Annotated in this window: 103 protein-coding genes, 1 tRNA gene, 2 pseudogenes and 1 riboswitch (1 of these 107 cut by a window edge); of the genes and pseudogenes, 49 read left to right on the top strand and 57 right to left on the bottom strand. The window is 68.9% G+C overall.

Annotated elements, in window-relative coordinates:
• Positions 1-496 precede the first annotated feature (496 nt).
• The 3 genes from AC3ERS_RS15620 (at position 497) to AC3ERS_RS15630 (ending at position 2,739) form a co-directional block, all read left to right on the top strand.
• Positions 497-946 (top strand): Rv0361 family membrane protein, encoded by a 450-nt coding sequence (locus tag AC3ERS_RS15620; RefSeq protein WP_431968014.1) that lies wholly within the window; start codon positions 497-499, stop codon positions 944-946.
• Positions 947-981: 35 nt separating this feature from the next.
• Positions 982-1,096: riboswitch (SAM riboswitch) on the top strand.
• 15 nt (positions 1,097-1,111) lie between these two features.
• Positions 1,112-1,528, top strand: coding sequence for a rhodanese-like domain-containing protein (locus AC3ERS_RS15625; RefSeq protein WP_431968016.1), 417 nt, complete (start codon positions 1,112-1,114; stop codon positions 1,526-1,528).
• The gene (locus tag AC3ERS_RS15630; RefSeq protein ID WP_431968018.1) at positions 1,525-2,739 is read left to right on the top strand and encodes an O-succinylhomoserine sulfhydrylase; all 1,215 of its coding nucleotides are present in this window, start codon (positions 1,525-1,527) and stop codon (positions 2,737-2,739) included. Before AC3ERS_RS15625 ends, AC3ERS_RS15630 begins: the two co-directional genes overlap by 4 nt.
• Positions 2,740-2,763: 24 nt before the next feature.
• On the opposite strand, the gene AC3ERS_RS15635 is transcribed toward AC3ERS_RS15630, so the two are convergent.
• Together AC3ERS_RS15635 and AC3ERS_RS15640 are read right to left on the bottom strand one after the other, a co-directional pair.
• Complete coding sequence (locus AC3ERS_RS15635; protein ID WP_431968020.1) at positions 2,764-3,738, bottom strand: hypothetical protein; 975 nt, start codon at positions 3,736-3,738, stop codon at positions 2,764-2,766.
• A gap of 170 nt (positions 3,739-3,908) precedes the next feature.
• The gene (locus tag AC3ERS_RS15640) at positions 3,909-4,391 is read right to left on the bottom strand and encodes a DUF456 domain-containing protein (protein ID WP_431968022.1); all 483 of its coding nucleotides are present in this window, start codon (positions 4,389-4,391) and stop codon (positions 3,909-3,911) included.
• 158 nt (positions 4,392-4,549) lie between these two features.
• Here AC3ERS_RS15640 and AC3ERS_RS15645 point away from each other — a divergent pair, with 158 nt between their 5' ends.
• Positions 4,550-5,650, top strand: a complete 1,101-nt coding sequence (locus AC3ERS_RS15645) for a CaiB/BaiF CoA transferase family protein (RefSeq protein ID WP_431968024.1) — start codon at positions 4,550-4,552, stop codon at positions 5,648-5,650.
• A gap of 70 nt (positions 5,651-5,720) precedes the next feature.
• Here the strand turns inward: AC3ERS_RS15645 and yczR are convergent, their stop codons facing one another.
• Positions 5,721-7,217, bottom strand: coding sequence for a MocR-like transcription factor YczR (gene yczR, locus AC3ERS_RS15650; protein ID WP_431968026.1), 1,497 nt, complete (start codon positions 7,215-7,217; stop codon positions 5,721-5,723).
• 62 nt (positions 7,218-7,279) lie between these two features.
• On the opposite strand from yczR, the gene AC3ERS_RS15655 reads away from it, so the two are divergent.
• The 4 genes from AC3ERS_RS15655 to AC3ERS_RS15670 all read left to right on the top strand — a co-directional run bounded on the left by AC3ERS_RS15655 (position 7,280) and on the right by AC3ERS_RS15670 (position 10,044).
• Entirely contained in the window at positions 7,280-7,585 is a 306-nt protein-coding gene (locus AC3ERS_RS15655) for a hypothetical protein (protein WP_431968028.1), read from the top strand.
• A gap of 48 nt (positions 7,586-7,633) precedes the next feature.
• Positions 7,634-8,191, top strand: a complete 558-nt coding sequence (locus AC3ERS_RS15660) for a methylated-DNA--[protein]-cysteine S-methyltransferase (RefSeq protein WP_431968030.1) — start codon at positions 7,634-7,636, stop codon at positions 8,189-8,191.
• A gap of 189 nt (positions 8,192-8,380) precedes the next feature.
• Positions 8,381-9,205, top strand: a complete 825-nt coding sequence (locus AC3ERS_RS15665; protein WP_431968032.1) for an alpha/beta fold hydrolase — start codon at positions 8,381-8,383, stop codon at positions 9,203-9,205.
• A 197-nt stretch (positions 9,206-9,402) separates the two neighbouring features.
• Positions 9,403-10,044 (top strand): DUF998 domain-containing protein, encoded by a 642-nt coding sequence (locus tag AC3ERS_RS15670; RefSeq protein ID WP_431968034.1) that lies wholly within the window; start codon positions 9,403-9,405, stop codon positions 10,042-10,044.
• Between the two features lie 61 nt (positions 10,045-10,105).
• On the opposite strand, the gene AC3ERS_RS15675 is transcribed toward AC3ERS_RS15670, so the two are convergent.
• The 3 genes from AC3ERS_RS15675 to AC3ERS_RS15685 form a co-directional block, all read right to left on the bottom strand.
• Positions 10,106-10,381, bottom strand: coding sequence for a hypothetical protein (locus AC3ERS_RS15675; protein ID WP_431968036.1), 276 nt, complete (start codon positions 10,379-10,381; stop codon positions 10,106-10,108).
• 165 nt (positions 10,382-10,546) lie between these two features.
• The gene (locus tag AC3ERS_RS15680) at positions 10,547-13,147 is read right to left on the bottom strand and encodes a helix-turn-helix transcriptional regulator (RefSeq protein WP_431968038.1); all 2,601 of its coding nucleotides are present in this window, start codon (positions 13,145-13,147) and stop codon (positions 10,547-10,549) included.
• A gap of 91 nt (positions 13,148-13,238) precedes the next feature.
• A complete protein-coding gene (locus AC3ERS_RS15685; RefSeq protein WP_431968040.1) occupies positions 13,239-14,528 on the bottom strand; it encodes an adenylosuccinate synthase in 1,290 nt (429 codons plus the stop codon).
• A 272-nt stretch (positions 14,529-14,800) separates the two neighbouring features.
• Here AC3ERS_RS15685 and AC3ERS_RS15690 point away from each other — a divergent pair, with 272 nt between their 5' ends.
• Both AC3ERS_RS15690 and AC3ERS_RS15695 read left to right on the top strand, forming a co-directional pair.
• The gene (locus tag AC3ERS_RS15690; RefSeq protein WP_431968042.1) at positions 14,801-15,460 is read left to right on the top strand and encodes a hypothetical protein; all 660 of its coding nucleotides are present in this window, start codon (positions 14,801-14,803) and stop codon (positions 15,458-15,460) included.
• Positions 15,457-16,242, top strand: a complete 786-nt coding sequence (locus AC3ERS_RS15695; protein ID WP_431968044.1) for a site-2 protease family protein — start codon at positions 15,457-15,459, stop codon at positions 16,240-16,242. The genes AC3ERS_RS15690 and AC3ERS_RS15695 overlap by 4 nt, the downstream gene beginning before the upstream one ends.
• 290 nt (positions 16,243-16,532) lie before the next feature.
• On the opposite strand, the gene AC3ERS_RS15700 is transcribed toward AC3ERS_RS15695, so the two are convergent.
• Together AC3ERS_RS15700 and AC3ERS_RS15705 are read right to left on the bottom strand one after the other, a co-directional pair.
• Positions 16,533-17,681, bottom strand: coding sequence for an FUSC family protein (locus AC3ERS_RS15700; protein WP_431968046.1), 1,149 nt, complete (start codon positions 17,679-17,681; stop codon positions 16,533-16,535).
• 7 nt (positions 17,682-17,688) lie between these two features.
• Entirely contained in the window at positions 17,689-18,138 is a 450-nt protein-coding gene (locus AC3ERS_RS15705; RefSeq protein WP_431968048.1) for a DUF3151 domain-containing protein, read from the bottom strand.
• Between the two features lie 166 nt (positions 18,139-18,304).
• Between AC3ERS_RS15705 and AC3ERS_RS15710 the strand changes: the two genes are divergently transcribed.
• Complete coding sequence (locus tag AC3ERS_RS15710) at positions 18,305-21,340, top strand: Rv0361 family membrane protein (protein ID WP_431968050.1); 3,036 nt, start codon at positions 18,305-18,307, stop codon at positions 21,338-21,340.
• Positions 21,341-21,438: 98 nt separating this feature from the next.
• Positions 21,439-22,476 (top strand): fused (3R)-hydroxyacyl-ACP dehydratase subunits HadA/HadB, encoded by a 1,038-nt coding sequence (locus AC3ERS_RS15715; RefSeq protein WP_431968052.1) that lies wholly within the window; start codon positions 21,439-21,441, stop codon positions 22,474-22,476.
• 3 nt (positions 22,477-22,479) lie between these two features.
• On the opposite strand, the gene AC3ERS_RS15720 is transcribed toward AC3ERS_RS15715, so the two are convergent.
• Positions 22,480-23,955, bottom strand: coding sequence for a glycoside hydrolase family 183 protein (locus AC3ERS_RS15720; RefSeq protein WP_431968543.1), 1,476 nt, complete (start codon positions 23,953-23,955; stop codon positions 22,480-22,482).
• Between the two features lie 160 nt (positions 23,956-24,115).
• Between AC3ERS_RS15720 and AC3ERS_RS15725 the strand changes: the two genes are divergently transcribed.
• The gene (locus AC3ERS_RS15725) at positions 24,116-24,436 is read left to right on the top strand and encodes an excalibur calcium-binding domain-containing protein (protein WP_431968054.1); all 321 of its coding nucleotides are present in this window, start codon (positions 24,116-24,118) and stop codon (positions 24,434-24,436) included.
• Positions 24,437-24,448: 12 nt separating this feature from the next.
• On the opposite strand, the gene AC3ERS_RS15730 is transcribed toward AC3ERS_RS15725, so the two are convergent.
• Positions 24,449-25,567 (bottom strand): BTAD domain-containing putative transcriptional regulator, encoded by a 1,119-nt coding sequence (locus tag AC3ERS_RS15730; protein ID WP_431968056.1) that lies wholly within the window; start codon positions 25,565-25,567, stop codon positions 24,449-24,451.
• Between the two features lie 27 nt (positions 25,568-25,594).
• Positions 25,595-26,629, bottom strand: coding sequence for a class II fructose-bisphosphate aldolase (gene fbaA / locus AC3ERS_RS15735; protein WP_431968058.1), 1,035 nt, complete (start codon positions 26,627-26,629; stop codon positions 25,595-25,597).
• A gap of 415 nt (positions 26,630-27,044) precedes the next feature.
• On the opposite strand from fbaA, the gene AC3ERS_RS15740 reads away from it, so the two are divergent.
• Together AC3ERS_RS15740 and AC3ERS_RS15745 are read left to right on the top strand one after the other, a co-directional pair.
• Complete coding sequence (locus AC3ERS_RS15740; RefSeq protein ID WP_431968545.1) at positions 27,045-27,701, top strand: DedA family protein; 657 nt, start codon at positions 27,045-27,047, stop codon at positions 27,699-27,701.
• Positions 27,702-27,706: 5 nt separating this feature from the next.
• Positions 27,707-28,411, top strand: coding sequence for a DedA family protein (locus AC3ERS_RS15745; RefSeq protein WP_431968060.1), 705 nt, complete (start codon positions 27,707-27,709; stop codon positions 28,409-28,411).
• Positions 28,412-28,472: 61 nt separating this feature from the next.
• On the opposite strand, the gene AC3ERS_RS15750 is transcribed toward AC3ERS_RS15745, so the two are convergent.
• From AC3ERS_RS15750 to AC3ERS_RS15760, 3 genes are all read right to left on the bottom strand, one after another.
• Positions 28,473-29,561, bottom strand: coding sequence for a glycoside hydrolase family 76 protein (locus AC3ERS_RS15750; protein ID WP_431968062.1), 1,089 nt, complete (start codon positions 29,559-29,561; stop codon positions 28,473-28,475).
• A 156-nt stretch (positions 29,562-29,717) separates the two neighbouring features.
• Positions 29,718-30,416, bottom strand: coding sequence for a TrmH family RNA methyltransferase (locus AC3ERS_RS15755; protein ID WP_431968064.1), 699 nt, complete (start codon positions 30,414-30,416; stop codon positions 29,718-29,720).
• Positions 30,417-30,507: 91 nt separating this feature from the next.
• A complete protein-coding gene (locus tag AC3ERS_RS15760) occupies positions 30,508-30,840 on the bottom strand; it encodes a DUF4190 domain-containing protein (protein ID WP_431968066.1) in 333 nt (110 codons plus the stop codon).
• A gap of 156 nt (positions 30,841-30,996) precedes the next feature.
• On the opposite strand from AC3ERS_RS15760, the gene AC3ERS_RS15765 reads away from it, so the two are divergent.
• Together AC3ERS_RS15765 and AC3ERS_RS15770 are read left to right on the top strand one after the other, a co-directional pair.
• Entirely contained in the window at positions 30,997-32,370 is a 1,374-nt protein-coding gene (locus AC3ERS_RS15765) for a sensor histidine kinase (protein ID WP_431968068.1), read from the top strand.
• Positions 32,367-33,020, top strand: a complete 654-nt coding sequence (locus AC3ERS_RS15770) for a LuxR C-terminal-related transcriptional regulator (protein WP_431968070.1) — start codon at positions 32,367-32,369, stop codon at positions 33,018-33,020. Before AC3ERS_RS15765 ends, AC3ERS_RS15770 begins: the two co-directional genes overlap by 4 nt.
• A gap of 13 nt (positions 33,021-33,033) precedes the next feature.
• Here AC3ERS_RS15770 and AC3ERS_RS15775 read toward each other — a convergent pair whose 3' ends face one another.
• A complete protein-coding gene (locus AC3ERS_RS15775) occupies positions 33,034-33,468 on the bottom strand; it encodes a nuclear transport factor 2 family protein (protein WP_431968072.1) in 435 nt (144 codons plus the stop codon).
• A gap of 349 nt (positions 33,469-33,817) precedes the next feature.
• Here AC3ERS_RS15775 and AC3ERS_RS15780 point away from each other — a divergent pair, with 349 nt between their 5' ends.
• Positions 33,818-34,264, top strand: a complete 447-nt coding sequence (locus AC3ERS_RS15780) for a DUF3592 domain-containing protein (RefSeq protein ID WP_431968074.1) — start codon at positions 33,818-33,820, stop codon at positions 34,262-34,264.
• Positions 34,265-34,361: 97 nt separating this feature from the next.
• On the opposite strand, the gene AC3ERS_RS15785 is transcribed toward AC3ERS_RS15780, so the two are convergent.
• The 11 genes from AC3ERS_RS15785 to clpB all read right to left on the bottom strand — a co-directional run bounded on the left by AC3ERS_RS15785 (position 34,362) and on the right by clpB (position 45,717).
• The gene (locus AC3ERS_RS15785) at positions 34,362-35,129 is read right to left on the bottom strand and encodes an ESX secretion-associated protein EspG (RefSeq protein ID WP_431968076.1); all 768 of its coding nucleotides are present in this window, start codon (positions 35,127-35,129) and stop codon (positions 34,362-34,364) included.
• Between the two features lie 22 nt (positions 35,130-35,151).
• Positions 35,152-36,477 (bottom strand): hypothetical protein, encoded by a 1,326-nt coding sequence (locus tag AC3ERS_RS15790; RefSeq protein WP_431968078.1) that lies wholly within the window; start codon positions 36,475-36,477, stop codon positions 35,152-35,154.
• The gene (locus AC3ERS_RS15795) at positions 36,478-36,864 is read right to left on the bottom strand and encodes a hypothetical protein (RefSeq protein WP_431968080.1); all 387 of its coding nucleotides are present in this window, start codon (positions 36,862-36,864) and stop codon (positions 36,478-36,480) included. It lies immediately after the preceding gene.
• Positions 36,865-36,886: 22 nt separating this feature from the next.
• Positions 36,887-37,450: a DUF3558 domain-containing protein gene (locus tag AC3ERS_RS15800; protein ID WP_431968082.1), complete on the bottom strand. Its 564-nt coding sequence runs from the start codon at positions 37,448-37,450 to the stop codon at positions 36,887-36,889.
• Between the two features lie 170 nt (positions 37,451-37,620).
• Positions 37,621-38,361, bottom strand: coding sequence for a lysoplasmalogenase (locus AC3ERS_RS15805; protein ID WP_431968084.1), 741 nt, complete (start codon positions 38,359-38,361; stop codon positions 37,621-37,623).
• A 1-nt stretch (position 38,362) separates the two neighbouring features.
• Positions 38,363-39,421, bottom strand: coding sequence for a beta-ketoacyl-ACP synthase 3 (locus AC3ERS_RS15810; protein ID WP_431968086.1), 1,059 nt, complete (start codon positions 39,419-39,421; stop codon positions 38,363-38,365).
• A 51-nt stretch (positions 39,422-39,472) separates the two neighbouring features.
• Entirely contained in the window at positions 39,473-40,042 is a 570-nt protein-coding gene (pyrE, locus tag AC3ERS_RS15815; RefSeq protein ID WP_431968088.1) for an orotate phosphoribosyltransferase, read from the bottom strand.
• Positions 40,043-40,044: 2 nt separating this feature from the next.
• On the bottom strand, positions 40,045-40,857 hold the full coding sequence (locus AC3ERS_RS15820) for an SDR family NAD(P)-dependent oxidoreductase (RefSeq protein WP_431968090.1): 813 nt from the start codon (positions 40,855-40,857) through the stop codon (positions 40,045-40,047).
• A 24-nt stretch (positions 40,858-40,881) separates the two neighbouring features.
• Positions 40,882-41,922 carry a type III secretion system chaperone family protein gene (locus AC3ERS_RS15825; protein WP_431968092.1) on the bottom strand — a complete coding sequence of 347 codons (1,041 nt, stop codon included), beginning with the start codon at positions 41,920-41,922 and terminating at the stop codon, positions 40,882-40,884.
• Between the two features lie 98 nt (positions 41,923-42,020).
• The gene (locus AC3ERS_RS15830) at positions 42,021-42,812 is read right to left on the bottom strand and encodes a DUF5666 domain-containing protein (RefSeq protein ID WP_431968094.1); all 792 of its coding nucleotides are present in this window, start codon (positions 42,810-42,812) and stop codon (positions 42,021-42,023) included.
• A 349-nt stretch (positions 42,813-43,161) separates the two neighbouring features.
• Positions 43,162-45,717, bottom strand: coding sequence for an ATP-dependent chaperone ClpB (gene clpB, locus AC3ERS_RS15835; protein ID WP_431968096.1), 2,556 nt, complete (start codon positions 45,715-45,717; stop codon positions 43,162-43,164).
• 289 nt (positions 45,718-46,006) lie between these two features.
• On the opposite strand from clpB, the gene AC3ERS_RS15840 reads away from it, so the two are divergent.
• From AC3ERS_RS15840 to AC3ERS_RS15850, 3 genes are all read left to right on the top strand, one after another.
• Entirely contained in the window at positions 46,007-46,942 is a 936-nt protein-coding gene (locus AC3ERS_RS15840) for an NADP-dependent oxidoreductase (RefSeq protein ID WP_431968098.1), read from the top strand.
• Between the two features lie 480 nt (positions 46,943-47,422).
• A complete protein-coding gene (locus tag AC3ERS_RS15845; protein WP_431968100.1) occupies positions 47,423-48,580 on the top strand; it encodes an FAD-binding oxidoreductase in 1,158 nt (385 codons plus the stop codon).
• 49 nt (positions 48,581-48,629) lie between these two features.
• Entirely contained in the window at positions 48,630-49,406 is a 777-nt protein-coding gene (locus tag AC3ERS_RS15850) for an FAD-binding oxidoreductase (RefSeq protein WP_431968102.1), read from the top strand.
• A gap of 99 nt (positions 49,407-49,505) precedes the next feature.
• Here AC3ERS_RS15850 and AC3ERS_RS15855 read toward each other — a convergent pair whose 3' ends face one another.
• The 5 genes from AC3ERS_RS15855 to dnaK all read right to left on the bottom strand — a co-directional run bounded on the left by AC3ERS_RS15855 (position 49,506) and on the right by dnaK (position 55,343).
• The gene (locus AC3ERS_RS15855; protein WP_431968104.1) at positions 49,506-50,675 is read right to left on the bottom strand and encodes a globin domain-containing protein; all 1,170 of its coding nucleotides are present in this window, start codon (positions 50,673-50,675) and stop codon (positions 49,506-49,508) included.
• 581 nt (positions 50,676-51,256) lie between these two features.
• Positions 51,257-51,655, bottom strand: a complete 399-nt coding sequence (locus AC3ERS_RS15860) for a heat shock protein transcriptional repressor HspR (RefSeq protein WP_431968106.1) — start codon at positions 51,653-51,655, stop codon at positions 51,257-51,259.
• Positions 51,655-52,812: a molecular chaperone DnaJ gene (gene dnaJ / locus AC3ERS_RS15865; RefSeq protein ID WP_431968108.1), complete on the bottom strand. Its 1,158-nt coding sequence runs from the start codon at positions 52,810-52,812 to the stop codon at positions 51,655-51,657. The genes AC3ERS_RS15860 and dnaJ overlap by 1 nt, the downstream gene beginning before the upstream one ends.
• Positions 52,813-52,836: 24 nt before the next feature.
• Positions 52,837-53,499: a nucleotide exchange factor GrpE gene (gene grpE, locus AC3ERS_RS15870; RefSeq protein WP_431968110.1), complete on the bottom strand. Its 663-nt coding sequence runs from the start codon at positions 53,497-53,499 to the stop codon at positions 52,837-52,839.
• On the bottom strand, positions 53,496-55,343 hold the full coding sequence (dnaK, locus tag AC3ERS_RS15875) for a molecular chaperone DnaK (RefSeq protein ID WP_431968112.1): 1,848 nt from the start codon (positions 55,341-55,343) through the stop codon (positions 53,496-53,498). The genes grpE and dnaK overlap by 4 nt, the downstream gene beginning before the upstream one ends.
• Positions 55,344-55,476: 133 nt before the next feature.
• Here dnaK and AC3ERS_RS15880 point away from each other — a divergent pair, with 133 nt between their 5' ends.
• The 3 genes from AC3ERS_RS15880 to AC3ERS_RS15890 all read left to right on the top strand — a co-directional run bounded on the left by AC3ERS_RS15880 (position 55,477) and on the right by AC3ERS_RS15890 (position 56,674).
• The gene (locus tag AC3ERS_RS15880; RefSeq protein ID WP_431968114.1) at positions 55,477-55,857 is read left to right on the top strand and encodes an SDR family oxidoreductase; all 381 of its coding nucleotides are present in this window, start codon (positions 55,477-55,479) and stop codon (positions 55,855-55,857) included.
• 7 nt (positions 55,858-55,864) lie between these two features.
• On the top strand, positions 55,865-56,119 hold the full coding sequence (locus AC3ERS_RS15885; RefSeq protein ID WP_431968116.1) for a hypothetical protein: 255 nt from the start codon (positions 55,865-55,867) through the stop codon (positions 56,117-56,119).
• A 408-nt stretch (positions 56,120-56,527) separates the two neighbouring features.
• On the top strand, positions 56,528-56,674 hold the full coding sequence (locus AC3ERS_RS15890; protein ID WP_431968118.1) for a hypothetical protein: 147 nt from the start codon (positions 56,528-56,530) through the stop codon (positions 56,672-56,674).
• Between the two features lie 16 nt (positions 56,675-56,690).
• On the opposite strand, the gene AC3ERS_RS15895 is transcribed toward AC3ERS_RS15890, so the two are convergent.
• A complete protein-coding gene (locus tag AC3ERS_RS15895) occupies positions 56,691-57,518 on the bottom strand; it encodes a class I SAM-dependent methyltransferase (protein WP_431968120.1) in 828 nt (275 codons plus the stop codon).
• Between the two features lie 130 nt (positions 57,519-57,648).
• Between AC3ERS_RS15895 and AC3ERS_RS15900 the strand changes: the two genes are divergently transcribed.
• Together AC3ERS_RS15900 and AC3ERS_RS15905 are read left to right on the top strand one after the other, a co-directional pair.
• Positions 57,649-58,806, top strand: coding sequence for a zinc-binding dehydrogenase (locus AC3ERS_RS15900; protein WP_431968122.1), 1,158 nt, complete (start codon positions 57,649-57,651; stop codon positions 58,804-58,806).
• A gap of 170 nt (positions 58,807-58,976) precedes the next feature.
• Positions 58,977-59,612 carry an HhH-GDP family DNA glycosylase gene (locus AC3ERS_RS15905; RefSeq protein WP_431968124.1) on the top strand — a complete coding sequence of 212 codons (636 nt, stop codon included), beginning with the start codon at positions 58,977-58,979 and terminating at the stop codon, positions 59,610-59,612.
• A gap of 123 nt (positions 59,613-59,735) precedes the next feature.
• On the opposite strand, the gene AC3ERS_RS15910 is transcribed toward AC3ERS_RS15905, so the two are convergent.
• The 3 genes and pseudogenes from AC3ERS_RS15910 to AC3ERS_RS15920 all read right to left on the bottom strand — a co-directional run bounded on the left by AC3ERS_RS15910 (position 59,736) and on the right by AC3ERS_RS15920 (position 68,007).
• Positions 59,736-61,310: a dynamin family protein gene (locus AC3ERS_RS15910; RefSeq protein WP_431968126.1), complete on the bottom strand. Its 1,575-nt coding sequence runs from the start codon at positions 61,308-61,310 to the stop codon at positions 59,736-59,738.
• Positions 61,311-61,401: 91 nt separating this feature from the next.
• Positions 61,402-63,193 (bottom strand): annotated as a pseudogene (locus AC3ERS_RS15915) (dynamin family protein).
• Positions 63,194-63,210: 17 nt separating this feature from the next.
• Positions 63,211-68,007, bottom strand: a complete 4,797-nt coding sequence (locus AC3ERS_RS15920) for an IniB N-terminal domain-containing protein (protein WP_431968128.1) — start codon at positions 68,005-68,007, stop codon at positions 63,211-63,213.
• Between the two features lie 301 nt (positions 68,008-68,308).
• Here AC3ERS_RS15920 and AC3ERS_RS15925 point away from each other — a divergent pair, with 301 nt between their 5' ends.
• The 6 genes from AC3ERS_RS15925 (at position 68,309) to AC3ERS_RS15950 (ending at position 77,733) form a co-directional block, all read left to right on the top strand.
• Positions 68,309-70,120, top strand: a complete 1,812-nt coding sequence (locus tag AC3ERS_RS15925; RefSeq protein WP_431968130.1) for an Hsp70 family protein — start codon at positions 68,309-68,311, stop codon at positions 70,118-70,120.
• Positions 70,113-72,665, top strand: a complete 2,553-nt coding sequence (locus tag AC3ERS_RS15930; protein ID WP_431968132.1) for a LuxR C-terminal-related transcriptional regulator — start codon at positions 70,113-70,115, stop codon at positions 72,663-72,665. The genes AC3ERS_RS15925 and AC3ERS_RS15930 overlap by 8 nt, the downstream gene beginning before the upstream one ends.
• A 41-nt stretch (positions 72,666-72,706) precedes the next feature.
• Positions 72,707-73,816, top strand: coding sequence for a hypothetical protein (locus tag AC3ERS_RS15935; protein ID WP_431968134.1), 1,110 nt, complete (start codon positions 72,707-72,709; stop codon positions 73,814-73,816).
• Between the two features lie 165 nt (positions 73,817-73,981).
• Complete coding sequence (locus AC3ERS_RS15940) at positions 73,982-75,337, top strand: S1 family peptidase (protein ID WP_431968136.1); 1,356 nt, start codon at positions 73,982-73,984, stop codon at positions 75,335-75,337.
• Between the two features lie 88 nt (positions 75,338-75,425).
• A complete protein-coding gene (locus AC3ERS_RS15945; RefSeq protein ID WP_488186846.1) occupies positions 75,426-76,733 on the top strand; it encodes a S1 family peptidase in 1,308 nt (435 codons plus the stop codon).
• A gap of 82 nt (positions 76,734-76,815) precedes the next feature.
• Positions 76,816-77,733, top strand: a complete 918-nt coding sequence (locus AC3ERS_RS15950; protein WP_431968140.1) for an NRDE family protein — start codon at positions 76,816-76,818, stop codon at positions 77,731-77,733.
• 93 nt (positions 77,734-77,826) lie between these two features.
• Here AC3ERS_RS15950 and AC3ERS_RS15955 read toward each other — a convergent pair whose 3' ends face one another.
• Entirely contained in the window at positions 77,827-78,498 is a 672-nt protein-coding gene (locus AC3ERS_RS15955) for a DUF8020 domain-containing protein (protein ID WP_431968142.1), read from the bottom strand.
• A 521-nt stretch (positions 78,499-79,019) separates the two neighbouring features.
• Between AC3ERS_RS15955 and AC3ERS_RS15960 the strand changes: the two genes are divergently transcribed.
• From AC3ERS_RS15960 to AC3ERS_RS15970, 3 genes are all read left to right on the top strand, one after another.
• Positions 79,020-82,271 (top strand): (Fe-S)-binding protein, encoded by a 3,252-nt coding sequence (locus AC3ERS_RS15960; RefSeq protein ID WP_431968144.1) that lies wholly within the window; start codon positions 79,020-79,022, stop codon positions 82,269-82,271.
• Between the two features lie 126 nt (positions 82,272-82,397).
• On the top strand, positions 82,398-82,919 hold the full coding sequence (locus AC3ERS_RS15965) for an excisionase family DNA-binding protein (protein WP_431968146.1): 522 nt from the start codon (positions 82,398-82,400) through the stop codon (positions 82,917-82,919).
• The gene (locus AC3ERS_RS15970) at positions 82,919-83,488 is read left to right on the top strand and encodes a PIN domain-containing protein (protein ID WP_431968148.1); all 570 of its coding nucleotides are present in this window, start codon (positions 82,919-82,921) and stop codon (positions 83,486-83,488) included. The genes AC3ERS_RS15965 and AC3ERS_RS15970 overlap by 1 nt, the downstream gene beginning before the upstream one ends.
• A gap of 13 nt (positions 83,489-83,501) precedes the next feature.
• Here AC3ERS_RS15970 and AC3ERS_RS15975 read toward each other — a convergent pair whose 3' ends face one another.
• The 5 genes from AC3ERS_RS15975 to AC3ERS_RS15995 all read right to left on the bottom strand — a co-directional run bounded on the left by AC3ERS_RS15975 (position 83,502) and on the right by AC3ERS_RS15995 (position 87,725).
• Positions 83,502-84,650, bottom strand: coding sequence for an acyl-CoA dehydrogenase family protein (locus AC3ERS_RS15975; RefSeq protein WP_431968150.1), 1,149 nt, complete (start codon positions 84,648-84,650; stop codon positions 83,502-83,504).
• Positions 84,650-85,879: an acyl-CoA dehydrogenase family protein gene (locus tag AC3ERS_RS15980; protein WP_431968152.1), complete on the bottom strand. Its 1,230-nt coding sequence runs from the start codon at positions 85,877-85,879 to the stop codon at positions 84,650-84,652. The genes AC3ERS_RS15975 and AC3ERS_RS15980 overlap by 1 nt, the downstream gene beginning before the upstream one ends.
• A 518-nt stretch (positions 85,880-86,397) precedes the next feature.
• On the bottom strand, positions 86,398-86,805 hold the full coding sequence (locus tag AC3ERS_RS15985; RefSeq protein ID WP_431968154.1) for a type II toxin-antitoxin system VapC family toxin: 408 nt from the start codon (positions 86,803-86,805) through the stop codon (positions 86,398-86,400).
• Complete coding sequence (locus AC3ERS_RS15990) at positions 86,802-87,059, bottom strand: hypothetical protein (protein ID WP_431968156.1); 258 nt, start codon at positions 87,057-87,059, stop codon at positions 86,802-86,804. The genes AC3ERS_RS15985 and AC3ERS_RS15990 overlap by 4 nt, the downstream gene beginning before the upstream one ends.
• Positions 87,060-87,188: 129 nt before the next feature.
• Positions 87,189-87,725 carry a YdcF family protein gene (locus AC3ERS_RS15995; protein ID WP_431968158.1) on the bottom strand — a complete coding sequence of 179 codons (537 nt, stop codon included), beginning with the start codon at positions 87,723-87,725 and terminating at the stop codon, positions 87,189-87,191.
• 141 nt (positions 87,726-87,866) lie between these two features.
• On the opposite strand from AC3ERS_RS15995, the gene AC3ERS_RS16000 reads away from it, so the two are divergent.
• Both AC3ERS_RS16000 and AC3ERS_RS16005 read left to right on the top strand, forming a co-directional pair.
• Complete coding sequence (locus tag AC3ERS_RS16000; protein WP_431968160.1) at positions 87,867-89,189, top strand: UDP-glucose dehydrogenase family protein; 1,323 nt, start codon at positions 87,867-87,869, stop codon at positions 89,187-89,189.
• Positions 89,190-89,335: 146 nt separating this feature from the next.
• A complete protein-coding gene (locus AC3ERS_RS16005; protein WP_488186847.1) occupies positions 89,336-90,763 on the top strand; it encodes a DUF7159 family protein in 1,428 nt (475 codons plus the stop codon).
• A 207-nt stretch (positions 90,764-90,970) separates the two neighbouring features.
• Here the strand turns inward: AC3ERS_RS16005 and AC3ERS_RS16010 are convergent, their stop codons facing one another.
• The 3 genes from AC3ERS_RS16010 to AC3ERS_RS16020 all read right to left on the bottom strand — a co-directional run bounded on the left by AC3ERS_RS16010 (position 90,971) and on the right by AC3ERS_RS16020 (position 95,447).
• A complete protein-coding gene (locus AC3ERS_RS16010) occupies positions 90,971-92,248 on the bottom strand; it encodes a YibE/F family protein (RefSeq protein WP_431968164.1) in 1,278 nt (425 codons plus the stop codon).
• A gap of 570 nt (positions 92,249-92,818) precedes the next feature.
• Positions 92,819-94,066: a pyridoxal phosphate-dependent aminotransferase gene (locus AC3ERS_RS16015; protein WP_431968166.1), complete on the bottom strand. Its 1,248-nt coding sequence runs from the start codon at positions 94,064-94,066 to the stop codon at positions 92,819-92,821.
• A gap of 43 nt (positions 94,067-94,109) precedes the next feature.
• Entirely contained in the window at positions 94,110-95,447 is a 1,338-nt protein-coding gene (locus AC3ERS_RS16020) for a helix-turn-helix domain-containing protein (RefSeq protein ID WP_488186266.1), read from the bottom strand.
• A gap of 277 nt (positions 95,448-95,724) precedes the next feature.
• Here AC3ERS_RS16020 and AC3ERS_RS16025 point away from each other — a divergent pair, with 277 nt between their 5' ends.
• A complete protein-coding gene (locus AC3ERS_RS16025) occupies positions 95,725-96,174 on the top strand; it encodes a hypothetical protein (protein WP_431968170.1) in 450 nt (149 codons plus the stop codon).
• A 115-nt stretch (positions 96,175-96,289) separates the two neighbouring features.
• Here AC3ERS_RS16025 and dcd read toward each other — a convergent pair whose 3' ends face one another.
• Positions 96,290-96,889 (bottom strand): dCTP deaminase, encoded by a 600-nt coding sequence (dcd, locus tag AC3ERS_RS16030; RefSeq protein ID WP_431968172.1) that lies wholly within the window; start codon positions 96,887-96,889, stop codon positions 96,290-96,292.
• Between the two features lie 120 nt (positions 96,890-97,009).
• On the opposite strand from dcd, the gene AC3ERS_RS16035 reads away from it, so the two are divergent.
• The gene (locus AC3ERS_RS16035; RefSeq protein WP_431968174.1) at positions 97,010-97,738 is read left to right on the top strand and encodes a phosphatase PAP2 family protein; all 729 of its coding nucleotides are present in this window, start codon (positions 97,010-97,012) and stop codon (positions 97,736-97,738) included.
• Positions 97,684-98,187, top strand: a complete 504-nt coding sequence (locus AC3ERS_RS16040; protein WP_431968176.1) for an SRPBCC family protein — start codon at positions 97,684-97,686, stop codon at positions 98,185-98,187. The genes AC3ERS_RS16035 and AC3ERS_RS16040 overlap by 55 nt, the downstream gene beginning before the upstream one ends.
• Positions 98,188-98,199: 12 nt before the next feature.
• Here the strand turns inward: AC3ERS_RS16040 and AC3ERS_RS16045 are convergent, their stop codons facing one another.
• On the bottom strand, positions 98,200-98,871 hold the full coding sequence (locus AC3ERS_RS16045) for a TetR/AcrR family transcriptional regulator C-terminal domain-containing protein (protein WP_431968178.1): 672 nt from the start codon (positions 98,869-98,871) through the stop codon (positions 98,200-98,202).
• Positions 98,872-98,940: 69 nt separating this feature from the next.
• Here AC3ERS_RS16045 and AC3ERS_RS16050 point away from each other — a divergent pair, with 69 nt between their 5' ends.
• Together AC3ERS_RS16050 and AC3ERS_RS16055 are read left to right on the top strand one after the other, a co-directional pair.
• The gene (locus AC3ERS_RS16050; RefSeq protein WP_431968180.1) at positions 98,941-100,425 is read left to right on the top strand and encodes an FAD-dependent monooxygenase; all 1,485 of its coding nucleotides are present in this window, start codon (positions 98,941-98,943) and stop codon (positions 100,423-100,425) included.
• A gap of 126 nt (positions 100,426-100,551) precedes the next feature.
• A tRNA-Gly gene (locus AC3ERS_RS16055) sits at positions 100,552-100,622 on the top strand.
• Positions 100,623-101,186: 564 nt separating this feature from the next.
• Here the strand turns inward: AC3ERS_RS16055 and AC3ERS_RS16060 are convergent.
• The 3 genes from AC3ERS_RS16060 to AC3ERS_RS16070 are packed head-to-tail and all read right to left on the bottom strand — an operon-like array spanning position 101,187 to position 102,857.
• The gene (locus tag AC3ERS_RS16060) at positions 101,187-102,026 is read right to left on the bottom strand and encodes a helix-turn-helix domain-containing protein (protein ID WP_431968182.1); all 840 of its coding nucleotides are present in this window, start codon (positions 102,024-102,026) and stop codon (positions 101,187-101,189) included.
• Complete coding sequence (locus AC3ERS_RS16065; protein WP_431968184.1) at positions 102,023-102,547, bottom strand: DUF6879 family protein; 525 nt, start codon at positions 102,545-102,547, stop codon at positions 102,023-102,025. Before AC3ERS_RS16065 ends, AC3ERS_RS16060 begins: the two co-directional genes overlap by 4 nt.
• Positions 102,525-102,857, bottom strand: a complete 333-nt coding sequence (locus tag AC3ERS_RS16070) for a hypothetical protein (RefSeq protein ID WP_431968186.1) — start codon at positions 102,855-102,857, stop codon at positions 102,525-102,527. The genes AC3ERS_RS16065 and AC3ERS_RS16070 overlap by 23 nt, the downstream gene beginning before the upstream one ends.
• 257 nt (positions 102,858-103,114) lie before the next feature.
• On the opposite strand from AC3ERS_RS16070, the gene AC3ERS_RS16075 reads away from it, so the two are divergent.
• Both AC3ERS_RS16075 and AC3ERS_RS16080 read left to right on the top strand, forming a co-directional pair.
• On the top strand, positions 103,115-103,363 hold the full coding sequence (locus tag AC3ERS_RS16075) for a MarR family transcriptional regulator (protein ID WP_431968188.1): 249 nt from the start codon (positions 103,115-103,117) through the stop codon (positions 103,361-103,363).
• Positions 103,363-103,569, top strand: coding sequence for a hypothetical protein (locus AC3ERS_RS16080; protein WP_431968190.1), 207 nt, complete (start codon positions 103,363-103,365; stop codon positions 103,567-103,569). The genes AC3ERS_RS16075 and AC3ERS_RS16080 overlap by 1 nt, the downstream gene beginning before the upstream one ends.
• Positions 103,570-103,599: 30 nt before the next feature.
• On the opposite strand, the gene AC3ERS_RS16085 is transcribed toward AC3ERS_RS16080, so the two are convergent.
• On the bottom strand, positions 103,600-104,124 hold the full coding sequence (locus AC3ERS_RS16085) for a flavin reductase family protein (protein WP_431968192.1): 525 nt from the start codon (positions 104,122-104,124) through the stop codon (positions 103,600-103,602).
• 127 nt (positions 104,125-104,251) lie between these two features.
• Positions 104,252-104,749, bottom strand: a pseudogene (locus AC3ERS_RS16090) (NADPH-dependent FMN reductase); the annotation flags it as partial.
• A 312-nt stretch (positions 104,750-105,061) separates the two neighbouring features.
• On the opposite strand from AC3ERS_RS16090, the gene AC3ERS_RS16095 reads away from it, so the two are divergent.
• Positions 105,062-105,364, top strand: coding sequence for a DUF1905 domain-containing protein (locus AC3ERS_RS16095; protein ID WP_431968194.1), 303 nt, complete (start codon positions 105,062-105,064; stop codon positions 105,362-105,364).
• Positions 105,365-105,594: 230 nt separating this feature from the next.
• Here AC3ERS_RS16095 and AC3ERS_RS16100 read toward each other — a convergent pair whose 3' ends face one another.
• The 3 genes from AC3ERS_RS16100 to AC3ERS_RS16110 all read right to left on the bottom strand — a co-directional run bounded on the left by AC3ERS_RS16100 (position 105,595) and on the right by AC3ERS_RS16110 (position 106,572).
• Entirely contained in the window at positions 105,595-105,999 is a 405-nt protein-coding gene (locus AC3ERS_RS16100; RefSeq protein ID WP_431968196.1) for a hypothetical protein, read from the bottom strand.
• 65 nt (positions 106,000-106,064) lie between these two features.
• Positions 106,065-106,361, bottom strand: a complete 297-nt coding sequence (locus tag AC3ERS_RS16105; RefSeq protein ID WP_431968198.1) for a hypothetical protein — start codon at positions 106,359-106,361, stop codon at positions 106,065-106,067.
• Positions 106,348-106,572: a hypothetical protein gene (locus AC3ERS_RS16110; protein ID WP_431968200.1), complete on the bottom strand. Its 225-nt coding sequence runs from the start codon at positions 106,570-106,572 to the stop codon at positions 106,348-106,350. The genes AC3ERS_RS16105 and AC3ERS_RS16110 overlap by 14 nt, the downstream gene beginning before the upstream one ends.
• Before the next feature lie 96 nt (positions 106,573-106,668).
• Here AC3ERS_RS16110 and AC3ERS_RS16115 point away from each other — a divergent pair, with 96 nt between their 5' ends.
• Positions 106,669-107,460, top strand: a complete 792-nt coding sequence (locus tag AC3ERS_RS16115; RefSeq protein WP_431968202.1) for an alpha/beta fold hydrolase — start codon at positions 106,669-106,671, stop codon at positions 107,458-107,460.
• 263 nt (positions 107,461-107,723) lie between these two features.
• On the opposite strand, the gene AC3ERS_RS16120 is transcribed toward AC3ERS_RS16115, so the two are convergent.
• From AC3ERS_RS16120 to AC3ERS_RS16130, 3 genes are read right to left on the bottom strand one after another with little or no spacing between them, the layout of a single operon-like run.
• Positions 107,724-108,365, bottom strand: coding sequence for a TetR/AcrR family transcriptional regulator (locus AC3ERS_RS16120; protein ID WP_431968204.1), 642 nt, complete (start codon positions 108,363-108,365; stop codon positions 107,724-107,726).
• Between the two features lie 4 nt (positions 108,366-108,369).
• Positions 108,370-109,134 carry a crotonase/enoyl-CoA hydratase family protein gene (locus tag AC3ERS_RS16125; protein ID WP_431968206.1) on the bottom strand — a complete coding sequence of 255 codons (765 nt, stop codon included), beginning with the start codon at positions 109,132-109,134 and terminating at the stop codon, positions 108,370-108,372.
• Positions 109,131-110,663, bottom strand: coding sequence for an acetyl-CoA acetyltransferase (locus tag AC3ERS_RS16130; protein WP_431968208.1), 1,533 nt, complete (start codon positions 110,661-110,663; stop codon positions 109,131-109,133). The genes AC3ERS_RS16125 and AC3ERS_RS16130 overlap by 4 nt, the downstream gene beginning before the upstream one ends.
• Positions 110,664-110,784: 121 nt before the next feature.
• Between AC3ERS_RS16130 and AC3ERS_RS16135 the strand changes: the two genes are divergently transcribed.
• The 3 genes from AC3ERS_RS16135 to AC3ERS_RS16145 all read left to right on the top strand — a co-directional run.
• On the top strand, positions 110,785-111,561 hold the full coding sequence (locus AC3ERS_RS16135; protein ID WP_431968210.1) for a crotonase/enoyl-CoA hydratase family protein: 777 nt from the start codon (positions 110,785-110,787) through the stop codon (positions 111,559-111,561).
• Positions 111,562-111,755: 194 nt separating this feature from the next.
• A complete protein-coding gene (locus AC3ERS_RS16140; protein ID WP_431968212.1) occupies positions 111,756-112,811 on the top strand; it encodes a glycoside hydrolase family 183 protein in 1,056 nt (351 codons plus the stop codon).
• Between the two features lie 131 nt (positions 112,812-112,942).
• Positions 112,943-113,053 carry the 5' portion of an erythromycin esterase family protein gene (locus tag AC3ERS_RS16145; RefSeq protein WP_431968214.1) on the top strand. Its footprint extends 1,125 nt past the window's final position, so only the first 111 of its 1,236 coding nucleotides appear in the window; it begins with the start codon at positions 112,943-112,945; its stop codon lies off the right edge, out of view.

The raw sequence follows: 113,053 nt of genomic DNA on the forward strand, positions 1-113,053 counted from the left end.
ATCGGCATCGGACTTCATCAACGCGTCGGCGGCGTAGATCCCGGCCGGTCCGGCGCCCACGATCGCAATGCGGAGCGGACGGGTCGCCGCGGTGTGAGCTTCAGGCCTCTGTTCGGTCATCTCTTACGCGCACCCTTATGGTCGAAACGTTCAATGGCGTCCGTCTTAGCTTAGGCTAAGTTGACGGACCGCTTGTTTGCACCCTGCGCCACGAGCGCTGGTGATGCTGGCTCGTGGCTCCACGGTCCCCAGGTCGCATACGACGGTGCACTGCCATATGGCTACGGCAGCAGATCTCAATCTCGCGATTCTATCGGTGCTACCCATGATCACCCGCGCCGGTGCGGTGAACCAGCCGGCCGCCCACCTGCGCGGGCGTCGCACCGGTTCGCTCTCTTCTCCACCATAGCGGCGTCGAGGGGGCCGCTACGAGGGCCGCGTGGCCCACGGCGGGGCCGGGCGTCGGATACCCGCGCCGACCAGGGATGATCGATCCATGACCGAGCAGCAGTCCCCCGACGAAGACGAACCGATCGTCGTCGATCAGACCGACAAGCGTTCCCTCGCGCCGTTCCTGGCCGCGGCCGTGCTCGCCGTCATCGTGTTGGTGGCCATCGGGCTCGGCGGCGTGCTCTCGCCCGCTGAGAAAAATGTCACAGAGGCCGAGAAGATCGCGGGCGCGGTCGGCAACTTCGTCGAGGGCGCCAACAACACCGATATGGTGCCGCCACCTGGTACCGGCTGCGCCGAATTCGACCCCGCCAAGTCGCCGTTGGCCGGGCAGGAAGGTGTCGGCAAGACAATCGAACTCATCGCCGTCACCGATCAGACCCTCAACGGCGATCGGGCCAAGGCCACGGTGACCACGAGGGTCGACGGCAAGGAGTACACCGCGACCTGGAACCTCACCAGGACCGACGGCAAATGGCTGGTCTGCAATGTTTGACACGGTGACCTCGGTGCAGGCAATCTCAGTCCCTAGGTCATGAGAACCAGCGCCAAGCCCCGGCTGGCTGGTCGGCAACCCTCCTCCGCGGTGGGGTGCTCCGGGTGACGACCTGGCCGCGCACCGAACCTGGTGCGGCAAGTGCGGATTCACAGGAGGTTCCAGATGAGTTATGCCGGTGACATCACCCCGCAGCAGGCGTGGGAAGTGTTGCGCGACAACCCCGCCGCCGTCCTGGTGGACGTGCGCACCGAAGCGGAGTGGCGCTTCGTCGGAGTGCCCGACACCAGTTCGATCGAGCGGCCCACCGTGCTGATCGAGTGGGTGGACGGCACCGGCACGCGCAATCCGCAGTTCACCGAGCAGCTGAGCAAGGCGCTGGAGAGCCGCGAGCCGGAGGCGCCCGTCGTCTTCTTGTGTCGCTCCGGCCAGCGTTCTGCGCACGCGGCCACCATCGCCACCCAGCTCGGCATCGGGCCGTCCTACAACGTGATCGAGGGCTTCGAGGGCTCGCTCGACGCGTCCGGACATCGCGGCGCGACCGGCTGGCGCGCCACCGGCCTGCCCTGGCGGCAGTCGTGATCACCGGCGGCGCGTTCGACAAGCCGCTGCCCGAGGGCGTCGGCCCCGCCACCCTCGGCGTGCGCGGCGGCCTGCGCCGCTCCGGCTTCGAGGAGACCTCCGAGGCGCTGTACCTCACCTCCGGCTTCGTCTACGAGAGCGCGGAAGCGGCCGAGGCCGCGTTCACCGGCGAGGTGGAGCACTTCGTCTACTCCCGCTACGGCAACCCGACCGTTGCCATGTTCGAGGAGCGGATCCGCCTGATCGACGGCGCCGAGGCGGCGTTCGCGACGGCCAGCGGCATGTCGGCGGTGTTCACCGCGCTCGGCGCGCTGCTGAAGGCAGGCGATCGGCTCGTCGCCGCGCGCAGCCTGTTCGGTTCCTGCTTCGTGGTGTGCAACGAGATCCTGCCGCGCTGGGGCGTGGAGACGGTGTTCGTCGACGGTGAAGACCTCGACCAGTGGGAGCAGGCGCTGTCGGTGCCGACCACCGCGGTGTTCTTCGAGACGCCTGCCAACCCCATGCAGACCCTCGTCGACGTGCGCCGGGTCACCGAGCTCGCGCATGCCGCAGGCGCGAAAGTGGTGCTGGACAACGTCTTCGCCACGCCGCTGCTGCAGAAGGGCTTCGAGCTCGGCGCCGACGTCGTCGTGTACTCGGGCACCAAGCACATCGACGGCCAGGGCCGTGTCCTCGGCGGCGCCATCCTCGGCTCCCAGGAGTACATCGACGGCCCGGTGAAGACGCTCATGCGCCACACCGGCCCCGCGCTCAGCCCGTTCAACGCGTGGACCCTGCTCAAGGGTCTGGAGACGATGCCGCTGCGGGTGCGTCACAGCACCGAGTCCGCGCTGCGGATCGCGCGTTTCCTGGAGGGCAACAAGTCGGTCAGCTGGGTGAAATACCCATTCCTGGAATCGCATCCGCAGTACGACCTGGCGCGCGGCCAGATGTCCGGCGGCGGCACGGTGGTCACGTTCGAGTTGAACGCACCCTCCGACGAGGGCAAGAAGCGCGCCTTCGAGGTGCTGAACCGGTTGCGCGTCATCGACATCTCCAACAACCTCGGCGACGCCAAGACCCTCATCACCCACCCGGCCACCACCACCCACCGCGCCATGGGCCCGGAGGGCCGCGCAGGCATCGGCCTCTCCGACGGCGTGGTTCGCATCTCCGTCGGCCTCGAGGACGTCGAAGACCTCCTCGCCGACCTCGACCACGCGCTGAGCTAGGCCCTCGCAGCGGCTTCACACGCTTCACAGGGGTTGTTGCGCCTGCGAAGCGTGTGGAAGGTCTGCGGGGTACCAGCTTCCGATACGGGAAGCGGTACGGAGGTCGGCGGCGCGCGTCAGGCGGGTCAGCCAGGGAGCGTTGGGGGCTTCGAGTTCGGCCCAGGTCCAGCGGACTACGAGCCAACCGAGGGCGCGCAGCGCGTCTTCGCGGGCTTTCTCGGCGATCACCACGTCTTCGGCGGTGCGCGGGCCTCGGTGTGCCGCGCGGTATTTCATGAGGCCGTCGAACTCGCCGACGACGCCGAGTCCGGGAAACAAGAAGTCGACTCGGGCGATACACGTACCCTCCGGTGTGGTGATTCGCGCCTGCAACTCCGGGTTCGGCAGGCCGGCCGCTCGTATGGCGACTCGGCTTCGTGACTCGCCCACGCTTTCGGAGCGGCCGTCCATGGAAGCGATCGCGCGACGGGCGGCGGAATTGCCCGGTCGCCCCTTCGAGCGGCCGAGCTGTTCGAGCAGATCGGCAGGGGTGACCGCACCGAGCCGTAATGCACTGTCGCCGACCACTACTGCCCGCTCGAAGGGGATCGTGCGAGCAAGGTCGACCACTGTTCGCGCCGCACTGGTCATCGTGAGACCGCCGCACCGCACGACCTCGTCGGCCTCGATTCGGGCGGCATGCAGAACGACCTGCCGTGATGTTCGAGCACCCGCCGAGCGGTCGCGGGTCAGGTGCACCCGGTGCGTCGGCACATCCCAATGCGAAAGCCCATGGGCCATCGCGGCCGAGATATGACTGACCACGGCCTTCGGACTGGAAACCTGACATACAGCACGGGCCAGCGCCAAATGCTTCTCCTCGGCCGACAACTCAGCCATCCGCCCGGCATTCAGATATGCGCCGCGCCGCACGCGCCGCCACTCGAGGCCGTGCAACTCCCGATCGGTGAACCCCTCGGCGATCGCCCGCCCCCGCTGTACCGGCACCGGTATGTCCATACCTCGGATCGTCCCGCACACCTACGACCCGAACACCCATCTCCGCCCCCACCTGTGCACAACCCGCCAATTGTGTACAACCCCTCCCAAATCGGGTCCTCGCAGAGACTTCACACACCTCGCAGCGGTTGCTGCTGCTGCGAGGTGTGTGGGCGAGCTGCGAGGACGGATCAGGTGAGGGTGATGCCGAGAATCCAGGTGGCGGTGGCCAGGAGGGCGCCGAGGAGTTCGATGAGCATGGAGAGGCCTACGCCCTTGAGGGCGTGTTTGGTTGCGTGCCAGGCGGGTTGGTTTTGGCCGAGGCGTTGGAGTTCGGAGAGGTAGACGCCGAGGACGAAGCCGACGAAGAGGCCGACGACCGGGATGACGAAGAAGCCGACGACGCCGAGCACCGCACCGAGGAACAGGGCGCGGTTGGAGACGCCGGCGTCCTTCATCTTGCGGCCCGGCCAGGTGTATTTGACGATCCCGGAGAGCACAAGGAAGACCGTGCTGATCGCGAAGACGGTCCACGCGGTGGCGCCACCGGTCATGATCGCCCAGGCCAGGATCGCGCCGAAGACCAGGATCACCCCGGGGAGGATCGGCACGATGATGCCGAGCAGGCCGACCAGGATCAGGAGGCCGATGACGACCTCGCCCCACACGCTCATGCTGGGATTCTCACCTACCGGGCCGCCCGGTGCACGACGGAGGGTTCCGATAGAAAGTGGCGGCGTTATTGTCATACTGTCAATACATCCGCGGGCGCTGCCCGGGGGACCGCACCGCCGGGCGGTGCGCAGGGATCAACGACGAACCGAGGTAGGGCGTGACCACACCATCCACCGCCACCAAGCAGGGCCCGCTCGCGGGCATCAAAGTTGTCGAGCTGGCCGGTATCGGCCCCGGTCCGCACGCCGCGCTGTTGCTGGCCGATCTCGGCGCCGACGTGGTGCGGGTGCAGCGGCCGAATCTGCTGCCCGGGTTCATGGAGCGTCCGCAGTGGCGCGGCCGGACCATCGTCGAGGCGAACCTGAAGGATCCGGCCGACATCGAGAAGGTGCTCGGGCTGATCGAGAAGGCCGACGTGCTCATCGAAGGCTTCCGTCCCGGCGTCACCGAGCGCATGGGCCTCGGCCCCGACGAGGCGCTGGCGCGCAATCCGCGACTGGTCTACGGACGGATGACCGGCTGGGGCCAGGACGGCCCGCTGGCCGACCGCGCGGGCCACGACATCAACTACATCTCGCTGACCGGCGTGCTGAACGCGATCGGCCGCAAGGGCGAGCGACCGGTGCCGCCGCTGAACATGGTCGGCGACTTCGGCGGCGGCTCGATGTTCCTGGTGTTCGGCATCCTCGCCGCACTGGTGGAACGGCAGAGCTCGGGCAAAGGCCAGGTGATCGATGCCGCGATGATCGATGGCGCGCTTGCCCTTTCGCACATGATCTGGGGCATGCGCGGAGTCGGCCTGTGGTCCGACGAGCGCGGCACCAACCTGCTCGACACCGGTATGGCCTTCTACGACACCTACGAGACCTCCGACGGCAAGTACATGGCCGTCGGCGCGATCGAGCCGCAGTTCTACGCCGAACTGCTGAAGGGTCTGGAGATCGACCCCGAGGGCCTCCCGATGCAGATCGACCCGAACGGCCAGGACCAGCTGAAGAAGCTGTTCGCGGAGAAGTTCAAGACCAAGACCCGCGACGAGTGGGCCGCGGTCTTCGACGGCACCGACGCCTGCACCACCCCGGTGCTGACGCTGACCGAGGCCACCGAGAACGCGCACATCGCCGCACGCAACGGTCTGGTCGACATCGACGGCGTGGTGCAGCACGCGCCCGCGCCGCGCTTCTCGCGCACCCCGGCCGCCATCCCGACCCCGCCGCCGACCGAGGCGACGCCGATCGAATCCGTTTGGGCGGACTGATATTTCCGCCGCGAACGCCCCGTGGCCGAACGGTCACGGGGCGTTCGCTTTCGGGTGCGGCCCGCGAAACTCAGTAGCAGGTGAGCGGATTCAGCGGATCGGCAGCGCGAGGGGTGAGCGCCCCGTAAGCGGAGGCGACGGCTTTCACCGCCAGCCGCAGATCGGCCTCCTGATGCGTGAACGGCAGCCGGAGGAACCGCTCGAAAGCTCCCTGAACGCCGAATCGCGGTCCGGCGGCGAGCAATACGCCGTGATTGGGCGCGGTGGCTGCGAGCGCGGTGGACACCGGGGCGGGCAGCTGAGCCCAGACCGACATCCCGCCCACTCCCGAGCTGATCCGCCAATCCGGCAGCTCTTCGGCCAGCGCTTCGCGCAAAGCGGCTCGCTGGCTGCGCAATTGATCGCGGCGGCGGTCGAGAATGGTGTCGGCGTGCTCCAGCAGGTGCACCGTGGCGAGCTGATCCATCACCGGGGTGCCGAGGTCGACAGTGGAACGAATGCCGAGCAGCTTGGTGATGAGTGTCTGGTTGGTGCGAATCCAGCCGACTCGCAGACCACCCCAGAACGACTTGGACGCCGAACCGATCGTGATGATCTCGGCGCCCTTGGCGAACGCGGCGACCGGCGGCGGCAGGGTGTCCACGTCCAGCCCGAGGTCCACCATCGACTCGTCGACGACGACCGTCATGCGGGTCTCGCGCGCGATGGCGGTCAGTTCCGCGCGACCTTCGGCGTCGAGCAGCATGCCGGTCGGGTTGTTGAAGTCCGGGACGAGGTAGGCCAAGGTGGCCGCGGTTTGCCTTGCGGCGCTGCGGATTCCGTCCAGATCCCAGCCCGAGTGCGGGCTCTCCGGCAGCAGCGGCACCGGGACGGGACGCGCACCGACATCGCGGATGGCCTCGATGGCGTTCGGATAGGTGGGGTGCTCGATCAAGACACGAGCGGCCGGTGCGGTGAGCACGTTGAGCAGCAGGCGCAGGCCGTGCTGGGCGCCGAGCGTGATGAGGATCTGCTCGGGCTCGGTGGGCAGTCCGCGCTCGGTGTAGCGGCGGGCCACCGCCTCGCGCAGCGCGAGCACGCCGACCGGATCCATGCCGTGGGTGCCGAGATAGGCCGGAAGTCCTTGCAGCGCGTCGGAATACGCGTCCTGCATCTCGCGCGGCGCGGCCATCGCGGCGTAGGTCATGTCGATGGTGGTCAGCTCGGGCTGCGCCATCAGCGCCAGGATGCTGCGCGCCGGTTTGGTGCCGTCGTGCGGCACCGCAGGGGGCAACGCCACGGTGCTGCGCGAGCCCTGGCGGCTGATCAGGTAGCCGTGCTCGCGCAGCAGCGCGTAGGTGGACGTGATGGTCGTCCGGCTGACGCCGAGCGTGCCCGCCAGGTCGCGTTCGCTGGGCAGGGCGACGCCGAGCGGCGCGCGGCCGTCGTGGATGAGCAGCCGAATGCCCTCCGCGAGGGCCAGGTACGCGGGACGAGCCGCGCGCCGCGCCGGGTCGTCGTCACCGGCGCTGCGCCAGCTGCCCAAATCGCGCGCCAGGCTGGCCGCGCCGATCACTCGTGTCGCCATAAGGTCCAGTATTGAGGGATTGGATATTTATTGGCAAGGCCAGTTGGCGGAACGTGTCCAGTATGACCGCCCTGCTCACCTTCCTCGTCGCCGCCGCGTTCTGCTACGCGATCTACCACTACGCGCCGAATCGCACCAAGGACCTGTTCGAGCTCGAGCGGTTCCGCCCGCTCGGCTCGCTCCTCGACGCCCGCCCCTCGCACTACGATGACCTGCGGCAATACTCGGATCTCGTGGCCATGCGCGGCCGTGACCACGAGCCGGAGCCGGAGTTTTCGCCGTTGCGGCCTTCGCTGGCCGCTGTGCTGCGGCGAAGCCATGACGCGAGCCGGAGCGCGGTTAAGGCCAGTTCTGAAAAACTGGCCTGATATCCGGCAACAACGGGTTTTGTCGGTGCCGGGGTGCACACTGACGGTATGAGTGAGTCCGCTCGCCCGGCCGTCGCGGCGCTGTTCGACACCGAGATCGGGGTGTGCGCGATCGCTTGGAGCGGTGACGCCGTGTTCCGGTTCCAGCTGCCCGAGGCGGACCGGGAGGCCACTCGCGCCCGCATCACCCGGCGGCGTGCGGGCGCCGAGGTGCCCGAAGACGCACCGACCCCCGTGATCGCCGAGGCCATCGCGGGCATCCGCGCCCACCTCGCGGGCGAGCTGGACGACCTGCGCTGGATCCCCCTGGACACCAGCGCGATCCCGGAATTCCACCGCGCCGTCTACGCGGTGACCCGCGCCATCGACCCCGGCCACACCCTCAGCTACGGCCAGGTCGCGAACCGCGTCGGCGCGCCGGGCGGCGCGCAGGCGGTGGGTCAAGCGTTGGGGCGCAACCCGATTCCGCTCATCATCCCGTGCCATCGGGTGCTCGCCGCAGACAACGCGCTGCACGGGTTCTCCGCGCCGGGCGGCATCTCCACCAAGGCACGACTGCTGGAGATCGAGCGGACGCCGGGGTTCGGGGAGCCGACGTTGTTCTGACGCTCGGAGGGTCCCGGCGGATACCGAAACCAGCGTTGATGCGTGGTCTTCGCACCGGGCGGCTTGCGCCGTTCTCGCCGACGACGGACTCCGGCGGCGTCGTACCCGCCCACGGCGGATAGCGTTGCTCATTGCGAATGATTCGGCGAGTTCGCGCCGTCCGACGACCGACCGAAAAGGAGCGCAGGCATGGAGACAGTCACTTCCGCGGACGGGACGACGATCGCGTTCGACCGCGTCGGCGACGGCACGGCAGGCACGGTGATCCTGATCGGCGGGGCGTTCGGGTATCGGACGTTCCCGAAGATGGTGCAGCTGTCCGAGGCGCTGGCCGAGGGGTACGGACTGACCGTGATCAACTACGACCGCCGGGGTCGCGGCGACAGCGGGGACACTCCCGGCGTGTACGACGTGGACAACGAGATCGACGACATCGCCGCGCTGGTGCGGGCGGCGGGCGGGTCGGCGGCGTTGTTCGGCTGGTCGTCGGGGGCGGTGCTGGCGCTGCGCGCGGCGAGCTCGGGACGGGTGCCCGGCATCACGAAGGTGGTGGCGTTCGAACCGCCGATCGTGGTGGATCGCTCCGAGCGCGTTCCGCCCGCCGACCTGGACGTCCGGCTGCACGAATTGATCGCGGACGACAAACGCGGCAAGACGGTGCGGTACTACATGACCAAGGCGATGGGCGTGCCGTGGACGATGGTGACGGCCATGCGGATGACGCCGTTCTGGAAGAGCCTGAAGGCGGTGGCGCCGTCGACCGCGCACGACTGGGCCGTCGTGCGCCAGTACATGCGCGGTGAGCGGCTGCGCGCGGCCGACTGGTCGGGCGTCACCGTGCCGACGTTGGTCGTCGCGGGCGCCGACAGCGCCGCGCTGCTGAAGAACGCGGCCAAGGCCGTCGCCGCGGCACTGCCCGACGCGAAGCACCGCGAGCTGGCCAAACTCGGCCACGACCCGAGGATCGACATCCTCGCCCCCGCGGCGGGGGAATTCCTCACCACAGCCCAGTGATGAAGTACCGCAGCGCAGCGACGAAGTACCCCAGCGCAGCGACGAAGTACCCCAGCGCAGCGATGAAGTACCCACGCAGCGATGAATTCGCATCCGCAGCGATGAAGACCTAGCGGAGCGATTAGTTCGCGGGCGGGGCGCCGTCTACACCCGTGACGGCCCGAAGCGGCCGATGACAACCCCGCCGAGGAGTACTCATGAAGACCGAAAAGCTTTTGGCCGCAGGCATTCTCGCCACCCCGATGTTCTTCGTCGTCGCGCTGGCCCAGGCGTTCACCAAGGACGGATTCGACCTGCGCGAGCACATGATCAGCCAGCTGGCGATCGGCTCGCTCGGCGGAATCCAGATCGCGAACTTCCTGGCGACGGGCGCGCTGTTCGCGCTGATGGCGGTCGGGCTGCGCCGCCGCCTCACCACCGGGATCGGAAGGGTGTGGGTGCCGCGCCTGGCCGGGGTGTTCGCCGCCGGGATGATCGGCGCGGGGGTCTTCGTCTGCGACCCGTACCAGGGTTACCCGGTGGGCGCCACCGAGGTGATGACCTGGCACGGCACGCTGCACGGGGTGTGCGCGGCCGTCGCCGGACTGTCGCTGGTCGCGGCCATCGTGATCCTGGCGCGGCGGTTCCGCAGCGAGCGGCGCACTGGGGCGGCCGTACTCGGCATCGTGATCGCGGTGGTCTACATCGTGCTTCCGGTGTCGATTCCGGCGCTCACCAGCATCACCTTCGCGATCGCCTCGTTCCTGGCCTGGGGTTGGGTCGCGGTGTTCGCGGCCGGGTTGCGCACCGAGCGGGTCGCGAACCCTGTCGTCCCGTCCCGTGGGTTGCAGCCCGCCTGAGTGCCGATGGACGAAGCCCCGGGCCCCTGATTTTCGAATCAGGGGCCCGGGGCTTTCCCGTTCACTGTTCCGGCGGATGCTGCCGGTAGAACTCGCACGCCTCGCCGGTGAGATAGCCGTCCATGCAGGCGAAATACGTCTGGATGCAGCTGTTGGTCGTACAACCGAGCTCGAGCAGTCGCTCGTGGATGCGCCGGTTGCGCTCCTGCTGGGGGTTGAGCGCGGGCGCGGTGCTCACCACGGCTGACGAGGGCACGGGCGTCCCCGACTGGGTGCACCCGGACAGCGCCGTGAGCGCGACCGCCGCCACACCCATCGCCACTGTCCACCGCACCATGCTCGACAACCCTTCTCGATCGCTTAGAGGTGACCGTACCCCGTCGGCCCCGGTCATTCGATCCGGTAGCCAGTAGGTGGCCAGAGATCCGACGCACGCCCGAACGCTCCGCGCTGTGGATGCCGCAGCTCGACGAACGCGGCTGCCCACGACCAGCTCGAAGCGCTATGCGGACGATTCCCCACGCATCAACGCCCCCAGCGACTCGCGGTCGGTGACGTCCATCTTGATGCACGCCCGATACAGATGCCCCTCGACGGTGCGGACGGAGACGGTGAGCCGGTCGGCGATCTGCCGGTTGGACAGACCGGCCGCGACCAGATTCGCGATCTCGCGTTCGCGGGCGGTGAGCGGCAGCGGTTGAGCGGCCTTGCGCAGGGCGGGGGTGGCGGCGCCGCCGCAGGCCGCGGCGAGTCGGTTTGCGGCCGCGGCGGATTCGAGGAGGCGGCGGCGGTCGCCCGCCCGCTCGTGCGCCGACGCGGCCTGCGCGGCGGAGTCGGCGGCCGAGAGCACCGCGCCGATGGACTCGAATTCTGTTGCGGCGGCGTCGAGTCCGGGGCCGTCGTGGGCGGCCAGCGCGACCGCGTGTTTGGCCTGAACCTGGACGAGCCGACCGTCCACCCGAGCCGCGAGGTCCGCGAGCCTGCCCGCCACCGAGTGGTCACCGAAGCGCGCTGCGGTGTGCAGCGCCATCGCCTCGATCGCGTGCTGGTGCGAACGCGCTGCCGCGTCGGCCGCGCCGATCGCCAGCCGGACGGCGGGGGTGACGGTGCCCTCGGCGCCCGCCACGCAAGCCTTGGCGATCTCCAGCTGCGGTTCGTAGACGGCGCTGTGCCTGCCGCCGCGCCGTACCGCCTCGGCCACCGATTCGGCGGCGTCGTGCGCCCGGCCCAATGCCGAATACGCTTCCGCCAGACGGATTCTCGCCGGGAACAACCACGCCGCCGCACCCTCGGTGGTCAGCGCGGCCAGTGCCTGCTCCAGATGTTCGATACCGTCGATGAAACGTCCCTGCGCCACATCGACGGTGCCCTGCAAGATCTTGGACATGCCCCACGCCAGATACTGACCGGGCGCGGTGTAACCGAAATACGGTGTGGCGCAACGCCTCGCGGCCTCGAACTCGCCGCTGTAGATCAGCGCCAGCACCTCGGCGTGGGTGGACATGAACCGGTTGAGCCCGTCGATCTCGAGCTCCACCTCGTGCCCGCGGGCGGCATACTGCCTGGCCGCCTCGGCCTTGCCCATCAGCGCCAAGGCCAGCCCGCCGCCGAAGGACGCCCACCAGACCGCCCAGTGCGGAGCGCCTTTGGTGGTCATCACCGACTCGGCCTCGGAGAACGCGTCCTCGATGCGGTTCTCGTTCACCGCGCACGCCGAGGCCAGCCCGGCGAACGTGGCGATGATCTTCGGATGCCGCACCCGCTCCCTGACCTGGGCGAGCACCTCGTCGGCGCGATCGGCATCGCCCATGGCCCATAACAGGTTCGACACCCGGGTGCTGCCCCAGCGGGCCAGCTGCACCTCGTTGAGGTTGTCGGCGTCGAAGCTGGCCAGCGTGCGTTCGGCCTCGATCCGATGCCCCTGCCACAGCAGCGCCCTGGCCAGCAGGTCGGCCGACTCGACACCGCCGCGCCGCTCCACCGCCGCCCTGGCGAACCGTTCGCCGAGCGGCAGGTTGGCCAACCCGATGGCGTCGGCGGCGGCCGCCTCGAAGAGCTCCAGATCGGCGGATTTGTCGCTGTCCAAGGCCAATTCGGCCAATCGGATGCGGTCGGCGGCCGAATTGATGCGGCGCTCCTTGAGCGAGGAGTACAGCCTGCCGCGCAGCCGCCGCGCCGACGCGATGCCGAGCCTGCGCCGGATCACCTCGCCGAACAGCGGATGGTTGTAGCGCACGATGAGCTGGTGAGCGTTCTCCACAACCCGGATCACACCGCGGGTTTCGGCGGCCTCCACCGCGTCCTCGCCCGCCAGCTCGGCGAGCACGTCGAGGTCGATCGGTTCGCAGAAGGTGAGCAGCTCGAGCACCCGAAGCACCTGCTCGGGCAACTGCTCGACCCGATCCTCGAGCAGCGCAGCCAATTCCGAGGTCACCGCGGCGCGGCCGCGCAGCTGCCAGACGCCGTTGACCTGGCGCAGGGTGCCCGCCTCCAGCGCGCCCTCCACCAAATGCCGCAGAAACAGTGCGTTTCCGCCGGAGGACTCCCACATCAGATTGGCGGTGAAGCCCTCGAGCTGACCGCCGAGCATCGACTCCACCAGGTCGACGCTCTGCGACTGCGTGAACGGGTTGAGGTCGACGCGCAGCAGGTGCCCATCCTTCCACAGCGAGGTCACCGCGTCGGGGACCTGCACCCCGCTACGCACGGTGGCGACGATATGGGCGGCTTTGTCGATGGCCAACTGCAGCAGCAAGGTTGCGGACAGTTGGTCCAGAAGATGCGCGTCATCGACGCCGATGATGGTGTGCCCGTCGGCGAGCAGGGCCTCCCGCGCCGCGGACATGAACGTGACCGGGTCGTGTGCGGTGTAGACGCCGACCATGTGCGCGAATACGCCCAGCGGAATACTGCGGGCCGACTCCGTGCCCGCTACCCACCGAATATTCCCGCCGACCGCCGCGGTCGCCTGTCTGGCCAGCGTCGTTTTGCCCACCCCGGCGTCACCGGTCAGGACCGCACCCACATACGCCGATCCGGTGAGCGCGGACCGAATCGCCTCGAACTCGGTCTCGCGCTCGATCATCGGCCAGTTCCGAGCCATGATCTAACTGTAGTTCTTCGCCGTTCATGATCGAAGGGAACTGCGAACGGCAACCGCTCTCAGCGCGTCGTGAGCGGAAAAACGCTGTGGTTCAGCCGAGGACGTCGTGTCGAACGATCGTTTGGTCGCGGCCGGGCCCGACGCCGATGCAGGAGATCCGCGCACCCGAGAGCTCCTCGAGCCGCCGCACGTACGCCTGCGCGTTGACGGGCAGGTCCTCGAAGGTTTTCGCGCCGGAAATATCCTCCCACCAGCCGGGCATTTCCTCGTAAATCGGCTTGGCGTGGTGGAACTCGGTCTGTGTGGTCGGCATCTGCTCGACGCGCTGACCGTCGATCTCGTACGCGACGCAGATCGGCACCCGGTCCAGGCTGGACAGCACGTCCAGCTTGGTGAGGAAGTAGTCGGTGATGCCGTTGACGCGCGTGGCGTAGCGGGCGATCACCGCGTCGAACCAGCCGCACCGGCGCGCACGGCCGGTGGTGACGCCGACCTCGCCGCCCTGCTTGGCGAGGAATTCGCCGTGCTGATCGAACAGTTCGGTCGGGAAAGGACCCGAGCCGACGCGGGTCGTGTAGCACTTCAGGATGCCGAGCACCGTGTTGATCTTGTTCGGTCCGATGCCGGAACCGACGGCCGCGCCGCCCGAGGTCGGGTTGGACGAGGTGACATACGGGTAAGTGCCGTGGTCGACGTCGAGCAGGGTGCCCTGAGAACCCTCGAGTAGCACGGTTTCTCCGCGCTCGAGCGCCTCGTTGAGCTGCAGCCTGGTGTCGGCGATGCGGTGCTTGAAGCTGTCCGCCATGGAGAGCACTTCGTCCACCACCTGCTGCGGGTCGAGCGCGCGGCGGTTGTAGATCTTCACCAGCACCTGGTTCTTGAACTCCAGGGCGGCCTCGACCTTCTGGGTGAGGATCTTCTCGTCGAGCACGTCCGCGACGCGCACGCCGACGCGGGCCACCTTGTCCTGGTAGCACGGGCCGATGCCGCGGCCGGTGGTGCCGATCTTCTTGTTGCCGAGGAAACGCTCGGTGACCTTATCGATGGCCACGTGGTACGGCATGATCAGGTGCGCGTCGGCCGAGAGCAGCAGGCCCGAGGTGTCGACGCCGCGATCCTCCAGCCCGGCCAGCTCGGCGAGCAGCACGGCGGGGTCGACCACGACACCGTTGCCGATGACATTGCGCACACCCGGAGTGAGGATGCCGGACGGGATGAGGTGTAGCGCGAACTTGTCGCCGTTGGGCAACACCACCGTGTGACCGGCGTTGTTGCCGCCCTGGTATCGGACCACCCATTGCAGCCTGCCGCCGAGCAGATCGGTTGCTTTGCCCTTACCCTCGTCGCCCCACTGGGCGCCGATGAGGACGATTGCCGGCATGGTCGTGTCTCCTACGGTTCGACGCGCAACACACTTGTGCTGCAGCTACCTGCCGTACTGAGGCGGTGGCCGGAAGCACAGTTTACCGAATGGCCTAGGGCACCCCGGTGGGAAGGCACCCTACGCCGGTCACAATGCCGACTCGGCCCGGGCACAACGGGTTGAACACGGCTATGGTTGCTGCGGGCGGACCGGGGCAGCGTGCCCGCCTGGATAGGTGCGAGGGAGCCGGCGGGGTGTGCCGGCAGGATCCAAGGAGGGTGTACGGCAGTTTGAGTACCCATGTTCTCCGCTGTGATGGCGCGCCCGTCCCGATCGCCCTCGCCGCACTGCCGACAACTCAGACGGCCGCAATCCCCGACACCGCGGTGATCGACGAGCTCCTCCCGGTGCTCGCCGCCGACAGCCTGCCGCGCCTGATCGTGCTCGGCGAAGACGCGGCGCTGGCCGCGGTGCTGACCCACCTGATGCGCACCGAGCGGCTGCACGTCGAGATCGGTTACGTGCCGATCGACAAGACCTACGGCTCGCGCGTCTACCAGACCGGCACCGGCAACGCCGCCGCCAAGCGGGCGATCGAGGGCAAGGCGACCGAGACTCCGCTGGTCCGCGACGACACCGGCAAGGTGCTGATCGGCCGGGCGACCATCACCGGCCCCGGGGGCGCGAAGCTGGAAGGCGAGGCCTACGTGGACGACACCCAGCTGTTCTCCGGCAAGGTCGCCGCGATGCACGTCTCCCCGACCCTGGACCTGCCCGGTGTCCGGGCGACCGTGCGGAAGGGTCTGCGCAAGCGCCGCTGGGTCGCGGGCCGGGCCGCGCAACTCGGGACGCCGGGTGCGGTGGTCACTCGTGACGGCATTCTCACCGAGCGCCCGGTGCCGCGCTCGACCTTCTACCGGCACAACGAATCCTGGCTGTTGGTGCGATGAATTACTCCTTCCCGCAACGCCGAACGGGTCTCGGCGCGGTTCGCCCGAGCCCGGTGTTCCTGCTCGTCGTCGCGATCACCATCGTGGGCGGCGTGCTGGCCTGGGCGTCGGACTACGGCTCGACGCGGGCCGACGTCGGCGTGTTCGTGCTCGTGGTGGCGGGCTGGATCGTGACGCTGTGCCTGCACGAGTTCGCGCACGCGTACATGGCTTGGCGCGCAGGCGATCACGAGGTGGAGCTGCGCGGATACCTCACGCTGAATCCGTTGAAGTACTCGCACCCGCTGCTGTCGATCGTGCTGCCAGTGGTTTTCATCGCGCTCGGCGGATTCGGTCTGCCCGGCGGCGCGGTGTACGTGCACACGCACAGCGTCAGCGCACGGATGCAGCGGCTGATCAGCGGCGCGGGCCCCGCGGTCAACGCGGCCTTCGCGGTGGCGCTGCTCATCGTGGTCGAGGTGTTCGGCAGCCAGACCTCGCACGCCGCATTCTGGTACGGGCTGGCGTTTCTCGCCTTCCTCCAGGTGACCGCGGCGGTGCTGAACCTGCTGCCGATTCCCGGTCTCGACGGATACGGGATTCTCGAGCCGTCGCTGAGTTATCAGACCAGGCGCTCGCTGGATCAGCTCAAGCCACTCGGCATGCTGCTGCTGTTCGCGCTCATTCTGACGCCCGCGGTCAACGAACCGTTCTTCGACGCGATCTACACCATCTGCGAGGTGTTCGGCGTCGAGTCGTCGTGGATCGCCAGAGGCGCAGGCGCCGTGCGTTTCTGGTTGTGAGAATCGGCCGCCCGGCCCTCGCCGGGGCCGGGCGACCTTGCTCCGCACGACGTCGCCGCGCCGCTACCCGCCCGGCCACCACAACCGCTATGGCCGGTGCGTCGCCGCATCGTCGTGCGAAGTGTTCGACCGCAACACCCCTCGTTGTCGCGGTCACGAAACGAGATTAGGGAGCGGGGCGCGGCCGGGCGCGAGTAGTGGACTACCCGAAGATCGGCTCGGCGGTGCCGCAGCAGCCGCCGAATACGTCGCGGGCGGTGCGATTGTCCGAAAACCGCTGAGTAGCTGAGTCAATCCTCCGGGCGCACATAGGGATTCGGGACCGTCGGCGGCAACAGCGCGATCGCCGAGATCCGTTTCATGCCACACACCTGCATCAGGTCGACCACGATCGAACGCACCTGCGCGAACACCACGTGCGCCGAAAGTCCGGCTCCCGCCACGAGTTCCGGCCGCGCGCCCTTGGCGACCGTGCGCAGCACCCTGGCCGCCTCCGCTTGATCGGGCTGCTCACCGGGGTCGGCCAGCATCATCTTGCGCACCACCTCGACGGCCTGGGCGAGCCGCTCCACCTCGTCGACCAGGCGCGGGTCGAGGATTTCGTCGTCGCGCACCAGGCTGAGCGAACGACGCAGCAGCACCCTGGTATTGCGGACGGCGTTGTCGAGCGGGTCGGCGGTGGCGTGAATGCGCTCCAAGCGGGGCCGAGAGTTCCAGTACAGCGGGGAGATTCGGCTGATCTCGCGTCCGCCCTCCAGGCTGGAGCGCAGCGAATCGATCTGCGACTGCGTCGCGCGCGCGGCCGAGAGGCCTACGCGGATCTTCTCCGGATCCTGCTCGAGCAGACCGTCGGCGCACTGGGTCAGCGATTTACCCATCACCGCAAGGATTTCCGCCGCGTGCTCGCGGGCGCGGCGCACCGGATGCAGCGGAATCGCCGCGACGATCACGACCCCGACCAGCCCGCCGATCAGCGCGTCGATCATGCGGTCGAAGCTGCCGCCCGCCGAAGGCGGCATCAGTGTGGCGACCAGCACCGCCGAACCGGCCGCCTGCATGGTGATGATGGACCCGCCGTCGAGGAACACGGCCAACGCCATGGCCACCGCGACCACCAGCGCGATCTGCCAGACGCCGGTGCCCGCGCTGGAGATGAACAGGTCGCCGATGCCGATGCCCACCGCGACGCCGACCACCAGCTCGATGGCGCGCTTGAGCCGAGCGCCGAACGAGATGCCGATGGAGACGACCGCGGCGGTCGGCGCGAAGAACGGCACCGGATGGCCGACGATCTGGTGCGCGATGAACCAGGCCAGCGCCGCGCCCAGCGCGCACTGCACGATCGGGAGAGCCGACAGCCGCAGGCGCGCCCACGCGCCGCGCAGTCGCTCGGCGCCGCCTGCCGTGGCGACGCCGAAACGCGAATCCGGGTCGATCAACTACGACTCAGTCGAGGCCGAGCTCTGCCGCGGCGCGCGGGTCGCAGTCCTCCAGCAGGTCCAGGCAGCGCGCGTATTCCTCGGTCTCACCGATCGCCTTGGCCGCCCTCGCCAGCGCGCCGACGCTGCGCAGGAAGCCTTGGTTGGGTTCGTGGCTCCACGGCACCGGGCCGAAACCCTTCCAGCCGTTCCGGCGGAGCAGATCGAGGCCGCGGTGGTATCCGGTGCGGGCGAAGGCGTAGGCGGCGACGATGTCGTGGTTCACCACGGCGTCCGCCTCCCCCGCGCCGCCGCGCTCGAGAGCGGCCTCGGCGAGGTAGGCCCAGGCGATCGACGCCGCCGGGTGCGCGGCCGCGACCTGCACCGGATCGGCGTTGTCGAGCAGCGCGTCCTCCGCCTCGGGGTTTTCGGGTAGCAGTACCGGTTGCGGGCCGAGCAGATCACCGAACGAGGTCATGCGGTTCATTGTGCACTCCGGCAGGGCGGGCGCGCCCGCGGGCCGTGGCGAGGGCGGTGCCTCGGTGTTTGCTGCGGCCGGGCGCGGGTTATTGACGGACCTCGCCCGGCCGTTCCTATTAGGCTGGCCGTCGACTTGCACAGATCTTAGGAGCGAGGGGTAGTAGGTGTCCGACCCGAACGACGAGAAGAACCCGGCGCGCGACGCCGGTTCCGCCGATCAGGCGGGGGCGCGGGACCCGCGCGACCAGCGTCCCGTCGTGCCGGAGAACCCGCAGGCCACCACCCCCACGCAGCCCATGCCCGCCGCGGGTTCGGGCCAGTCGCGGATCATCTCCGGCGGAGGGTTCGGCGCAGCCTGGGACCAGGACGAGAGCCCCACCGATTCCGCTGCCCCGAGCGCGTCGGCCGACCGCCCCGGCGCATCGCAGGCCGGTCAGCAGGGAACCTCCGCCGCCGCAACCGCCGACCGCCCCGGCGCTGATGCCGCGCAGTCCGGCGCACCCGACGCGGCGACCACGGAAATCCCACGCGGCGGCTCGCCCGCAACCGAATGGGATCGACCGACCGTCGCGGGAACCGCAGCAACTGGAGCCGGGACCACGACCGCCCAGGCGCGGCCCGCCACCGCTGGTGGTGCCCAGTCCGGAGAGCCGAATGCCGCCCCGCAGCAGGGCGACTTCGAAGGCAGACCGGACACGACGCCACGACAGCGTGATGCCGCAACGACCCCCGCCGCAACCACAGACCGCCCCGGCGCTGACCCCGCGCACCCCGGGCGACCCGACGCGGCGACCACAGAAGTCCCACGTGGCGGCTCCACCACATCCGAATGGGAGCGACCGGGACCCGCAGCACCTGCCGGCACAGGAGCGGGGAGCGCCGTAGACACGACCGCCGCCCGGCAGGGCGCACCCGGTTCCACGGCCGCCGCTCAGCAGGGCGCACCCGGTTCCACGGCCGCCGCTCAGCAGGGCGCACCCGGTTCCACGGCCGCCGCTCAGCAAGGCGGGCCCAGTTCCACGCGCGCCGCTCAGCAAGGCGCACCCGGTTCCACGGCCGCCGCTCAGCAAGGCGCACCCGGTTCCACGGCTGCGGCGCAGCAAGGCGCGGCCGGAGCCAACGCTGCTCAGGCCGGCACCCCTGCCGCCACTCAGCCCAGCGCGGCCACGACAGCAGACTCCAGCGCCGCCGCAACCGGTTCCGACGCCGCTGGATCGGGCGCTCCCGGAGCCGACGCTGCCGCCGGACAACAGGGCACGGACGCTTCGCAGGCGACCTCCAGCGGCCACGGCACCACCCCGACGCAGGGCGCTGCTGCCACACAATCCGGCGATGCCGATCGACGAGGTGCAGGCGCTCAGCAGAGCGCTCCTGCCGCACAGCAGGGCGCATCCGCACCCCGAGCCGGTGGCGTTCAGCAGGGTGGACCCGCCGCACCGCAGAACCCGGGCGCGGCCGACGTGGGTCGCCCGGCGGCAGCCGCAGCAGGGGGCGCAGCTGCCGGACAGCAGGGCGCTGCCGCGCCGCAGGCGACGTCCGGAGGTCAGGGCGCGGCCTCGACGCACGACGCTGCCGCCGCACAACCCGACGCTGCCGCCGAACAGCGAGGTTCAGCCGGTCAGCAGAGCGGACCCGCCACGCAGCAGAGCACACCCGCCGGACAAGCCGGTGGCGTTCAGCAGAGCGGACCCGCTGCGCAGCAGGGCGCACCCGTCGCCCAAGCCGGTGGCGGTCAGCAGAGCGGACCCGCCGCACCGCAGCGTCCGAACTCGGGAGGCGCGGGTCGCCCCGCCGCGGCCGCAGCAGCTGCGGCCGCCGCGCAGCAGGGCGCGGGTTCGCGACCGCAAGGTTCTGCCGCGCAACAGGGCGGACCCGCCGGACAGGGCGCGGCCGTCGACAACCAGGCTGCCGCGCAGCAGGGCACCGCTCCCGCTCGGCAAGGCGGCCCCGCCGAACAGGGCTCCACCCCCGCGCAGGGCGCTCCCGCCCAGCCCGCCGCCGAAGCCGAAACCACCGAGATTCCGCAGAACCGGCCGGGTGCCGGAGCCGGTGCGGACGAGCAGGGTCCCGCACCGTCGAGTGCCGACTACGAGACCGTGGTCATGCGGCGGGTCGATCTGGTCGGCCAGGACGACGAGGAGGACGAGCCCGGTCCGGCAGGCGCGGAGGCCGCGACCGTGGTGATGCGGCGTGAGCCGCAGGACGCGCGGGCCGATATCGCCGGGGCCGACGCCGCGACGATGGCGATGCGGCGTGAGCCGCAGGATGCACAGGACGATATCGCCGGGGCGGACGCCGCGACGATGGCGATGCCGATCGTCCGGCCCCTCGGTGACGACGACGCGAAGACGATGGCGCTGCCGATTCAGCGTCCGGCGGGCACCGACAAGGTGCAGGGGCAGCGGCCGCTGTCGAAGCCGCCGACCACCCCGCGTCCCGCGCCGGGTCCGAAGCAAGCCGGTCCGCAGGGTCCGGCGGGTCCGCACCAGGCCGGTCCGCAGGGTCCGCCGCCGAGCTCGCCCGACGAGGTCGAGGACACCCGGCCTTCGCCGCCGCGCCCGGCGCCCCAGCAGCGCCAGGTCGCGTCCGCGCCCTCGCCCGCCGACCTCAACGCGACCCGTCCGGCGCAGTCGGTGATGGACGGGGCGGGTCAGCGTCCGCCCCAGCAGCACCCACAGCCGCAGCAACCACGCCCGATGGCCCAGCCGCAGCGCGTCCCCCCGGCTCCGCCGACCCAAACCCCGGCCGCGGAACCGGCGCCGGCGGGTCGCTCGAAGCGCTGGCTGCTCGTGGCGGGCGCCGCGGCCGCGGTGCTGGTGCTCGTTCTCGTCGGGTTGTTCGCGTTTGCGGGCAGTGAAACCGAGGAGGACAAGGTCCGCACCGCGATCGGCGACTACACCAGCGCGCTGCGCGACGGCGACCTCCCCACGCTGCGCGACAGCACCTGCGGGCCGCTGCACGACTTCTACCAGAACATCCCCGACGACCAGTTCGCGGGCGTGCACCGACTCTCCGAGGAACGCAAGAACATCCCGGTGGTGGACAGCATCGACGCGATCCGCATCACCGACGGCACGGCCATCGCTCAGGCCACCGTCTACACCGATGCCGATCCGAGTAAACGTTCGGCGCGCACCTTCGATTTGGAGCGCACCGACAACGGCTGGAAGGTGTGTGATCCGCCCGCGGGAACTCCATAGGCGTCAAGCCGGGTGAGCGGTGCCAGTGATCACACTTACCTGGTCAACGGACCGGTACGGCCAGTAGCATGGCCCGGATCATGCGCAGGGAGCAGACGATGGCGGAGCCGGGAGCCGTGGATACGGCGTCGCTGGCAGGACGACGATTCCAGGTTCGGGACCACTACCAGGTCGGCCGGGAGAAGGTGCGCGAGTTCGCGCGAGCGGTGCAGAACCATCACGACGCGCACTACGCCGAGCCGGGCGCACGCAGGCTCGGCTACGACAGCGTCGTCGCGCCGCCCACCTTCGCCTCGGTGATCGGCATGGCGGGCACCAATGCCCTGCTGGACACGGTGCTCACCGACTACGACCTGACCCAGATCCTGCAAACCGATCAGGTCTTCGAGATGCACCGGCCGATCCTGGCCGGTGACTCCATCCGCACCCAGATGCTGATCGAGTCGATCCGGCAGTTCGGCGACAACGACTTCATCACCGTGAAGTTCGAGCTCGCCAACCAGCACGACGAGATCCTGCAGGTCGGCTCGACCACGATCGTGGCCCGCCGCGGCGCCGAGGTGGACCCGAACCTGATCGAGGCGGTCGACAAGATCTTCATGCACTCGCGTCCGGAGCCGGAGCCCGGTGATCCGTTCCAGCACGACACGCTCGTCCCGATCGAGTCCGACACGGACGAACAGACGCGCATCCCCCCGCCGCGGGCCGTGCACACGGGCCCGAACTTCGACGAGCTGACCGTCGGCGGCCAGCTGCCCCCCGGGACCGCCTCGCTGACCCGAGGCGACCTGGCCAACTACGCGGGTGTCGCGGGCGATCCCAATCCGATTCACTTCAGCGAGCGCGCCGCCGAGCTGGTCGGGCTCCCGACCGTCGTCGCGCACGGCATGCTGACCATGGGCCTGGCCGCCGAGTACCTGACCGCCTGGCTCGGCGATCCCACGGCCTTCGAGAAGTTCAGCGTCCGCTTCTCCGGTTTCGTTCCGGTGCGCGCCGACGCGGCGAGCACGATCGAGTTCACCGGCAAGATCAAGTCGCTCGACCCCGAGCGGCGGGCGGGCACCATCGTGCTCGGCGGCACCGCCGAAGGCCGCAAGCTTTTCGGCCGCGCCGTCGCCGAGGTGCGCTTCTCCTGATCGTCACTCCTCGATGGCGGCGTGCATCAGGTAGACGTTGTAGTCGCTCCAGGTCGAGATCTTGAAGTACAGATCCGAGCCCGTCGACCACGGGTGGATGAAACCTCCGTACAGCTCGGGGTAGTCGAGCACGGTGACTGTCGGCGTGCCCGCGGACCACACGCCCTGCGGCGAATCCGCTTCGCGCACAACGATGGCGGCGCGCGCGGTGTCGAGATAACTCATCTGCCATACACCGCGCGCCGCGTCGTAGCGGACCGAGAGTTCGCCTGCGGGCGCGTCGACGATCGGTGTCGCGCCGCCCGATCCGCCCACGGGCGTCCACTCGCCGTCTCGCCAGTACTGATAGGCGGTGGTGTTGAGGATCTGGTCCTTCGCGACCCTCGCCAGGCCGACACTGCCGAGCCGAGTATTGGGCGTGCCGAACACGTAGACGTGATCGCCGTGCGGAACCATCGCGCTCACTTGGAAATTCGCGAGCCCGAAGATGTTGTCCCAGCGCGCGTGCGGGTCCTTGGTCCAGGTCTGGCCGTGATCGTCGGAGTAGGCGATGCCGCCGTAGTTGGTGAAGAACGTGCCAGGCACGCTGTGCCAGGTGCGCATCGACATGTAGCTCAGGTACTGCCGATCGCCGAGCGCGAAACCGGAGGTCGGGATGGTGGTGATCTCGACGTTGTCGAGCTTGCGGCTGGACAACACCTCGGCGGCGTGGCACCGGCCGTCGGTGACCATCCGGTCGTAGGTCATCCCGTCGGACAACTCGCGGTCGGTGCTGAAGGCGAGCACGTTGCTGCGCCAGTCGCCGCCCATGCCGCCGGGCGGATGGAACCCGCGGCCGACGGTGTCGCCGAACGCGACCGCGATCTCGCCCGGCGCGCTCTCCCACATGATGCCGAGGTCGGTGCCGTCCACCTGCCAGCGCTTGTCGGTGCGGTTCACCGAGTTGGCGCCGGTCTGTTTGGCCACCTCGCGCACCGCGGTGATGCGCGGCGCCGGGCGCTCGGGCGACTGCGCCGCGGGTTCGACGGGCGGGACGACGCGCGGCGGAGGCGGCGGCACCGGACCTGGATCCGGGCCGGGGCCGGGCACGCCGAAGTGGAAAGGCTTGGGGCTCAACAGGATCTCGGGGATGCCGAGCCGACTTGCCAGGCCGGGCGGAGGCGGCGGGCCGTCGGTGAGATCGGGGCACGGGTTCACGCACGGGTCCTCGGGCAGCGCGACGTCGGTGCGCACCGGCACGGGGTCGGGCTGCTGGGGCGGCAGCACGGTGATCACCGGATACGGGATCGGCACCTCGAGGGTCTTGGGAACGAGCGGTTCGTGAACGGGCCGAGGGTCACTCACGCACGGGCCGCTGCCCGGCACACCCGCCGCGACGCCCGGCGGTGGTGCCGCCTGCGCGAGCGGTCGATCGCCGTACACCAACGCGCCGGCCCCGAACACCACGGCGCCGACCGCGGCCATCAGCCGCATGGCCATATGCAACCCCTCGACGTTTGACGGACTCACGGTCGGGTCGACCCTACCGGCCATCACCCGCAGACCAGGAGATACTTTTCGAAATCCCCTGGACAGCCGAGAGTGTCGGCCGGTCGCCGAGGCTGTTGACGGACTCCGTCCTGAGGCGCACGTTGGATGCGTGAGCACTTCAGTGATACGCCGCTGCGCCGTCGCGGCCTTCGGCGTTATGAGCGTGATGGGCGTCGCCGCACCCGCTGTCGCCGAGTCGCCGCCGTTTTCGGTGGTGTCGGGCCCGCGGGATGCCGATCCCGGACCGACGTACCGACCGGGACCCAAGGGCAACAACGTGCCGCCGCCGGAGGAGAACGACGAGCGTCCGCGCCGGTACTACACCGACTGCGATCAGGTGCGCGCAGAAGGGGCCTGGCCGCTGTACCGAGGCCAGCCCGGCTACGCGTCGTACCTGGACACCGACGGGGACGGCATCGCCTGCAACTGAGGCGTACCCGCCCTACTGCACCGCCTGGAAGACCAGGACGGTCGCCCCGATCCGGATGACGTCGCCGTCGGCGAGCAGCGCACCGCTCTCGATCGGCTCCTCGTTGATGTACACGCCATTGGCGGAATGCAGGTCCTTGATGAGGAGTCCGGCCCGGCTCGGCATGATGTGCGCGTGGTAGCGGCTGGCCTTCGGGTCGTCGAGCACCAGGTCGTTGTCGGTCATCCGGCCGATCCGCATGCCGCCCAACGCGATCGGCTGCACCCGCCCGTCCGGCATGCGCAGCTGACCGCTGCGCACCGAGCGCGGCAGCTCGGTGACGGTCTCGGTCATGGCGGCGGCCAAACGCTCGGTGCGCTTGAACTCCACGGTGTTCAACGGCTCCTGGCGCAGCACCCGCTGCTCCAACTCGACCAGCGCGGGGCCGGGGTCGATACCGAGTTCGTCGGCGAGCACGGTGCGCACCCTGCGGCACGCGTCGAGCGCGTCGGCCTGACGGCCGGAGAGGTAGAGCGCGGTGATCAGCTGACCCCACAGCGGTTCACGCAACGGATGCTCGTTGGTGATCGAGACCAGCTCGCTGATCACCGAAGACGTACGCCCGCAGGCGATCTCGGCGTCGATGCGGGCCGAGACAGCGAGCAGCCGCTCCTCGTCCATCGCGGTGGCGAAGCCGTCGGCGAATTGCAGACCGGCGAGGTCGGACATCGCCCGGCCGCTCCACTCGCGCAGGGCGTTGCCGAACAACTGTGCCGCGCCCGCGTGATCGCCGACGCCCGCGGCTTTGGCCGCGGCATCTCTGGTGGCCTCGAAACGGCCGAGGTCGCAGGCCTCCTCGGGGATCTCCAGGCGGTAGCCCGAGGACTCGGTGCGCAACACCTGCGCCGGATCCACACCCGAATTCCGCAGCGCCTTACGGATGTTCGAGACGAACACCTGCAAGCTGGCGGCGTAGGAATCCGGCGGATCCTCGTTCCACACCATGTCGGCAAGTGCGGCCGATGCCACCGCGCGCCGCCGATTGACGGCCAACGCGGCAAGCAACGCTCGCGGCTTGGGCCCGCCGACCGCCACCGGCTCACCACCGACGAGCAGCCGAACGGGCCCGAGCACACGCACATCAAGACTCATGAGCTCGGGCCCCCGGAGAGACAGGGGTCAGGCGCTGATCGACCGCCCCGCAGACTTCAGATCATTGCACGCCTCGAGGACGCGCGCCGCCATCGAGGTCTCGGCCTTCTTCAGGTAGCTGCGCGGGTCGTAGGTCTTCTTGTTGCCGACCTCGCCGTCGATCTTGAGCACACCGTCGTAGTTGGCGAACATGTGCGCGGCGACCGGACGGGTGAAGGCGTACTGGGTGTCGGTGTCGACGTTCATCTTCACCACGCCGAAACGCAGCGAGTCCTCGATCTCCGACTTCAGCGAGCCCGAGCCGCCGTGGAAGACGAAGTCGAACGGCTGCGCGTCCGAGCCGAGGCCGAGCTTGGCGGCCGCGACGCGCTGGCCCTCGGCCAGCACCTCGGGCTTGAGCACCACGTTGCCCGGCTTGTACACGCCGTGCACGTTGCCGAAGGTGGCGGCGAGCAGGTACTTGCCGTTCTCGCCGGCGCCGAGGGCGTCGATGGTCTTCTCGAAGTCCTCGGGCGAGGTGTAGAGCTTCTCGTTGATCTCGGCCTCGACGCCGTCCTCTTCACCGCCGACGACGCCGATCTCGACCTCGAGGATGATGTTCGCGGCGGCGGTCGCCTTGAGCAGCTCCTTGGCGATCTCCAGGTTCTCGTCGATCGGGATCGCCGAGCCGTCCCACATGTGCGACTGGAACAGCGGAAGGCCGCCCGCGTTCACCCGCTCCTGGGAGATGGCGATCAGCGGACGGACGAAGCTGTCCAGCTTGTCCTTGGGGCAGTGGTCGGTGTGCAGCGCGATTGTCACGTCGTACTTCGCGGCGACCACGTGCGCGAACTCCGCCAGCGCGACCGCACCGGTGACCATGTCCTTCACGCCGAGGCCGGAGCCGAACTCCGAACCACCGGTGGAGAACTGGATGATGCCGTCGCTGCCCGCGTCGGCGAAGCCCTTGATGGCCGCGTTGATCGTCTCCGACGAGGTGCAGTTGATGGCCGGGAAGGCAAAGGAGTTCGCTTTGGCCCGACCGAGCATCTCGGCGTAGACCTCCGGAGTCGCGATGGGCACTGTGAAGACCTCCGTGTCGTGCGGCAAAAGGCGGTAGCCAAATTCTGTCAGGCCATACCCTAAGGCAGGGGCGTTTCGCGACCTATACGGCCCGGTATCGCGGGCGGGTCAGTCGGGGCAGCCCGGAACGAACCGGGCGGCCCGTCCGGTTGTGATCCGGACCACGGCCGACCACGGCTCTCGGTCACAGCAGCGGTGCGATCCGCCTGGTTGATCGAGGGTAATTTCTCGCTCGACGGGGGATTCTCAGTCCGACCCGGTACTGTGGGCCGGGTAATTGCGCTGGCAGCTTCCGACGCGGTGGCAAGCAACGTATATAGGCCAGCCGCATCCCGGGACAGGAGGCCGCGTGATTCTGCAGGCAGCGACCGAATCGGTGACGACGAACCTCGCGCTGACCCAGTTGCTGGACCCGATGTACCTGCTCCAGGAGACGTGGCTCAAGAACGCGGTATTGCCCGCGATCCTCGTGATCGTCTTCATCGAGACCGGTCTGCTGTTCCCGCTTCTGCCCGGCGACTCACTGCTGTTCACCGGCGGCCTACTGGCCGCGCAGGACCCTCCGGTGGTGTCAATCTGGGTGCTGGTGCCCGCCGTCGTCTTCATCGCCTTCGCGGGTGACCAGTGTGGTTATTGGATCGGACGCGCCATCGGCCCGGCGATCTTCCGCAAGGAGGACACCCGCTTCTTCAAGAAGTCCTACGTGACGGAGACGCACGCGTTCTTCGAGAAGCACGGCCCGAAGACGATCATCCTGGCCCGGTTCGTGCCGATCGTGCGCACCTTCATGCCGGTGCTCGCGGGCGTGTCCAAGATGGATTACCGCAAGTACGTCGCGTTCGACATCATCGGCGCCGTCCTGTGGGGCGGCGGCGTCACCATCCTCGGCTACTTCCTCGGCGGCGTCGACTTCATCCGCGAGCACGTCGAGGCGATCTTCCTGCTCATCGTGTTCGTCTCGATCCTGCCCGGGATCGTGGCGGTGGCGAAGAAGCTGACGAACCGCGGCGCCGCCGAGCCCGAGGTCGTCGAGCCCGAGCTGACCGCCTCGGCGAACGAGACCACCCGCTGAGGCCGGTGTCCAGCGCGTCGTCGCCCCTCGCGGTGGGCAGTTTCGATCCGCTGATCTCGGCGGGCCCCGCGCTCGTCTGGACGGTGGTACTGACTTTCGTCTTCCTGGAATGCGCGTTCATCATCGGGCTGTTCCTGCCCGGTGACTCGATGCTGATCACGGCGGGCATCGTGATGGCCTCGCACGCCACCGGCGAAGCGCAGGTGTGGGCGCTCTCGGTGGGAGCGATGGTCGCCGCGATCTCCGGCAACCAAGTCGGGTACGTCATCGGGCAACGCACGGGCCACCGCTTGGTGGCCCGCAAGGACGGCCGATATATCAACGCCCGCAATCTGCAACGGGTCTCCGAGTTGCTGCAACGGCACGGTTTTCTCGCGGTGCTGGTGGCCCGGTGGATTCCGTGGGTGCGGACACTGTGTCCGATGGTCGCGGGCGCCGCGGGGATGGAGCACCGCAGATACACCGTCGCCAGCACCATCGGCGCCATCATCTGGGCCCCGGTGCTGCTGCTCATCGGCTTCTACGCGGGCAGCTTCCTGGAGCGCGTGCCGTGGCTGATGCCCGGCGTGATCTGCACGCTGGTGCTCGGCCTGATCATCGGCACCATCCTCGGCATCCGGCACTACCGCCTGGAGATGGCGAAGCCCGCGGAGGAGTTCGACGTGGACGTCGACGCACCGACCGTGGTGCTCCCCCGGGTCGAGTACTGAGAACCGGCGGACCAGCACACGAATCGAGCGCTCGGCGTCGTCGCCGAGCGCCGAAAGTGGATCAGAGCCCGGCCGCGCTCACCTGGTAGGCGGCCTCCATCAGCAGCCAGCCGGACAACTGCACCGACAGATCGCGCTCGGGCACCTTCGACGAGGTCACCGAGCCGCCCGAGGTGAAGTAGCCCGCCCCGGCCGTGCCACCGGGCAGCTGGGCGGGCTTGCTCCAGTCGGCGCCGAACAGCGGCTCGCCCTCGACCTCGAGACGATTCGCCCAGGCCGCCGTGGCCGAGGCTCGCACGATCGCGGCCGCGGCCTGTCGGTCCGCGACCTGCTGGCGATCGTCCCCGGGCAGCATCATCGCGACCACCGCGAGGTAGCGGGCGAGGATCCCGTTGAACAGTCCGCCGTCGCCGCCACCGCCGCCCTTGATGACGCCGCCCGCGGTCATGTGGTCCTCCACCGCGACCAGCAGCCGGTGCACCCGCTCCAGGTGCCGCTCCTCACCGGTGTGCATCGCCAGCTCGGCCTCGACACCGAGCACCACGCCCTGGCAGTAGGTGAACGTCGGGCGCTCGATCACCCCGGAGGGCAGGTGGATGCCATCCAGGATCAGGCCGGTGCCGGGATCGCGCAGGGTCGCGTCCAGCCAGTCCGCCATCTCCTGCGCACGGGTGTGCCGACCGAGGCGGTTGAGCGCGATGGCCGCGGGGCCGTTGGCGGGCGCGTTGTAGTAGTCCGCGCGGACCCGCCACGGGATGCCGCCGCCGACCTCCGGATTCCACGCCTCGTACAGCTTCTTCTCCAGCGCGACCAGCGCGCCGCGCGCCTCGGTGACGCCCTGGGTCCGCTCGGCACGCTCCAAAGCGATGGCGAGCCAGGCCATGTCGTCGTAGTAGTTGTTGGTCCAGCCGGTGATGTTGCGAATGCGGTGCGAGCGCACGAGTTCGCCGATCCGCTTGCGCCGCACCGATGTCGGCGCACGGTTGGCCGCGTCCACCGCGCAGTCGATCAGGTGCGCCTGCCACCAGTAGTGCCAGGACACGAAGGCGCGCTCACGCTTGGTGGCCGGCCAGCCGACGACGCCGAGTTCCGTTCTGGGACAAGCCCACAGGGCCCGCAGGTGCCGGGAGACGATCGCGGATTCCGCCATATCCGCCCGCTCCGACCAAAGCGCGGGCGTTGGTGCAGCATCCTGCCCAGTCCGTGGGCTCCGCGAGGTCATCCCTCAATGGTGCCAGTTGGAAGCCAGTTCCCGCCGCCGAATTGTTACCCGGCCGACGCCGAATCGTGCACACCACAAGATCGTTCACCACGCCGTCGCGAGATCGGCGTGCTGGCGAATCCACGCGTGCATGGCGATCCCGGCGGCCACCCCGGCGTTGATGCTGCGGGTGGAACCGAACTGGGCGATCGAGACCGTCATCGCCGCCGCGTCTTTCGCGTGCGCGGTCACGCCGGGACCTTCCTGCCCGAACAACAGCAGGCAGTCGCGCGGCAACTGCGCGGACTCCAACGGCACCGAGCCGGGGACGTTGTCCACGGCGACCACGGTGAGACCCGCGCGCTCGGCGAAGGCGAGCAGTTCGGCGAGGTCGGTGTGGTGCTCGATGTGCTGGTAGCGGTCGGTGACCATGGCGCCGCGGCGGTTCCACCGCCGCCTGCCGACGATGTGCACCGCGGCGGCGGCGAAGGCGTTGGCGGTGCGCACCACGGTGCCGATGTTCGCGTCGTGCCCGAAGTTCTCGATGGCGACGTGGAACGGATGCCTGCGCGCGTCGATGTCGGCGACGATCGCGTCGCGCGACCAGTAGCGGTAGGCGTCGACCACGTTGCGGCGGTCGCCGTGCGCCAGCAGTTCGGGATCCAGCCGCGGGTCGTCGGGCGGCGGGGCGCCGTGCTCGTCGAGCCACGGACCGACGCCGTGCGGGTGCTCGCCCCACTCGGTGGGCCCGGGGAGGTGCTCCCCCGGGGAAAGGTCCGTGGTGTCCGACGACGAGTAACTCACCTGGACGATGCTAGTTCCGGCGCGCAAACGCACCTCGGCCCGCGCTCCCGACTGCGCGGCGCCGCCCGCGGTCGTCGCCGGGCTGCGCCGCTCAGTAGGACGACGACGAGTTCGCGGCGATGATCGAGATCACGATGACGGCGATGATGCCCACGAGGTAGACGAGCATGATGATCGTGCCGACGATGCCGCAGACATAGCCCGCCTTGACGTTGCCGCGTCCGCCGATCGCGCCGCCCGACGCGTCGATCTCGTCGAGCGCCCGCTTGCCCATCACCCAGGCGAACGGCGCGCAGAGCTGGCACAGCACCAGCCCGAGGATGCCGAGCACCAGGATCGTGGTGGACTGCGGGTGGTCCGGCGGCGGACCGTACGGATTACCGTAGGGCTGCTGCGGATAGCCGTACGGCGGTGGGTAAGTCATGCGGGTGATGCTAGTTCCAAAACCGGCCGGGCGGCCCGGACAACCGCACCGGCCGGTCGCGCCGCTCACGGTCGCGCGATGGTGTAGCTGGCCACACCCTCGATTCGGCGGTCAGCTCCATCGAGAACGCCGAGGTCGGCGAGAAACATGGAGCCCATGACCGAGACACAAGCCGAACCCACCCTCGTGCTCGACAAGCAGGCCGCACCACGCGAGCGGACCGGCCGCGCAGCGCTGTCGGCCGTCCTCCGCGCGCCGATCCAGGCAAGGACCTGGAAGGAGTTCGCCTATCTGATCGCCGCGTTCGTGCTCGGATGCCTCGCCGTCTGCTACCTGTTCTTCGGTTTCGGCGGCGGGCTCTACGCGTCGATCGTCCTGGTCGGCATCCCGCTGCTCGCGCTCGTGCTGCTCGGCGGCCGCGTCTGGGGACGGGTCTACCGGACGCTGTGCCGCGGCCTGCTCGGCACGCCGGTGGAAGCGCCACCGGCGTTCACCCCGCAGCGCGGGCTGTTCGGGTTCCTGAAGAGCGCGTTCACCGACCGGGCGAGCTGGCGGGCGATGCTGTTCCTGCTCGCGCAGTTCGTGCTGGGGGTGGTGATCGGTTATCTGACACTGATCGTCGTCGCGATGGTGGTGTTCATCGCGATCTCGCCGATCCCGTGGGCGCTGTTCGATCCGATCAACGTCGACGAGAACGGGGTCGAACACCATTCGCTCATGCAGTTCGGTTCCTTCTACGTCGACTCCTGGCCGCGCGTGCTCGTCGTCGCCGCACTCGGCGTCGTCGGCTGCTTCGCGCTGCCCTGGCTGGTGCGCGGCGTCTGCCACCTGCACCGGCTGCTCACCGTCTGGCTGCTGGCGGCCACCGTGCGAGACCGTCAGCTGGTCGAGCTGCGGGCCAGCAGGCGCGCCGCCGTCGAGGACGCGGCCGCCACGCTGCGGCGCGTCGAGCGCGACCTGCACGACGGCACCCAGGCCCGGCTCGTCACCATCGCCATGGCGCTCGGCAGGGCCGAGGAGCGCATCGCGGCGGGCGGCGACGCCACCGATCTGATCGCCGACGCGCACGCGAGCTCCAAGGAGGCGCTGACCGAACTGCGCGAACTGGTGCGCGGCATCCATCCGCCCGCGCTGGAACTCGGCCTCGGCCCGGCGCTGGAGACGCTGACCGCCCGCAGCGCGGTGCCCGTCGAACTGCGGGTGCACCTGCCGCGGCGGCCGAGCCCGGCCATCGAGGCCATCGCCTACTTCTCCGTCGCGGAACTGCTCACCAACGTGGTCAAGCACGCGCACGCGGACCGGGCGTGGGTCTCGGTACTGCCCGACAGTCTGCGCACCATCGCGGTCACCGTGCGGGACAACGGAATCGGCGGCGTGCTGCCTCCGGCCGAAGGCGCACAGGCCGGGGGAAGCGGCCTCGCGGGTCTCGCGGCGCGGGCGCGCGCGGTGGACGGCACCCTTGCCGTGCACAGCCCCACCGGCGGGCCGACCGTGGTGACCATCCTGCTGCCGAAAGGGGACCCGCAGTGAGCGCGCCGCTGCGCATCGTGATCGCCGAGGACAGCGCCATCCTGCGCGATGGCCTGGCCGGTCTGCTGGTCGAGCGCGGCCACGAGGTGGTCGCGATGGTCGGCGACGCGAGCACGTTGAGCGACGTGGTCGGGGAACACCACCCCGATGTGGCGGTGGTGGACGTGCGGATGCCGCCCTCGTTCACCGACGAGGGCTTGCTCGCCGCCATCGAACTGCGCAGGAAGTACCCCATGACGGGCGTGCTGGTCTTCTCCCAGTGGATCGAAACCCGTTACGCCACCGAGCTTCTCGCCGGTGGCGCCAGCGGCGTCGGCTACCTGCTCAAGGACCGGGTCGCCGACGTGCGCGATTTCGTCGACGCCCTGTACCGCGTCGCCACCGGCGGCACCGCGCTCGACCCCGAGGTGGTGAGCCAGCTGATGGGTGCCTCCCGCCAACAGGATTCGCTGGCCAGGCTCACCCCGCGCGAACGCGAAGTGCTCGAGCTGATGGCACAGGGCCTGTCCAACAACGCCATCGCCGACGCCCTCACCGTCACCGAGCGGGCCGTCGAAAAGCACATCGGCAACATCTTCGCCAAACTCGATCTGCCGCCATCGGATACGCACCATCGGCGCGTACTGGCGGTGCTGCGGCTGAAGGGTTAGACGCGGCGCACGCCTACCGCGCCATCGTGCAGGCCGCGGCGATTTCCTTCGTATCCCAGTAGAACGGGCGGATTTCCGCGATCCGCCCGTCCTCGACGCGAAGCGTCTGCAAGATCGGGAAGCGCAGCTCGCGGCCGGTCGCCCGGGCCCGGGCGCGCACGTCGGTGCGCACCACGGCCGTCTCCCCGGTCGCCAGGAGCTCCTGTGCGACCATCTCGAACGACTCCCATACCGCCGCCATCGCCACGAAGAATCGCTCCAGCCCGGCATGCCCTCGCCAGATCCCGCCGTACGGCATCCCGTCGGCCTGGTACAGCACCACGTCCTCGGCGAAGAACGGGGCCAGAGTGGTTGCGAAGGGTGCGCGGCCGGGGCCGCCCGCGGCGAAGTACGCGGCCTCCGCGGCATACATTCCGGTCAGCACGTCGGTAGTGGTTGCGCTCGGCATGGGAACAGCGTGGCGCGCGAGGCGCGCCCGGCGCTGGCGGAGATCGGACAGGGCGATCGGGGGTTCGACGGGCTCGCGGAGGGAGCGACCGCCACCGCACGACCACGCTACGAAACCGATATTCGCAAGGAACCGAATCGGAGCATGGTGGCCGCCTATGCTTGAAGTACGAGGTCAGGAGGGGTGTACACCGACTGGCGCAGCCGGACGAAGTCCGTTCGAAGACCCGGGCACGACCGGACGAAGTCCGTCCACAGACCGCACAGCCGGACGACGTCCAGCCACGACCGCACACAGCCGGACCGAGTCCCCACAGATGCGCACGGCCGAGAGAAGGCGGGAGGCACGCATGGATCACGCACGGATTCTGCGCACGGTGCTCGGCGTCACCGCCGCGTACCTGATCATCCTGTGCTTCTGGCTGGGTTGGCTCGTGCACCGCACGCCGCCCGGCACGGTCCCGTTCCAGATCGTCGCCCTGGTCGGCGTCTTCGGCTCCTGCGTCGGCATCGGCATGATGCTGGCCGCCCGCCCCTCCCGCGCCGACCGCCACCTCTGGCGCCACGGCCTCGAAGGCTGGGCCACCGTCGAAGGCGTGCACCCGCTCGAGCGCACCGACCACCACAGCGAACTCACCGAGATCGACCTCGAGCTCACCGTCCCCGGCTCCGAAACCTACCGGGGTTCTATAGTTTTCGACGTCATGCCCGCCGACAAGCCGAAACTGAGCCTCGGCGAGACCATTTCGATCCGCGTCGACCCGGCCAACCGCGACCGGATCATCCTGGTGCTGTGAAGGCGGTGGGCATTCGGTCGGGCGTGTCCTGAACCGCCGTCACCGGACCGGCCGGGGAATGCCGAGAACAGATCGTCCGGTACCCGACGCAGCGGGTTCAGCGTGCGGCGAACCTGCCGTTGCGCACGCCCTCCACAAGGTGATTGATCCGCTGTTGCACGGTATTGATCAAAGCCTGCTGCGGCGCGGGTTTGGCGACGACCTTGTCCTCGCCGAAACTGATGTACCGCCCATCGCCCTCGAAGTCGTTGACCTGAAAGTCCTGCCTGCCCGCGATGTGTCGATTGTCGACACTGCCCAGCGGATACACCGCCACGTGCGCGATACAGGTGGTCGGCCGGTTGAAGAAGCGATCGAATTCGTCCTTCGGTCCGCGCCGCCACGGGTCGGTGTTCACGCCGCGCGGACCGGCCAGATCGCGGACATCGATGGAGAGCGAATCACCGCGTCCGGGAGGGCATTTCGGCAACGCGCCGATGATCGCGGGCGCGACCTGATCCGCGGTGAGGAACGCGAGCTCCACCTCGCCGCCGTGATCGTGATCCACACCCGGCCGCTGCGTGACGATCGCACCGTGCTGGTAGTGCACCCCCGCGTGCGCTCGAATCCGGTGCTCACGCCGCAGACCACGGAATCCTGCCACCTCGACGCGCGCCTCGGGCCGCAGCAGAACGTCCAACGCGCGCAACAGGTTGTCGTCCATATGCGTCCACACCGCCATGGCCGCCACCTGCCAGGCACGACGGAAATCCTCCGGCACACCGGTGTCCTGCCATCGATGCCCCAAGGGGTACGGGAGCACGTCCCGACCCGTCGACTCCCACAGCACCCGAAACTCCAGCGCGCTGAACCGCCAGCGCGTCACCCCGCTCAGCATCGGCTCCGACTCACTCCCCGATCACCGGCGGAACCGTCTTCGGCGCATCGGTCAACCCGGTGAGTTCGTCGCCGTGCTCCTGCGTGATCAGGTAGTCCGGAATACCCTTCGTCGACTCGTCGTCCCCCTTGCCGCGCGCCCCCGGCGCACCCATACCCGGCATACCGCTCATGCCCGTGCGGGCGTTGGCCGCGGCCGGGCGGGTCGCCGCCGGATTCGCGCCACCCGGAATGCCGGGCATGCCCGGCACGCTCGAGCCGGGGCGGCCGGTCGGGGTCCCTGGACCGCCGGGCCCGGGACCACCCGGACCTCCCGGAAAGCCAGGGGTGCCGGGCGTTCCCGGGGCGGTTGGCGTGGTCGGCGACGTCGGCGACGCCGAAGCCGGAGCAGTCGTGCCGGTGGGCGTCGTCGGCGTCTCGGTGGACGCGGCCTGCGTGTCGTCGTTCGACTGTTGCTGCTGCGAATTCTGTTGGCCCTGTGAGGGATCCTCGGTCTCGCCGGATTGGGTCGTGTCGTCGTTCGTCGTCGGCTGGCCGCCGTCGTTCGTGCCGCCGGGTTGGACGCCGGTGCTCGTTCCACGTGGTCGCCCACCGTCGTTCTGGCCCGGGTCGACGTTGTTCGCGGTGGGGTTGTGTGGTTTCGGGATCACGGGGACGCGATCGGTTTCCCGAAGCACGGGGTCGTAGACAGTGCGAAGTACACGCTTGGCCTCGGCCCACGCGGTGTTGTACGCCTCCTCGTTGTCCCGCCAGCCCCGACCGGCAATCCACCGCCGAGTGTTTTCCCAGTTGGTGTTGTGTTCGGGGACGTGCGGGACCAGTTGCAGTGTTGGAGCGAGACCTGTGTAAAGCTCATCGACCTTCTTCGCCATCAGCTGCGCGGCTTGCGATGCTTTCGAAGCTGAGGACAGGAACGTGGCGACACCGTCCGCCGCGGCTGCCGCAGATTTGCCGTGCCACACGTTTGCGTTCAACGCGCGCTGCATCTCCAGGTCGAAAGCCTTCTGAGCATCAGCGGTTCGGCTACCGATCTGCTCCCATGCGGTCTTCAGATCGTTCACTGCTGTTAGGTCGATCTTTTCGACTTTCTCCCGGAGCTGCTCCAGGGGCGCCTCGTAATCTTCACGACTCTTGATTCCCGACTTGTAGTCACCGACGAATCCGATCTCCGACGCCCGACCGCGTACAGCTTCTCGCTGCTGGTTGAATCGGCCTTGAACATCGCCTGGCCTGGTGCCCGCTTCGATATCCTCCCCGGCAATCCAGTTGGTGAGACTGTGAAACATATTCTCACCAAAAGTGTAGTTCTCGAAGAATCCCAACCCCGGTAGTGACATCTAGCGATCCCCCAGCTCGTTGGTAACGCCCGCGATCTGCGATGCGTGGTCGACCACCTGCTCTTCGATTCGGTCCATCGAAATCTGCATAATCTCACGCATAGCTTGGACTACTTTGATCGATTCCAGAACGACTGCGTCGATGGAGTCAGACTCACCGGTAGCTTGCTTCAGGAAGAGTGCAGCGAGTTCACCGGCTATGTTGAAGTCGCCAAACCCAGACACACGTGCGGCATTTCGAGTAAAGGTGAACAGGCCGTCGTAAGCCGCTAGGAGTCCGTCGCAGGCAGTAAGACACGCAGTTGCCGCATCCTTATCCAAATAAAGATCGCCAGCTCGAGCCTGGTCGGCGAAACGTTGCCACTGAGAAAGATCTTGCTCGCTCATTTGCCAATCCTCTGCCTAGTACTCATCTGGGAAATTCCGAAACCAGGTACTCGGCAGCCCGCGCAGATAGTGCACACGGGTCTACGTGGCCATTCTGACTCGGCTTGTTACCGACCTTGACAGATATGGACCCTTGCTGAGCGCTGAAAGCAGTGTCACAGTCGAGCGCCTTACCCGCACCTTCGACTCGATATCGAAGACCACCCCTACCGGCTATCTGAATCTCTTCAAAATCCACATTCCCCGGTTTGTTCCGAATCTCTTGCTCTGTTCGATCCGAGGAAAATATGGTCAAGTAGTATTTGGGCGCCGCCCAAGTGCAGATCTCCCAGCCGGACTGGTCCACGCCGGCAAGCCCCTTTTCCTCGGTCGCCGGATCGACGCCGATCTGCCGCAACAAGTCATCCGGCACCTCTGTGCACGGATTCCACAACGCCGCCTGCGCCGCACTGGTCGAAGTCGTCGCCGCCCCCTCGGTCGACCCCCCACAAGCCGCCACCCCCGGCACCAACACCGCCGCACACAGAGCCAACATCACACGCCGCGCCATCCGCTCCCCCTCAGGGTTATCGACCTGCCTGTCCATGCCACCCTACCGAGCCGCCGATACGGGTGGAATCGCTGCGCAGGGCAGGTTGCGTCTTCACTGTCTTGGACGCGACAGCCCCGCAATCGGTTCCATCGAAACGCGCCGCGCGTCCGATCCACGGCGCGGTCGACGATGTCGGCGGCCGAGTAGCCCTCCGGCGAGTGTCCCTAGGAACGGTCGAGTGACGTCCTGGCGTGGGCTTGCGGGTCGGCCAAAAGGTATTGGGCCGCAGCGTAAGTCGCGAGGATGACGCCCTCCGCCGCACGGCGGGAGCGGGACGTGTGGGTGAAGAGGCGGCGCAGGACGATGAGGCCGTCGGAGAGGGTGAACAGGAGGGCGCCGAGGCCGAGGCGGCTGCGCGGGTCGGCGTCGGGGATGTTCAGGCCCGCAACGTTTTTCGCGCCGGGGGCGAGGCGGGGATCGGACGCGAGGACGGCGGCTGTGCCCAGGGTGGCGCCGTAGGCGGTGAGCGGGGCCGCGACGGTCGGAGCCTTGGCGCGCAGCAGACCTGCGGCACCGAGCCAGGCGACCACCCGGGGCAGGGCGATCGCGGGGAGGGGACGCGCGCCGCGCCGCCACCACAGCGTCGAGTAGCCCGCCTGCATGACCGCGAACGACGACGCGCCCGCGATGAGACGGCGGTCGTCGTCGGGTTCGATGAGCAGGATGTCACCGACGGTCGCGGCGCCGAGCGAGCCGAGCAGGATGGTGCGCTCGGTGGGGTCGGTGTCGACGCCGCTGGTCGCCACGTCGGCGGCGAGCAGCGGCATCATCAGGGGTTTGGCGACCCACTGGAGCCGGTCGCGGCCGGTGACCGCCCCGAAGACGGTCACGGCGGCGGCAGCGAGGAATCCCGTGCGAAACGGACGCCCCGCGCCGGGGAACGCCGGGGCTCCGGAGGAGCTCATGTCAGAAGCTCGCCTCGGTGGGCGCGGGCGGCAGCGTCACGACCTGACCCGCGTAGCTCAGGCCGGCGCCGAAGCCGAGCAGCAGCGCGAGCTGTCCGCCCTTGGCCTTGCCTGTGACCAGCATTTCCTCCATGGCCAGCGGGATCGAGGCGGCGGAGGTGTTGCCGGTGTTCTCGATGTCGTTGGCCATCGGGATCTCGTCGGCCAGGCCGAGGTTCTTCTTCATCAGGTCGTTGATGCGGGCGTTGGCCTGGTGCGGGATGAAGACCTCGATGTCCTCTTTGGCCACACCGGAGGCCTCCAGCGCATCAGACAGCGCGCGCGGCAGGGTGACGGCGGCCCAGCGGAACACCCGCGGGCCCTCCATGCGCAGCGACATCCGGCCGACCGGCTCGATCGCGGGATCGATGCCCTGCATGGCCTGGGCCTTGTTCATGTACTCCAGGAAGTCGACGTCCTGGGCGATCGCCTCGGCGTTCTCGCCGTCGCTGCCCCACACCGTCGGGGAGATGCCGTTCTCCTCGCTCGGGCCGACGACGACCGCGCCCGCGCCGTCGCCGAAGATCATGGCGGTGCCGCGGTCGGTCGGGTCGAGTCCGACGGTCATCGTCTCGGCGCCGATCACCAGCACGTAGTCGGCCGAGCCCGCCCGGATCAGGTCGGCGGCGACGCCGAGTCCGTAGCCGAAGCCGCCGCAGCCGGAGGTCAGGTCGAAGGCCGGGATGCCGTTGATGCCGAGATCGGCGGCCACGCTCGGGGCGCCGTGCGGGGTGAGTTTCAGCCAGCTGGACGTACAGAGGATGAGCGCGCCGATCTTGGACCGGTCGATGCCGGTGTTCACCAGCGCGCGTTCGCCCGCGGCCGCGGAGATCGACCGCAGCGTCTCGTCACCACTGATCCAGCGCCGGTTGCGGATACCCGTGCGCTCGTAGATCCACTGGTCGGTCGAATCGAGGACCTTGCACACCTCGTCATTGCTGACGATGCGCTGCGGTCGGTAAGCACCGATTCCGAGCATCGCAACATTTTCGCGACTCTTGTTTACTGCAATGCTCACCACTGGTGACTCACACGTCCCTCAACTGTCGGACAAACTTGACCCGCGTCCAGGCTAACCCAGGGCAAGATCCTTGAGGCCGAGGATCGACCGATACTCCAGTCCCTCGGCCGCGATCACCTGATCGGCGCCCGTCTCCCGGTCGACCACGGTGGCGACGCCGACCACGGTCGCGCCCGCCTCGCGCAGAGCGCGCACCGCGGTGAGCGGCGAGTTGCCGGTGGTGGTCGTGTCCTCGACGACCAGCACCCGCTTGCCGACGACGTCGGGTCCTTCGATCTGGCGCTGCATGCCGTGGCTCTTGGCGGCCTTGCGCACCACGAACGCGTCGATGGGGCGGCCCGGCGCGTGCAGCACCGCGAGCGCGACCGGGTCGGCGCCCATGGTGAGCCCGCCGACGGCGTCGAAATCCCAGTCCGCGACGAGCTCGCGGAGCAGTTTGCCGATCAGCGGCCCCGCGCGATGGTGCAGGGTCGCCCGGCGCAGGTCGATGTAGTAGTCGGCCTCTTTGCCCGAGGAAAGCGTCACCTTGCCGAGCACGACGGCGAGCTCGCGCACCAGCGCGGCCAATTTCTCGCGGTCGGCGCCGAGCGCAGAGTCGTTGGTTGTCGCCTCGTCGATCATGTCTAAGTCCTTCCGCGTGAATTGAACAGGCCCCGATTCATTCGGACCTGCAGGGTTCGCGGGATGAGTCCGACCGCCGCGGTGATCGCCTTGTACTGCGCACCGGGCACGCTGATCACCCGGTCCTTGTCCAGATCACTCAGCGAACCGGCGACGACCTGCTCGACGGAAAGCCACAGCGGTTTCGGCAGCGAGGACATCTCGATACCGGCTCGCTCGTGGAATTCGGTGTGGACGAACCCGGGGCACAACGCCTGGATCCGGACCCCGGTTCCAGCGAGTCCGCCCGCCAACCCTTCCGTGAAGGATACGACGTAGGACTTGGAGGCCGAGTAGGTCGATCCCCGACCCGGGACCAGACCCGCGACGCTGGCCACGTTGACGATCGACCCCTTGGCCTTGGCGATCATCGACGGCAGCGCCGCGTGGGTGAGCTGGAGCACAGCGGTGACGTTGACGTCGAGCTGCGCCTGCAACTGCTCGTAGGGCAGCGTCCAGAATTCTCCTGAATGCGCGAAACCCGCGTTGTTGACCAGGAATTCGATGCCCTCGGCAGCGCGAGCTGCCACCCGCTCCCGGTCCGCGGCCTGCGCGAGATCGGCGACGAGCACCTCCGAGCGGGTGGCGTATTTGCGCTCCAACTCGGCGGCCAGCGCCTCCAGCCGCTCGGCGTCCCTGGCGACGAGCACCATGTCGTAGCCGAGCGACGCCAGCCGTAGCGCGAACCCGTGACCGATGCCGGACGTCGGTCCGGTGATCAGTGCGATAGGGCGGGTCGCGCCGGGCAGGCGCGCGGGAGCAGAGCTGTCGGTCATCGAGGCACTAATCCAATCGAGCGGTCACTGCGGCACAGGGCCCTGGTACGGACGGAATCCTGGGTGGAAGGGGCCGCCGGCGCGGTCCGCCTCGTCGGCGCGGGCCCCTGGGCGCGGATCCTCGTCCCAGTCGTCGGCGCGGCCGGGTTCCGGCCGCCAGTCGTTCTCGGGCTCGTCGTCGGACCAGCGTTCCTCGCGTCCCCTGGCGTCGGGGACGACGGCCAGCGAGGGACGTCGCGGCTGGTCGCCCGACTCGTCCTCGTCGTCGTAGCCGTCGCTGTCGTCGAAATTCCGATCGTCGCGATCGTCGTAGCCGCGGTCGTCGTCGCCGGCGCCGGGCGGCAGAACGCGGGAGGCCCCGCGTGCGGCGGACGCCTGCGACTCCTCGGCGCGGCCGCGCGTCCTGGGATGCGGGCGGCCCGAGTCGTTATCGGCGTTGTCGGCGCCGCGCGAGTCGCTGACCGGCGGCAGCACGTGCAGCAGACCGGACAGGCGCAGCACCGAGTCGATGGCGGACTCCCAATCCTTCGAGGCCGTACCGACATTCAGCATGCCGAGAGTCCAGTTGCCCTCGCTCCAGAGCATCTGCACGGTGTCGGGCAGCGTCTCGATGAACGCGACCATCCGCTGATCGACCGCGTGCCTGGCGATCTCCGGGTTCGTCGCGAAGACGACCCGGCCGCCGATGGCGCCGAGCAGTTCCAGATCCGCGTCCTTCGGCGGGGACGCGGTCTTGAGCCGCATGTCGACATCGATGTCCGAACCGATCTGGCGGCGCACCGCGACCAGCGTCGCGGCGTCCTCCAGATCGAACAGAACGAACTTCTCGCCCTTGCGAATACCGGAAACCACGTCGACCGCCGACAGATAGCCGAGCTTGGCCAGCGCACCGCGCCGCCACGTCGACGGGAGTGCCGGTTCCACCGACACGTAGGTGTATCCCTGGGCCTTGGCCCACACCTGGCGCGCGTGACCGGACCGCTGCCGCTGGACCCGATCGAAATACAGCAGCACGATCGCGCCAACAAGCGCGATCGCCGCCAACCCGAACCACATAGCCGTCATCGCGGTCTACCCTAATAGGCCCGGCCGGTGGAGGGCCTTCTTTGGTGCCGCGCCGGGCCGTACGTCTTGTGCCGCCGCACGAAGTCCCGCCTCGCCGCTCATCTTCCGCCGCCGGGCAGCGCGGTGCTGATGATGATCTTTGCGCGGATCGATCCGTCCGGTCCCTTGTCGCCCTGCACCATGACCATGTCGCCGACGGGCAGGTCGGCGGGCTTGGCGCCGGACAGCGAGATCACCTGGGTGAGTTCGTCGGTCCGGACGGCGACGGTGTTGCCGGAGACGGTGTCGATGGTGAGCTGGCCGCCGTCGTTGGCGCTGATGGTGCCCATGGTCGCGCCGATGCCGTCGAGTCCGGGCAGACCGGGCAGACCGCTCGGCGATGGCTGGCGGGGCGACGGGTTCTGCGTGGGGAAGGCGCCGCCGGTCGGGAAGTTCGCGGTGGTGTTGCCGCCCGCCGTGGTGGTGGACGAGTCACGGCCGCCGAGCACCAGCCCAGCGACCACCCCGGCCACCGCGACGAGCGCCACGACGCCGAGCACGAGCGCGATCCACAATCCCGTATTGCGTTTGGGCGGTTGCTGATCCGTGGGCGGGCCACCCGGCGGTGCCGCGCCCGGCGGCATGGCCGCGTGGTGCGGATCCGGCGGACCGGGGTACTGCTGGCCCGGGTACTGCTGGCCGTAGCCGCTCTCGTAGGCGCCCCACTGGCTCTCCATCGGCGGGAGCTGCTTGGTGGCGTTCGCGGGCGGCGGGCCCCACTCGAATTGCTCGGTCGAGGGGTATCGAGTGGTGTCCCCGGACGGGTCGTAGCCGGACGCACCCGGCGGACCGAGGTGTTCGGTCGGCGCATCCTCCGGCCGCTGCCCCCAGGGATCCTTCGGGTTCGTCATGCCCTCCAGGGTAGGCGTACCTTCGCCGTCGCTCCGGCCCGTGCGCAAGGTCAATGCCGGATTTCGTCCGGCAGCGCCCCTCGTGCGTACCGCCACGGAGTCGCCGCCCGCGACCCGCCGATGACGCTTCAGTCGAAGAGCTGCTCGACGTCGGTGATCGTCACCGCCCGCCGCAACCATTCGCTCAGCTGGTCGAGATCGGTGCACGAAGTGATCCTTCGCCGGGCCGCCTCGGAAACAGGCACAGCGGCGTGCCGCCAGGCGACACGCGGAACCGCCGGGAGTCGCGCCGATTCGGCGAGATACGCGGACGCCCCCGCCCCACTCGGAGCGGGGGCGTCCGGCGCACTCAGCGGCCGACGATCAGGCCGTCGCCGTCCTTGCTGACGCCGACCTTCACGGTGTCGCCGTCGGTGACTTCGCCTGCGAGCAGTTCCTTGGCGAGGGTGTCGCCGATGGACTGCTGGATCAGCCTGCGCAGGGGGCGGGCGCCGTAGGCCGGGTCGTAGCCGCGCACCGCGAGCCAGAACCTGGCCGAATCGCTGACGTCCAGCTTGAGCCTGCGCTGCGACAGGCGCTTCTGCAGCTGGTCGAGCTGGATGTCGACGATGAGTTCCAGCTGTTCCTCGTCGAGCGCGTGGAACATGACCACGTCGTCGAGCCGGTTGAGGAACTCGGGCTTGAACGCCGAGCGCACCGCGTTCATGACGAACTCCTTGTCACCGCCCGCACCCAGGTTCGAGGTGAGGATGAGGATGGTGTTGCGGAAGTCCACCGTGCGGCCTTGGCCGTCGGTGAGCCGACCCTCGTCGAGCACGGCGAGCAGGATGTCGAACACATCCGGGTGCGCCTTCTCGATCTCGTCGAACAGCACCACCGTGTACGGCCTGCGCCGCACCGCCTCGGTGAGCTGGCCGCCCTGGTCGTAGCCGACGTAACCGGGCGGCGCGCCGACCAGGCGGGCCACCGCGTGCTTCTCGCTGTACTCGCTCATGTCGATCCGCACCATGGCGCGTTCGTCATCGAACAGGAAGTCCGCCAACGCCTTCGCCAGTTCGGTCTTGCCGACGCCGGTGGGGCCGATGAACATGAACGAGCCGGTGGGGCGGTTCGGGTCGGCGACGCCGGCGCGCGCCCTGCGCACCGCGTCGGAGACCGCCTGCACGGCCTCACGCTGCCCGACCACACGACGCCCGAGCTCCTCCTCCATGCGGAGCAGCTTCTGGGTCTCGCCCTCCATCAGCCTGCCCACCGGGATGCCGGTCCACGCGGACACCACCTCGGCTATGTCGTCGGGGCCGACCTCCTCCTTGAGCATCACCTCGCCGTCCGGCGCGGCTCCGTTGGCCTTCTCGGCCTTGGCCAGCTCCTTCTCCAGCGTGGGGATTCGGCCGTAGCGCAGTTCGGCCGCCTTGCCGAGATCGCCGTCGCGCTCGGCGCGCTCCGACTCGCCGCGCAGGCTCTCCAACTGCTCCTTGAGGGTGCGGACCTGGTCGATGGCCTTCTTCTCGTTCTGCCACCGGGTCGTCAGCTGGTTGAGCTTCTCCCGGTCGTCGGCCAGTTCCTGGCGCAGCTTCTCCAGACGCTGCTTGGAGGCCTCGTCGGTCTCCTTGGTCAGCGCCACCTCCTCGATCTCGAGGCGGCGCACCGCGCGCTCGACCTCATCGATCTCCACCGGGCGCGAGTCGATCTCCATGCGCAAGCGCGAGGCGGACTCGTCGACCAGGTCGATCGCCTTGTCCGGCAGGAACCGCGAGGTGATGTAGCGATCCGAGAGAGTGGCCGCGGCCACCAGCGCGGAGTCGGTGATGCGCACGCCGTGGTGCACCTCGTAGCGCTCCTTGATGCCGCGCAGGATGCCGACGGTGTCCTCCACCGAGGGCTCGCCGACCAGCACCTGCTGGAAGCGGCGCTCCAGTGCGGCGTCCTTCTCGATGTGCTTGCGGTACTCGTCCAGCGTGGTCGCGCCGACCAGGCGCAGTTCGCCGCGGGCCAGCATCGGCTTGATCATGTTGCCCGCGTCCATCGCGGATTCTCCGGTCGCGCCCGCGCCGACGATGGTGTGCAGCTCATCGATGAAGGTGATGATCTGTCCCGCGCTGTTCTTGATCTCCTCGAGCACGGCCTTGAGCCGTTCCTCGAATTCGCCGCGGTACTTCGCGCCTGCCACCATCGCACCGAGATCCAGTGCGACGACGGACTTTCCGCGCAGCGATTCCGGCACGTCGCCCGCCACGATGCGCTGGGCGAGCCCCTCGACGATCGCGGTCTTGCCGACGCCGGGCTCGCCGATCAGCACCGGGTTGTTCTTGGTGCGGCGGCTCAGCACCTGGACCACGCGCCTGATCTCGGTGTCGCGCCCGATGACCGGGTCGAGCTTGCCGGAGCGCGCGGCCGCGGTGAGGTCGGTGGAGTACTTCTCCAGCGCCTGGTAGCTGCCCTCGGGGTCGGGGCTGGTCACCCTGGCGCTGCCGCGCACGGCGGTGAACGCGTCGCGCAGGGCGTCGGCCGTCGCGCCGTGCTTGGTGAGCAGCATGGTGACGTCCGAGTCACCCTCGGCGAGGCCGACAACGACGTGCTCGGTGGAGACGTACTCGTCGCCGAGTTCGGTGGCCAGCCGCTGGGCCGCGGTGATGGCGCCGAGCGCCTCGCGCCCGAGGTTCGGCGTCGTGGTCGCACCGGTCGCCCTCGGCAGCCGGTCGACAATGTCCTGTGCCTCGCGCCGGACCGTCGCCGGGTCGACGCCGACGGCCTTCAGCAAGGGTGCGGCGATGCCGTCGGTCTGATCCAGCAACGCCACCAGCAAGTGCGCCGGACGAATGTCCGGGTTGCCCGCGGCCGACGCCGCCTGGAGGGCCGCGGTCAAGGCCGCCTGGGTCTTGGTGGTGGGATTGAACGAGTCCACGAGTCACCTTCCTACTAGTCGATTCCCCAGCATCGAGTGCCCTTCCCGCGCGCGATGACGCACAGGCTCGTGCTGTTCCTATCGGTCTCAACGTGGGAGAGGTTGAGTCTGTTCCGCTCAAGTTTGAAAATTTTGCGACAGCCCGCCGCCGGGCCGATTCGGCGACTCAACGCTACGCCGCGCCATCGTCGAATGCCGTGAATCGCAGCGCCGGTGGTGTAGGGATGCATACGAGCACCAAGACGGTTAGTGATGCATCACCCTTCAGCCGAACCGAGGAGCGAAACCGATGCGCGCGATCGTGGTACGGAAGTTCGGAGATCCCGTCGAGCTGGCCGAGATGCCGGTGCCCGAGCCCGGCCCGCAGACGGTCAAGGTGCAGCTCGACGCCGCGGGCGTCAACCCCTTCGACCTGAAGATGTCCAAGGGCATCCTGGAAGGCAAACTGCCGCACGACTTTCCGGCGATCCTGGGGGTGGACGGCGCGGGCAGCGTCGCCGCGGTCGGCCCGGGCGTCACGAAGTTCACGGTCGGCGACCGCGTGGTCGGCAAGTTCCTGGTGCCGCCCGCAGGCCACGGCAGCTTCGCCGAGTACTCGGTGCTGCCGCAGGACGCGACGCTGGTGCCCATCCCGGAATCGATCACCACGCTCGCCGCCGCGGCCCTGCCGACCGCGGGCGTCACCGCGCAGGACCTGGTCGACGCGGCCCAGATCCGGCCCGGCCAGAAGGTGCTGATCGTCGGCGCGACGGGCGGCGTCGGCTCCTTTCTCGTGCAGCTGGCCAATATCGCGGGCGCGCACGTCATCGCGACCGCGCGCGGCGACACCGCCGATCGGATGGCCAGGCTCGGCGCGGCCGAGACGGTCGACTACAGCCAGGCGCCCGTCGCCGATTCGGTGCGTTTCACCAACCCCGACGGCGTCGATGTGCTCTTCGACCTGGTCAGCCCGCCCGAGGCGCTCGCGCCGCTGACCGAACTCGTGCGTGAGGGCGGCGCGGTGTACTCCATCGTGTTCTCGGCCGACGAGGCCGCGCTGCGCGAGCGCGGCCTGCGCGGCGGCAACTTCGAATCCAAGGGCCGCGCGCCGGAACTGACCCGGCTGCTGACCCGCGTCGCGGCGGGCGACGTGGTGGTGCCGATCGACGCGACCGTCCCGCTGGAGGAGGCGCCGGCCGTCCTCGGCGCGGCGGGCGCACGCGGCAAGACCGTGCTGGCCATCTGAGCAGCCGACCGAGGGCGATCCGAGGCAGCAGGTCCGCCACTACGTCGAGCAAGTCGCACCCGCTGTTCGCGCCACCGTTGCCGGGGCATCCTGACATCGGGCCGCCGGTGATGCGGTCAACTTGTGCGTAGACGGCGCACGAGCAGCCCCTGTCCTCCCGTTGCAGGTACCCATCCAGAGAACCACACCGTGGGCAGGTTCACCTGCCCCCGCTATCCTGGTCGGTGGCCCAACCATGGGGCCGAGCGCAGCGAGGCAGCAGCGGGCGCGTGAGCGCCGCGAGCCAGCCGGGCAGACGTCCCGAGCTGCCGACTTAGCCGAGGGATAACCGGAGCGGTCGAGAGCATGCTGCGCATACCCACACGACCACGGACTTTTCGGGGATACTTGTCCGCGAAGGACCGCCGGTTAGGGGCACGTCCCTGCGCAGCAGTCGATAGCGGATGCGCAGCTATAAGCGGGAAGAGAGGAAATCTCGTCGTGGATGCGCGTTCGGCAGCGCTGGTCCGCGCCAACTTCCGTTCGGTGACCGAGTCACCAGGCGGACCCGAGCGGTTGATCAGTGCGTTCTATGGTCATCTGTTCGCCGAGAATCCACGCCTGCGCGAGCTGTTCCCACCCGCGATGGACATGCAACCGAAGCGGTTGTCCACGGCCATCCAGTTCGTGCTCGACCACCTGGAATACTGGGATCGCGCGCAGAAGTTTCTCGAGCAGTTGGCGCGCGACCATCGAAAGTACGGCGTCGAGGCCGCCCATTACGATCAGGCGGGCCGCGCGTTGCTCGCCGCGATCCGCGTGTACAACGGCGCGGCATGGAGCCGTCAGCTCGAGGAGGGCTGGCGCGACATCATGATCTTGATATCGGCGTCGATGGCCATCGGCGCGAACTCGGACAAGTCCCAGCCGTACTGGGAGGCGACGGTGGTCGGCCACCGCAGGGTGCTCGAAGACCTGGCCATCGTGCGCTTGCAGTCCGACAGCCCGGTGCCCTACCAAGCCGGGCAGTACGTCCCGATCGCCGTGCCGCAGCGGCCCAAGATGTGGCGCTACCTCTCGCCCGCGATTCCGTCGAATCCCTACGGCGAGATGGAATTCCACGTGCGCAAGATTCGCGGCGGATGGGTGAGCCCGGCCATCGTCAACGAGACGCAGGTGGGCGATCGCTGGCTGATCGGCGGCCCGCTCGGCGGACTACACGTGGACCGCGACACCGGGCGCGACGTGCTGCTCATCGGCGCGGGCACCGGCATCGCCCCGCTGCGCGCCCAGCTCATCGAGATGAGCCAGCGCGGCATCAACCCGCGCGTGCACTTCTTCATCGGCGGCCGCTACCCGTGCGACCTGTACGACGTGGAGAACATGTGGCAGCTCTCGCAGAGCAATCCGTGGCTCACCATAGTCCCGGTCTGCGAGCAGAAGACCAATCCGTGGTGGTACCCGCACCCGGCCTCCGACGCGCCCTACGGCATGCACCGCACGCTGGTCGGCAACCTGGGCGCGGTGGTGGCCAGCTTCGGCGCGTGGGCCGACCGCCAGATCCAGATCGCGGGCTCGGCGCGGATGATCGCCGACACCCGGAGGGCGCTCATCGCGGTCGGCACGCCCGAACACGTCATCAGCTGCGATCCCGTCTGATCCGCCGCGGCCACGCGCCGCGGCACCCCACAACAGCAGAGGAGTTCCCATGACGGAGCCGGGCGCGCTCGGCAACGGAGTCGCGCAACAGGAGTGGACCTCGACCGTCGTCGGCCACCATCGTTTGCGCCACGACGTAGCGGTGATCCGTCTGATCGGCGAGTTCGTGCCGTTCGTCGCGGGCCAGTCCGTCGAGGTCCGGGTGCCACAGCAGCCCGGAGTGCGCCGCAGGCTCTCCCCCGCGCTACCGCCTTCGCTGGACGGCAAGCTGGAATTCCACGTGCGCACCGTGCCGGGCGGCTGGCTGAGCGGCTCGTTGGTCGCCGACACTCAGCAGGGCGACGAGTGGCGGATCGCCGCGCCGCAGGGCGCGTTCACCGTCGATCCGGCGGGTGACGAGGTGGTGATGATCGCGGGCGGCACCGGTCTCGCGCCGATGCGCGCGCAGATCCTGGAACTGGCCAGGCTGCCCGAGCCCCCGCGCACCTACCTGTTCGTCGGCGGCAGGTCCCCGCGCGACTTGTACGCCTCCGACATGCTCGTCCTGCTCGCCGAGGAGCTGGACTGGCTCACCATCGTGCCGGTGGTGGAGAACCTGGAGGACCCGAACTGGGAGGACGAGTGGTACGAGCACACGCGCGTCGACATCGGATTCCCCGTCGACGAACTGCTGCAAGGCACGCTGGCCGACGTGATCGGCTCGCACGGCGCGTTCGACCGTCACCAGGTGCTCGTCTGCGGTTCGCCCGCGATGACGCGGGCCACGGTGGACCGGCTCGTCGAGACCGGCACGCCCGCCGAACGCATTCAGTACGAAGGCCTTTGACCGCCGTCGTTCCGGCGAAGGCAGGGATCCAGTCGAAGACTCGCGGATAGTCGTCACCCGCTTGGATCCCGGCCTTCGCCGGAACGGCGAGGGCGTCCGCTAGAACAGCGGATCGTGGCGGATGTGTTTGGTCTGGGTGCCCGCCGCCATCAAGCGGAACTTGGTGGTCTGCACCATCGAGGGCGAGCCGACGATCTGCACGTCACGATCGGCCCACGAGCCGTAGCTGGCGACGACCTTGCCGAGCTGGCCGGTCATGCGCGGCTCCAGTCCCGGCCATATTCGCTCGACCTCTCCGGATTCGTAATACCACCACGGGTTTTCGTCGCTCTCGCTGACCGGCGTCACGGTCAGCCAGCGGTTGGCCATCGCCAGCTTGCTCAGCGTCTCCAGATCGTAGAGATCGCACGGGTGATGGCCGCCGATGAACAGGTGCACTTTCGGATTCGTTCGCCGCAACGCCATTTGCATCAGCTGGGCCCGCAGCGGCGCGATACCGGTGCCGCAGCCCACCATGAGCATCTTGCGCTTGGTGTTGCGCGGCACGCCGAGCCCACCGAGGGGCGAGCCGATCAGCCACTGGTCTCCCACCTGCGTCTGGCCGATGATGGCCGGGCTGACCCAGCCGCCGAGCACGCCGCGCACGTGAAATTCGATCTCGCCGTTGGCGTTCGCGGGCACGGCGGGCGAGAGATAGCGCCACATCCGCGGCCGCGAAGGGATCTGCACGCTCATGTATTGACCCGCGGCGTATTGCATCGGCTGGTCGAGTTGTAATCGCACGATCGCCAGATTGCGCAGGACCAGCCGGTTCTCCAGCACCCGGCCGGACCAGACGGCGGGCGTGGCCTCCTTCTCGGCGGCGCCCATCATCGTGTCGCCGATGACGGTCAACCCTTCGTCCCACGCCTTCTCGACCTCGTCGGTCCACATCTCGGTGCCCGCGAAGCGGCGCATCGCGATCTTCAGAGCGGTGGCCACCGCGGCGTAGTGTTCGGCCTGCACACCGTATTTGCGGTGATCGCGGCCGAGCTGGGCGAGGAACGGCAACAACTTGTCGGGCTCCTCGAGCCGGTCCAAGGCGTAGCCGATAGCTTTGACGAGGCGGTCGCGCTGTGAATCCATCGCAGCGGGGAAGAAATCACGGACTTGCGGGTAGTCCGTGAACAGGATCGCGTAGAACGACCTGGCCAGCCTTTCCGGCCCGCCGTCTTCCGCAGCAACCGCCTTGAACGTTGTTCTGATCAAAGCGACAGTCCGCGAATCCATTTGTGTCACAACCCCATTTCGCACTAGAACGCAGAGCGCGCCGGCGAGTGAAAGTGCTGCGGGACACTCGACAGCAGCCGATGCCAAGGAGTGTAGGCGAGGTTTGCCAGCAACGGAACGCAACGAATAAACATCACGCGTGGAATTCCGTGGAAACAAGAAACGGAAGCGCAAAACTCGCGAATAACAGACCGAAAGACCGTACTAGAGCGGTGAATTCAGTCGCACACTCACCGAATTCGCGCGCCTCGGTTTGCAAGCCTCGTCCAGTTGACCCGAGCGGAGCGATCTTGTGGCAACTCCGCGATCGGAGCCGAGAGTTGCTGCGGGGCAATCTTTGCGCATCCCAGGGCGACAGCGAAAGCGGACCGGTCGGTTGCTCATGTGGCGAACCATGATCATCGGAATCCACTGCGTCCCAGCAAACTCGGATACTCGCACAGCAAACTCGAACTCGCCGGTAACAACATTCGCCTCGGCTTTTCCTCGTCTTTTCGGCCGAGGAAAAGCCCCGGAATTGAGAAAGGGCCCCGCCGCGGACCCGAAAACGAGTCGGCGGCGAGGCCCGAATTCCACTCGCCTCAGCGCTGGTTGCGTGGTTTCCACACCACCAACGCCGTACTGCGTTGCGGCGGAGCGAGATCCGGGCGATAACTCGCCCGCAGCCGCTCCACCTCCGCGCGCATCTCGGCGAGCTGCTCCCGCAATTCCTCGACCTGATTGGTGAGTTCGATGATGCGTTTGATGCCCGCCAGGTTCACGCCCTCGTCCTGGGACAGCCGCTGCACCTCGCGCAGCAGCTCGACGTCCCGCGCCGAATAACGTCGCCCGCCGCCCGAAGTGCGTTGCGGCGTCACCAGTCCCAGCCGGTCATACGTGCGCAGTGTCTGCGCGTGCATGCCCGCCAGCTGGGCCGCCACCGAGATCATGAAGAACTCGGCTCGCGACCCACCGGACGCCTTCTTCGGATCAGTGGACATCACGCACCTGCCCATCCCGCACGAGGATCGAATCCGCTGGACCGCTCCGCCTCCTGGTAGCGCTTGAGCGCGTCGGTGGCATCGCTGTCCAATTTCTGCGGCACCGCGACCTTGACGGTGACCAGCAGGTCACCGGCGCCGCCGCCGCGCTTGGGGACGCCGCGGCCACGCACCCGCAGGATCCGCCCGTCGGCGGTACCGGGCGGCACCTTGACGCCGACGCGCCCTTCCAACGTCGGCACGGAGACCGTTGTGCCGAGCACCAATTCAGCGTAACTGACCGGCAGCACCAGGGTCAGGTCGTCGCCGTTACGGCCGAAGACCTTGTCCTGGCTGACGTGCACGGTGACGAACAGGTCGCCCGAAGGCGCACCGCGCAGTCCCGCCTCACCCTGTCCGGCCAACCGGATCCGCTGACCGTCGCCGACGCCAGGCGGAATCCGCACCGTGATGGTCCGGGTGCGGTTCTGGATGCCGCTGCCGTGGCAGTCGACGCACGGGTCGTCGATGATCGAGCCGGAACCCCGGCACTCGTCGCACGGTTCGCTGAATCCGAACGCACCCTGGTTGCGGCTGACCACCCCGGTTCCGTTGCAGTTGGCGCAGACCCGGGGACTGGTCCCCGGCTTGGCGCCGCTGCCGTGACATGTGGTGCACGGCGACGGACTGGTCATCCGCAGCGGAACGGTCACGCCCTGCGCGGCCTCGCGGAAGCCGAGCGTCGTCTCGGTCTCCACATCGGCGCCGCGCCGCGGACGGCTCGTGGTGCGAGCGCCACCCCGGTTGAACAAGCCGCCGAGCAGGTCGCCGAGCCCGCCGTCGCCCGTGGTGGCGCCGCCGAAGATGTCGCCGATGTTGAATTCCTGCGAGAAGCCGCCCGTGCCGCCGGGAGTGAACCCGCCGCGCGGATAACCGCCGCCCGCGAAGAGCTTTCGCGTGTCGTCGTACTCCTTGCGCTTGGCCGGATCCGACAGCACGGCATGCGCCTCGCTGACGGCCTTGAAGCGCTCCTCGGCCTTGGTGTCACCCGGATTGGCGTCCGGGTGCAGGTCGCGGGCGAGCTTGCGGTAGGCCTTCTTGATCTCGTCCTGCGAGGCGCTGGAGGAGATACCCAGCTCCTTGTAGAAGTCCTTTTCGATCCACTCCCGTTGGCTCACCGAGTATCTCCTCCTCCCAAGGTGTTAATTGTCGTCCGCATTGGCATCTACATCCGATGCCTCGGTCTCGGCCAGATCGGCCACGCCATCGGTTACCCCGACGAGCGCGTGCCGCAGCACCCGATCGCCGAACCGATAGCCCTTGCGCATCACGACACCGAGCACCGGATCCGCGCCGGAACCCTCGTGCTGCACGGCCTCGTGCAGGGTCGGGTCGAAGGGCTCGCCCTCCGCGCCGAACTCCTCGAGGCCTTGCTTGCGCAGCGCCTCGACCAGCTTGTCCGCCACCGACTTCAGCGGTCCGGACTCGAGGTCGCCGTGGGCCCTCGCGCGATCCAGATCGTCGAGCACACCGAGCAGTTCGGTGACCACGGCAGCCTTGGCGCCGTCGATGGCGGTCTTGCGATCGCGCTCGACGCGGCGCCGGTAGTTGGCGTATTCCGCGGTCAGCCGCTGTAGGTCGGCGGTGCGCTCGGCGAGCTCGACACCGATCGTCTCGGCCAGCGCTTCGGCTCCCTCCGGAGTCAGAACGCCATTGCCTTCAGCACCGTTCCCGCCCTCGGGGCCGGGGCCGGCCGCGGTGTCCGCGACCGGTTCCCGAACCTCACCGGTGGCCGGGTCGACCTTGCGCTTGTCGACGAAGGTGATCGGTTCCTGTGCCGAATCGGCCTGGTTGCCCTCAGTCACTTCTTCTCCGTGTCGACCGGCTCGTCAACGACCTCGGCATCCACGACCTGGTCGTCGCTCGCGGAGCTGGACGCGCCGTCGCCGGACGCGGCCTGCTCGGCGGCGGAGGCCTCGTAGATGGCCTGGCCGAGCGCCTGCGACTCGGTGGCGAGCTTCTCCACCGCGGACTTCACGGCCGCGATGTCGGTGCCCTTCAGCGCCTCGTTGGCCTCGGCGATGGCCGCCTCGACCTTGGACTTCACGTCCGCGGGCACCTTGTCCTCGTTCTCCTTGATGAACTTCTCGGTCTGGTGCACCAGCGACTCGGCCTGGTTGCGGGTCTCCGCCTCCTCGCGACGCGCCTTGTCCTCGGCCGCGTGCGCCTCGGCGTCCTTCACCATCCGGTCGATCTCCTCCTTGGACAGGCCGGAGCCGTCCTGGATCTTGATCGTGTTCTCCTTGCCGGTGCCCTTGTCCTTGGCGGTGACGTGCACGATGCCGTTGGCGTCGATGTCGAAGGTGACCTCGATCTGCGGCACGCCGCGCGGGGCAGGCGGGATGCCGGTCAGCTCGAAGGAGCCGAGCAGCTTGTTGTGCGAGGCGATCTCGCGCTCACCCTGGAACACCTGGATCTGCACCGACGGCTGGTTGTCGTCGGCCGTGGTGAAGGTCTCCGAACGCTTGGTCGGGATGGTGGTGTTGCGCTCGATGAGCCTGGTCATCACGCCGCCCTTGGTCTCGATGCCCAGCGACAGCGGGGTCACATCGAGCAGCAGGACGTCCTTGACCTCACCCTTGAGCACGCCGGCCTGCAGGGCGGCGCCGACGGCGACGACCTCGTCCGGGTTCACGCCCTTGTTGGGCTCCTTGCCGCCGGTGAGCTCGCGGACCAGGTCCGAGACGGCGGGCATACGGGTCGAGCCACCGACGAGGACGACGTGGTCGATGTCGGCCACGTTGATGCCCGCGTCCTTGATCACGGACTGGAACGGCGCACGGGTGCGGTCCAGCAGGTCCGAGGTGATCTTCTGGAATTCGGCGCGGGTCAGCTGCTCGTCGAGGAACAGCGGGTTCTTGTCCGCGTCGACGGTGATGTAGGGCAGGTTGATCGAGGTCGACTGCGACGAGGACAGCTCGATCTTGGCCTTCTCCGACGCCTCGCGCAGGCGCTGCATGGCCATCTTGTCCTTGGTCAGGTCGATGCCCGAGCTGGCCTTGAACTTGTCGACCAGCCACTTGACGACCCGCTCGTCCCAGTCGTCGCCACCGAGGTGGTTGTCACCGGAGGTCGCGCGAACCTCGACGACGCCCTCGCCGATTTCCAGCAGCGAGACGTCGAAGGTGCCGCCACCGAGGTCGAAGACCAGGATGGTCTGTTCCTTGTCGCCCTTGTCCAGGCCGTACGCGAGCGCGGCCGCGGTGGGCTCGTTGACGATGCGCAGCACGTTCAGACCGGCGATCTGACCGGCTTCCTTGGTGGCCTGGCGCTGCGAGTCCTCGAAGTACGCGGGCACGGTGATGACCGCGTCGGTGATCTCCTCACCGAGGTAGGCCTCCGCGTCGCGCTTGAGCTTCATCAGCACGCGCGCGCTGATCTCCTGCGCGGTGTACTTCTTGTCGTCGATGCCGACGGACCAGTCCGTGCCGATGTGACGCTTGACGGAGCGAATGGTGCGGTCGACGTTCGTGACGGCCTGGTTCTTCGCAGGCTGACCGACCAGCACCTCGCCGTTCTTCGCGAACGCGACGATCGACGGGGTGGTACGCGATCCTTCCGAGTTGGCGACCACGACCGGCTCGCCGCCTTCGAGAACGGCGACGACCGAGTTCGTGGTCCCGAGGTCGATTCCGACCGCACGAGCCATGTTTGTTTCCTCCTAGTTGACGTACTTGTGTGTCGGTGCCAGGCGAGACAGCTCGCCCTGCGGCGTGTTCTGTCGACCGCCGCGAGACCTCGCCCCTAGCACCTCACGGAGCACGGTCCCAGCAACGCTGAGCGTGGTCGGCTCAATCCTGCACCCAATCCACACCGGGCGTCAAACGAAACTTGAGTCCGACTCGCTCAACATTGTCGAAAACCTCAACCGGCGACCCGTGCGCGATATTCCCGGCAGCCGCGGTATCGGACTCGCGACGGCGCGCCGCCTGACCGCCGAGGGCGTACGCGCGGTCGGCGGGGCCCGCCAACCCACCGCCGAACCCGAGGCGACGGGCGCGACGGCCGTTGCGGTCGACCTCGCGACGCCGGGCGGCGCGGACGAACCGGTGGCGCGCGCGACGGCCGGAGGCTGGCACGTGCACCGGTTCTCTCGATTCCACTGTGTAACAACCTTTTCCGCGTCATCGATGCAGGCAGGTCAGCACAATGCTCGGGGATGAGGGACGAATGCAGATCGCAATCGGGATCGCCATGATGACCTTGGTCGGCACGCTCGCCTACAAGAAGGGATTGCAGCCGTTGGCCTGGCTGCTCGCGGCCGGTCCGATCGGCTTCATCGTGTTGTTCTTCCTCCCCTCGGCCAAGGAGGAGGGACTGGACAAGGCCACCCGCGCGTCCCGGACCGAACTGGGAAACACGATCGGATGGGGCATGTCGGGCCTCGTCGTCCTCGCGACGGCCGTCCTCTTCGCGGTCGGGTAGTGCGGCGACTGCGGCTCCTACCGAGTTCGCCGCAGCGGCAACGGCATTGAAAGTGCGGCGGCGTGATTCACTCACGCCGCCGCGGTCGCTCCCGACAGCGGTTCGCGACGAATCCAAGTCAAGGCGCCCACGGCTCGCTGACCGGAGCGCCGACCCTGCCCTCGTACAGGTAGACCAAAAGTAGGTCGGCTGACCGTTGCACCACCCGGCGAACGAGTGGTCATTCGGCTCACTTCTATCGGCACACCTCCATCGGAGGCGGGACGCTTCCCATCCTAGCCGAACATACGTTCGAATCAAGGGCGGAGCGACGGATTTCGCGGCGCACTCGGAACTGTTCGACATGGAGCGCACTCCAACTCCTAGCGTCTTGTGCCAGCAGGTTTTTCGAGCGCAGGAGGTAGCACCATGATCGACGTCCGCACCCGGCATCTCGGCGAACTCGCCGTCTCCGCCTCCCCCGAGGATCTCGCCGCCATCGAGGCGGCCGCCCCGGCGGAAAAGATCGCGGGCACCCGCTACGACGCGACCAGCCTCACCTTCGTGAACGGGTGAGCGCGGGTCGCTCCGGTTACCGGCTCGCGGGTAGCCGGGTCGTGGCGACCGCCGATCGCTCTCCGCGAGTGAGCAATCCGTCCTCGGTCAGCGCCGCGGCTCGCGCGAGGAATTCGCGGCGCAGTGCCGCGATTTCCTCGGCGGCGAGCGTCGTTGTGTCGTAGTACTTTTCGATGGCGTTGTCCCATACCTGTTCGGGTGTGCCCGATCCGCCGAGGGTGATCTCCTCCCAGGTGATCGACGCGAAACCGGCTGCCGTCAGCAGCTCGTTCAATCCGTCGCGGCTACGGGTGCGGCGGTCGCCGAGCGGCGGGATGGGGCGCTGCGCGAACAGCGGCCGCGCCAGCTCGAGGAACAACTCGAGCCCGCTGCCCTCGGCCGACCGCGCGCCGACGACGACGGCCAGCCTGCCGCCCGGCCGCAGCACCCGGGCGGTCTCGGCGATGACCTGCTCGACGTCGGCCATCAGCATCAACGCCATATGGCAGACCACCGCGTCGAAGGAATCCTCGGCGAAGGGCAGCTCCTGGGCGCGCGCTTCGCGCAGATCGGCGTCGACCAGCTCGGGGCGCCGGCGAGCCACCGCGAGCTCGCCCTCGGAGATGTCGACACCGGCGAGCCCGGTCGCGCCGTCGCGGGCGAGTACCGCCAGCAGCGCGCCGTCACCGCACCCGAGATCGAGCACACGCCGGGCGCGCGCGACCCGTTCGGCGAGGAACTGATAGCTGGTTCTGCCATCGGGCAAGCGGTGCGCGGCGACGTAGCGACCCATCGCTTCCGGCGCTCGGTTGTGCAGGTTCCGCAAGAATTCCTCAGCAGCACGAGCCGCGTCAGCCGTGGTCACGATGCCAACCTAGCCGACTTCGGGTTCGCCGTACGGTCCTCGGACTGCGGGATACCGGCTGGTCGTTCGTGCCCGTGGGCGGGGCGGGCGGTGATAGGTTCGGCGCGGGGTGTCCGAGAGGAGTTCCGGTATGCGAGCAGCTGTCGTGACGAATACGAAGTTCCAGGTCGAGGAGTTGCCAGCGCCGCGGCCCGGGCGCGGGCAGGTCTTGCTCGACGTGGTGCGGTGCGGGATTTGCGGGTCCGATCTGCACGCTCGCACCCATGCCGACGAGATGGCCGAGCTGGCGAGTGCGACCGGGTACGACGCGTTCATGCGGGCCGAGCAGAGCGTGGTGCTCGGGCACGAATTCAGCGGGGAGATAGTCGAATACGGGCCAGGGTGCCGGAAGCGCTGGAAGCCCGGGACGAAAGTGGTCGCGCTGCCGATCATTCGGCACGACGGGCAGCCGCATCTCACCGGACTGTCGACGGCCGCCCCAGGCGGCTACGCCGAGCAGGTGGTGGTGCAGGAGTCCATGACCATGCCGGTGCCGAACGGGCTCTCGGCCGAACTCGCCGCGCTCACCGAACCGATGGCGGTGGCCTGGCACGCGGTTCGCAAAGGGCGAGTCGGCAAGGGGCGCGCAGCGTTCGTGATCGGTTGCGGGCCTATCGGTCTCGCGGTGATCAGCATGCTGAAGGCAGCGGGCGTCCGCACCGTGATCGCAAGCGATTTCTCCCCGCGCCGCCGTGAGCTGGCGGCCGCGTGCGGTGCGGACGTGGTGGTGGATCCGGCGGCCGAATCACCCTGGGAGGCAGCGCCGAAGAAAGGGATCGGCAGCGTCACGGATCTGCTCGGGCTCGGCTTCGACACCATGCAGCGACTGCGCCGAGTCCCGAATCTGCCGTGGTGGTATGTCTTTCGGCTCGCGCACACGTTCGACGCGGGACCGGCGGGGCCGGTGATCTTCGAATGCGTCGGCGTGCCGGGCATCATCGATCAGATACTCACCGCGGCTCCCCCGCTCTCGCGGGTCGTCGTGGTCGGCGTGTGCATGGAGACCGACCGCTTCCACCCGGCGATGGCGATCAACAAGGAGATCGAGCTGCGCTTCGCGCTCGGCTACGACCCCGGTGAGTTCCGCGACACGCTGCACATGATCGCCGACGGCAAGGTCGACCCGGCGCCCCTGATCACCGGCACCGTCGGGTTGGCGGGCATCGACAGCGCGTTCACCGCGCTGGGCAATCCGGAGCGCCACGCCAAGATCCTCATCGATCCGTCCAGCTCCGCAATCGCGCCCTGAGCCTGTCGGCCTCGACCACCATTTCTCTCTCGACGGGAGTCGAATGGATTCGACGGAGAAAGACGGTGGCTTCCCGCCCGCTCGGAGCAACCATTCTCTCCCGTGGATTTCGCCGTGCATCAACGCAGCGGGCATGGGTACGCGTTCGGTAGTCGAGCGAGGAGGGCGTGATGGGTGATCGTGAGGTTGTGCGGGCTCTGCTGGATCGCGCGGGCACGGGGTACGCCGCCGAGGCGGGTATCGAGCTCGCGGACAAACCCGCGCCGCTGTTCCAACTGCTGATGCTCGCCGAGCTCATGAGCACCCGGATCTCCGCGGACATCGCGGTGGCCGCCGCCAAAGAACTGGCCCACAGCGGGTACCGGACACCGCAGAAGGTGGCCGACGCCGACTGGCAGGACCTGGTCGACGCCCTCGGTCGCGCCCACTACAAGCGCTACGACGAAAGCACCGCTACCCGGCTCGGCGCGAACGCCGAACGCGTTCTCGAGCAATACCACGGCGACCTGCGCGAACTGGCCGCCGCAGCGGACGGCGACCCCGACCGAGCAGCCGACCTGCTCCAGGAATTCGACGGCATCGGTCCCACCGGCAGCGACATCTTCCTCCGCGAAGTCCAGGACACCTGGTCCTGGGCGCGACCCCACTTCGACGACCGCGCCCTGCGCGGCGCCCGTCGCGTCGGCCTGCCCGCCGCGCCGGACGAGCTGGCCGATCTGGCACCCCGGGACCGCGCCGCCGATCTGGCCGCCGCACTGGTCCGCGTCACCATCGATGACAAGGTGGCCGAGGGCCTGCCGACCTGACCGGTCGTGCAGGCGGTCAGCGGCGCATGCCTTGGGCCGCCGCGTCGATGCGTCGGCTGAGGAACCGGCGCCACTTCCGGCCGCGTGCCGGACCCGAGTGATCAGGCCGGGATCGGGCGCTGGTCAGCGGCGACCCATGCGCATTTCCGGGGCCGGGGGCAGCATGCTCAGGGTTCCCTCGGCGCTGCGGGCGGCGGTCAGGCAGGCGAGGGTGGTGAGCTGGTCGGCCATCGGGTGGCGGGCGCGTTCGCGCCATTTGCGCACCGCGGCGACGGCCTGCGCTCGCTGCGCCTCCGGGCCCGCGTGCACCGGGAGGCCGAGGCGCAGGTGCGGTGCGATGCCGGAGCCGCCGATCAATCGATGCAGTTCGGCGAGATCGGCTGGGGGCAGCGTCAATTCGTCGGTGCGCAGGCGGCCGAGCAGACGCAGTTCGGCGAAACCGTGCACGTCGGCGAGCAGGGTGCGGACCCGCGGCAACAGTTGGTCGGCCGAAGTGCCCGGATAGACGGTCAGGACCCGCGCCAGGGCGGTCAGCGCCGAATGCGCCTTGAGCTGGTCGGCGCGCTGGCCGAACTGCACGTCGAGCACCGAGCGCAGCTCGTCTACGCCGCTGCGGCTGGTCAATTCGGCGGCAAGCGTGGCGGAGTCGCGGACGCCGAGCCGAATCAGGGTGACCGCCATGCGGATACCGAACAGGCCGAAGCGCTCGGCGAGCTGGGCGCGCAGTTCCGGCGGGACGGGCAGCGGAATGTCGGGGCGCGCGAAGCGGTCCGCCGACAACATCGCTGCGGTCAGCTCGTCGACCGGAACACCCGCCAACGCCTGGAAGGCGGCGAACTCCTGCTGACGCAGCGTCGCCGCGGCGAAGGCCAGCAGTCCCGCGACGGGAATCACGGCCTGGCACAAGCCGGTTCGCTCCAGCTCGGTGGCGAAGCGAGACGCCACATCGCGGGCCGAATCCAAGGCGTCGATGCGTCCCGCGCCGATCTCGTCGGCCCGCGAGACCACGCCGACCACTCCGAGCGGACCGGCCAGGCCCGAACCGCCCTGGCGCGCACCGGTTCCCGCGCCGATACGCTCGAGGAAGCGGATGTCGGTCGCGTCCAGCCTGCGCAGCAGGTAGACGACCGCGTCGGCGCCGGGGACCGAGACGTGCTCGGCGGCCGCGGCGTCCTCGTCGTCCGGCGTCAGCAGGCGGGCGGTGCGGCGCGACACCTCGCGGGACAGCGATGACGTGCCGGGAGTGTCGATGATGGTGGTGTGCGCCAGTGCGGCCGCGGGCCATTCGACCTCGAGGTGGTCGACCTCGCGGGGGCCGGGCGCGTTCCAGTTCAGCCGTTGCAGGTCGAAGGTCAGTCCGTGGGCGCCGCCGCCACGGCGCACCACCACATTCGCGGCAGCGCCGTCGGGGGCGTAGGCGGTGACGCTCGGGGTCGGGCCGTTGCGGTACCAGGTGACCACCCTGGTGCACTCGGTCGCGTCGGTGGGCGCGATGTCCTGGCCGACGAGCGAGTTCAGCAGCGTGGACTTGCCCGCTTTCAGCGAACCCGCCAGCGCGACGCGCAGCGGCTGATCCAGCCTGCGCGCGCAGTCCGCGAGCAGCGCCCTCGGCCGCGGCTCGCGCGCGAACGCCTGCCTGGCCGCGTCCACCAACCGGTGCGCCTCGACGACGATGCCGGGCGCGACCCTCGTGGTCACCGGCGCCCCGCGGCGTGCACGCCGGTTCGGGTCTCGACGGCGCACCGGAAAGAGGCGGCGCCCCTGGTCGAGCGCGAGTGGGGTGTCGTGATCACCCCGATACCGTACCGAGAGCTCTCGGCACGGTCGCGTCGATGGGCTGTTGCATGGCGTCGGCGTAGCGGCGCAACTCCGCGACGAAGCGCAGCTGGCGTTCCAGCACCGCGCAGCGCTCGGTGCGGCGCGCGGTCTCCATGTTGGCCGCCTCCTGCGCGGCGCGCAGCGAATCCTCGATGGACCGCAGGCCGCGCTCGGCGACACCGCTGTAGTGATCGCGCAGCGCGCGATGGATGCTGTGCAGGCGGTCCTTGGACTCCTTGCCCGCTTGGAACGCGACGTCGTCGACGAAGCGGCGCACCGCGTTCTTGGCCTCGACGCGGCGGCGGGCCAAGCGGGCCTGTTTGTCGTCGCGGAATGCCTTGCCGCCCACGATGAGTCCCGCGCCGATGGAAATCGGGTTGAGCATGGCCAGCCCGGCGAAGGTGCTGGCCAGGCCCACCATGAGCACACCGCCGTAGGAGCCGCGCATGCCGACGAGCAGTTTGCTGGCGAAACCGATATCCGGCTCCAGATCGGCGAGGGTGCCGCACCCGGCGAGGCTTTCCTCGGAGTTCAGCCCGCTCTTCACATCGGGCAGCTCCACCGCGCCGATGTGAGTGAAGTGTTCGCCGACGCGCTCGGCCAACTGGATCGCGCGCTTGTGGGTCCACAGCAGGTTGTCGCCGAGCGCGCTGTCGACGGTGCCGGCGAGCCATTCGGCGATCGCGTCCCAGTGCCTGCCCGGATCGTGCTCGTCGATCCACTCCTCGCCGGTCCGAGTCAAGCCGCGCAGGCGATCTCGCAGATCGTGGTCGACATCGCCTGCCAGATCGGTGATTCCGTCGGTGAGTGTCTGCTGCCAGGCGGCGGTGCGCCGATGCAGTTCTTCCGCAGCGGTTTTCGCGGCTCGGAGTTCCCGGATCGCGGCCGCGCCCTGATTCGGGTCGCGCAGCGCGACGAGTTCGCTACCCAACGCGAGCGCCAGATGTTCCGCGGCGGACTGGATATCGCGGGCGACGGCGGCACGGGTCGCGGCTTGATCGCGAGCGACCACCTGCTCGCGCAGGAACTGATACAGCACACCGAAGCCGGACTCCAGTCCGAGCTGGGCGTCCTGTAGGCGCATGGCGTGCTCGCGCAGCAGCGCCGAGACCGGGATGATCGGCACGTCCAACCCGGCGCGATGCAGGTGGCCGAGATTCGCTTCGTGGACCCGCCGCCAATGCGGGTACAGGTCGGTTTTGGTGAGCAACAGCGCGACCGTGGGGCACAGCTCGCGCACCTGACGCAGGAACACCAGCTCGGGTTCGGTGATCTCGGTGGAGGCGTCGGAAACCACGAACACCGCGTCGGCGGCCGGGACTATGCCGAGAACCGTTGTGGCGCCCGCGTTTCCGTGTCCGCCGACGCCGGGGGTGTCGACCAGGACGATGCCGTCGGCGAGCAGCGGATTCGGCAGCTGGATCTCCATCCGCAGCACCCGCCTGCCATCGGCGAGCGGGGGGCGGGCGTCGATCTCGGGAAGCTGTTCGATCGGCACCGGAATCCGGCTCTCACCGCCGCCGTACGGGTCGGTGAGCAGCAGCTCCGCGTGCGCCTGATCGCCGTGCACGAGCGTGGCGGGGACGTCGGTGGTCGCGTCGTCGCCGACCGGGCAGATATCGACGTTCAGCAGCGCGTTCACGAAACGGCTCTTGCCCTGGCCGAGTTGACCCGCGATCACGATGCGACGCCGCGGCGATGGTTTCACCCAGTACCGACAGCAGCGGTACCGCGGGCGCGGAAGCGGATACGGGTGTCCCCATCGCGATATCGACCTCTCTCAGTGCAGGAACGCATCACCCGACAGGTCGGTCGACCCGCCGAGATCGACGCTCGACGCGCCCTCGGCGAACAGCGAGGTCTCGCCGGTCGCATTGGTGCCGCCGTCGAAACCGCTGCCGAATGCGCTCGAAACGTCCAGCGAGGACCAGGTGTGCGCGGTGGTCTCCGCCGTGGAACCGATGCTGCCACCCAGGTCCGTTCCGCCGCCGAGCGCACCCTGTGCTCCCGCGCCGGCCGAGTGCGTTGCGTCCGCGCCGCCGTGGAAGGAGCTGGAGGCTCCTGTGGAGAGGCCACTGCTCGCCGTGCCGCCGATGCCGGAGTCCAGACCGCCGCTCAGACCACCGCCGACGCCGGTCTCCAGACCGCTGTGCAGACCAGCACCCGCGTTAGCCGCGCCACCGATACCCGTCTCCAGACCGCTGTGCAGACCAGCACCCGCGTTAGCCGCACCGCCGACGCCGGTCTCGAGACCGCTGTGCAGACCCGCGCCCGCGTTGGCCGCGCCACCGATACCTGTCTCCAGGCCGCTGTGCAGACCAGCACCGGCGTTGGCCGCGCCACCGATTCCCGTCTCGAGACCGCTGTGCAGGCCCGCTCCCGCGCCCGCCGCGCCACCGATGCCCGTCTCCAGACCGCTGTGCAGACCAGCACCCGCATTCCCCGCGGCACCGAGACCGGACTCGAGACCGCTGTGCAGACCCGCGCCCGCGTTCCCCGCCGCGCCGAGTCCGGCCGACAGGCCCGATTCCAGTCCGGCCCCGGCCTGACCAGCCGCGCCGATGGCGCCGTTGAGACCGGCCGTGAGACCGGCGCCCGCCTGGCCGGCGGCGCCGAGGCCCGCTGACAGACCCGCTTCGATTCCGGACGCCGCCTGCCCGCCCGCGCCGAGCGCGCCGCCGAGACCGCCCGTCAGATCCGCACCCGCCGCAGCGCCGGTTTCGAGACCGCCGGAAAGGCCGGTCTCCAAACCGGTTCCGAATTCGCCGCCCGCCTCGACAGCGGCGTCCGCACCGCCGGACACACCGCCGCCGAACCCGGTCACGCCACCGACCAGACCCTGCAAGCCGCCGCCCAGTTCGGCGCCGCCCTGCGCGCCGCTGGCGAGCACGCCGCCGAGATCACTGTTCAGCCCGCCGCCGATCTCCTGCTCCGCGCCGAGAACGCTGCCGAGCCCCGCTGACACGCTCGACTCCAGACCGGTGACCGTCTGAGCACCCGCGTTCGCCCCGCCGGAAACACCGGACCCGACGCCGGCGGACGCCTCCACCGCGCCCTGCAAGCCGCTCTCCAGCCCGGCCCCGGCGTCGATGGCCCCATCGATGCCACCGGCGAACTCACCACCGAACTCCGCACCGGCGCTCGCCGCGGTGCCGAGCCCGGCCGCCAAGCCTGCTCCGGACGCAGCGCCCGCGTCGACCGCGCCCTCGACGCCGCCCTCCAGACCGGCACCCGCTTCGATGGCACCGCCCACAGCACTTTCCAGCCCACCGGCCAGATCGCCGCCGAAGTTCGCACCTGCGTCGACCGCACCACCGAGACCGGTCTCGAGACCAGCCGACAGACCTCCGCCCAGGTTCGCGCCCGCGTCGACCGCACCACCAAGACCGGTCTCCAGACCAGCCGACAGACCCGCGCCGGCATCCACCGCACCATCGAAACCAGCGGACAGATCACCGCCAAGGTCCGCGCCTGCGTCGACCGCCCCACCGAGACCAGCCTCCAGACCACCGGCCAGACCGGCACCAGCCTCCGCGCCCGCATTCAGCGCACCACCGAAACCAGCGGCCAAATCGCCACCGAGATCCGCACCCGCATCGACCGCACCACCGAGACCGGTCTCGAGACCAGCGGACAGATCGCCGCCAAGGTTCGCGCCCGCATCGACCGCACCACCGATCCCAGCCGACAGACCAGCACCCGCATCCAATGCACCACCGACACCGGCGGCCAGATCACCGCCCAAATTCGCACCGCCATCAACCGCCCCGCCGAGACCAGCTTCCAGACCGGCACCAGCCTCCGTGCCCGCATTCAGCGCACCACCGAAACCAGCGGCCAAGTCGCCACCGAGGTTCGCACCCGCATCGACAGCCCCGCCGAGACCGGTCTCCAGACCAGCCGACAGACCCGCGCCCGCCTCGCTTCCAGCATCGAAAGCACCCTCGAGCCCACCGGCCACAGCACCACCCGCTCCGAGCGCACCCTCAACGCCCGCACCAAGATTCGCGCCCGCCTCGGCCCCACCGTTCAGCGCACCACCGACACCGGCAGCGAAATCACCACCGAGGTTCGCACCCATGTCGACCGCACCGCCCAGACCAGCCTCCAAGCCGCCACCGAGACCGGCCGACAGATCACCGGCGAGTTCGGTACCCGCGCCGAAGGCACCGTCGAATCCGGCACCCAGGTCCGCGCCCGCACCCAGGCCGGCATCCAGCGCACCTTCAAGACCCGCGCCCGCATCCAGCGCGCCATCGATACCCGCGGACAGATCGCCGCCCAGGTTCGCGGCCGCATCGACCGCACCGCCAACGCCCGCACCAAGATTCGCGCCCGCCTCGGCCCCACCGTTCAGCGCACCACCGAACTCGGCACCCGCACCAACCGCACCTTCCAGACCCGCACCCAGGCCAGCACCCGCGCCGAGGCCCGCATCCAGCGCACCTTCGAAGCCACCGGCCACATCGCCGCCGAACCCGGCGCCCGCATCCAGCGCACCGCCTAGACCCGCGCCCAGACCGGCACCGGCCTCTGCACCCGCATCGATCGCGCCACCCACGCCAGCGGACAAGTCACCGCCGAACCCGGCGCCCGCATCAATCGCGCCGTCCAGACCCGCACCCACACCGGTGGCGATATCGCCACCCGCTCCGATCGCGCCACCGAGACCGGCCGACAAGTCACCGCCGAACCCGGCGCCCGCACCGATCGCGCCGTCCAGACCCGCACCCACACCGGTGGCGATATCGCCACCCGTGCCGATCGCGGCGTCGATTCCGGTGGACAAGTCACCACCGAACTCGGCGCCCGCACCAACCGCACCTTCCAGACCCGCACCCAGGCCCGCGCCCGCGCCGAGGCCCGCATCCAGCGCACCTTCGAGACCACCGACCACATCGCCGCCGAACTCCGCACCAGCATCCAGCGCACCGCCCAGACCCGCGCCAAGACCGGCACCCGCGTCAACCACGCCACCGACACCGGCCGACAGATCGCCGCCGAGCTCGGCGCCGGCATCGATCGCGCCTTCCAGACCGCCGCCCAGACCGGCACCGACTTCGGCACCCGCACCGACCGCACCGCCGAGACCGGCCGACAGGTCGCCACCCACTTCCGCGCCCGCACCAAATGCCCCATCCAGGCCCGCACCGACTCCGGTGGCGATGTCACCGCTCGCGCCGATGGCGGTGTCGATTCCGGTGGACAGGTCGCCGCCGAGCTCGGCGCCCGCGCCAACCGCGCCGCCCAGCCCCGCGCCCAACGCGCCTTCCAGTCCGGCACCGAGATTCGCGCCCGCGCCGAGGCCCGCGTCCAGCGCGCCACCCAGACCGCCGGCCACGTCACCGCTCAATTCGGCTCCCGCGCCGAGCGCGCCGCCCAAGCCCGCGCCCAGACCGGCACCCGCGTCGACCACGCCACCGACACCGGCGGACAGATCGCCGCCGAGGTCAGCGCCGGCATCGATCGCGCCTTCCAGACCCGCACCGAGACCGGCACCCGCACCAACGGCACCCCCCAAACCAGCACCGAGCCCAGCCCCAACGCCCAGCGCACCATCCACAGCGCCACCGATACCGGCCGAGAGATCGCCGCCGAGGTCAGCGCCCGCGCCGATCGCGCCTTCCAGACCGGCACCGGCTTCGGCACCCGCACCAACGGCACCCCCCAAACCAGCACCGAGCCCAGCGCCGACGCCCAGCACACCGTCCAATGCCCCGCCGAGGCCGCCGGTCAAGCCGGTTGTGAGATCGCCGACACCGTCCAAAGCCCCGCCGACGGCACCGGTCAGACCCGCACCCGCGCCGAGCGCGCCCTCGAGCCCCGCACCGACCGACGTATCCAGCCCGGCGGCGATATCGGCGACGCCACCCACCGCGCCACCCACAGCACCCGTCAAACCGGCACCGGCGCCGAGCGCACCCTCCAGACCCGCGCCGACCGACGCATCCAGACCCCCGCCGACACCCGCGGCGATGTCGGTGACCGCGCCGAGCGCGCCGCCGACACCCGCGCCCGCACCGAGGACGCCGTCGAGGCCCGCGGTCAGGCTGCCGCCGAGATCGGCCACGGCCTGCGCGCCCGCTCCTACGGTCGTGCCCAGCGCGCCACCCAGATCGGCGGAGAGGTCGGTGCCCGCGTTCACGACGGCCCCGAGGCCCGCGCCGAGCGCGCCGCCCAGGTCGAGGCCTGCGCCGAGATCGCCGTTCAGTCCGGTGTTCAGACCGAGGCCGAGGTCGATGTCGGTGTTCACGTCGGCGCCCAGGTCGACGCCTGCGTTCGCCGCCGCGCCGACCGCCGCGTTCGCGCCCGCCGAGGCGGCGGCGCCGACACCGCCTGCCGCGGCGGCTCCGGCCGAAGCCGAGGTGCCCGCCGCGACGATCGCCGACAGCTGCGAGCCGCCCGCGACCAGAGCCGACTCGGCCACCATCGGGGCGACCGCGGCGATGTCCTCCGGCGTGACCGCGGAGAGTCCCGCGGCCGCCAGCGCGCCTTCCGGGTTGGCGCAGTAACCTACCGCGGCCTCGCGGTCGCGCAGCAGGCCGAGGATGAACTCGAGAATCACGTTGGGGGTCATCGAGGATCGTCTCCTGGGATCGGCGGACCACGCGATCCGCTCTCGTTGGAATGCATTTCACGCTAGGCACGCATTGTGTTACGGGGGAACGGGGCGGACCCCTACCAATCACGGGTGCAACCCGTTAGGGGCCGGACGGCCATTAGGGGAATTACCCCGCACCTTCCCCTACCCGGTAACGGCGGCTCCCCAGCTACCGACAGATCTGACAGGTCGGCCGGATCACTCGGCTATCTCGCACCACCGAACAACCCAGCAGCGACTACCGGATCACACGGTTTTCCCCTAACGAGGTTCACCAATGACACAGCGTCTGGCGCTCGGCATCAAGGTCGGGGCGTCGAATTCGGTCGCCGTGGCGACGACGGGAGAGATCGGCGACACCCAGGCCGGGCCGGCCGCGGGTGGCACCGTCGCGAACCACCCGAGTGTGTTGCGTTTGAGCCGGGACGCCCCGCCTTCCTTCGGGAATGGCGCGCGGCGCACCGGAAGACACTCCAGTGATGCGGTGCTGGAAGGGTTTCTGGCTCGCGTCGGCGATCCGGTCGACATCCTGGCCGAAAATGGTTCCGCGCATGCGGCGGAGGACTTGGTGGCGACGGCCGTCACCTGTCTGATCGACGAAATCGCCCATGCCACAGGGCAAGAGCCCGATGCCGTGGTCGCCTGCCATCCGGCGTGGTGGTCGCGGCACACGATCGACGTGCAGCGCACCGCGTTCGACTCGGCGGGCCTGAACGATGTGACGCTCGTCCCAGAGCCGACGGCGGCGGTGCAGTGGCTGGAGGCCGCGCACGGTCCGCTCGGCGACGGCGCGCTGGTCGTCTACGACCTCGGCGCGACCGGGTGCACGGTCTCGGTGGTGCGCACCGGAACTCAGACTGCGCTGCTGGCCTCGTTGCGTTCCACCGACGTCGCCGGTTCGGAATTCGATCTGCTGACCATGCGTTACGTGCTGGCTAACGCATTGCGTGGAAATGATTTCGATCCGTTCGACCCGGTCGTGGAACGCGAATTATCGGTATTGCGAGAGCGCTGCAAAAAAGCGAAAGAAGAGCTTTCCATAAATACCGCTACGGTCGTCCCGGTCCGGCTCGACCCCGCTTCCGGTGTGGGCGACCAGATCCGTCTGGTGCGCGGCGAGCTGGAAGAACTGATCCGCGGCCCGCTGCTCACCTCCCTCGACCTCATTCGCGACACCGTGCACCGCGCGGGACTGGACGTCGGCGACATCGGCCGGGTCCTGCTGACGGGCGGCGGCGGCGCGATCCCGTTGGTCGGCGAGCTGATCTCGGGTGAGTTCGGTCTCCCGGTCGTCGCCGCGCCCGAGCCTGCCAACACCAGCGCTCGCGGGGCGGCCGCGCTGGCCGGGGATCTGATGGACAGCGCGATCGACACCGCCCCGGTCGCGGCGCTCGCCGAGGTTCCCGCGACCGCCGTCGCACCGAAGACGAAGGAACTGCCCGCCGTCGACCGGCCGACCCGCGCAGGCCGCGGCGCCGAGAAGGAGCTGCCGAAGTCCCGGATCCGCAGGCTCACCGGCCGCCGGCGCGCCGCGATCGTCGCGGGTACGGCCGTGGTCATCGGCTTGCTCGCCACCGGCACCGTCGCGATCGGCACCGGCGCGCAGTCACCCGCGAACTCGCCCTCTCCCGAGCAGTCCGTCTCGCCGGGGCCCGCCGATGTCGCGGCGCCCGGCGGCACCGGCGCTCCGGCATCGGACGTTCCCGCGGCGGATCCCGGCACCGGCACCCCGCAACAACCGAAACCCGTAGCGCCGCAGCCTGGTTCCGCGGCGAACTCGACCCCTGGCTCGAGCACGGTCGCGGTGGTGAACAACCAGCCCGCGCCTGGGCAGCCCACCCAGGGGCAGCCCGCACCCGCCGCCACCGCTCCCGGGGAGCCCGCGCCGCAACCGGCGCCGCAACCCACACCGGGACCGAATCCTCCTGCTCCGCAACCACAACAGCCCCAGCCCCACCAACCGCAGGCACCGAGCGTCCCCACCGGAGTGCTGACCGATCCGCTCGGCGATGTGGTGGACGGAGTCGGCGGCGCGGTCGGCACGGTGCTGCGCGCGCCGGGCGAGATCCTCGGGGGCAACGGTGGCTGACACGGCGTTCGACACTCTCCCGAGCGCCCGTGACATCCTGCGCGAACTCGACAGCGCCGAGCAGGAACCCGCCGTCTACCTGATTCGCGGCCGCTCGGGCACCGGCAAGTCCACCCTGCTCTCGGTGATCCGCACGCGCCTGCGCGGACGCGGTATTCCCCTACAGGACAACGTCGCCGCGCCGGGACCGAACGCGTCGACGAACGGCCAGGTGGACAGCGCCGACCCGGACGCGCCCCGCCCGGCGCTGATCATCGACAACGCGCACACCTTGGGCGCGTCCGAACTCGAAACGCTCTGCACGGCGGTCGAATCCGGAAACTGCACCGCGGTGATCGCGGTGCAGCCGCGCCCGCACGACGCGCACCTGCGCGCCCTGGCCGAGGCGGTGGCCCGGCGCGGGCGCATCGTCGACCTGCGACCGCTCGGTGTCGCCGACATCCTGCCCTTCGCAAGGGAATTGGGGATGATGGTGCCGCGTCCTGTCGCGCAGCACATTCATCAGCAGACCGGCGGTATCCGCGGCGGCGTCGTCGCCGCGCTCTCCGCCGCCTGCTCGGCGCGCCTGGACGCCGGGATCCGCACCGTGGACGAGGCGGTGGCCGACTGGTCGCGCTCGCAGTTGGACAACCTCGAACCCGATCTGCTCGAGACCCTGGTCGTCGCGACCACCGGGACCGGGCTGGACTCCAGCGAACTCACCGAAGTGCTCGGCGTCGAATCGGCTGCCGCACAGACGCTCATCGACCGGGCCCGCGCCACCGCCTTGGTGACCGACGCCGACCTGCTGCTCGCCCCCGCCGTCGCACCGCTGCGCACCATGCTCGGCGACCGCAGGTTCGTCGCGGTGCAGCGCAGGCTGCTCTCCGCCCGCCTCGACGCGGGCCTGCTGCGCGACCACACCGCGTTGCTGCTCGCCGAATCCGGGGTCCGCGACCCGCGCCTCGCCGAATTCCTCTGCACCTCAGCCGAACACGCCGGACGTGAGGCGGTCCGCTATTACGCCGCAGCCGCCGCGGCGGGCGCCGATCCGAACGAGATAGGGCTGCGCTGGGCCGAGGCCGCCGCCCGCACCGGCGACGGCGAGACCGCCATGCGGCTGGCCGAACCCGTACTGGCCAGGGCGGGCGTCGACGGCTCCGATCTCTCCGACGCCGTGCGGATCTGCGCGGGCGTGCTGACCCGGCGCGGACTCGTCGGCCGGGCCGCACAGCTCTACGGCTGGCTCGGCGCGCACCGCGTCGGCCCGGACTGGGCGGTCGGCGCGACCGTGCTGTATCTGGCGGGCAATGTGCCCGCCGCGACCGAACTGTCCGGCGCGGCGGGCAATTGGCCGCCGACCGAGGCGGGCTCGCACGCCCGGCTGATCGCGACCGCGCTCGCCGACTCCCTCGCCGATCACGGAAGCGGAACGCCCAGCGCGGTTTCCGCGCTCATCCAGGCCGCGCACGCCGACTCCGGCGTCGACCGATTCCTGCCGTGCACGGCCGTCTCGATCGCGACCTTGCTGTGTCTGAGCACAGGTGAGCCGCGCCGCGCCGGTGACGCGCTGCGCCGGGCCACCACCAGCGGTCTGCGCTGCCACCAACTTCAGGTGCTCGCCGCGTGGGCGGCCATGCTCGGCGGCGACGAACAGGCCGCGGCGAACACCGTCGCGGCCCTGGGCTGGGACCAGCTCGACATCCGTGACCGGCTGCTCGCGCACGGCGTCGCGGTCGGTCTCGCGCGCCGCGGCGGCGACCACGCCGCGCTCACCCGCGCCTGGCAGGCCGCCTACCCGCTGTTCGACGACGTGGACGCCGACCTGCTCACGGTGCTGCCGATCGGCGAACTGTGGCTGGCGGGCATCCGGCTGCGCGACGAACGCCGCGTCACGCCGCTCGTCGACGCGACGCTGAGCCTGCTGCACCGCCTCGATCAGCCGCCCGCCTGGGCCAACGCCTTCCACTGGTACGGCGTGCAGGCGGCCATCGCCCACGAGAGCCCGGCGGAGCTGCTGCCGCACGCGCGCCTGCTCAAATCCGCGGCCGAGGCGGGTGACCGGCACGCGGCCGTGCTGGTGGACGCGGGCCGCACCTGGGTGCTCGTGCTGCGCGGGCAGGTCGAGGTGAAACCGGTCGAGGTGGCCGTCAACGGACTGCGCGAGATCGGCCTCACCTGGGACGCGGCCAGGCTGGCCAGCGAAGCCGCCCTGTCCGCAGCCGATTCCGCGACCGCGACAGCGCTGCTCAAGCTGGCCCGCATGGTGCGCGCCGAGTCGAAACCGCAGGAGCAGCCGGTGCCACAGTCCGCCGCCGCACCGCGCACGTCCAGCGCGCCCGATCCCGCCGGGGACGGCGCCGCGATCCTGAGCGAACGGGAAAGGGAAGTCGCCGAACTGGTGTTGCTCGGACTGACCTATCGGGAGATCGGTGCGCGGCTGTACATCTCCGCCAAGACCGTCGAGCACCATGTCGCGCGGATCCGACGTCGGATCGGTGCGCGATCCCGCTCGGAGTTATTGTCAATGCTCCGCGCCATGGGACACGGCTCATTGCTCGTGTGATCGCCCGGGGCGGGCCGATCGAAGCCGAAACGAGGAATGTGATGGCCACAGGGGTGGGCCTGCGGATCGCCGATGAGGACTGCACCGCCGCGATCGTCACCGACTCGGGCGACCTGCACTACGTCGTCCGAGAGTCGGTGCTGCACATGTCCGACGACGGCGACACCGTCCTCGGCGGCGACGCGCCGACAGACCACTCACACTCCATCACCGGTTTCGTCGGCGCGGTCGGCAACCCCGCGGGTATCTCGGTCGACGACGGCGAGGCGTATCGCGCGGAGGACCTCGTCGCCACCGCCCTGTTCTGCCTGATCAACCTGACCACCGAGCACCTCAGCGGCGCAGCGGAGTTCTACGCCACCCACCCCGGCTCCTGGCCCGCTCAGCAGGTGCAGTCGCTGCGCGAGGCGCTGGACTACCTGGGTCTGAAATCGGTTGTGCTGGTCAGCGAGGCCGATCTGCCCGCAGTCGACACCGCCGAACCCGGCAAGTCGTTCGCCTACGACGCCGCGCGGGCCGCGCTGGCCTCCGTACTCGCCACCCCCGCGGGCGCGACGCCGCCGGATCCGGGCGCGGCCGAGAACTCGACCGTGGTGACCGACATCATTCCCGCGGTGCCCGCCGAAACCCGTATGCAGGCCTACTCCGCGGCGATGCCGACCGCGACGCCGCTGCCGACCGAATTGCTCGTCGAGACAGTGGCCCCCGAAACGCCGGCGCCCGCGCCCACGCCACGGTCCGGCGACCGCCGCCGCGTCTCGGTGCTGATCGCGGTCGCGGCGCTGATCGGACTCGTACTCGGCGGCATCGGCGTCGCCGTGCTCTTCCGCGGTGAGGAGTCCCCCGCCGTTCCGTCGGTGCGCGACGCGCAGTCAGGCACCTCGAGCAGCGTCGCCCCGCCGCCGGTGGCCCCGCCGCCCGTCGCCGAGCCGCCGGTGGTGATCACCGAGACCACCGAAGCGGAGCCGACCGTCGAGCCCTCGCCGACGCCCCCTCCGACGACCGAGCCGACCACCACGCCGACCACGACGGCGCCCTCGCGTCCGACCACCGCCCGCAACACCAACCCGTGGTACCCGTACCCGTCCTACGACCCGTACGAATGGTGGAACCCGCAGTGGCAGACACCCGGTAACACACGGCCTCGCTGATTAGTAGCGAACGGAAGGGGTTTGTGCCCTAGAGTGAAGCGCTGACCGGTCCGTCCGATGTATCGCGACGACCGGTCGGTCGCTGATCGAGGACTGTGCGCCAAGAGGTTCGCCGCCGACGGCCCACGGATTTAGCTGGCACTTCCGTGCCGACGAAGGGACTTCATGCGCAAGTTGGTGGCGCGTCGCGCCGCGGTCAAGGCTGCCTCTCTCACGGCCGCGGCGACCGTTCTTCTGGCCCCCTTGTCCGGCACGGCGACAGCGGAACCCGCGCCGCCCCAGCTCGCCGCCGATACCCTGCCCGCGGAACTGGTGCAGGCGATCGCGCGCGATCTGAAGATGACGCCCACCGAATACCTCGACCGCGCGGCCCGCGCCCAGCAGCTTCGCGACTACGCCCGCGACTTCCGCTCCGAACGCCCCGATTCCTACGCGGGCGCGTGGATCGGCGCCGACGGCAAGGCCGTCGTCGCGGTGACCTCGCCGGACGCCGCCCGCATCGCCGCGGACGACGGCTACCAAACCCGCCTCGCCCCGGTCTCCGCGGACAGCCTCGAGGGCTCGCTGATGCAGCTCAACCAGTGGATCACCTCGCTACCGCGCGAGCTGTCCGCGGCGATCAACTCGGTGGCCATCGACTTCCTGAACAGCCAGCTGGTGCTCAGCGTCGCTAACACCCCCGCAGGCCACGTGCTGAACCTGCCGACCCTGATCGCCAACATCAAGGTCATCCTTTCCCCCGGCAACGGCGGCCCCGTCGAGCGCAGGCCGATGGGCGGCGACACCTACATCAGCGCGCCCAGCTCGCTGCACGACTCCTCGCTGCGCAACGTCGACGTCTGCTCCTTCGGTTTCAACAGCGTGGATTCGGCGGGCAACGCGCTCAACATCAGCGCGGGCCACTGCGACCCGAACGTGGGCAAGGCGAACCAGCAGGCCGGGGTCTACCTCCCCAACCTCAAGGATCTCCCCAACAGCCCCGAGCTGGGCAGCTTCGTCAACGCCAAGCTCGGCGGGCAGAACGCGCTGGACTACTCGGTGATCAAGCTCAACGACCGCGCCGTCCGGGCGGGCATGGACCAGCCCTCGGTGCGCGGCGCGAACGGCACCACCCTGTCGATCACCGGCACCGCCGATCCGATCACCGGCGCACCGGTGTGCAAGTCGGGCCAGTCGTCCACATTCACTTGCGGTTTCGTGGTCGCCGACCGGGTCGAGACGCAGCTTTACACCGCCGAGGGCGAGAGCAAGACGATCCGCGGCTTCGCCAGCTCCGCCTGCACCCTCGGCGGCGACAGCGGCGGCGCGATCGTCTCCGGCACCCTGGCGCTCGGCATCACCAGCGGCTCCAACGCCGCCGACGCACCGGACTGCAGCGAGGCGAACCTCGCGCTCGCGCCGTACGGCGGCACGGCGACGCTCGGCATTCCGATCCGCGCGATCCTCGCCGACATCGACGAGTCCGCGGGCGGCGGGCTCGGCAGCGGCATCCAGGTTCGGACCCGTCCGAATGCCGGATGACCGACGCATCGCCGGATTAGTCCGAATTAGGCAAAATGGGGTCCCCGCTCGGGTGGGAATACCGGGCCGGACCCCATATAGTCTGGACATGCTCCTGCCACGTATGGGTCAACCCCGATCAGCTGCGCGACAGACAAGATTCCGGAAGTCAGTAATCGCCGCCTCGGCGGCGATCATGCTGTTCGGACCGACGGCGGCAGTGGCGAACGCGGAACCCGCCCCGGCCCTGCCCTCGGATCTCATCGCCGCGGTCACCCGTGACCTGAAGATCTCGCCCGAGGAATACCTGCGCCGCGCCGAGCTCGGCCAGCAGGTCGCGGCCTTCGCCACCTCGGCGCAGCGCCAGTACCCGGGGGTGTTCGGCGGCGCCTGGCTCGACGACGCGGGCAAGGCCATCGTCGCGGTGGCGCAGGGGCCCGGCGCGGAGGAGGCGCGCAAGGCGGCCGAATCGGCCGGATTCGAGGTGCGCAACGTCGCCAAGAGCGAAGCGGCGCTGCGCGGCGAGAAGAGCGCGTTCGATCGGTGGCTGGAGAGCCAGCCCGAGGCGGTCGCGGCCCTGGTGCGCGGCGTCGTGATCGACACGGTCAACAACAGCATCGCGGTGCGAGTGGACCAGGCGGGCCTGCCGATGCCCAGCTTCGTCGACCCGTCGCGGGTCATCGTGATGGCGCCGCCGGTGGCGGGCGAGCTGCTGCCGCAGGGCACCGCCATCGCCGAGGGCGACAACCGGGCCGCGCTGGCAGGCGGCGACGGCTACGCCTCGGTGGGCGGCGGAAGCCAGCTGCGCTGCTCGTTCGGCTTCAACGGCACCGACCGCGCAGGCAACGTCGTGAACATCTCCGCGGGCCACTGCAACCCGGACCTCGGCAACCCGTCGGCCGTGCACGAGCTGCTGCCTCAGGAGCGGCGCGGCGCCCAGCTCGGCGTGTTCCAGAAGTCGGTGCTCGGCAACCAGGACTACTCGATCATCCGGATCAACGACTCCTTCGCGGACCGCTTCTCCAACAACAGCGTGAAGGTGCCCGGCGCCGGGCCGATCGCGGTCGACGGCGTGGCCACCCCGGTGGTCGGCGCCCCGGTCTGCAAGTCGGGTTCGCGCACCGGATTCAGCTGCGGCGTCGTCAACGCCGTCGACCAGACCGTGCAGGTCGGCGATCGTGAACTGACGCAGAGCTTCTCGGCCAACATCTGCGCCCTGCCCGGCGACAGCGGCGGCCCGATCGTGACCGGCCGTCTCGCACTCGGCATCTCCAGCGCCTCGTCGGTGGCCGACTACCCGATCTGCGAGATCCCCAACCTGATCGGCGCGCTCACCGGCAACGCGCCGCAGCTGTTCGCGCAGCCGGTCAGCGTGGTCCTCTCCGACAACCCGGGGCTGCGGATCCGCACCAACTGAGCATGTTTGCCCGAAAAGGCCGTCTGCGTTCGCGCGGGCGGCCTTTTCGCTGTCTCGCACCGTTTTTCCGCTGCCCTTTCCGATGACCGCGCGGGGCCTGTCCGGCATTCTGGACCACATGTGTTTGGTGTTGATCGGTTGGCGCGCACACCCGGATTACCGGTTGATCGTGGCGGCCAACCGCGACGAGTTCTACACCCGGCCGACCGAATCCATGCGGTGGTGGCCGGAGGTGCCCGGACTGCTCGCGGGGCGCGACACGGGCGCGATCGGCAGGCGCGAGGGCGATCCTCCGGGCACCTGGCTGGGGATGAGCGTGGCGGGTGCACACAATCGCTTCGCCGCGGTGACCAACGTCCGAAATCCGGATGACCAACGCGCAGACGCGCGTTCACGCGGCGCTCTGCTGATGGATTTCCTGCGCGGCGGCGACGACAGGCAACCCTCTGGCGAATTTCCCAGCCCGGAAAAGTACGCTCGGGAGGTCGCCGCGGCGCCGGACGACTACAACGGGTACAACCTGGTGATCTCGGATCTGGCTGCGCTGTGGTGGCATTCGAACCGCAGCGCGAATCCACCGCAACCGCTCGCTCCCGGCTTCCACGGACTCTCCAACGGCACCTTCGTCACGTCGGCCGAGGCGACGCCCGGCGCCGAACTCGAGGCGCCCGAGCGGATCTGGCCCAAGGTGCAGGACGGCCTGACCGAACTGCGCAAGGTGGTGGAATCCGATCCCGGTGCGCTGGACCGGTATTACGACGTGCTCTCCGATCACACCGAGGTCCCGGACGATCAGCTGCCGCACACCGGCGTCCCGCCGGAGATGGAACGGGCGCTGTCGGCGAGATTCATCGCCCATCGGGTGCACGGCACCAGGGCGAGCACGGTCCTGCTGGTCCGCGAGAACGGCACGTTCGAGATGGCGGAGCGGTCTTACGGCGAGCTGGGAACCCGTTTGGGGGAGGTCGCTTTCCACGGCTCGCTGGAGCTGCCGAGCTGAGCCGCTGGGGATTGCCGTCGGGCAGAAGACCCGCGAAACGACGACCGGCCCGCTCCCCGAAGGGAACAGGCCGGTCGTACGTGAAGAGCCGAGTCAGTTCGCGGCCTGCGCAGCCTTCGGCTTGTCGGCCCACTTGGTGGTGCCTTCCGGAGCCTGCAGGGTGTTGATCAGGTCCATGCCCGCGACGGCGAGAGCCGGGCCACCGACGGCGATGGTGCCCAGGATGCCGCCGATGCCCGCACCGGCGATGGCGGCCGGGATGCAGCCGACACCGAGCAGCGGCAGGCCGAGGATGCAACCGATGACGCCGCCCGCGATGACGCCCACGGCGGTGCCGAGGAAGCCGCCGACGGCGGTGGCGATGCCGAACTGGCTGGCGAACTCGTTCTGCGCCCGCTGGTTCTCGATCGGCGAGGCGATCGGCTTGGCGACGACGTTGACCGTGTTGGTCGCGATGCTCGCCTTCTGGTCGGCCGGGATCGCGTTCTGGTCCGGCGTCAGTTCGAGCACCTTGCCGTCGTTCTTGAGCTCCGGCTTCACCGGCACCGCGATGTCGGCGACCTTGAAGTCGAGCGGCAGCTCGATGACGGTGTTGCCCGCGTCGTCCTTGACCAGGTAGATGTCGTTTTCCTTGACATCATCGGACGACTTGGCCAGCTCGAAGGTCCCCCCCTTGAGCGTGGTCACGACCGTCTTGTCCACCAGCTTGACCGAGTAGTTGATGGCCTGCGCAGGGTCGGCGGGCTCGGCGTGAGCAGTACCCATACCGATGGTCATCGCGCCAATGACCAACGCGGCGGCCGCGGTGGTTCTGCGGAGATTCAATTCAGTTTCCAATCCATCACAGGGTTGTTGTCCGCACGCCGCTTCGACACGCGAGAGCTCATTCAACCCGAAAGACGGTCGGCCCCTACGGATTCTCCCCGAGCGGTGCGAAGACAGGCGTGGCAAACAGAACGACGTGAGCGTAATCGAACGAGCGCCCAGAAGCGAGATCCCTAGCAGATTCCGCCGAGTAAGCCTGTCCTTACCGATTGGTGTGACTTGCTCGGTGTTTACGGTGGTTACCGGCTGATCTCACGACGGACTTCGAGAATCTATGTGAGATTGATCACAAGTAAATATCAGGTCAAGCCCCAGCAAGTGGGGGCGGACCTCAAATACCGATCGTACGATAGACACTATAAGTTACCGGCGAGTAACTTACTGGCAGTTACGATACGACCAACCGGTACGGCATGCCTGCCGCACCAGTCGCTCGTGTTGCCTCAAAGAAAGGTCGCGACATGAATGCCCTGACAGTGACGCTGGGCACATTCGGAGCGGCGCTCAGCCTCCTGTGCTGGGCGTCGTTCTTCGGCGGCGTCAGGAACATCGCTCGCACCATCATGGTCGGACAGGGCGCGCCCGATCGGTGGCGACCGTTCTTCCCGCGCTTCAAGCAGATGTTCGTGGAGTTCATCGCGCACACCCGCATGAACAAGTTCCGCACCGTCGGCTGGGCGCACTGGCTCGTGATGATCGGCTTCCTCGCCGGCTTCGTACTGTGGTTCGAGGCGTACGGACAGACGTTCGACCCCGAGTTCCACTGGCCGGTCGTCGGCGGCTGGGCTATCTACCACCTGGCGGACGAGATCCTCGGCATCGCCACCGTGGTCGGCATCGTGACGCTGATCGCCATCCGTCAGCTGAACCACCCGCGGGTTCCCGAGCGCCTTTCCCGCTTCGGCGGCTCGAAGTTCGCCCCGGCTTACGTCATCGAGACGATCGTGCTGATGGAAGGCCTCGGCATGATCTTCGTGAAGGCCGGCAAGATCGCGACCTACCACCACTCCAACGCCGCGACCGACTTCTTCACCATGCAGGTGGCCAAGCTGCTGCCCGCCAGCCCGGTCATGGTGTCGATCTTCGCGTTCATCAAGCTGATGTCCGGTATGGCGTTCCTGTACCTGGTCGGCCGCAATGTCACCTGGGGTGTTGCGTGGCACCGTTTCTCGGCCTTCCCGAACATCTATTTCAAGCGTGAGGACGATGGCGGGGTTGCGCTGGGTGCGGCCAAGCCGATGATGTCGGGTGGTAAGGCGCTGGATATGGAGAACGTCGACCCCGATACCGACACCCTGGGTGCGGGTCGGATCGAGGATTTCTCGTGGAAGGGCATTCTCGACTTCACCACGTGTACTGAGTGTGGTCGTTGTCAGTCGCAGTGTCCGGCGTGGAATACCGGTAAGCCGCTCTCGCCGAAGTTGTTGATCATGTCGCTGCGTGATCACACCTATGCCAAGGCCCCGTATCTGCTGGCCGGTGGCCGCACGGACATGGGTGGTGAGGAGGTCGGTCTGGTCGACGCCGAGGGCAAGCCGGACGAGGCCGCGCTGGCCAGGATCTCCGAAGCGGCTCGCGCCGAGGCGGCGCGTCCGCTGGTCGGTGGTGAGGACGTCGGCGGCATCATCGACCCGGAGGTGTTGTGGTCGTGCACCACCTGTGGTGCGTGTGTGGAGCAGTGCCCGGTGGATATCGAGCATGTCGATCACATCATCGACATGCGCCGCTATCAGGTGTTGATCGAGTCGGAGTTCCCCTCCGAGCTGGCCGGTCTGTTCAAGAACTTGGAGAACAAGGGCAACCCGTGGGGTCAGAACGCCAAGGACCGTCTGAACTGGATCAACGAGCTCGACTTCCAGATCCCGGTGTTCGGGCGGGACGCGGACAGCTTCGACGGTTATGAGTACCTGTTCTGGGTTGGTTGCGCGGGTGCGTATGAGGATCGTGCGAAGAAGACCACCAAGGCCGTGGCCGAGTTGCTGGCGACCGCGGGGGTGAAGTTCATGGTGTTGGGTCAGGAGGAGACCTGCACCGGTGACTCGGCGCGCCGGGCGGGTAACGAGTTCTTGTTCCAGCAGCTCGCGCAGCAGAACATCGAGTTGTTGAACTCGGTGTTCGCCGGTGTGGAGGATCGCCGCAAGAAGATCGTGGTGACCTGTGCGCATTGCTTCAACGCGCTCAACAACGAGTACCCGCAGGTGGGTGGCAGCTACGAGGTGGTGCACCACACGCAGTTGCTGAATCGTCTGGTGCGGCAGAAGAAGCTGATCCCGGTGGCGTCGGTGACCCAGAACGTCACCTACCACGACCCCTGCTACCTGGGCCGGCACAACAAGGTCTACAACGCGCCGCGTGAGTTGATGGAAGCTTCGGGTTCGACGCTGGTGGAGATGCCGCGTCATGGTGAGCGGTCCATGTGCTGTGGTGCCGGTGGCGCGCGGATGTGGATGGAAGAGCAGCTCGGCAAGCGGATCAACATCGACCGGGTCGATGAGGGTCTGTCGACCCTGGCCGCGTCGAACGGTGGTTCGGGTGCGGGGAAGATCGCGACCGGTTGCCCGTTCTGCCGGGTGATGCTCAACGACGGTGTCACCGCGCGTCAGGAGAAGGGCGAGGGCGAGGGTGTCGAGGTCGTCGACGTCGCGCAGCTGATGCTCGATGCCATCACCCGTGTCGAGCCCGCCACGCTGACCCAGAACCTGACCGTCATCCAGGAGCCCAAGACCGAACCCGAACCCGAGGCCGAGCCCGAGCCGGAGCCTGTCGCGGTGGCGACCGAGACCCCGGCACCGGCCAAGGCGGCTCCGGCTGGTGGTGGCCTGGCGATGAAGGGCCCGGCCAAGGCACCCGGCAAGGGTCTCGGCATGAAGGGTGCCGCGAAGGCGCCCGGTGCCAAGGCCGCGGCTGCGGCCGACGAAGCGCCCGCTGCGGAAGCTTCGGCCGCGCCTGCCAAGGGTCTGGCCATGAAGGGTCCGGCCAAGGCACCCGGCAAGGGTCTCGGCATGAAGGGTGCTGCGAAGGCGCCGGGTGCGCAGGCTGCGGCGGCTCCGGCCGCCGAAGCTCCGGCCGCGGAAGCCCCGGCGGCGCCCGTCAAGGGTCTGGCCATGAAGGGTCCGGCCAAGGCACCCGGCAAGGGGCTCGGGATGAAGGGTGCTGCGAAGGCACCCGGTGCGAAGACGGAAGCAGCTCCGGCCCCCGAAGCGGCTCCCGAATCCGCGCCCGCCGCCGAAGCGCCCGCCGCCCCGCCCGTCAAGGGACTGGGCATGAAGGGTGCGGCCAAGGCACCCGGCGGTAAGGGCCTGGCGATGAAGGGCGCCGCCAAGGCACCCGGCACCAAGGCACCCGAAGCCGCGGCTCCCGCCACGGCAACGGCCGCTCCCGCGACCGAGTCGGCTCCCACCGCCCAAGCGCCTGCCGCCGAGACGGTTTCGGCCCCCGCCGAAGTCAAGCCGACCATCGCCGCCAAGGGCCTGGCCATGAAGTCCGGCTTCAAACGCCCCGGCCCCAAGGCCCCCGGCGCCGCCGCGACCTCGGCCCCCGCCGAGCCGGCTCCGGCCGACCCGGCCCCCGCCGCGGAAGCCCCCGCCGAACCCGCACCGGAGCAGCCCACCAACGGCACCTCCGGCAACGGCTCCGTCGCCGCACCCCCGGCCGCCAAGCCGGGCGGCCTCGGCTTCAAGTCGGGTGCGAAGGCCCCCGGCCGCAAGAACTGACGCGGCTCCCAACTGAACACAAGCCTCGGCCCGGGTTCGATCAGAACCCGGGCCGAGTGCTTTCGAAGAGTTGCTATGCGAAAAATTCGAAACGCGTTACGCTTCCTTTGAAAGGAGGCCGCGTAGATGTCGTCCGAAGCCTTGCAACAGCACACCTACCTGCCTGAGCCGACTGAGGAACTAGCCCCCGTCGTGAGCTTCCTCGCGGCCCACGAATCGCGTCGCGGTGACCGCATTCGCCCCCGGTATCTGCTGGTCGGCGCGGACGAGCACGACCAGGTCGAGGTGCCTGAATCGGTGCACCGCGTCCTGGTCCAGGTCGTCGCGGCACTTCGCGAGGGCAAGGCCGTCACCGTCGCGCCGCAGAGCATGACGCTGACCACTCAACAAGCCGCCGACCTGCTCAGCGTGAGTCGGCCGACCGTGGTGCGTCTCATCGATGCGAACGAAATCCCAGCGGAGCGAACCGGATCCCGCCGCCGCGTCCTGCTGACCGATGTCCTCGCCTACCGAGACGAGCGCCGAAAGCGGCAGTACGAGGCTCTCGCCGCGAGCTCGGTCGAGCTCGACGACGAAGACGATCCGGATGCCGTGCGCGCTCAGCTACGCGAGATTCGCAAGGAGGTCGCGCGAAGACGGCGCGGCTGATGTTCGGCGCGGTGCTGGACACCTGCGTCCTCTGGCCGAGCCTGCAGCGCGACTTCCTGCTGTCGTTGGCCGTGGAGAACCTCTACCGGCCGCTCTGGAACGACGCCATCCTGGCCGAACTCGAACTCCACGAGGAGCGCAAGCTCGTCCGCCGCGGCACGGATCCGCAGACCGCGAAACGGCGAGCATCCGGTCTTCTCGCGGTGATGACGCGCGCCTTCGACGACGCGCTGGTATGCGGTTGGGAACCGCTCGAAGGCTCGTTCGGTCTGCCCGATCCGGACGACGAGCACGCCGCCGCGGCGGCGGTCGTCAGCAATGCCGGAGCCCTCGTCACCGAGAACGTGCGCCATTTCCCGTCGCACCTGATGCCGACCGGCTTGCAGGTCGTCGGCGCCGCCGAGTTCGCCGCGAACACTTGCGCTGTCGACCCGGTCCGCGCCCTGGCCGCCATCCGACAGATCTCATCGCGTCACCGCGACCCACCGCAGACGGTCGATCAACTTCTCGACATCCTCGCCACCCGCTACAAGATGCACGAGGCCGTCGAACTGATGCTCGGCGCTTGATCCGCGCCGCCGACTACGGCCTGGTCAGCTGCGCGTACCGGGCGCGGTGGTAGTCGGTGCTGCCGAATTCGCGTTCCAGGGCGGTGAGGCGTTTGAAGTAGTGGCCGATGGCGAGTTCTTCGGTCATGCCCATGGCGCCGTGGAGTTGGACGGCGTTCTGGCCGATGAAGCGGGCAGCGCGGCCGACGGTGACCTTGGCGGCGGAGAGGGCGCGGGCGCGGTCGGCGGGGGCGGCGGAGAGGGCGTGGGCAGCGAGGTGGGATGCCGCGATGGCCTGCTCCAGTTCCATGTACATGTCGACCATGCGGTGTTGCAGCGCCTGGAAACTGCCGATGGGCACGCCGAATTGCTGGCGCTGCTTGGCGTATTCGACGGTGTCGGCGAGCACCTTGCGCAGGCAACCGACCGCTTCGGCGCAGATCGCGGCGATCGCCGCGTCCACGGTGGGTTCGATGACGTCCCATGCCGCGCCCTCGGCGCCGAGCAGCGCGTCGGCGGGGAGCCGGAATTCGGTGAGGACGAGATCGGATCCGACACGGTCGTCGATGGTGCGGTAGGAGTGCACCTCGACTCCGGCGGGCGGGTTCGCCGCATCGAATTCGGTGAGGAACAACGAGATTCCGGCCCGATCGCGCCGCTCACCCGAGGTGCGGGCGGCGACGAGCAGGTGCGTCGCGAGCGGCGCACTGGTCACCACGCACTTGGCGCCGTCGAGCACCCAGGAATCGCCGTCGCGTCGCGCCAGGGTGCCGACATCGTGCAGCGTCTGCCCCGAGCTGGGTTCCAGCGCCGCGAACGCGGTGCGGACGTCGCCCGCGACGATGCCGCGCAGCACCTCGTCGACGCGCGAACCACCCGACCGTTCCAGCAGACCGGCCCCCACGACGACGGTGTCGACGAACGGCTCGATCACCAGCGCCCGGCCGAGCTCCTCGGCGATGACCATCAATTCGACTGCGCCACCGCCCATCCCGTCGACCCGTTCGGGCAGGGTCGCGCCGAGAATCCCGAGCTCGTCGGCGAATCCGCGCCAGACGGCGGGCTGCCAGCCCTGCGCCGATTTGGCGGCGGCCCTGCTCTTCTCCAAGTCGTAGCGGACGCCGAGGAATCCGGCGACCGCATCGCGCAGCAGCTGCTGCTCCTCGGTGAGTGTGAAGTCCATCAGAGCCCCAATGCTGCTTTGGCGAGGATGTTTCGCTGAATTTCGTTGCTGCCCGCGTAGATCGATCCCGCGCGGTCGTTGAAGTAGCGCAGCGGCGCGACGGCCTGCCAGTCCGCTCCGCTGTGGTAACCGTCTGCGGGAGCGGCGAATTCGGCGATCGGCCCGCCCGGCGCGGTGGCGTGCGGCTGGTAGACGCGTCCGGCCGGACCCGCCGCATCCAGCGCGAGTTCGGTGAGCTGCTGGCTGAGTTCGGTCGCCAGGATCTTCAGCATCGAGGACGCCGGGCCCGGGTCCTTGCCCTGCGCCATCGCCGAAATCGTCCGGTACTCCAGCACTTCCAGCACCTCGGTGCGAATCCGCGCGTCGGCCAATCGGGTGGCGAAGCTCGGGTCGTCGATCAGCGGGTTGCCGTCCGGGCCCGGCTGCCGCGCCGCCGCCTCGGCCAGCTCCTGGCCCATGACCTGCAACATCGGCGCCGCCGCGCCGCCGCGTTCGTGCACGAGCAGGTACTTCGCGACGGTCCAGCCGTCATCGACGCGGCCGAGCACATTGCTCTTCGGCACCCGCACATTGTCGAAGAACACCTGGTTCTGCACCTGTTCGCCGGAGGTCATCACCAGCGGGCGGATCTCGATGCCCGGGGTCGTCATGTCGATGAGCAGGAAGGTGATGCCCTGCTGCTTCTTTCCCGTGCGCGAGGTGCGCACCAGGCAGAAGATCCAGTTCGCCTCGGTGGCGTGGGTGGTCCAGATCTTGCTTCCGGTGCAGACGAAATCGTCGCCGTCGTCGACGGCCGCCATGCTGAGCGAGGCGAGGTCCGAGCCCGCCTCCGGTTCCGAATATCCCTGGCAGAAGAAGATCTCACCGGTCAGGATGCGCGGCAGATAGAAAGCCTTCTGCTCCGGCGTGCCGAACGCGATGATCGCGGGCGCGACCATCCTGATCCCCATCGGCGAGAGCGTCGGCGCGCCCGCGAGCGTCGACTCCCTGCTGAAGATGTAGTGCTGGGTCAGGCTCCAATCACACCCGCCGTGCTCCACCGGCCAGTGCGGCGCGGCCCATCCGCGCTCGTGCAGAATCCGCTGCCACTCCGTGCTGGCCTCGTGGTCCGGGTACACGCTCGTCGCCAGCCGCCCCGCTCGCCGCAACTCCGGCGTCAGCTTCGCGGCCAGAAACCCCCGCACCTCGTCCCGAAAGGCCAGATCGGCCGCTGACCAGTCGTAATCCATCTGTCCTCCCGGCGGGGTATGCCACAGTGCACCACTATTGGCCACCGGCCAACACGCCCCCAATGTAAGCCCACCCACATCCCGAAATCAAACTGAAGCAACCCGCCCGCAGTTGCCTCACCCGCGTCCCCGCAGAGGTTCCACACGCCTCACAAGAGATATGACGTCTGCGAACCGTGCGACGGGCCTGCGGCAACTGGATCGCATCCTCGGAACGGACGCGCATGATGCATCGCCTCCGCCGCGCAGATATCAATGATCTGCTCTACCTGGCGGCTCGGCGTGCCCGAGTCCGGCGCTTTCGCGCCCATCTTCGACCCTGGACGAGCCATCAGCGTGGATTGCTCCGACCGCCACATTCGCCCTGGACGACGGACACCGGGAGGCGTTGGACCTGACCACCGCCGACACCGGCCTCGACGGCCATATCGGCTCCGACACAATCTATTCCGTAGTCGATGAATTCGGTCTGATCGATGATCCAGCGGGTACGGTGACCCGTCGATCGCCCAACTCGGTCACACTTTCATGACCGTGACCTTCGCTCCACACAAGGCGGTGAGGTCGTCCGGATCGGACGTGAGGATTGTGGTTGGCCCTGGAGCGGAGAGGGCAGTAGCGCAGAGCATCGCGTCGATGGCGTGCTTGTGGCCATGTAGACCCGCCTGACCCAGGAGGGTGGCCGCGTGGCGAGCGATTTCCTCGGTGATCGGCTCGACAACCAGGCGGGACAGTATCCATTCCAAGGCCGGGCGCTTTATGCGCGGATGGATCACTTCGACGATCGTCGCCGCCGAAGTGATCACACGCAGGTCGTCTGCCCGGGCCAGCGCGAGCCAGCTGGTTATCGCACGGTCCCGCAGAACAGCTTTGGACAGACCCTCACTGTCCAGAACGAGCGTTCCGCCAGGCGCCGCCGCACTCATGCCACGTTCGTCTCACGCTGCGCTGCTCGCACTTGCCGAAGCTGATCGCGGAGTGCCTGGACCTCTTCCTCCGTGACAGGCCCGTGTTCCGCCTCGGCGACCGCGATGATCTCGTTAAGGTTGTCCCGTTCGATCTGCCGGGCCACAGCGGCGGCCACATAGCTGGAGAACCCGGAAGGCCCACTGCGAGCACGGGCGGCGTCCGCGATGTCGCGCGGCATGGTGATCGAATACTTCCCGGTATTCTCACTCATAAGACTTATCCTACCAGCGATCCTCCTCGCAAAGGCCTACAGGGAAACAGTGTGATCGACTGGCTGACCTCCGCTCGGAATCAGAGGTGTTCGGCAGCTGACCTCGCACGGTCCGGGTTCATCAGTCAGCTAGCAGTCTTCGAAGAATGCCCGCGTGTACCCCGCCGATTGGTAGGCGTAGTCGTACGCCCAGCGGGCGACGGAGAGGTCGGGTTGGGGGTCGACGAAGAGAAGTTCTCCGTCCCAGCACTTTCCGATGATGTAGCGGGCGCGGGAGACGTGCGGGGTGAAGGTGACGACGATGACGCGGCGCCACCCTTCGGCACGCGCCCTGCGGGCGAGTTCACGTCCCTCGCCGCGGGTGGTGCGCGGGGACGGGTCGAAGCAGATGACCTCGAAGCGGTACCCGCCGTGACAGATGCGGTTCATCGTCGCGCTGTACTCGTAGGGGTCGGAGAAGAGCACCCGCGGCGCGTAGCCCTCCGCGGCAAGGCGCAGGCCGAGCTGCTCGCGGCCGTCGCGCGCGCCGCCGAGGACCAGGATCGCGTCGGCCGTCGCGGGCTGGTCGGTGCGAGGCCGGACGTAGACCGGCCACAGCGCGACCACCACGAGGACGAGCACCGCGGCAAGGCCGATCACGGCACGGGTCACCGAACGTCGTCGCACGACTTCCGATGGTATGCGGGCACCGCATCATCGCAGGTCATCGCCGCCGACCCGGGGCTGTTTCCACCTGTACACCTGCTGTTGCCGTGACCCTTGCCTCGCTGACGTGGCGTGGCCATCGTCGGGGCTTACCAATCGATCATGCGATGCACAGTCTTCGGAACCGGGTACCTGGGGGCCACGCACGCCGCGTGTATGGCCGAGCTCGGGCACGACGTGATCGGGGTGGACGTCGATCCGGGCAAGGTGGCGAAGCTGTCCGACGGCGTGGTGCCGTTCTACGAGCCCGGCCTCGAGGAGGTGCTGCGCCGGAATCTGGATGCGGGCAGGCTGCGGTTCACCACCTCCTATCCGGAGGCCGCCGCCCACGCCGAGGTGCACTTCCTCGGCGTCGGCACGCCGCAGAAGAAGGGGGAGTACGCCGCGGACCTGAAATACGTGCACGCCGTGGTGGATACGCTCGCGCCGATGCTGGAGCGCCCCTCCGTGCTCGTCGGCAAGTCGACCGTTCCGGTGGGCACGGCCGCGGCGCTGGGCGCGCGGGCGCGGAAGCTGGCAGGCGCCGAGGTCGAGGTGGCGTGGAATCCGGAGTTCCTGCGCGAGGGTTTCGCCGTACAGGACACGCTGCGTCCCGACCGGTTGGTGCTGGGCGTGGACCGCGCTCGCGAGAATGCCGACTGGGTCGAGGATTTGGTCCGCGAGATCTACGCCGATCTGATCGCCGCGGAAGTCCCTTTCCTGCTGACCGATTTGGCCACGGCCGAATTGGTGAAGGTCTCCGCGAATGCTTTTCTCGCGACGAAGATCTCGTTCATCAACGCGGTCTCCGAGGTGTGCGAGGCGACCGGTGCCGACGTCACTGTGCTCGCCGACGCGCTCGGTTACGACGCGCGCATCGGTCGCCGATTCCTCAACGCGGGCTTGGGTTTCGGCGGCGGATGTCTGCCCAAGGACATCCGGGCCTTCATGGCCCGCTCCGGTGAGCTGGGCGCCGATCACGCCGTCGCGTTCCTGCGCGAGGTCGACAACATCAACATGCGCCGTCGCACCAAGGTGGTCGACATGGCGGCCAAGGCGTGCGGCGGCTCGCTGCTCGGCGCCAATGTCGCGGTGCTCGGCGCGGCCTTCAAACCGGAGTCCGACGACGTGCGCGATTCCCCCGCGTTGAACGTCGCGGGCATGATCCAGTTGCACGGGGCGGTGGTGACCGTGTACGACCCGAAGGCGCTGGAGAATTCGCGCCGCGTCTTCCCCACCCTCAACTACGCGACTTCGGTGGCCGAGGCGTGCGACCGCGCCGACGTGGTGCTGGTGCTCACAGAGTGGGACGAGTTCACCGCGCTGCGCCCCGAGGACCTGGATCGGGTGGTGCGCGGCAGGTCGATCATCGACGGCCGAAACTGTCTCAATCGTGCCACCTGGAGAGAGGCGGGATGGGTGTACGCCGGACTCGGCACACCGTAGAGTTGCCTGGCGAGGCCGCGCTGGATCACCCGATCCCGCCTGCCTCGTGTGCGACTGAGCGCCGCCGGTAGGGTCCCGGGAGCGGTTCGCGTCGATGACGACGCGAGCTCGCTTTGTCGTGAAGCGTGAAACGAGATGGGCAGCTGATGAGTTCGGTACTGGGGGTTTCGGTGGGGGCCGGCGCTGTCCGTATGGCGCGACCACACCCCGGAAATCCCCCCGGTCATGTCACGCCTGATGCCTACGATCTCCAGACCGTCCCGGTGACCGAGCACCGCGCGGAGGAGCTGGTCGCCGAGGCGGTCGGCGTCACCCTGGCGACCGATCAGATCGGCGCCACCGCGATCGCCTACCGCAGCGAACAGCAGGCCAGGGCGGTGCGCGCCGCGATGGCGCGACAGCAGGTCACCAACTACGAGCTGGTGCCCGAGATCTTCGCCGCGCTCGAATTCGCCCAGGCCACCGGCGATATCCGCGGCATCTCCTCGCTGGTCGTCTACGACCTCGGCAGCACCGGGCTCTCGGTCAGCGTGGTCGACACCCAGACCAGGGAGGTCAGGCACAGCGAGCGCACCAGCGATATCAGCGGTGACTACCTGGATTCGCTGATCCGCGAACAGCAGATCGCCTCGGGCCGCATCGCGCACCCGCAGGACCCGGCGGGCTTGGCCGCGCTGGACGCGCTGTGCCGCGAGGCCAAGGAACAGCTGTCGAGCAATACCGCGGTCGCGCTGCCCAGCGAACAGGGCCTGGTGCTGTTGGCGCAGGAGAACTTCGAATCCCTGATCATGCTGGCCATCGAGTCGTCGGCACGGATGACACGCGATGTGATCGTGCGCTCCGACCGCCCGGTGCACGGTGTGCTCGCGATCGGCGGTTGCGCGCGAATCCCGCTGATCGGGAAGGTGCTCGAGCGCTGGATGGGCGTGCCGGTCATCGTGCCGGAAAGCCCCGAGACGGTGATCGCCCGCGGCGCCGCGCTGCTCGCCCGGCCGGTCCGCCCTGCGGCTCCGGTCGCTCATCCCGTCCCGGCCCCGAGCCAGGCACCCGCCGGCGGCTACGGCGACGAGGATCTCTCGCCCGCTTGGCTGTCCGCGCCGCCCAAGCGTCGGCCGAAGCGGCCGAAGGCGGCGCAGCCGGACGACTTCGACGACATCGACGGTCTCGCGCCGGACTGGCTGGCCGCCAACCCGCGCCGCCGCGAGAAGCGCGAACTGAACGGCGCCGTGCTGACCGTCAGCGCACTGACCGTGGTCGCCGCGATCGGCCTCGGCCTCGGCTACGGACCCCAGGTGCTGGAACGGGATTCACACAGCAGCGAGGGCTCGCCGTCGATCTCGCCGACCGGCTTGCCGCGCACCACCACCCTCGATCCGCAGATCGCGGTGGCGCCCGCCACCACGACGGAGACCGAGGAGTCGGTCGCCGCCCCGCCGCCGCGCAGGCAGACGACCAGCTCGCAGCCGCCGCCCAGCCAGGGCCCGAACACCTTTGTGGTCCCCGGTCTCCCACCGATCGTGGTGCCGACCATCCCGCCCGAGGTCTTCCCCTTCCCACCGCCGCCTCAGCGCTGACGAGCACTCCTGGTGCAGCTGGTCGAGCATCGGCCCGATCTCAGCGGCGCTCGGCGTCGCTGCGGGAACAGAACGGACCCCGGCACGAAGTCCACCCGCAACTGCCACCGGAGGCATGCCGACCGCCGAGACGCGAGTCGGCCCACGCAGGCCACCCCTCGCGAGGCGCGGACAGTGTCACCGCGCCCGCGACGAGCACGATCGCCGTCAACCGCGCGAGTGCCGCCCATGGCGAGGCGCGGGCGCCGGGGGCTTGTGACTGCCGAACGGCCGGGCGAGCAGCACCGCGATGCCGGTGGTCAAGGGCACCGAGAGGGCGAGCGCGATACCGCCGACCGCCGACCGCGCGATCTCGATGGCGACCGCGTCACCGGCGAGCACGTCGCGAATCGAGCGTCCCGCCACGCTGAACAACAGCAGCAACGGCAGCGCGCCACCCGCGTAGGCGAGCACCAGTGTGTAGACGGTGCTGGCGATGTGGTCCCGGCCGACCCGCATGGTCGCGGCGAAAACATGTCGGCGCGACGCGGTTTCGTCCAGGGCGGCCAGCTCGAAGGCGGCCGAGGCCTGGGTGATCGTGACGTCGTTGAGCACACCGAGCGAGCCGATGATGAAGCCTGCCAGCAGCAGGCCGGTGATGCTGACGTGCTCTAGATACGTGGCGACGTTGGTGTTCTGCTCCTCGGAAAGGCCGGTGAGCTGGGTCATCTCGATCGCCAGCCAGGACAGCGCCGCGGCGAGCAGCATCGCGGTCAGCGTGCCGAGCAGCGCCGAACTGGTGCGGAGATTGACACCGTGCGCCAGATACAGCACGGCGTAGAGGATCAGCGACCCGGACACCAGCGCGACCGGGATCGCGGGCTTGCCGTCCAGCAGCGCGGGCAGCAGGAACATCACCAGCACCGCGAACGCGAACCCGAGACCGAGCAGCGCGCGTAGGCCGCGCCAGCGCGCCACCGCGATGATCACCACGACGAAGGCGATCACGATCAGGGTCAGCGGCAGTCCGCGCGCGTAGTCCTCGAAGGAGTACAGCGGGGTGCCGGTCGGATCGGTCTGCCGGACCAGACGGATGTCGTCACCGGCGCGCAGATCGGGTTGTCCTGGGCCGGGGGCGATTTCGAGCAGCGTCTTGTTGCCCTGGTGCGGACCGGTTTCGATGGTGATCAGGCTGCGCTGACAGGTGTAGGCGTTGGTGCGCGGCGGCTCGGGTTTGTCGGCGAACACCTTGCCGATGGAGGGACTGCCGCACGGCCCGACGTCCTGCGCGACGACCGTGCCCGCTTCGGTCTCCACCGCGCCGCCGCCCGCGCTCTGCATCGGCAGCGGGATCGCGACGTGCTGACTGCTCGGCCACAGCGCGATGGTGGCGACGACGGTGAGCACACCGATGACGGTGAGCAACCCGACCACGACGCGGGCGGCGGTGGCGCCGATCGCGATCGGTCCGGAGTGATCGTGATGATGATGATGGTGGTCGGTCACCGGGCTCCTACTTCTCCGTCGTGGCCCCGGGTGCTCGTGCCGGACGACAGGAGCGGCTGACCCGCGGCAGCTACGCGGTGCCGAGCTTAAAGGATGTCGTTTTCAAGATCAGGTCGCCAAGCACCACGGGCACACAACTGCCCATCAAGCACCACCGGTACACAACGGACGGGACCATCGAGACGCAACAACTGATCTCGCAAGAGCCGGGTAACTCACCGGGTACGGGCTGACTCCACCCAGGTACCTACCGCCGGCCGCCAACGCAAATCACCACACACCTGAGTCTGGCCTGAAACGCGGAGAGGCGGGCCGGGGGGCGGCGGAGAGCAGGGGGATGTCTCCGCCGCCCGCAGGCCGGCGGCCCAGGGGGGTAGGCGGCCGAACCCGAGGCCAGGTTGCCCAGGGGGGGTAGGCAACCCGACCGGGCACTCGAAGTGCCAAGAGCCACTGTACACAAAAGTTGCACTTTTGCGCTAGCGGGTCTTCAAAACTCGCCTCTATCCATACATTCGGTATGTTTTAGGCCCAGAAGCAGGGCGATTAGGGCTCAGAGTCCCGCGACGCACATCACTGTCGGTAGCTCGCCAGGAAATTGCCGAAGCGCTCGATCGCGACCGCGAGGTCCCTGGCCCACGGCAGCGTGACGATTCGCAGGTGGTCGTGATCGGGCCAGTTGAAACCGGTCCCCTGCACCATCAGGATCTTCTCCTGCAACAGCAGATCCAGGACCAGCTTCGAATCGTCGTAGATCTCGTACACATTCGGATCCAGCCGCGGGAACGCGTACAACGCACCCTTCGGCTTCACGCACGACACACCCGGGATCATGTTCAGCCGCTCCCACGCCACATCGCGCTGTTCGAGCAGCCGCCCGCCGGGCAGGATCAGATCCTCGATGCTCTGATGTCCGCCCAGTGCGACCTGAATCGCGTGCTGCGCGGGCACATTCGGACACAGTCGGGAGGAGGCGAGCAGATCGATGCCCTCCAGGAACCCCGCGGCGTGATCCTTCGGGCCGGTGATGGCCAGCCAGCCCGAGCGGTATCCGGCGACCCGGTATGCCTTGGACAGTCCGTTGAAGGTCAGGCACAGCAGGTCGGGCGCGAGGGTGGCCAGCGAGATGTGCTTGGCATCGTCGTAGAGGATCTTGTCGTAGATCTCGTCGGCGAGCAGCAGCAGATGGTGCTTGCGAGCCAGGTCGACCAGCTGCTGGAGCACCTCGGCCGAGTAGACCGCGCCGGTCGGGTTGTTCGGGTTGATCACCAGCAGCGCCTTGGTCTTGCTGGTGATCTTGGCTTCGATGTCGGCGACGTCGGGCTGCCAGCCGTTGGACTCGTCACACAGGTAGTGCACCGGAGTGCCGCCCGCCAGGCTGGTCATCGCCGTCCACAGCGGATAGTCCGGCGCCGGGATCAGCACCTCGTCGCCATTGTCCAGCAGCGCCTGCATGGTGATCGTGATCAGCTCGGAGACGCCGTTGCCCAGGTAGACGTAGTCCACGTCCAGTTCGGGGAAGCCGGGCACCAGCTCGTAGCGAGTCACGATGGCGCGCCGGGCCGACAGGATGCCCTTCGATTCGGAGTAGCCCTGGGCATAGGGCAGCGCCGCGATGATGTCGCGCATGATCACGTCGGGCGCCTCGAAACCGAACGGCGCCGGATTGCCGATGTTCAGCTTCAGGATGCGGTGGCCCTCCGCCTCCAGCCGTGCCGCGTGCGCGTGTACCGGTCCACGAATCTCGTAGACGACGTTCTGTAGCTTCGTGGACTGCTCCAGAACGCGCGGCGGGCGGTGGGGTAGATGGCTCGGGCTCACCGTCCCATGGTGCCATCCCCCCACAAGGGGTCGATCGATCGCGTCAGGGTGCGGAATGCCCAGGCGGGATGCCCTTGGCTGCGGTCGCCCCGCAGAACTCCTCGATGCGTTCGTCCAGGAAACGGGCCTCGACGGCGTCGCGGAACGCGGGCTGGGCGATCCGTCGGCGCACGCCGGTGAGCCGCTCCTCGAGCTGGGCGATGCGCTTGTCCTCGGCCAAGCCGAGCACCGGGTTCAGCGCCTCGGTCGCGCCGTCCAGGCTGCCGTTGATCAGATGCGCGGCCGCGCAGTCCACCCGCGCCAGCGCCTCGGCGCCGTAGGAGCGTTTCTCGGACGGGCCGTTGGCATAGATATGGATGGCGCGTTCGGTGGCGGCCAGTGCGGGCTCGGCCTGGCCGAGATGGATGTAGGTGGCGCCCGCGTAGTACTGGGCCTTCGCGTCGGGGAAACCGAAGACGCCGCCGACCTCGTCGTGCAGGTTGTCGGTCGTGGCCAGCTCGCGCGCGTCGTCGGCGGCCCGGATGCAGCGATCGGTGTCGGCGTCGCTGCCGATCTTGGACCAGATCCTGGCCTCGATATTGAGCAACCGCACCTTCGCGGTCGCCGAATCGGCGAAATCCTGCCCGCTCTGCGCGAGCAGCACCGCCCTGCGCGGGCGCTCCGACCAGTATTCGATCAGCGCGTGCATGCCGCGGGTCCAGGCACGTAGCCCGTTGTGGCCACATAGCTCGGCGTAGGCCCAGGCCGCTCTGGCCTGCTCACCCGCCGCGTCGAGGTAGCCGAGGTCGGTGCTCGCGTTCGCGAGCAGGCCGGACAGCGTGCCCGCGAGCAGATAGAGGTGACTGGTGTCGGTCGGCCGCTGATGACCCTCCAGCAGTCGATACACCCGGCGCCGAACCCGAAGCATCTCCACCATCATCGGAACCGGCGGGATGTGCACGTAATCGTTCGCAATGCGCGTGACATCGGCGTCGAGCTGTTCCAACGTGGTCGCACCCACATTGGTGCTCTCGGCCCGGCCTGCGTGTTCGCTGGCCTCGTGGGCAGCCGCCATGATCAGATCCCTCTCCGAAATCGCTGCTAACGCATCACCTCTCATCGCACCGGCGTCTATGAGAGCAAGAAGGTCCGCGTCGCTCGAATAACTGGCACGCGTCCCCGCAGCGGAACGCGTGTCGAAACCGGCGGCAGGTCCATCGATCGGCGGATCGCCGATCAGCGCCGAAAACCGTGCCCGCACAACATCGTCGGACCTGGCAAGGGATGTATCGAGCGCGGCTTGGTTGACGGGGCGCGGATGAACTCGGTTGCCCCCCGCCTCCCATTTGGACACCAGGCGTTCGTGGACACCGAGATGCGCCGCGAATTCCCGGATGCTCATCCGCTTGGCATCGCGAAGGGCGCGGGTCTCTTTACCTGACCAGTGCCGGACCACGATGTCATCCCTTCCGCACGAACCTTCATCCAGGGTACGAGGGCTTTGTGGCTACGGCCACACACAATTCGCAGTTGCTATTGGCTTTTCGCGCCTCGCGCACCCGCGCGAGCGAGCTTCCCTCGGTCAAAGGCAGCGGATTGGCAGTGGAAGGCGCGCATGGGGGCGATGCCGCGTCGCGGTCATTGGCCCGACCCTGGTAGCAGGAGGCAAGGAGTTGGCCGTGAACGTGGAGAAACTCAGGACAGTCGAGGATTGGGTGTCCTTCTACCGGTACGAGTACGGGCTACCCGTCACCGAGCGTGGCGGTTTCGTGATGCTGCCGATCAGCGGCCGGGTCTGTGTCGTTCACCTGCCGACGGCCCGGGCCGAAAAGGTCAGGGCGGCACTGGAACAGCAGGGGACGAGGGGTCCCATGCTGGCCAGGCAGATCCGCTGGAGCTTCCTGGCCGAGCCGGACAGCCGTCCCGGCGCGCAGGTACTGGAGGTGCTGAATCGTCTCGATATCGGGATACCTGCCATCGGCAGTGCAGTGATGTTGCCGACGGGGCTCGGCCGGTGGACCCGGGAAGGGTGCTTCTGGGTTACTCCGCCGAGCCGCGGCGACACGCTCCCACCGCTGTCCGCCGTGGTGACGACGGCGCTCGCGGTCGGAGCGGGCGGCGGGGACTGAATGCGTCGTCGGTCCCCGTCGCCGACAGTGCGACCGAATCCGCCCCTATTTCCTGGCAGTCGGCGGGGCGGATTCGGTCGTGGGTCGTCGTGCGCGCCAGGCGAACCCGCGTCGGCTACCGCGATTCGGCGGCGTCCACCACGTCGGCGGGCAGCGGGAAGTTCAGGTAGGAGCGCGAGGGAGTCGGTCCGCGCTGACCTTGGTATTTGGAGCCCGCGACGGCGCTGCCGTACGGGTGCTCGGCGGGGCTGGTCAACCGGATCAGGCACAGCTGGCCGATCTTCATCCCCGGCCACAGGGTGATCGGCAGGTTCGCGACGTTCGACAGTTCCAGCGTGATGTGGCCGCTGAAACCGGGATCGATGAAGCCCGCCGTCGAATGCGTGAGCAGGCCGAGACGGCCGAGGCTCGACTTGCCTTCCAGTCGCCCGGCCAGATCGTCCGGCAGCGTGCACACCTCCAGCGTCGAGCCGAGCACGAACTCGCCGGGGTGCAGCACGAACGGCTCGCCCGGCGCGGGCTCGACCAGGCTGGTCAGTTCGTCCTGGCGCTGCGCGGGATCGATGTGGGTGTAGCGGGTGTTGTCGAAGACGCGGAACATCCGGTCCAGGCGAACGTCGATACTCGACGGCTGGATCAGGCTCTCCAGCAACGGCTCGACCCCGAGACGCCCAGCGGCGATCTCCGCGCGGAGGTCACGATCGGAAAGCAACACGGCACGAGCGTAGCGTCCGGCCGATCGGGCCGTTCGGGCGCACGGGGGAGGGCCGGATCGGCGACGCATTCTTCGCTGGTCTTCAGTTAATTCTCAGCGCAAGCGGGCAACCTAGGACCAGTGACCTCGAATCCCCGCAGGACGGTGCCAACGGTGCCGTCGCTCGCCGCGCTCGGCGTGCTCCTCGCGGCATTCATCACCGTGCTGACCCGCAATGTTCTCGACAGCAGCGGGCTGGCCACGATGGATCCCGAGGTCTCCGGCTGGGCGGTCGAGAACCGCAACGGGGTGCTCACGCCCGCCGCGCGGATGGTCAGCAACTGCGGGGACACCCTGTCCATGACGATCCTCACCGTGATCGTCTGCGCGGCGCTGCTGCGCGTGCGCGACCGGATGCGCGCCGCGCTCGTCGCCGTGACCGCCCTCGGCGCCGGTCTCATCGTCGTGATCGCGAAGCGACTGGTCGGCCGGGAACGCCCGCCGGTGGCCGATCACCTCGCCGTCGAGAACAGCCTGTCCTATCCCTCCGGGCACAGCACCGGCACGTTCGTGGTCGTCGGGATCGTGGCCATCGTGCTCATCCCCTTGATCCGGCGGCCGATCGTCCGAGCGGGCGTGGCACTGGTCGCCGTCCTGTTCGTCGCCGCGGTCGGCGCCTCCCGCGTCTACCTGGGCGTGCACTGGCCCACCGACGTGCTCGCGGGCTGGTCCCTCGGAGCGCTGTGGATCCTGCTGTGCCTGGCCGTCTTCCGCTACCCGACCTGGCGTTCGCGGGCCGCCGCTACAGTCGATTCGTGCCGCGAACAAAGCAAGTCCGCGACAGCATCGTCGTCGCGATCGACCCGGTGACGGCTTACGACCGGGTCAGCGACGTCACCCGGATCCACCGCTGGAGTCCGGAGAACACCGGCGCGGTACTGGCCGAGCCCGGCGCACCGGTCCGCGTCGGCCTGCGGTTCGTCGGCACCAATCTGCGCCGCGGCGTGCGCTGGTCGACGGGCTGCGAGATCACCGCCGCCGACCGCGGCGCGCGCTTCGCCTTCAAGGTCCGGCGCTACGGTCTGCGCAAGCCGGTCCTCCCGGTCGCCGTCGCCAGCTGGGAGTACCGCTTCGAGGCTGTTCCCGAGGGCACCAGGATCACCGAGATCTGGACCGACGACCGCCGCGGCTGGCCCGACCGGCCCACGCTGTGGTTCGACCGCATCGCCACCGGCAAGCCGGGGTTCGCCGAGTTCCAGCGAGGGAACATCCGCCGGACGCTGGAGCGGTTGAAAGCGGACCTCGAAAGCGAATCCTGACCCCCGAGGCGGTCAGTCGGCGGCATCCGCTCGCGCGGCGTCGATACCCGCGAAGATGACGCGTAGGCCCTCGGTGAACTCGGTATCGGTGTCGCCGGAGAAGACGTCGGTCACCAGTTGCGCGGTGAGAGGGTAGCGGTGGGCGTCGATGACATCGGCGAGGCGTTCGGGGAGGTACGGGTTGCGGTCGCCGTACGCGTCGTCGGAGCGCGCCTGCTCCTCGATGACGAAGCCGACGGTGTAGTGCAGCAGGATCGGGAAGACCCGGGCCGCTCGGGTTTTCGAGAACCCCGCGTCCTCCAGCGTCCGCAGCGTCAATTCGACTGTGCGCCACATTGATTCGTCGTCGATATAGGTTCCTGCCAGCACCTTCGCCCCATCCCGGTAGCCGAGCATCGCCCGCCGCAACCGGCTCGCCAACGCGATGAGCCAGTCCCGCCAGTCCTCGTCGCGACGCGGCGCCTCGATGCCGTCGACCGCGGAAACGAAGACGGCCCGCGCCATCGCGTCGAGCAACTCGCGCTTGTTCGCGAGATGCCAGTACAACGCGGGCGCTTGCACATTCAGCGCCGCGGCGACCTTCCGCATGGTCAGGCCGTCGAGCCCGACCTCGTCCAGCAGGGCGAGCGCGGCCACGGCGATCACTTCGGCGTCCAGCTTGGTCTGACCGGATTTGTTCGACACCTTGACAGCTTAACAATGTTCCTGGTCTCCTTAACAACGTTAAGGATTTAACGTTGTTAAGGAGATGACATGGACACGACCGATGTGGTGATCGCGGGCGCCGGCCCGACCGGCCTGATGCTGGCGTGCGAACTGCGCGTCCTCGGTCTCGAGGTCGTCGTGCTCGACGCACTGCCCGCGCGGACCGGCGAATCCCGGGCGGGCGGCATCCACGCCAGGACCATGGAGGTCCTCGATCAGCGCGGCCTGCTCGACGGGCTGCTCGAGCAAGGCCATCCGCGGCAGGTCGGGCACTTCGCCGCGATTCCCTTGGACTTCAGCGATTACGCGACCCGCTACCCGTTCACGCTCGTCATCCCGCAGTCCCTGATCGAGCGCGAACTGGAAAGCCGCGCAGCGGAACTCGGCGTCACCGTGCGGTGGGATGCGCCGATCACCGGATACCGGCAGGACGCGTCCGGCGTCGAGATCGAGATCGGCGGCTCGAACGGAATCCGTCGCATGCGCGCCGCGTATCTCGTCGGCTGCGACGGCGGGCGCAGCGCGGTCCGCAAGCTCGCCGGGATCGATTTCGCCGGCACCGAGGCGACCATGACCGGCATGATCGCCGACGTGGAGCTGGCCGACCCGCCCGCCGAACCATTCTTCGGCCACCGCCGCGGGATGGGCGATTTCTCCGCCGTGCAGCTGCAACCCGGCTGGTACCGGCTCGTCGTGCAACGGCACGACCGGGTCCTCGAGCGCGGCGCGACGCTCTCCTTCGACGACTTCCGCGCCAACTTCACCGAGATCGCGGGCACCGACCTCGGCATGCACAGCCCCCGCTGGGTATCGCACTACGGCGACGCCGCACGGCACGCCGACCGCTACCGCGCCGGACGCGTGTTCCTCGCGGGCGACGCCGCCCACATCCACTACCCCGCCGGCGGACAGGGTCTCAACCTCGGCGTGCAGGACGCCGTCAACCTGGGCTGGAAGCTGGCGGCCGCGCTGCGCGACGACGCCGCCGACGATCTGCTCGACACCTACGAGGCCGAACGCCGCCCGGTCGCCGCCCGCGTTCTGCACAACACCCGCGCGCAGACCGCGCTCTCCCGCCCCGGCCCGCACACCGACGCCCTGCGCGACATCATGGGCGACCTGATCACCCTGGACGACGTCCGTCATCGACTCGGCCACATGATCACCGCCCTCGACATCCGCTACGACACGGGCTCCGACCACCCGCTCGCCGGACGCCGCGTCCCGGACGTCGACCTCGTCACCGCCGACGGCCCCACCCGCGTCCACGAACTGCTCCGCCCCGCCCGCCCGGTCCTGCTCCGCCTCGACGACACGTCGCCGACCGCGTCCGAAAGCAACGGTCACCTCGACTCCGTCCTGGCTCGCAGCCACGCCACGCACTGGTCGGTCCCTGGAGTCGGCGACATCCCCCGCCCCACGGCCCTCCTCATCCGCCCCGACGGCTATACGGCCTGGGCGACCGACGACCGAACCACCGACGGCCTCGCCGAAGCCCTCCGAAACTGGACCACCCCGATCGCCACCCACTGACCCGCCACCGTCCGGGCGGCGCGTACCTGGATCGCGGCCGCCCACGGACGTAGCCGAAGAGGCAGAATGGAAGTTGACCGGCCCAGGGCTCGGTCTGATAGAGTCGCGGACGCGTCTACGCGCGGTGCCGATGTAGTTCAATGGTAGAACTTCTGCTTCCCAAGCAGACAGCGCGGGTTCGATTCCCGTCATCGGCTCAGCAAAATAAGGCCCTGACCAGCATGTTGTCTGGTCGGGGCCTTTCTCGACTCCAATGCTGTGTAGCCAAGGGTGTAGCCCTGACCCTTTGCCGGCGGCCTTCAGTCTGTCGACCATGGGCGTCGATCGCACTCGTCAGGCACGGCGCATGACGCAGCTACTGTCCGAATCCCGTTGCACCCGAGTCACTCTCGACTGTCACGACAACCACCACATCCGCCGCCGCGACGCACAGATCCGCTGGACCGACGGTCCTACGTGGCATCAGATACTCACGCTCGCAGCGGCACTCGCCGGGCAGGCGCCGGGCTTCGGCCCCGGCCGAGGTGCGGCCATCGACGGCATAGCGGTGCTCACCGCCGCGCTGATCCCTACGCGAGTCGACACCGGCGCCGGAAGCAGGAGGCGCGTCTGCACGCCGAGAAGGAGCACCGCGGACGCGCGAGCTGCACACCCTAGAAGGAGTGGCGCCAACGGGCGCACCCCCACAGCGAAGTAGTCGTGCCGCCTGCCACGTACTGCGGAGCGATCCGCACCTTCCGTCCGCGTCAGGTGCGACAGGGTCAGTTCCCGCGCGCCTCGATCGCACGACCGATGAGCGCGCGGGCGCCCTCGCCGTAGAGCGCCTGCTCGGCGAGCACCGTGAACATCTTCTCGTACAGGGTGATCTCGCGCGGTTGTGTGACCGCAAGCTCGGCGCTGATCGTCTCGACTTGGACGAGCCTGCTGTCGAAGATGGCGAACCCGTTCGTGGCGGGCGCCGCGTAGGCCGAGGCCGCGGGAATGATGCCGAACGCGATGCTCGGCAGCATCATGACGTTGAGCAAGCGGTCGAGCTGGCCACGCATCACCTCGTCGTCGCCGACGGTGGTGTGCAGCACCTGCTCGGCGACAACGAAATTGAACCGGCGCCGCCCGCGGTAGAGCACGTGCTGCCGTTCGATGCGCGCCGCGACACCCTCCTCGAGGTCATCGGGGATGTCGTAGAACGAGATGACCTTGCGGAGGATGCCCTCGGCGTAGGCGGGAGTCTGCAACAGCCCTGGAAAGACGTACGGCTCGTACCATCGCATCGAGTTGGTCTCGGCCTCGACGCGCACGCGCGCCTTCTGCGGGCGGCGCATGCCGGTACCGAGGATGCGCCGCCATTCGAGGTAGGCGGCCTCGATGTTGCGCAACGTGGCGACGAGGTCGGCGAGCTGATCGCCGGTGCCGGTGCGCTCGCACCAGGCGCGTAGATCCGCCTCCGACGGCGTCTGCTTGCCGTGCTCGATACGCGACACCTTGGACTCGTGCCAGCTCGCGAGCTCGGCGAGGCGGCGCGCGGTCAGGTCCGCGTCGCGGCGAAGCTCCCGGAGCCGCAGGCCGAGAGCCTCCCGGGCCTCGTGAACGGCGCTCGTCACCGCTGACCGGCCATCGCGTACTCGGCGTGCGGAATGGCACGCTGCCACACGAGATTCCACACCGCCCGGCACCGGTCGACGATCTGCCAATCGGTTGTCACCGCGACGCCCGCCCACCGCCCGTCCGGCTCGAACACAGTGAACGCGGCGCGGTCGTCGAGCAGCCACCAGTCGTCGGCGGTGAGCTCGTCGGGCGAAACGAGATGTCGCGGTAGATAACGGACCTCCTCGCCCGCGGCGATATTGACCCGCGACACTTCCAAGGTCCACCGTTGGTAGTCGACGTGTGGCACGGTGACGACGCGGGCTCGCCGCACCGCGACGCCGCGGCCGGTGGTCTCCCGGACCAGCGCCGCCCAATCGGCCATCCACGCGTAATCGTCCGGCTCGCCCGCGAGGAACCGAGCGAAAGGCTCGGACTCCTCGGGAGTCTCGTAGGTGTCCTGTACCTCGAGATGCAGGGCCGCACGCTTGCACTCGCCCACTGCGTCGGCGAACTCACCGGCCGTGATCAACAGCACCGTAGAACGTCCTCTCTCGCTTCGGCACCTCGATGGCGGTCTCGTCGGGGGTGAAGCTCATGTGTGCCAGCGCCTCTGGGTCGCCGAGTGGCTCGCCCGACAGGGTGAACGTGCCGCGGCCCGTGTCCGCCATCGTCGCGCCGACAAAGGTGTCCGGCTCGACGAAACCGAGTAGCGCGTGCGGGATCTCCACCGTCGCCTCGTCGTTGGTCCGCCACCCCTGCACGACGTAGGTGCCGCGGTCGGTCGCGTACAGCGTCGGGCATCCGCCCTGGTTCGATCCGCCTTTGCCCAGGAACCTCAGACGCATCGTGCTGTCCTCTTCCAACGGTGTGCGACGGCTTGCGCAACTCCTCCAATAGTCCATCAACTAGGGCGTTTTCGTCACCGTTTGAAAACAGGGATGCAAGTTCGCGCAAGTTTGTGGCAGCGCAGGCCACTCGGTTCGTACTGTCCGTTACAGCACTCGATGCGGAGGCGGTCGGTCCCGACCCTGCGCCGGTCGGCGAGCCACCACATCCTCGGCATCGGAGGCGACCGCACACGCCGACGCGGAGGGCTACCGCGATGGAGATGAACGAGGGCCGCGTGATGGCCGCGCTACACGATCACGGGCCGCTCACCACTGCGGAACTCGCGCGCGAGACGCGCATGAAGGAGTCGTCGGTTCGATCGGTGGTCCGCGAACTCGTCGACCGGAGCTTGGTCGAGACGGCGGCGCGGGGATGGACGCTGTCGGCTCGCGGCCAGGCATTCACCAACACCCCACGCGGGCGCAACGCGCTCGACGTGCCGACAATGCCGAGGCGGTCATGATGTCCTGTTTCGACGACGCGCTGCTGATCAACCATCTCAGCTGCGCCAACACCGCCTACCCCGCATCGAGTCTCCGTGCCGCGCACCGGACGATGCAGGTTCACCTCGAATGCCTCGTCGGCCAATGTCCGGCGAAGACCGCCGCGCACCACGCCCTCGAAGAGGCGGGGCACCTGAGGCCCGACTCGGGCAGGCAGCGACGATGACCGGCAGCGAAAGGTAAGTCGTAGGGGCCGTCAGCTCGGCACGTTGGTGATCTCGCTCGGTTCGGCGTGCAGGCGGCGAAAGCGGCTGCCGTGGAAGACGAGCGGGTCGATGTCGTGGCGGGTGGCCAGGCGGTGGATGCGGAGGATGACGACGAGGTGATCGCCCGCGGGGACCTGGGCCTCGATGACGCCCTCGATCCAGGCGGACGCACCGTGGATGAAGACGGCCTCACCGGTGCCTCGGTGCAGTTCGCTGGCGCGGAAGCGGTCGCCGTCGCGTGCGCCGAGCGCACGCGCGGCGTCGGTTTGGTCGGTGCCGAGCAGGCTCAGGCCGAGGTGGGTCGCGCGCTCCAGGCGCGGCCAGGTCGAGGAGCTGTTCTGCACGCAGAAGGAGACCAGCGGCGGATCGAGCGAGACGGGCACGAAGGTGCTCACCGCGAGGCCGTGCGGCACGCCGTCGACCTCGGCGCAGACCGCGACGACGCCGCTGGGGAAGTTGGCGAAGGCACGGCGCAATCCCGTTCCGTCGGCCGGTGTTTCGAAGAGTTCATGCATGGTCCGCCGCCTTGCTCGCGTTCGCGTAGGAATCGGCGTCGGATCGAAGCGAATCACCTGCGCTGGGATCCCTCGATTCACTCGCGCTCGAAAGTCGTTCCCCCGAATCACGGACGTTCGGCTGCTCGGCGCTCGTACGACCCAGTGCTTGCACCACGGGCCGCCACCGGTCGGCGTACGCGCCGATCACTCCGTCCTCGGTGAAGGTCCGATCGGCCAGGTACAGACCCGGCAGCGCCGCGGTCGCGCCGAGTTCCGCCAGCACGGGCTTGAGCAGCAGGTCGGGAGCGAGCGCGTGCGCCGGTCCTGCGCCGAGCATCACCGGGACGGCCAGCACTCCCGCCAATCCCGTTCCGCCGTCGAATTGTTCGAGGAAGAGTTTGAGCAGCCCGGTGTAGGTCGCCTTGAAGGTCGGGCTGGCGAACACCACCAGCTCGGACTCCGCCACGGTGCGCACGGCGTCCGCCACCGCGGGATCACCCCAGCTGAGCAGCGCGGGCCCATAGGAAGCGAGCTCGAGCACGGTGGGTTCGACGTCGGGCCGCAGACCGCGGGCCACCAGGATGCCCGCGGCCAGCGTGCGGGACGCGGGTTTCGGATTGCCGACCACGACGGTGACTGTCACTGCTGTGTCCTTCCTTTCGCGTGCACGCGGCTGTCCCCAGTGCAACACCGGCCGCGAGGCGAAACGAGGGTTTGAATCTGTGCGATCGCATCGCGAGACGCGCGCGCACGGGTTCGGTCCGGCCGCCTACGAGCGGACTACCGACAACCGCGCCCGGAGCTCGGCTCAGTTACTGGATGAACGATCCGAACGAGCATCTCGGTCGACTCCGAGGAGCCCATGTGAACCCGATCGGGGGCGGACTCACGGGTTGCGCGCACCGGGATCGACATGCGAGCGCGACCTGTCGGTGCTCGGCATTAGGGTCGGCGCGTGGCTGGTTCGCGATATTCGTTCACGGCACGGGTGTGGGAGCACTCCGGCGAAGGCTCCTGGCATTTCGTGTCGCTGCCAGAGGAGATCGCCGACGACATCGAGGAGCGCTACGGGCATCGGTCCGGTGGGTTCGGAGCGATCCGCGTGCACGTCAGGATCGGCGCGAGCAGCTGGTCCACCTCGCTGTTTCCGGACAAGAAACGCGCCACCTACGTCCTGCCGGTGAAGAAGCCGGTGCGGGTCGCCGAGAACCTCGTCGCGGGTTCGGATGCCGAGATCGATCTGACGATCGCTCTCTGAGCGAGAGACGGTCATGGGCGACGCGCGCCACGCACTGGAGCATGCGGCGACCCCGACGGATCACGCCCACCAACTGCCGTCGGCCACACCCACAACCCAGATCCGACCCAGTCGCCCCACCACTGGATGCGAGCCACACCGGCCGGCAGGCGGTCAGCGGCCACCAGAGCCGCAGGCCGGTCATTCGACGAGGTAGGTCGCAGCGCCGACTCCTGCCCAGCCCATACCCGTCAGAAAATGCACTCCTGCACCATTCGCCGGGTAGCGACACCGACTCGCGTCTGGTCTTCCGCGCTCAGCCCGAGCAAGACGGGGTCGACGGGACCGGACAGATCCGCACCGAGAACCCTGCGCAATCCGTCCTGAGAGATCTTCTCCTCCACATAGATTCGCGCGACGCACTCGGATTGCTTCGGGGGAAGTCCCTTCCCCGCCAGCACCGTGGTGACGTCGGCCTGGCTCAAATCCCCGGCGGGCAGCGGGACGGTGGTGGTCGACGCCGCCGCCACGGTGGTCGACGCGGCAGTGGTCGACGCGGCCACGGTGGTCGACGAACCGGATGCCGTGCTCGAATCGTCCCCGCACCCCGCGAGCAGCGGCACCGCGATACACGCCACCGCGATCGTTCTTCTCATCCGAATTCCCTCGCTTCCAACGGTTCCCGTATGGCCGGGACCGTACCCGCAGCGAGGGGTCCGCGTCACAAGTCCATCGCGGCGCGCAGCGCGGTGTCCAACCGTTCCAGCACGTCGGACTCCATGTCATCGATGCGCTCGGCGAGCCAGCCGCGATAGATGCGGCCGATATTGCCCGCGTGCACCCAGCCGCGCCCTGGCACCTGGACCGCGAGGATGTCCTGCGGATCCTGGTCGAGCAGTTCGGCGGCGATCAGCCACTGACGCGGCGATTCGTTGATGCCGTCGCTGCTGATGAGCACGACGGTACGACGCCGAAGCGAACCGTGCGGGTGATAGCTCCACAGTTCACCCCTGCGCACGCATCGCCTCCTCGGCGGCGGCCAGCTCCGCCTCGTCGGCCGCGGCCTCGGCCGCCACATCGACCACGGAACCGACGCCCGTGCGCACCGCTTCCCGGCGCGCGGCCTTGGATATCCACGCCGACGGTGACATACCGGCCCGTGCCGCCGCCTGTTCCGCGAACGACCAGGCCGCCTCGTCCAGCGAGAGAGTGACCTTACGCGTTGCCATACCATTTATCGTACCCGCGAGCGAGCACTCTGCCAGCGGGAACGCGGACGTACTGATACTATTGGCGCACTGCCAACAGAGAATCCGGGGACGAGCATGACGACGTGGAACCATCATCGGGTCGGCACGGGCGAACCGTTGGTGCTGGTGCACGGGGTCGGCAGCCGCTGGCAGATATGGGAGCCGATCATCGACACCCTGGCCGCCTCCTTCGAGGTGATCGCCGTCGATCTGCCCGGCTTCGGCGGCTCGGATCCGTTGCCGCACACGACCGTCGACGAACTCACCGACGCGCTCGCCGACTGGCTGGCCGCGGAAAACATCGAACGCCCGCACCTCGCAGGCAACTCGATGGGCGGCCTGATCACCCTGAAGCTGGGCGCGCGCGGATCGGCCCGCTCGGTCACCGCGTACTCCCCGATCGGGTTCTGGGACACCCCGGGCCGGGTGTGGTGCCAACAGTCGCTCGGTAAGTCGGTCACCCTCGCTCGCGCGATGCGTCCGCAGCTGCCCAAGATTCTCGGCACCGCGGCGGGCCGCACGGCGTTCCTGTCCCTGATCTTCGGCAAGCCGTGGGCGTTGGACGCGGAGTTCGCGATCGGCACCGCCGAGGGAGCGATCGACTCGACCGGATTCCGAGAAGCGCTGGCCTCTTTCGCCGACGCGCGGCTGCCCGAGATCGGCGCGCTCGCCGACATTCCCGTCACCATCGCCTGGGGCAGCCGCGACGTCCTGCTCACCTACGCCACCCAGCACCGCAAGGCCCGCGCGGAACTGCCCAACGCTCGTCACGTCACCCTGCACGGCAGCGGGCACTCGCCGTTTCCGGACGATCCCGAGGCTTGCGCCCGGGTGCTGCTCGACCAGCTGGATCCGAACCGCCGGTAGCGCGCGCTCGCCCCGGGACTTCGCGCGGAAATCCCGCAACAGCCACCGCAACCGAAACCGGCCGCATCGATCGACCGGCCGCACGCCCCCGGCGAGAACAGTCGCGTCGGCACGACAGCTACAAGGCCTCCGTCGCGCACGTCGCCCTCCGCCACAGCGCCCCGGCGAGAACAGTCGCGTCGGCACGACAGCTACGAAGCCGCCGTCGCGCACGTCACCCTCCCCCGCAGCGCGCCCGCGAGAACAGCCGCGTCGGCCACGCCTCACACGGGCCGAGGGTCCAACAACGTGTCCGCCGGTGCCGTCCCGAGCAACACCCGAACCGAATTTCCCCAGCGCTGCTGGAGGATTCGGTTGCGCTCCACGTTCCCGGTCAGCAGCGCCCGCATGGCCAGCCCGGTCATGATCTCGATGGTGAACTCGGTGATCGTCGGCACCCGTGGGTCATCGGGGAACTCGGCACGGAAGATGTCGCGAATGCTGGTGTGCATCAGCTCGAAGAGACGCTGCTCCAGCGGCAGGAAGGCGGCGCGCAACTCGGGATCGGTGCGCGCGCCGACCCAGATCTCCAGCGCGGCAAGGAAAGATTCCCCGCTGAACATGCGCATGGTGAGATCGACCGCGGTGGTGAGCCGGTCGGCATCGTCGGGTATCGCCGCGAATTCCGTTGTCAGCTGCTCCAATCGGCGCGCGGCGAGATGCTCGACGGCGCCGGCGAGCAGATCCGGTTTGGTCGGGAAGTGGTGCTGCAACGTGCCGCGCGGTACCCCGGCGCGGTTCTGCACCTCGAGCGTCGTCGTCCCTGCGTAGCCGACCTCGACCAGACTCTCGATCGCCGCGTCCAGGAGCCGCGTGCGCATTCGCGCGCGGCGCTGCGCCTGCGTCTCCCGGACGCGTTCCGGCATCGGGTCAGCGCCCCTGCCACTGCGGTTCACGCTTCTGCGCGAACGCGAGGGCGCCCTCGGCGGCGTCCTTGGAGAACAGCGCGGGCAGCGCGATCTCGCCCTGCTTGGCGAAGGACTCCGCCACCGACCAGTCCGGCGACTCGTCGATGATGCGCTTGCTCGCGGCGACCGAAAGCGGTGCGGCCGCGACGATTTCGGCGGCCAGCTCCAGTGCGCTCGCCAGCGCGGCGCCCGGCTCGGTGACCCGGTTGACCAGGCCGAGCTGGTAGAGCCGCTCGGCGCCGATGCGTCCGCCGGTCAACGCCAGCTCGGCCGCGATGGGCCGCGGCAGGCGCTGGGTCAGCCGCAGCACGCCGCCGCCCGCGGCCACCAAACCGCGCTTCACCTCGGGGATTCCGAATTGCGCGTCGCGCGCGGCGACGATCAGGTCACCCGCGAGCGCCAGCTCGAAACCACCCGCGAGCGCGAAACCCTCGACGGCCGAGATCATCGGCTTGGCGGGCGGTTTCGCCGCGATACCGAGCGGACCCCGCCGCTGCGTCATCGGCATCTCCCCTTTGGAGGCGGCGACGAGATCCATTCCGGCGCTGAAGGTTCCGCCCGCGCCGGTGAGTACGAGCACGCGCGCGCCGGCGTCGGCCTCGAATGCGTCGACGGCCGCCTCGATGGCCTGCGCGGTGGCCAGATCGATGGCGTTGCGGGCCTCGGGGCGGTTGACGGTCAGCAGCGTGATCGCGTCGCGGCGTTCGACGAGTACCTGATCGGTCATCGGGGGGTCCTCTCGGTGCGCAGGGTGAGCTGGTCGGCGGCGGTGATCTCGGCGGCCGCGCCGATCGGGTCGCCGTCGGTGAACGCCGCGATGGTCTCGGCGTCGGAAACCCGAACCAGTATGCGTGCACCCGCCGGGTTCAGCGCGCTGATCACCACCGCCTCGGGCTCGTCGGCGCGCTCCGGCGCGGGCCCCTTGCGGTAGGCGACGGTGTAGGCCTCGACGGTCGCCGGGCCGGTGTAGCCGGGCGCGGTGTCGCGGCGCGCGGCGGGCACCACGGCCTCGGCCGCGCGAAAGAGCTCGGCGGGCGGGCGCGCCGAGTACACGCCGACGCCGTGTTTGGTGATGTACCAGCCGAGCGCGGTCGCCAGGCCGTAGGACTCGGGGTCCTCGCGCAGCCGCGTGGCGAGGGTGGCGATCGAGTGGGTGGTGTAGTTGTTGCCCGGCCCGCCCGCGAAGGTCAGCCCGCCGGTGACCGAGAGCGGCCGTGCCGGATCGTCGATCGGCAGGCCGAGCGCCTCCGCCGCGACCTGCACCGCGACCGGGAAGCAGGAATACAGATCGATGTGGGCGACATCGTCGATGCCGATACCCGCTGCGCCGAGCGCGGACTCGCCCGCCGCCGCGATCGCGGGCGAGACGCTCATATCCGCGCGCTCGGAGACGAACCAGACGTCCGTGGCGGTCGCGCCGCCGTGCGGGAAGACCCACCGATCGCGCGGCACACCGGCGGCGTCGGCGGCGGCCGCGCTGCACACGATCAGGCCGGCGCCGAGATCCACCGAGAGGTTCGCGACGAGCAGCTTCGGGTACGGGGTCGACACCAGCCGGTTGTGCGATGAGGGCGTCGCCAGGTCGGCGGCGGACTGCGCCGCGGGCAGCCACGCGTACGGGTTGTCCTCGGCGACCGACGACAGCCGCGACCACAGCCCGCCGATGCGCTCGCGATGCGCGGCCTCGCTCAGGCCGAGCCTGCCGCGCAGCGCGGTTTCCATCAGCGCGTAGAAGTAGACCGGGCCCCACAGTCCGGCCGCGGTCTCCATCTCCGAGTTGGGCGCCTTGTCCGAACCGATCAGCTCGGTGGGCGCGACATCCTCCGGCTGCTCGGGCCATTCGAGCCCGGCGCCCGCGCGAGTCGCCGCGTTCGACGAGGCCACCGACTCGGCTCCGGTGATGAGGGCGATCTCGGACTTTCCGTCGGCGATGGCCTGCGCGACCGTGTTCAGCAGCCGCTGCGGCGCGTCGCCGCCGAATCGCACGGACTGCACAGTGCGCTTCGGCGCGGCCCCCAGCTCGGCGGCGACCAGCGCGCCGAGATCCGGATACGGCTTGCTGACCGGGGCGACGGCGGCCACCAGATCGGCGGCCCGCAGCAGCCGATCTCCTGCGCCGCTGTCCGCCCCCGCGCGGCGCAGCGATTCGGTGGCGAGTTCGACGGGGCCGGGCAGCCCCGGATCGCCGGTTCTGTGCACGACCTGCCCGACGCCGACGAGCACCGGCGTCCGCGGATCCATTCCGGCTGGCAGCATTCTTCCTCCGCTCCGAATATTTACCGTCAGCATTGACGGTAATTTGGTTCGATTGAAGCAGCCCGTCCCGACCAGGGCAATAGCCCGTGGACAAGAACTGACTCGAGAGTAAGATCCGGGCATGGGATCCCCTATCGCACTGCGGTTCGACGGCGACCGCGCCTACGTCAGCCTGGACCGCCCGGACAAGCACAACGGCCTGACCATCGAGATGCTCGGTGACCTGGTCGATGCCGCGCGCACCGTCGCGAAGCGCAAGGACGTGCACGCGGTGATCCTGTCCGGCAACGGCCCCAGCTTCAGCAGCGGCCTCGATGTCGCCAAGGCGACCCGCGATCCGCTCGCGGCTGTGCGCAACTTCGTGCCGCTGCCGTGGCGCGGCACCAACACCTTCCAGGAGGCCTGCTGGGCCTGGCGGCGGTTGGAGGTCCCGGTCATCGCCGCGGTGCACGGCCGCTGTTTCGGTGGCGGACTCCAGATCGCGCTGGCCGCCGACGTCCGCTTCGCGACACCCGACGCGGAGTTCTCGGTCATGGAGGCCAAGCACGGCCTCGTTCCGGATATGACCGGCGCGGCCACGCTCTCGCGATTGATCGGCATCGATAAAGCACTGCTGCTGACCATGACCGCCGACGTGGTCGACGCCGCCTACGCCGAACGCATCGGCCTGGTCACCGAGGTGACCGACGACCCGATCGGCGCCGCCGAGAAACTCGCAGAACGCATCGCGTCCCGCTCCCCGCACGCGGTGGCGGGCGCCAAGCGACTGTTCGAGCGGTCCTGGCACGCATCGGCGCGGCGCACCTTCGGAATCGAGCGCGCGACACAGCTGCCGCTGATCCTGCGTCTGGCCGCGAACCGAGATGGAAGATCACACAAAGAGGGCTTCATTTCGTAGAGACAAGATCGCAAGCCACCAATTTCCCCGGTTCGACTGCTAGCATTTCCGTCGATTTGCCAGCCATTCGAAATGTGCTTCGGTTCACATCGGGGGGTGGTGTATCGAGGCCCGTTTCGGCGAGACCCGGAGGGCCCACGACCTTGAACAAGACCGCAAAAATCCTGCTTTCGGCTCTAGCGGGTGGCACGGCCTTGCTTCTCACGGCAACTACCCCCGCCACGGCAAACCCAAACGCGATCAACCCGATTCCGGTGCTCAACGGCACCACCGGTCTGCCGAATCTGGCCGGTCGCAGCCGCGCGATGTTCCAGGTGACCGGCATGGCGAGCCCCAACAACACCCAGACCTACAACGTGCTCGGCACCGATCTGGGCATCATGTGGGACAACGGCCATGGCGAGATGCTCACCGCGTTCGGCGACACCGCCGGACTCGGCTTCCCCAACCTGCTCGCCGGCAGCATGTGGGCCTGGCGTAGCAACATCCTGGTCCGCAGCAACACCAAGGACCCGGCCAACGGCATCTACTTCGACAGCGTGGTGCGCGACGTCTTCGGACAGGCGCGCGATCTCATTCCGAGCCCGAAGATTCCGTTCATCGAAATCAGCCGCATCCCCACCGCGGGCATCGCGGTCGACGGCGTGCAGTACATGAGCACGATGTCGGTGAAGACCTGGGACAACGTCGGCGAGTGGACCACGAACTACTCGGGCCTGGCCGCCTCCGCCGACAACGGGGAGACCTGGGCGGATCTCGGGCACACCCGGCGCCCGAACGAGGGCGGCAACGCCAACTTCCAGATGAACGCCTTCCTGAAGAGCGGCGGGTATGTCTACGAGTACGGCACCCCCTCCGGGCGCGACAACATCGCGTTCATCGCGCGGGTGCGCGAGCACGACATCCAGAACTTGGGCGAGTACGAGTACTGGGACGGCGGCGGCTGGCGCAAGAACGACGTCAACGCCGCGGCGCCGATCATGTGGGGCGTCGGCGAACTGTCGGTCATGTGGAACGACTATCTCGGCCAGTTCATCTCGCTGACGACGGACGCGTTCAACTCGGTCGTGATGCGGCGGGCTTCCTCGCCCGAGGGTCCGTGGAGCGATCCGGAAGTCCTGATCGACACCAGGGAGTTGCCGTCGGCCTACGCCCCCTCGATCTTCCCGTACCAGACCGGGCGCGACCTGTACTTCATGACCACCGTGCACAGCCAGTACAACGTCGTCCTGATGCGCACCACGCTGTGATCATCGCGCCGTGACGCGTTCGGGGTGTCCGCGATTCAGCGGGCACCCCCTTTTTCCTTCCCGGATCACTTGACCTCAACAAAGCTTCATGTACGAGGCTGGCCGCAGCACGCGACCGATCCGGAGGAACAATGACTTCTGCATCCAGCATCGCCCGCCCATCCGCCGACGTGACGGCATGGGTGCGGTCCGCTGCGCGCCCCGTGGTCGACACCGAACCGGACTATGTGGGAAAGGATCTC

The sequence above is a fragment of the Nocardia sp. bgisy134 genome (genome assembly GCF_057708325.1).

Excerpts from the sequence above, each read along its gene's own strand:
- AC3ERS_RS15970 (WP_431968148.1), top strand. The coding sequence starts at position 82,919 with ATGTTCGGCGCGGTGCTGGACACCTGCGTCCTCTGGCCGAGCCTGCAG.
- AC3ERS_RS16120 (WP_431968204.1), bottom strand. The coding sequence starts at position 108,365 with ATGCCGGAACGCGTCCGGGAGACGCAGGCGCAGCGCCGCGCGCGAATG.
- pyrE (WP_431968088.1), bottom strand. The coding sequence starts at position 40,042 with ATGATCGACGAGGCGACAACCAACGACTCTGCGCTCGGCGCCGACCGC.
- AC3ERS_RS16075 (WP_431968188.1), top strand. The coding sequence starts at position 103,115 with ATGGAGATGAACGAGGGCCGCGTGATGGCCGCGCTACACGATCACGGG.
- AC3ERS_RS16135 (WP_431968210.1), top strand. The coding sequence starts at position 110,785 with ATGGGATCCCCTATCGCACTGCGGTTCGACGGCGACCGCGCCTACGTC.
- dnaK (WP_431968112.1), bottom strand. The coding sequence starts at position 55,343 with ATGGCTCGTGCGGTCGGAATCGACCTCGGGACCACGAACTCGGTCGTC.
- AC3ERS_RS15965 (WP_431968146.1), top strand. The coding sequence starts at position 82,398 with ATGTCGTCCGAAGCCTTGCAACAGCACACCTACCTGCCTGAGCCGACT.
- AC3ERS_RS15935 (WP_431968134.1), top strand. The coding sequence starts at position 72,707 with ATGGCCACAGGGGTGGGCCTGCGGATCGCCGATGAGGACTGCACCGCC.
- AC3ERS_RS15955 (WP_431968142.1), bottom strand. The coding sequence starts at position 78,498 with ATGGGTACTGCTCACGCCGAGCCCGCCGACCCTGCGCAGGCCATCAAC.
- AC3ERS_RS15925 (WP_431968130.1), top strand. The coding sequence starts at position 68,309 with ATGACACAGCGTCTGGCGCTCGGCATCAAGGTCGGGGCGTCGAATTCG.
- AC3ERS_RS15960 (WP_431968144.1), top strand. The coding sequence starts at position 79,020 with ATGAATGCCCTGACAGTGACGCTGGGCACATTCGGAGCGGCGCTCAGC.
- AC3ERS_RS15820 (WP_431968090.1), bottom strand. The coding sequence starts at position 40,857 with ATGACCGACAGCTCTGCTCCCGCGCGCCTGCCCGGCGCGACCCGCCCT.
- AC3ERS_RS16110 (WP_431968200.1), bottom strand. The coding sequence starts at position 106,572 with ATGGCAACGCGTAAGGTCACTCTCTCGCTGGACGAGGCGGCCTGGTCG.
- AC3ERS_RS15825 (WP_431968092.1), bottom strand. The coding sequence starts at position 41,922 with ATGACGGCTATGTGGTTCGGGTTGGCGGCGATCGCGCTTGTTGGCGCG.
- AC3ERS_RS15900 (WP_431968122.1), top strand. The coding sequence starts at position 57,649 with ATGCGAGCAGCTGTCGTGACGAATACGAAGTTCCAGGTCGAGGAGTTG.
- AC3ERS_RS15840 (WP_431968098.1), top strand. The coding sequence starts at position 46,007 with ATGCGCGCGATCGTGGTACGGAAGTTCGGAGATCCCGTCGAGCTGGCC.
- AC3ERS_RS15750 (WP_431968062.1), bottom strand. The coding sequence starts at position 29,561 with ATGGCGGAATCCGCGATCGTCTCCCGGCACCTGCGGGCCCTGTGGGCT.
- AC3ERS_RS16115 (WP_431968202.1), top strand. The coding sequence starts at position 106,669 with ATGACGACGTGGAACCATCATCGGGTCGGCACGGGCGAACCGTTGGTG.
- yczR (WP_431968026.1), bottom strand. The coding sequence starts at position 7,217 with ATGGCGACACGAGTGATCGGCGCGGCCAGCCTGGCGCGCGATTTGGGC.
- AC3ERS_RS15685 (WP_431968040.1), bottom strand. The coding sequence starts at position 14,528 with ATGCCGGCAATCGTCCTCATCGGCGCCCAGTGGGGCGACGAGGGTAAG.
- AC3ERS_RS15680 (WP_431968038.1), bottom strand. The coding sequence starts at position 13,147 with ATGGCTCGGAACTGGCCGATGATCGAGCGCGAGACCGAGTTCGAGGCG.
- AC3ERS_RS15720 (WP_431968543.1), bottom strand. The coding sequence starts at position 23,955 with ATGGCCATGCGGCTGATGGCCGCGGTCGGCGCCGTGGTGTTCGGGGCC.
- AC3ERS_RS16080 (WP_431968190.1), top strand. The coding sequence starts at position 103,363 with ATGTCCTGTTTCGACGACGCGCTGCTGATCAACCATCTCAGCTGCGCC.
- AC3ERS_RS15780 (WP_431968074.1), top strand. The coding sequence starts at position 33,818 with ATGGATCACGCACGGATTCTGCGCACGGTGCTCGGCGTCACCGCCGCG.
- AC3ERS_RS15805 (WP_431968084.1), bottom strand. The coding sequence starts at position 38,361 with ATGAGCTCCTCCGGAGCCCCGGCGTTCCCCGGCGCGGGGCGTCCGTTT.
- AC3ERS_RS15790 (WP_431968078.1), bottom strand. The coding sequence starts at position 36,477 with ATGTCACTACCGGGGTTGGGATTCTTCGAGAACTACACTTTTGGTGAG.
- AC3ERS_RS16070 (WP_431968186.1), bottom strand. The coding sequence starts at position 102,857 with ATGCGTCTGAGGTTCCTGGGCAAAGGCGGATCGAACCAGGGCGGATGC.
- AC3ERS_RS15740 (WP_431968545.1), top strand. The coding sequence starts at position 27,045 with ATGTACCTGCTCCAGGAGACGTGGCTCAAGAACGCGGTATTGCCCGCG.
- AC3ERS_RS15775 (WP_431968072.1), bottom strand. The coding sequence starts at position 33,468 with ATGCCGAGCGCAACCACTACCGACGTGCTGACCGGAATGTATGCCGCG.
- AC3ERS_RS15855 (WP_431968104.1), bottom strand. The coding sequence starts at position 50,675 with ATGGATTCGCGGACTGTCGCTTTGATCAGAACAACGTTCAAGGCGGTT.
- AC3ERS_RS15795 (WP_431968080.1), bottom strand. The coding sequence starts at position 36,864 with ATGAGCGAGCAAGATCTTTCTCAGTGGCAACGTTTCGCCGACCAGGCT.
- AC3ERS_RS15675 (WP_431968036.1), bottom strand. The coding sequence starts at position 10,381 with ATGGTGCGGTGGACAGTGGCGATGGGTGTGGCGGCGGTCGCGCTCACG.
- AC3ERS_RS16085 (WP_431968192.1), bottom strand. The coding sequence starts at position 104,124 with ATGCATGAACTCTTCGAAACACCGGCCGACGGAACGGGATTGCGCCGT.
- AC3ERS_RS15800 (WP_431968082.1), bottom strand. The coding sequence starts at position 37,450 with ATGGACAGGCAGGTCGATAACCCTGAGGGGGAGCGGATGGCGCGGCGT.
- AC3ERS_RS15975 (WP_431968150.1), bottom strand. The coding sequence starts at position 84,650 with ATGGACTTCACACTCACCGAGGAGCAGCAGCTGCTGCGCGATGCGGTC.
- AC3ERS_RS15765 (WP_431968068.1), top strand. The coding sequence starts at position 30,997 with ATGACCGAGACACAAGCCGAACCCACCCTCGTGCTCGACAAGCAGGCC.
- AC3ERS_RS15890 (WP_431968118.1), top strand. The coding sequence starts at position 56,528 with ATGATCGACGTCCGCACCCGGCATCTCGGCGAACTCGCCGTCTCCGCC.
- AC3ERS_RS15660 (WP_431968030.1), top strand. The coding sequence starts at position 7,634 with ATGAGTGAGTCCGCTCGCCCGGCCGTCGCGGCGCTGTTCGACACCGAG.
- AC3ERS_RS15985 (WP_431968154.1), bottom strand. The coding sequence starts at position 86,805 with ATGAGTGCGGCGGCGCCTGGCGGAACGCTCGTTCTGGACAGTGAGGGT.
- AC3ERS_RS15760 (WP_431968066.1), bottom strand. The coding sequence starts at position 30,840 with ATGACTTACCCACCGCCGTACGGCTATCCGCAGCAGCCCTACGGTAAT.
- AC3ERS_RS16130 (WP_431968208.1), bottom strand. The coding sequence starts at position 110,663 with ATGCTGCCAGCCGGAATGGATCCGCGGACGCCGGTGCTCGTCGGCGTC.
- AC3ERS_RS16005 (WP_488186847.1), top strand. The coding sequence starts at position 89,336 with ATGAGTTCGGTACTGGGGGTTTCGGTGGGGGCCGGCGCTGTCCGTATG.
- AC3ERS_RS15640 (WP_431968022.1), bottom strand. The coding sequence starts at position 4,391 with ATGAGCGTGTGGGGCGAGGTCGTCATCGGCCTCCTGATCCTGGTCGGC.
- AC3ERS_RS15695 (WP_431968044.1), top strand. The coding sequence starts at position 15,457 with ATGAATTACTCCTTCCCGCAACGCCGAACGGGTCTCGGCGCGGTTCGC.
- AC3ERS_RS15990 (WP_431968156.1), bottom strand. The coding sequence starts at position 87,059 with ATGAGTGAGAATACCGGGAAGTATTCGATCACCATGCCGCGCGACATC.
- AC3ERS_RS15945 (WP_488186846.1), top strand. The coding sequence starts at position 75,426 with ATGCTCCTGCCACGTATGGGTCAACCCCGATCAGCTGCGCGACAGACA.
- AC3ERS_RS15905 (WP_431968124.1), top strand. The coding sequence starts at position 58,977 with ATGGGTGATCGTGAGGTTGTGCGGGCTCTGCTGGATCGCGCGGGCACG.
- AC3ERS_RS15940 (WP_431968136.1), top strand. The coding sequence starts at position 73,982 with ATGCGCAAGTTGGTGGCGCGTCGCGCCGCGGTCAAGGCTGCCTCTCTC.
- AC3ERS_RS15670 (WP_431968034.1), top strand. The coding sequence starts at position 9,403 with ATGAAGACCGAAAAGCTTTTGGCCGCAGGCATTCTCGCCACCCCGATG.
- AC3ERS_RS15830 (WP_431968094.1), bottom strand. The coding sequence starts at position 42,812 with ATGACGAACCCGAAGGATCCCTGGGGGCAGCGGCCGGAGGATGCGCCG.
- AC3ERS_RS15950 (WP_431968140.1), top strand. The coding sequence starts at position 76,816 with ATGACCGCGCGGGGCCTGTCCGGCATTCTGGACCACATGTGTTTGGTG.
- AC3ERS_RS15920 (WP_431968128.1), bottom strand. The coding sequence starts at position 68,007 with ATGACCCCCAACGTGATTCTCGAGTTCATCCTCGGCCTGCTGCGCGAC.
- AC3ERS_RS15620 (WP_431968014.1), top strand. The coding sequence starts at position 497 with ATGACCGAGCAGCAGTCCCCCGACGAAGACGAACCGATCGTCGTCGAT.
- AC3ERS_RS15625 (WP_431968016.1), top strand. The coding sequence starts at position 1,112 with ATGAGTTATGCCGGTGACATCACCCCGCAGCAGGCGTGGGAAGTGTTG.
- AC3ERS_RS15980 (WP_431968152.1), bottom strand. The coding sequence starts at position 85,879 with ATGGATTACGACTGGTCAGCGGCCGATCTGGCCTTTCGGGACGAGGTG.
- AC3ERS_RS15885 (WP_431968116.1), top strand. The coding sequence starts at position 55,865 with ATGCAGATCGCAATCGGGATCGCCATGATGACCTTGGTCGGCACGCTC.
- AC3ERS_RS16000 (WP_431968160.1), top strand. The coding sequence starts at position 87,867 with ATGCGATGCACAGTCTTCGGAACCGGGTACCTGGGGGCCACGCACGCC.
- AC3ERS_RS15715 (WP_431968052.1), top strand. The coding sequence starts at position 21,439 with ATGGCGGAGCCGGGAGCCGTGGATACGGCGTCGCTGGCAGGACGACGA.
- AC3ERS_RS15665 (WP_431968032.1), top strand. The coding sequence starts at position 8,381 with ATGGAGACAGTCACTTCCGCGGACGGGACGACGATCGCGTTCGACCGC.
- AC3ERS_RS16020 (WP_488186266.1), bottom strand. The coding sequence starts at position 95,447 with ATGAGCATCCGGGAATTCGCGGCGCATCTCGGTGTCCACGAACGCCTG.
- AC3ERS_RS15635 (WP_431968020.1), bottom strand. The coding sequence starts at position 3,738 with ATGGACATACCGGTGCCGGTACAGCGGGGGCGGGCGATCGCCGAGGGG.
- AC3ERS_RS15655 (WP_431968028.1), top strand. The coding sequence starts at position 7,280 with ATGACCGCCCTGCTCACCTTCCTCGTCGCCGCCGCGTTCTGCTACGCG.
- AC3ERS_RS15705 (WP_431968048.1), bottom strand. The coding sequence starts at position 18,138 with ATGACCTCGTTCGGTGATCTGCTCGGCCCGCAACCGGTACTGCTACCC.
- AC3ERS_RS16125 (WP_431968206.1), bottom strand. The coding sequence starts at position 109,134 with ATGACCGATCAGGTACTCGTCGAACGCCGCGACGCGATCACGCTGCTG.
- AC3ERS_RS16100 (WP_431968196.1), bottom strand. The coding sequence starts at position 105,999 with ATGAGAAGAACGATCGCGGTGGCGTGTATCGCGGTGCCGCTGCTCGCG.
- AC3ERS_RS15860 (WP_431968106.1), bottom strand. The coding sequence starts at position 51,655 with ATGTCCACTGATCCGAAGAAGGCGTCCGGTGGGTCGCGAGCCGAGTTC.
- AC3ERS_RS15850 (WP_431968102.1), top strand. The coding sequence starts at position 48,630 with ATGACGGAGCCGGGCGCGCTCGGCAACGGAGTCGCGCAACAGGAGTGG.
- AC3ERS_RS15730 (WP_431968056.1), bottom strand. The coding sequence starts at position 25,567 with ATGAGTCTTGATGTGCGTGTGCTCGGGCCCGTTCGGCTGCTCGTCGGT.
- AC3ERS_RS16050 (WP_431968180.1), top strand. The coding sequence starts at position 98,941 with ATGGACACGACCGATGTGGTGATCGCGGGCGCCGGCCCGACCGGCCTG.